The organism is Flavobacterium sp. F52, assembly GCF_000278705.1.
Lineage (GTDB): Bacteria > Bacteroidota > Bacteroidia > Flavobacteriales > Flavobacteriaceae > Flavobacterium > Flavobacterium anhuiense.
Genome location: NZ_AKZQ01000003.1, coordinates 1 through 115,343 on the forward strand (window position 1 = coordinate 1; position 115,343 = coordinate 115,343).

At 32.8% G+C, this 115,343-nt stretch carries 104 protein-coding genes; 40 read left to right on the forward strand and 64 right to left on the reverse strand.

Annotated elements, in window-relative coordinates; translation table 11 throughout:
• Positions 1–124: 124 nt before the first annotated feature.
• From FF52_RS00985 to FF52_RS01065, 17 genes are all read right to left on the reverse strand, one after another.
• Complete coding sequence (locus FF52_RS00985) at positions 125–1,267, reverse strand: FAD-dependent oxidoreductase (RefSeq protein WP_008462209.1); 1,143 nt, start codon at positions 1,265–1,267, stop codon at positions 125–127.
• A gap of 91 nt (positions 1,268–1,358) precedes the next feature.
• Positions 1,359–1,949: a TetR/AcrR family transcriptional regulator gene (locus tag FF52_RS00990; RefSeq protein ID WP_008462210.1), complete on the reverse strand. Its 591-nt coding sequence runs from the start codon at positions 1,947–1,949 to the stop codon at positions 1,359–1,361.
• Between the two features lie 286 nt (positions 1,950–2,235).
• A complete protein-coding gene (locus FF52_RS00995; protein WP_008462211.1) occupies positions 2,236–3,120 on the reverse strand; it encodes a L,D-transpeptidase in 885 nt (294 codons plus the stop codon).
• A 248-nt stretch (positions 3,121–3,368) separates the two neighbouring features.
• Positions 3,369–4,859 carry a S41 family peptidase gene (locus FF52_RS01000; RefSeq protein ID WP_008462212.1) on the reverse strand — a complete coding sequence of 497 codons (1,491 nt, stop codon included), beginning with the start codon at positions 4,857–4,859 and terminating at the stop codon, positions 3,369–3,371.
• Positions 4,860–4,898: 39 nt separating this feature from the next.
• On the reverse strand, positions 4,899–5,483 hold the full coding sequence (locus FF52_RS01005; protein ID WP_008462213.1) for an NUDIX domain-containing protein: 585 nt from the start codon (positions 5,481–5,483) through the stop codon (positions 4,899–4,901).
• A 50-nt stretch (positions 5,484–5,533) separates the two neighbouring features.
• Positions 5,534–6,805 carry an adenylosuccinate synthase gene (locus FF52_RS01010; protein WP_008462214.1) on the reverse strand — a complete coding sequence of 424 codons (1,272 nt, stop codon included), beginning with the start codon at positions 6,803–6,805 and terminating at the stop codon, positions 5,534–5,536.
• Between the two features lie 96 nt (positions 6,806–6,901).
• A complete protein-coding gene (locus tag FF52_RS01015) occupies positions 6,902–7,366 on the reverse strand; it encodes a Fur family transcriptional regulator (RefSeq protein ID WP_008462215.1) in 465 nt (154 codons plus the stop codon).
• Positions 7,367–7,454: 88 nt separating this feature from the next.
• On the reverse strand, positions 7,455–9,674 hold the full coding sequence (locus FF52_RS01020) for a RelA/SpoT family protein (RefSeq protein ID WP_008462217.1): 2,220 nt from the start codon (positions 9,672–9,674) through the stop codon (positions 7,455–7,457).
• Positions 9,675–9,914: 240 nt separating this feature from the next.
• Positions 9,915–10,703: a TrmH family RNA methyltransferase gene (locus tag FF52_RS01025; RefSeq protein ID WP_008462218.1), complete on the reverse strand. Its 789-nt coding sequence runs from the start codon at positions 10,701–10,703 to the stop codon at positions 9,915–9,917.
• 138 nt (positions 10,704–10,841) lie between these two features.
• Positions 10,842–11,927 (reverse strand): phosphoglyceromutase, encoded by a 1,086-nt coding sequence (locus tag FF52_RS01030; RefSeq protein ID WP_008462220.1) that lies wholly within the window; start codon positions 11,925–11,927, stop codon positions 10,842–10,844.
• A gap of 119 nt (positions 11,928–12,046) precedes the next feature.
• Positions 12,047–13,378, reverse strand: a complete 1,332-nt coding sequence (locus tag FF52_RS01035; RefSeq protein ID WP_035690549.1) for a DUF58 domain-containing protein — start codon at positions 13,376–13,378, stop codon at positions 12,047–12,049.
• 21 nt (positions 13,379–13,399) lie between these two features.
• Positions 13,400–14,011, reverse strand: a complete 612-nt coding sequence (locus tag FF52_RS01040; RefSeq protein WP_008462223.1) for a hypothetical protein — start codon at positions 14,009–14,011, stop codon at positions 13,400–13,402.
• A 187-nt stretch (positions 14,012–14,198) separates the two neighbouring features.
• Positions 14,199–15,212: an AAA family ATPase gene (locus tag FF52_RS01045; protein WP_008462225.1), complete on the reverse strand. Its 1,014-nt coding sequence runs from the start codon at positions 15,210–15,212 to the stop codon at positions 14,199–14,201.
• A 37-nt stretch (positions 15,213–15,249) separates the two neighbouring features.
• Complete coding sequence (locus FF52_RS01050; RefSeq protein WP_008462227.1) at positions 15,250–16,452, reverse strand: DUF4350 domain-containing protein; 1,203 nt, start codon at positions 16,450–16,452, stop codon at positions 15,250–15,252.
• Entirely contained in the window at positions 16,445–17,218 is a 774-nt protein-coding gene (locus FF52_RS01055; RefSeq protein ID WP_008462228.1) for a DUF4129 domain-containing protein, read from the reverse strand. Before FF52_RS01055 ends, FF52_RS01050 begins: the two co-directional genes overlap by 8 nt.
• Complete coding sequence (locus FF52_RS01060; RefSeq protein ID WP_008462229.1) at positions 17,211–18,167, reverse strand: hypothetical protein; 957 nt, start codon at positions 18,165–18,167, stop codon at positions 17,211–17,213. Before FF52_RS01060 ends, FF52_RS01055 begins: the two co-directional genes overlap by 8 nt.
• Positions 18,167–19,144 (reverse strand): stage II sporulation protein M, encoded by a 978-nt coding sequence (locus tag FF52_RS01065; protein WP_008462230.1) that lies wholly within the window; start codon positions 19,142–19,144, stop codon positions 18,167–18,169. Before FF52_RS01065 ends, FF52_RS01060 begins: the two co-directional genes overlap by 1 nt.
• Before the next feature lie 20 nt (positions 19,145–19,164).
• Between FF52_RS01065 and FF52_RS01070 the strand changes: the two genes are divergently transcribed.
• The 6 genes from FF52_RS01070 (at position 19,165) to FF52_RS01095 (ending at position 24,873) form a co-directional block, all read left to right on the forward strand.
• Positions 19,165–19,908, forward strand: coding sequence for an RDD family protein (locus FF52_RS01070; protein ID WP_008462231.1), 744 nt, complete (start codon positions 19,165–19,167; stop codon positions 19,906–19,908).
• A 108-nt stretch (positions 19,909–20,016) separates the two neighbouring features.
• Complete coding sequence (locus FF52_RS01075; RefSeq protein WP_008462232.1) at positions 20,017–20,862, forward strand: hypothetical protein; 846 nt, start codon at positions 20,017–20,019, stop codon at positions 20,860–20,862.
• An 85-nt stretch (positions 20,863–20,947) separates the two neighbouring features.
• Positions 20,948–21,550 (forward strand): trimeric intracellular cation channel family protein, encoded by a 603-nt coding sequence (locus FF52_RS01080; protein WP_008462233.1) that lies wholly within the window; start codon positions 20,948–20,950, stop codon positions 21,548–21,550.
• Between the two features lie 2 nt (positions 21,551–21,552).
• Entirely contained in the window at positions 21,553–22,500 is a 948-nt protein-coding gene (locus FF52_RS01085; protein ID WP_008462235.1) for a hypothetical protein, read from the forward strand.
• Positions 22,497–23,597 carry a DegT/DnrJ/EryC1/StrS family aminotransferase gene (locus FF52_RS01090; protein WP_008462238.1) on the forward strand — a complete coding sequence of 367 codons (1,101 nt, stop codon included), beginning with the start codon at positions 22,497–22,499 and terminating at the stop codon, positions 23,595–23,597. Before FF52_RS01085 ends, FF52_RS01090 begins: the two co-directional genes overlap by 4 nt.
• Before the next feature lies 1 nt (position 23,598).
• Positions 23,599–24,873, forward strand: a complete 1,275-nt coding sequence (locus FF52_RS01095; protein WP_035690550.1) for an O-antigen translocase — start codon at positions 23,599–23,601, stop codon at positions 24,871–24,873.
• On the opposite strand, the gene FF52_RS01100 is transcribed toward FF52_RS01095, so the two are convergent.
• Positions 24,870–26,006: a glycosyltransferase gene (locus FF52_RS01100; RefSeq protein ID WP_008462242.1), complete on the reverse strand. Its 1,137-nt coding sequence runs from the start codon at positions 26,004–26,006 to the stop codon at positions 24,870–24,872. The two genes, FF52_RS01095 and FF52_RS01100, sit on opposite strands and share 4 nt — an antisense overlap.
• A gap of 45 nt (positions 26,007–26,051) precedes the next feature.
• On the opposite strand from FF52_RS01100, the gene FF52_RS01105 reads away from it, so the two are divergent.
• Both FF52_RS01105 and FF52_RS01110 read left to right on the forward strand, forming a co-directional pair.
• Positions 26,052–27,134 (forward strand): glycosyltransferase, encoded by a 1,083-nt coding sequence (locus FF52_RS01105; RefSeq protein ID WP_008462244.1) that lies wholly within the window; start codon positions 26,052–26,054, stop codon positions 27,132–27,134.
• Positions 27,134–27,541 (forward strand): sugar 3,4-ketoisomerase, encoded by a 408-nt coding sequence (locus tag FF52_RS01110; protein ID WP_035690566.1) that lies wholly within the window; start codon positions 27,134–27,136, stop codon positions 27,539–27,541. The genes FF52_RS01105 and FF52_RS01110 overlap by 1 nt, the downstream gene beginning before the upstream one ends.
• On the opposite strand, the gene FF52_RS01115 is transcribed toward FF52_RS01110, so the two are convergent.
• Genes FF52_RS01115 through FF52_RS01125 form a run of 3 tightly spaced genes read right to left on the reverse strand, consistent with a single transcriptional unit; the run spans position 27,524 to position 30,018 of the window.
• Entirely contained in the window at positions 27,524–28,453 is a 930-nt protein-coding gene (locus FF52_RS01115; RefSeq protein ID WP_008462247.1) for a glycosyltransferase family 2 protein, read from the reverse strand. The genes FF52_RS01110 and FF52_RS01115 overlap by 18 nt on opposite strands.
• On the reverse strand, positions 28,454–29,335 hold the full coding sequence (locus tag FF52_RS01120) for a glycosyltransferase family 2 protein (RefSeq protein ID WP_008462248.1): 882 nt from the start codon (positions 29,333–29,335) through the stop codon (positions 28,454–28,456).
• Positions 29,335–30,018, reverse strand: coding sequence for a cell division ATP-binding protein FtsE (locus FF52_RS01125; protein WP_008462249.1), 684 nt, complete (start codon positions 30,016–30,018; stop codon positions 29,335–29,337). The genes FF52_RS01120 and FF52_RS01125 overlap by 1 nt, the downstream gene beginning before the upstream one ends.
• 309 nt (positions 30,019–30,327) lie before the next feature.
• Here FF52_RS01125 and FF52_RS01130 point away from each other — a divergent pair, with 309 nt between their 5' ends.
• From FF52_RS01130 to FF52_RS01225, 20 genes are all read left to right on the forward strand, one after another.
• Positions 30,328–33,342: a tetratricopeptide repeat protein gene (locus FF52_RS01130; protein ID WP_008462250.1), complete on the forward strand. Its 3,015-nt coding sequence runs from the start codon at positions 30,328–30,330 to the stop codon at positions 33,340–33,342.
• Between the two features lie 89 nt (positions 33,343–33,431).
• Complete coding sequence (locus FF52_RS01135) at positions 33,432–34,295, forward strand: PhzF family phenazine biosynthesis protein (RefSeq protein WP_035690551.1); 864 nt, start codon at positions 33,432–33,434, stop codon at positions 34,293–34,295.
• A 131-nt stretch (positions 34,296–34,426) separates the two neighbouring features.
• Complete coding sequence (locus FF52_RS01140) at positions 34,427–36,178, forward strand: TonB-dependent receptor (RefSeq protein ID WP_008462252.1); 1,752 nt, start codon at positions 34,427–34,429, stop codon at positions 36,176–36,178.
• A 130-nt stretch (positions 36,179–36,308) separates the two neighbouring features.
• Positions 36,309–36,839: a GNAT family N-acetyltransferase gene (locus tag FF52_RS01145; RefSeq protein WP_008462253.1), complete on the forward strand. Its 531-nt coding sequence runs from the start codon at positions 36,309–36,311 to the stop codon at positions 36,837–36,839.
• Positions 36,840–36,903: 64 nt separating this feature from the next.
• Positions 36,904–37,353, forward strand: coding sequence for a hypothetical protein (locus FF52_RS01150; RefSeq protein WP_008462254.1), 450 nt, complete (start codon positions 36,904–36,906; stop codon positions 37,351–37,353).
• Between the two features lie 475 nt (positions 37,354–37,828).
• Positions 37,829–39,505 (forward strand): asparagine synthase B, encoded by a 1,677-nt coding sequence (gene asnB, locus FF52_RS01155; protein WP_008462256.1) that lies wholly within the window; start codon positions 37,829–37,831, stop codon positions 39,503–39,505.
• 309 nt (positions 39,506–39,814) lie between these two features.
• Entirely contained in the window at positions 39,815–41,428 is a 1,614-nt protein-coding gene (gene asnB / locus FF52_RS01160) for an asparagine synthase B (RefSeq protein ID WP_008462257.1), read from the forward strand.
• Positions 41,429–41,810: 382 nt separating this feature from the next.
• Positions 41,811–43,751: a DNA topoisomerase (ATP-hydrolyzing) subunit B gene (gene gyrB / locus FF52_RS01165; protein WP_008462259.1), complete on the forward strand. Its 1,941-nt coding sequence runs from the start codon at positions 41,811–41,813 to the stop codon at positions 43,749–43,751.
• A 110-nt stretch (positions 43,752–43,861) separates the two neighbouring features.
• On the forward strand, positions 43,862–44,797 hold the full coding sequence (gene mdh, locus FF52_RS01170; protein WP_008462261.1) for a malate dehydrogenase: 936 nt from the start codon (positions 43,862–43,864) through the stop codon (positions 44,795–44,797).
• Between the two features lie 225 nt (positions 44,798–45,022).
• Positions 45,023–48,013 carry a protein translocase subunit SecDF gene (gene secDF / locus FF52_RS01175; protein ID WP_008462262.1) on the forward strand — a complete coding sequence of 997 codons (2,991 nt, stop codon included), beginning with the start codon at positions 45,023–45,025 and terminating at the stop codon, positions 48,011–48,013.
• An 87-nt stretch (positions 48,014–48,100) separates the two neighbouring features.
• The gene (locus tag FF52_RS01180; RefSeq protein ID WP_035690568.1) at positions 48,101–48,715 is read left to right on the forward strand and encodes an acyloxyacyl hydrolase; all 615 of its coding nucleotides are present in this window, start codon (positions 48,101–48,103) and stop codon (positions 48,713–48,715) included.
• Positions 48,716–48,896: 181 nt separating this feature from the next.
• On the forward strand, positions 48,897–49,895 hold the full coding sequence (locus FF52_RS01185; protein ID WP_008462265.1) for a TssN family type VI secretion system protein: 999 nt from the start codon (positions 48,897–48,899) through the stop codon (positions 49,893–49,895).
• Between the two features lie 11 nt (positions 49,896–49,906).
• Positions 49,907–50,773: a hypothetical protein gene (locus tag FF52_RS01190; protein WP_008462266.1), complete on the forward strand. Its 867-nt coding sequence runs from the start codon at positions 49,907–49,909 to the stop codon at positions 50,771–50,773.
• Positions 50,774–50,788: 15 nt separating this feature from the next.
• The gene (locus tag FF52_RS01195; RefSeq protein ID WP_008462267.1) at positions 50,789–51,268 is read left to right on the forward strand and encodes a DUF4280 domain-containing protein; all 480 of its coding nucleotides are present in this window, start codon (positions 50,789–50,791) and stop codon (positions 51,266–51,268) included.
• A 34-nt stretch (positions 51,269–51,302) separates the two neighbouring features.
• On the forward strand, positions 51,303–53,693 hold the full coding sequence (locus FF52_RS01200) for a glycoside hydrolase family 19 protein (RefSeq protein WP_008462269.1): 2,391 nt from the start codon (positions 51,303–51,305) through the stop codon (positions 53,691–53,693).
• A 41-nt stretch (positions 53,694–53,734) separates the two neighbouring features.
• Positions 53,735–54,601, forward strand: a complete 867-nt coding sequence (locus FF52_RS01205) for a hypothetical protein (protein ID WP_035690552.1) — start codon at positions 53,735–53,737, stop codon at positions 54,599–54,601.
• Positions 54,602–54,776: 175 nt separating this feature from the next.
• Positions 54,777–55,280: a hypothetical protein gene (locus FF52_RS01210; RefSeq protein ID WP_008462272.1), complete on the forward strand. Its 504-nt coding sequence runs from the start codon at positions 54,777–54,779 to the stop codon at positions 55,278–55,280.
• A gap of 76 nt (positions 55,281–55,356) precedes the next feature.
• Positions 55,357–55,704: a hypothetical protein gene (locus tag FF52_RS01215; RefSeq protein ID WP_008462273.1), complete on the forward strand. Its 348-nt coding sequence runs from the start codon at positions 55,357–55,359 to the stop codon at positions 55,702–55,704.
• A gap of 10 nt (positions 55,705–55,714) precedes the next feature.
• Positions 55,715–56,689 (forward strand): hypothetical protein, encoded by a 975-nt coding sequence (locus tag FF52_RS01220; protein WP_008462276.1) that lies wholly within the window; start codon positions 55,715–55,717, stop codon positions 56,687–56,689.
• A gap of 312 nt (positions 56,690–57,001) precedes the next feature.
• Positions 57,002–57,235, forward strand: a complete 234-nt coding sequence (locus FF52_RS01225; protein ID WP_035690555.1) for a hypothetical protein — start codon at positions 57,002–57,004, stop codon at positions 57,233–57,235.
• A gap of 197 nt (positions 57,236–57,432) precedes the next feature.
• Here FF52_RS01225 and lgt read toward each other — a convergent pair whose 3' ends face one another.
• The 6 genes from lgt to FF52_RS01255 form a co-directional block, all read right to left on the reverse strand.
• Complete coding sequence (gene lgt, locus FF52_RS01230; protein ID WP_008462281.1) at positions 57,433–58,365, reverse strand: prolipoprotein diacylglyceryl transferase; 933 nt, start codon at positions 58,363–58,365, stop codon at positions 57,433–57,435.
• A gap of 64 nt (positions 58,366–58,429) precedes the next feature.
• The gene (yidD, locus tag FF52_RS01235; protein WP_008462282.1) at positions 58,430–58,678 is read right to left on the reverse strand and encodes a membrane protein insertion efficiency factor YidD; all 249 of its coding nucleotides are present in this window, start codon (positions 58,676–58,678) and stop codon (positions 58,430–58,432) included.
• Positions 58,679–58,768: 90 nt separating this feature from the next.
• A complete protein-coding gene (gene cysS, locus FF52_RS01240) occupies positions 58,769–60,250 on the reverse strand; it encodes a cysteine--tRNA ligase (protein WP_008462284.1) in 1,482 nt (493 codons plus the stop codon).
• A gap of 70 nt (positions 60,251–60,320) precedes the next feature.
• A complete protein-coding gene (locus FF52_RS01245) occupies positions 60,321–60,710 on the reverse strand; it encodes a four helix bundle protein (protein ID WP_008462285.1) in 390 nt (129 codons plus the stop codon).
• 37 nt (positions 60,711–60,747) lie between these two features.
• Positions 60,748–61,419, reverse strand: coding sequence for a GTP cyclohydrolase I FolE (folE, locus tag FF52_RS01250; RefSeq protein ID WP_008462286.1), 672 nt, complete (start codon positions 61,417–61,419; stop codon positions 60,748–60,750).
• A gap of 204 nt (positions 61,420–61,623) precedes the next feature.
• Positions 61,624–62,820 carry a pyridoxal phosphate-dependent aminotransferase gene (locus FF52_RS01255; protein ID WP_008462287.1) on the reverse strand — a complete coding sequence of 399 codons (1,197 nt, stop codon included), beginning with the start codon at positions 62,818–62,820 and terminating at the stop codon, positions 61,624–61,626.
• 123 nt (positions 62,821–62,943) lie between these two features.
• Between FF52_RS01255 and FF52_RS01260 the strand changes: the two genes are divergently transcribed.
• From FF52_RS01260 to FF52_RS01280, 5 genes are all read left to right on the forward strand, one after another.
• Positions 62,944–64,269 (forward strand): PDZ domain-containing protein, encoded by a 1,326-nt coding sequence (locus tag FF52_RS01260; RefSeq protein ID WP_008462288.1) that lies wholly within the window; start codon positions 62,944–62,946, stop codon positions 64,267–64,269.
• Between the two features lie 150 nt (positions 64,270–64,419).
• Positions 64,420–67,053, forward strand: a complete 2,634-nt coding sequence (locus tag FF52_RS01265) for a gliding motility-associated C-terminal domain-containing protein (RefSeq protein WP_008462289.1) — start codon at positions 64,420–64,422, stop codon at positions 67,051–67,053.
• A gap of 32 nt (positions 67,054–67,085) precedes the next feature.
• Positions 67,086–68,012, forward strand: coding sequence for a type IX secretion system membrane protein PorP/SprF (locus tag FF52_RS01270; protein ID WP_035690557.1), 927 nt, complete (start codon positions 67,086–67,088; stop codon positions 68,010–68,012).
• Positions 68,013–68,022: 10 nt separating this feature from the next.
• The gene (locus FF52_RS01275; RefSeq protein WP_008462291.1) at positions 68,023–70,152 is read left to right on the forward strand and encodes an OmpA family protein; all 2,130 of its coding nucleotides are present in this window, start codon (positions 68,023–68,025) and stop codon (positions 70,150–70,152) included.
• Positions 70,153–70,393: 241 nt separating this feature from the next.
• Positions 70,394–70,891, forward strand: a complete 498-nt coding sequence (locus FF52_RS01280) for a hypothetical protein (protein WP_008462292.1) — start codon at positions 70,394–70,396, stop codon at positions 70,889–70,891.
• Positions 70,892–70,987: 96 nt separating this feature from the next.
• On the opposite strand, the gene FF52_RS01285 is transcribed toward FF52_RS01280, so the two are convergent.
• Positions 70,988–71,368, reverse strand: coding sequence for a DUF1573 domain-containing protein (locus FF52_RS01285; protein ID WP_008462293.1), 381 nt, complete (start codon positions 71,366–71,368; stop codon positions 70,988–70,990).
• A gap of 264 nt (positions 71,369–71,632) precedes the next feature.
• Here FF52_RS01285 and FF52_RS01290 point away from each other — a divergent pair, with 264 nt between their 5' ends.
• Positions 71,633–74,266 (forward strand): valine--tRNA ligase, encoded by a 2,634-nt coding sequence (locus FF52_RS01290; RefSeq protein ID WP_008462294.1) that lies wholly within the window; start codon positions 71,633–71,635, stop codon positions 74,264–74,266.
• Positions 74,267–74,465: 199 nt separating this feature from the next.
• Here the strand turns inward: FF52_RS01290 and FF52_RS01295 are convergent, their stop codons facing one another.
• The 6 genes from FF52_RS01295 to FF52_RS01320 form a co-directional block, all read right to left on the reverse strand.
• Positions 74,466–75,089, reverse strand: a complete 624-nt coding sequence (locus FF52_RS01295; protein ID WP_008462295.1) for a GyrI-like domain-containing protein — start codon at positions 75,087–75,089, stop codon at positions 74,466–74,468.
• Between the two features lie 88 nt (positions 75,090–75,177).
• Positions 75,178–75,804: a hypothetical protein gene (locus FF52_RS01300; RefSeq protein ID WP_008462296.1), complete on the reverse strand. Its 627-nt coding sequence runs from the start codon at positions 75,802–75,804 to the stop codon at positions 75,178–75,180.
• 59 nt (positions 75,805–75,863) lie between these two features.
• Positions 75,864–77,180 (reverse strand): APC family permease, encoded by a 1,317-nt coding sequence (locus tag FF52_RS01305; protein ID WP_008462298.1) that lies wholly within the window; start codon positions 77,178–77,180, stop codon positions 75,864–75,866.
• A 148-nt stretch (positions 77,181–77,328) separates the two neighbouring features.
• Positions 77,329–79,557 (reverse strand): TonB-dependent siderophore receptor, encoded by a 2,229-nt coding sequence (locus FF52_RS01310; protein WP_008462300.1) that lies wholly within the window; start codon positions 79,555–79,557, stop codon positions 77,329–77,331.
• A gap of 227 nt (positions 79,558–79,784) precedes the next feature.
• Positions 79,785–80,510 carry a DUF4198 domain-containing protein gene (locus FF52_RS01315; RefSeq protein WP_008462302.1) on the reverse strand — a complete coding sequence of 242 codons (726 nt, stop codon included), beginning with the start codon at positions 80,508–80,510 and terminating at the stop codon, positions 79,785–79,787.
• Positions 80,511–80,646: 136 nt separating this feature from the next.
• Entirely contained in the window at positions 80,647–82,968 is a 2,322-nt protein-coding gene (locus FF52_RS01320) for a TonB-dependent receptor (protein WP_008462303.1), read from the reverse strand.
• A gap of 216 nt (positions 82,969–83,184) precedes the next feature.
• Between FF52_RS01320 and FF52_RS01325 the strand changes: the two genes are divergently transcribed.
• Positions 83,185–84,345 carry an MFS transporter gene (locus FF52_RS01325; protein ID WP_008462304.1) on the forward strand — a complete coding sequence of 387 codons (1,161 nt, stop codon included), beginning with the start codon at positions 83,185–83,187 and terminating at the stop codon, positions 84,343–84,345.
• Positions 84,346–84,379: 34 nt separating this feature from the next.
• On the opposite strand, the gene FF52_RS01330 is transcribed toward FF52_RS01325, so the two are convergent.
• The 4 genes from FF52_RS01330 to FF52_RS01345 all read right to left on the reverse strand — a co-directional run bounded on the left by FF52_RS01330 (position 84,380) and on the right by FF52_RS01345 (position 89,015).
• The gene (locus FF52_RS01330; protein WP_008462305.1) at positions 84,380–84,982 is read right to left on the reverse strand and encodes a hypothetical protein; all 603 of its coding nucleotides are present in this window, start codon (positions 84,980–84,982) and stop codon (positions 84,380–84,382) included.
• 49 nt (positions 84,983–85,031) lie between these two features.
• Positions 85,032–85,538 carry a hypothetical protein gene (locus FF52_RS01335; protein WP_008462307.1) on the reverse strand — a complete coding sequence of 169 codons (507 nt, stop codon included), beginning with the start codon at positions 85,536–85,538 and terminating at the stop codon, positions 85,032–85,034.
• A 30-nt stretch (positions 85,539–85,568) separates the two neighbouring features.
• Positions 85,569–86,045: a DUF6265 family protein gene (locus tag FF52_RS01340; RefSeq protein WP_008462310.1), complete on the reverse strand. Its 477-nt coding sequence runs from the start codon at positions 86,043–86,045 to the stop codon at positions 85,569–85,571.
• Between the two features lie 660 nt (positions 86,046–86,705).
• Entirely contained in the window at positions 86,706–89,015 is a 2,310-nt protein-coding gene (locus FF52_RS01345; RefSeq protein ID WP_008462312.1) for a type IA DNA topoisomerase, read from the reverse strand.
• 327 nt (positions 89,016–89,342) lie between these two features.
• Between FF52_RS01345 and FF52_RS01350 the strand changes: the two genes are divergently transcribed.
• Positions 89,343–90,134 carry a DUF5995 family protein gene (locus FF52_RS01350; protein WP_035690560.1) on the forward strand — a complete coding sequence of 264 codons (792 nt, stop codon included), beginning with the start codon at positions 89,343–89,345 and terminating at the stop codon, positions 90,132–90,134.
• A 4-nt stretch (positions 90,135–90,138) separates the two neighbouring features.
• On the opposite strand, the gene FF52_RS01355 is transcribed toward FF52_RS01350, so the two are convergent.
• The 6 genes from FF52_RS01355 to FF52_RS01380 form a co-directional block, all read right to left on the reverse strand.
• Positions 90,139–90,378 carry a hypothetical protein gene (locus tag FF52_RS01355; protein ID WP_008462317.1) on the reverse strand — a complete coding sequence of 80 codons (240 nt, stop codon included), beginning with the start codon at positions 90,376–90,378 and terminating at the stop codon, positions 90,139–90,141.
• A 3-nt stretch (positions 90,379–90,381) separates the two neighbouring features.
• Positions 90,382–90,876, reverse strand: a complete 495-nt coding sequence (locus FF52_RS01360; protein ID WP_008462319.1) for an SRPBCC family protein — start codon at positions 90,874–90,876, stop codon at positions 90,382–90,384.
• Between the two features lie 232 nt (positions 90,877–91,108).
• A complete protein-coding gene (locus FF52_RS01365; protein WP_008462322.1) occupies positions 91,109–91,498 on the reverse strand; it encodes a hypothetical protein in 390 nt (129 codons plus the stop codon).
• 20 nt (positions 91,499–91,518) lie between these two features.
• Positions 91,519–92,277 carry a hypothetical protein gene (locus FF52_RS01370; protein ID WP_008462324.1) on the reverse strand — a complete coding sequence of 253 codons (759 nt, stop codon included), beginning with the start codon at positions 92,275–92,277 and terminating at the stop codon, positions 91,519–91,521.
• A gap of 357 nt (positions 92,278–92,634) precedes the next feature.
• Entirely contained in the window at positions 92,635–93,753 is a 1,119-nt protein-coding gene (locus tag FF52_RS01375; protein WP_008462326.1) for a hypothetical protein, read from the reverse strand.
• Positions 93,754–94,014: 261 nt separating this feature from the next.
• Positions 94,015–94,368: a hypothetical protein gene (locus tag FF52_RS01380; RefSeq protein WP_008462329.1), complete on the reverse strand. Its 354-nt coding sequence runs from the start codon at positions 94,366–94,368 to the stop codon at positions 94,015–94,017.
• 138 nt (positions 94,369–94,506) lie between these two features.
• On the opposite strand from FF52_RS01380, the gene FF52_RS01385 reads away from it, so the two are divergent.
• Positions 94,507–94,836: a hypothetical protein gene (locus tag FF52_RS01385; protein ID WP_008462332.1), complete on the forward strand. Its 330-nt coding sequence runs from the start codon at positions 94,507–94,509 to the stop codon at positions 94,834–94,836.
• Between the two features lie 438 nt (positions 94,837–95,274).
• Here FF52_RS01385 and FF52_RS01390 read toward each other — a convergent pair whose 3' ends face one another.
• A complete protein-coding gene (locus FF52_RS01390) occupies positions 95,275–95,877 on the reverse strand; it encodes a DUF6705 family protein (protein WP_083847492.1) in 603 nt (200 codons plus the stop codon).
• A 15-nt stretch (positions 95,878–95,892) separates the two neighbouring features.
• Positions 95,893–97,350 (reverse strand): hypothetical protein, encoded by a 1,458-nt coding sequence (locus tag FF52_RS01395; RefSeq protein WP_008462335.1) that lies wholly within the window; start codon positions 97,348–97,350, stop codon positions 95,893–95,895.
• Between the two features lie 421 nt (positions 97,351–97,771).
• Between FF52_RS01395 and prfA the strand changes: the two genes are divergently transcribed.
• Complete coding sequence (gene prfA, locus FF52_RS01400; RefSeq protein WP_008462336.1) at positions 97,772–98,848, forward strand: peptide chain release factor 1; 1,077 nt, start codon at positions 97,772–97,774, stop codon at positions 98,846–98,848.
• Positions 98,849–99,154: 306 nt separating this feature from the next.
• Here prfA and FF52_RS01405 read toward each other — a convergent pair whose 3' ends face one another.
• From FF52_RS01405 to FF52_RS01450, 11 genes are all read right to left on the reverse strand, one after another.
• Positions 99,155–99,532 (reverse strand): hypothetical protein, encoded by a 378-nt coding sequence (locus tag FF52_RS01405; RefSeq protein WP_008462337.1) that lies wholly within the window; start codon positions 99,530–99,532, stop codon positions 99,155–99,157.
• 28 nt (positions 99,533–99,560) lie between these two features.
• On the reverse strand, positions 99,561–99,920 hold the full coding sequence (locus FF52_RS01410; RefSeq protein ID WP_008462338.1) for a hypothetical protein: 360 nt from the start codon (positions 99,918–99,920) through the stop codon (positions 99,561–99,563).
• Positions 99,921–99,968: 48 nt separating this feature from the next.
• Positions 99,969–100,253: a YtxH domain-containing protein gene (locus FF52_RS01415; RefSeq protein WP_008462340.1), complete on the reverse strand. Its 285-nt coding sequence runs from the start codon at positions 100,251–100,253 to the stop codon at positions 99,969–99,971.
• Positions 100,254–100,309: 56 nt separating this feature from the next.
• Complete coding sequence (locus FF52_RS23570; RefSeq protein WP_111365189.1) at positions 100,310–100,462, reverse strand: lmo0937 family membrane protein; 153 nt, start codon at positions 100,460–100,462, stop codon at positions 100,310–100,312.
• A gap of 33 nt (positions 100,463–100,495) precedes the next feature.
• A complete protein-coding gene (locus FF52_RS01420; protein WP_035690562.1) occupies positions 100,496–101,143 on the reverse strand; it encodes a porin family protein in 648 nt (215 codons plus the stop codon).
• A gap of 37 nt (positions 101,144–101,180) precedes the next feature.
• On the reverse strand, positions 101,181–101,750 hold the full coding sequence (locus FF52_RS01425; RefSeq protein ID WP_008462344.1) for a DUF4142 domain-containing protein: 570 nt from the start codon (positions 101,748–101,750) through the stop codon (positions 101,181–101,183).
• A gap of 134 nt (positions 101,751–101,884) precedes the next feature.
• Entirely contained in the window at positions 101,885–103,672 is a 1,788-nt protein-coding gene (locus tag FF52_RS01430) for a CHASE3 domain-containing protein (RefSeq protein WP_008462346.1), read from the reverse strand.
• Positions 103,673–103,685: 13 nt separating this feature from the next.
• Entirely contained in the window at positions 103,686–104,135 is a 450-nt protein-coding gene (locus FF52_RS01435) for a response regulator (RefSeq protein WP_008462348.1), read from the reverse strand.
• Positions 104,136–104,156: 21 nt separating this feature from the next.
• Entirely contained in the window at positions 104,157–104,708 is a 552-nt protein-coding gene (locus FF52_RS01440) for a helix-turn-helix domain-containing protein (protein WP_008462349.1), read from the reverse strand.
• A 158-nt stretch (positions 104,709–104,866) separates the two neighbouring features.
• On the reverse strand, positions 104,867–105,052 hold the full coding sequence (locus tag FF52_RS01445; RefSeq protein WP_008462351.1) for a CsbD family protein: 186 nt from the start codon (positions 105,050–105,052) through the stop codon (positions 104,867–104,869).
• Positions 105,053–105,198: 146 nt separating this feature from the next.
• Positions 105,199–105,672, reverse strand: a complete 474-nt coding sequence (locus FF52_RS01450) for a Dps family protein (RefSeq protein ID WP_008462353.1) — start codon at positions 105,670–105,672, stop codon at positions 105,199–105,201.
• A 281-nt stretch (positions 105,673–105,953) separates the two neighbouring features.
• On the opposite strand from FF52_RS01450, the gene pyrF reads away from it, so the two are divergent.
• Positions 105,954–106,781, forward strand: coding sequence for an orotidine-5'-phosphate decarboxylase (gene pyrF / locus FF52_RS01455; protein WP_008462356.1), 828 nt, complete (start codon positions 105,954–105,956; stop codon positions 106,779–106,781).
• A gap of 150 nt (positions 106,782–106,931) precedes the next feature.
• On the forward strand, positions 106,932–107,732 hold the full coding sequence (locus FF52_RS01460; protein ID WP_008462358.1) for an ABC transporter substrate-binding protein: 801 nt from the start codon (positions 106,932–106,934) through the stop codon (positions 107,730–107,732).
• Between the two features lie 1,288 nt (positions 107,733–109,020).
• On the opposite strand, the gene purU is transcribed toward FF52_RS01460, so the two are convergent.
• From purU to FF52_RS01495, 7 genes are all read right to left on the reverse strand, one after another.
• Positions 109,021–109,875, reverse strand: coding sequence for a formyltetrahydrofolate deformylase (purU, locus tag FF52_RS01465; protein WP_008462360.1), 855 nt, complete (start codon positions 109,873–109,875; stop codon positions 109,021–109,023).
• Positions 109,876–109,962: 87 nt separating this feature from the next.
• On the reverse strand, positions 109,963–110,682 hold the full coding sequence (locus tag FF52_RS01470) for a DUF4197 domain-containing protein (protein WP_008462362.1): 720 nt from the start codon (positions 110,680–110,682) through the stop codon (positions 109,963–109,965).
• A gap of 143 nt (positions 110,683–110,825) precedes the next feature.
• Positions 110,826–111,389 carry a hypothetical protein gene (locus FF52_RS01475; RefSeq protein WP_008462364.1) on the reverse strand — a complete coding sequence of 188 codons (564 nt, stop codon included), beginning with the start codon at positions 111,387–111,389 and terminating at the stop codon, positions 110,826–110,828.
• Positions 111,390–111,417: 28 nt separating this feature from the next.
• Positions 111,418–111,840, reverse strand: a complete 423-nt coding sequence (locus FF52_RS01480; protein ID WP_008462366.1) for a cytochrome c oxidase assembly factor Coa1 family protein — start codon at positions 111,838–111,840, stop codon at positions 111,418–111,420.
• Between the two features lie 135 nt (positions 111,841–111,975).
• Positions 111,976–112,845, reverse strand: a complete 870-nt coding sequence (locus FF52_RS01485) for a hypothetical protein (RefSeq protein WP_008462368.1) — start codon at positions 112,843–112,845, stop codon at positions 111,976–111,978.
• 162 nt (positions 112,846–113,007) lie between these two features.
• Complete coding sequence (locus FF52_RS01490; protein WP_008462370.1) at positions 113,008–113,340, reverse strand: hypothetical protein; 333 nt, start codon at positions 113,338–113,340, stop codon at positions 113,008–113,010.
• Positions 113,341–113,543: 203 nt separating this feature from the next.
• Entirely contained in the window at positions 113,544–115,121 is a 1,578-nt protein-coding gene (locus tag FF52_RS01495; RefSeq protein WP_008462372.1) for a L,D-transpeptidase family protein, read from the reverse strand.
• Positions 115,122–115,343: the final 222 nt, after the last annotated feature.

Sequence of the window (115,343 nt, forward strand, 5' to 3'; positions counted from 1 at the left end):
CTCTCTTCGTTCGAAATGACAAGATTGTGTTATGTCTTTGTCGAATCCTTCGTGTGATTCTTCGTTCTTCAGAATGATAAACGTTATATAGAAGAACTTATATCACTTACATGGTGAAAAAAAATCACATACCACGACTACTCAAAATATCTTCAGCAACGATATCAGAATGCAGTAAATCTTCCATTTTCTTTGTCATGCGCTGTGCTTCTAATGCATAACCGAACATTTTTTTCTCGTAATCGGCGATTGCTTCATCAATAGTTTCAAATTTTCCGTTGGTTAAATTTTCCGTTAGATGAAAAGCATCAAACAATCCCATATTTACGCCTTCGCCAGCAAATGGAGGCATTAAGTGAGCTGCGTCGCCAACAAGCGTAATGTTTGAATGTTCTTTCCAAGGTTCTTCCAAAGAAAATAAACGCAATGGCAAACCAGAAAATTCAGTCGAAGCAGCAAAGAATTTTTTGTAATCATCGTTCCAATTTTTAAAAGTTTCATTTAAAAAAGCAATCACAGATTTATCATCTTCAAAGTTGATTCCGTGATTTGAAATCCAATCTTCATCTGCTTTAAATGAAACTCCGAAATGCACAGAACCATCGCGCATGGTATGCGTATAAAACATTTTGTGTTCGCCCATTGCCATCACATTTCCGTTTCCGTATTTCGGCTTAAACTCAGGATAATCTTGATCAGGATTTACAATTTCTCCCTGAATTATGTAGGTTCCAGAAAGCTGAGGTTCTTGATCGCTTACAAATTTTCTAGCGTTAGATCGTCCGCCATTGGCAACAATCACAAAATCAGCAGTTGTTTTTGTGCCGTTTTTAAATTCTAAAACATATTGATTTTCTGTTTTTTCGATATTAACTAGTTGACTATCCCAAATAACTGTACCTTCTTTGAGGTTATCCAGCATAATTTTTCTAAGATCATTTCGGTCAATTTCTGGACGCGAAAAAGCATTGGTTTCATCTGGCATTTCATCAGAAGTAATGTTTCCGTCCATATCAGCTATTTTTTCTCCAGTTGGTCGAGCATATTTGTAGAATTCATCCATTAAACTTGCCTTCTGAATGGCAAACTGGCCAGAATCTGAGTGAATATCAAGAGTTCCGCCCGAAGTTCTAGCTTGAGCATTTATATCTCTTTCGTAAACTGTGACATCAGCATCATTAATTTGAAGAATTCTAGCTGTAGTCAATCCAACTGGACCGCCGCCAATAATGGCAATTTTTTTATTTTCTATAATTGAAGTTTTCATTTTTTTTTTGAAATTAATATTGTAATTGTTCTGCAACTTAGCACAGAGTGATAAAGTATTTAGAATTTGGAGTTTGGAATTTAGAATTTATTTAAGGAGTCAGCGCCTTTAAAACCAGATTAAAAGCTTCATTTTTAATTTCTTCTTTAAGAACAAAAGATTTTCCAGACATTGATTTTCCGTCTCTGTGAAATTCTAAAAGAGAATAAAGCGAACCGTAAGCAATGCTCCAAAAGACTTCATAAGGAACAGAGATAAGTTCTTTTCTCTCAATTGCCGACAGCATAAATTCAGTCATCATTTGTTTGTATTCTCCCGTCACTTCTTGTATGATTGCATCACCATATGTAGAATGCCTTAACAGTTCAAAACAGTTAGCCTGTAGCGTAAAATTTTGGTTGAAATAAATACGATTTTCCCATTGATTTCGTAATCCGTCTCTGAAAGACATATTTGTAGAGAAGCCATCAAACATCTTTTCAAAGAAATTTTGGCCAATTTCGATTCCAATTTTGCGAATCAAATCTTCCTTGTCTGAATAATAAATATAAAGTGTAGCAACAGATATTCCGCATTCTTTTGCCAAACGATTCATTCCAAAGCCTTCTATGCCTTGGTTTACGATCATTTCTATTGCTTTTTGCTTTACAATTTCTTCTTTATTAATATCTCTTGTTCTCATAATTCTAATTAATTATGGTACAAAGATATAAATAATAAATGAACGATCGCTTATTTATGAATTGTTTTTTTGATTTGCTAAGATTCTAAGCTTCTAAGTTTTTGTTTATAGTTTGGTTTTAGAGTAATTGATTTGTAGAAGCCAAATTTGTCTTGAATTGCCTCCAGCTTTAGCTGGAGGTTCATAATGGTTAAGTGTTGGGCTTTAGCCAAATATTTACATTTGGTATTGACAAGAATAAAAAAAATCAGCTGAAATAAAGCTGATTTTTATATTGAGAGTATATTTATATTGTTTTTGTAGGCTCGGCTTCTCTTAGATTTTGATTTTCTAAAATCTCTTTTAAAAACGGTTTTACCTGATTTTCAATTTCAGATTCTGGAATATTTAGAGCTTCCGGATCTGATGCTAATTTTAGCCAAGGTTTTGGCCCGTCAAAATCATAACTTCCAAAAACTACAACTGGAGTTCCTTTTACTTTTACATTTTCCTTGTCTTTTAGAATCCATTCGTCAGCAAAAGTGTAAAGATATTTGGCATCTTTTTCTAATAATCTCAAACAAGAATGAGAAGCAGGATATCCTGGCAAATCGTATTGATGAAAGCCAACTCCTAGTTTATTTTCAATATTAAAGTTCCATTTTAGTTCCCACTCATCGTTAAATGTACTGGTTGTTTTTTCTGCTTTCCAATTAGTGAAAAATAATCCGGTAGGAGTAGGATCTTTTTTTCTTCCCATATTGGTTGGACCCGTACGCATCAATTCACCGTTTTCGTAAGCGGCAAAGCTCTGCGTAGGATAAGAAAAAAGGATAATTTTTGAAACTTCTTCTAATGCAGAAACGTGTAATGGAAATGGAAGATAATAAACCAAATCTCCGCTAAAATCTGCTGGAATTACAACAGAATCCAGTTTTTTAAAATTGGCTTTATCTGTTCTGTTTAAAGCGTAAACAATATCCATTTTAGAACTGTCAGCTTCATTTAGTTTCAGCCATTCTTTTGTATTTGTAATTTGATAAGAAACTGTTTCTGGCTTTTTATATTCAATTACTTTCTTTTTCTCTTTTTTATTTTCAGTCAATGTTATAGTATCGGTTTTTTTACAAGAACCTAATAAGACTAACATTAAAATCAGTAGGGCGTTTGCTGTGTAATATAACTTTTTCATAGGTTGGTATTTTTATGAATATAAAGTTATACATCTGATAGCTGAAAAGGGTTACATAATTTTTTGAATTGGTTTCGGGATTTTCATTTAGAAATTTCAAATAGCTCATTTTTCTTCTGAAGTGTTGGTAATATAGCTATTGTTTTTAGAAAAATTAAAAGTTAAGTGATTTATAATCAGAATTTTGTTTGAGTATTCAGGAATTTTAAATTGTGTTCCGATGAAAAAAATTTCCGAAAATATTCAATTTATTCCTCAATCAATTTCAAGGTATATTCCAATTGCGTATCTCTGTTTTTCATAAAATCTTCAAAAGTCTGCTTCACTTCACAATCTGGAATTATGCCTCTTCCAAAAATCTGATTGGGCTTTTTAGGAACATCTTGTTCTAAATTTACAATCGAAAATTGTGTTTTAATTTTGGTATTGGGCAATTCATATTCAATAGGGGTGTGGCCGTTGTGTCCAAAATAGCCGCCCATGGTTTCTTCTCCAATAACAATTGCTTTAGTGTTTCCTGCAACTAATGCAGCAAATAGTGATCCAGCGGAAGCAATTCTTGGACTTATTAATAAATAAATCTGACCTTTAAAACTGTTTTTCTCAGGCTGTAATAATGGGTTGAAATTTTCGTCTTGAATGTATTTTCCATTTTCCAACTTTGGAAATTCTTCTTTCAATTCATCTTCAAAATCCTTTTTTTCTTCCTGTTTTTTCTGCGGTTCAGTTTCTTCATAAACTAAATATTCAGAAAAAGGAACTTCTTGAAAATTGACATAAGCAGATGCATTTTCGCGAAACGGTTTTTCTGCTAAATAAGAAAAAGTAACAATGTCGTTAGGATCTGTTCCACCACCATTATTTCTTACATCGACAATTAAATTCTTTATCTGATTGTTTTTTGAAAGATAATTAAAACAGCTATCTAAATATTTTTTGTAAGCCAAATGTTCTTTGTGTTTTGCATTTCGGCCAATTACAAAAGTATGGACAGAAAGTAAAGCTGTATTATTGGAAATAATTTTAAAAGAATATTTATCCTTTGCACGGTTGTATGGTAAACTATCAATGGGAAGTGAATGGCGATTTTTGAAATTCTCTTTTCGAATTTCGTTTGAAACAGCTGAAACTGTTTTTTTTAATCTTTTGGTTTGATTTGGAAGCGAATATTCTACTGTAAATCTCTTTTGCGGACCATATTCCATTTCAAAATATTTGGCAAAAGAACTCCCAATTCCAATTGATTTCCCTGTGATGTTATAACCGTCTGTTGTGTAATATTTGTAGACAGTTGACAGTAGTTTTGAAGTCTCGATTCCGTTAATGCTATAAATTTGAGAGCCCAACGGAATTTTAGAATTTTGAAAATTAACAACCAGCTGATCATTAATAAGTTTTACAGGAAAAGGAAAGAAAACATTTCCTGACGAATATTTCTTTTCAAAATCTTCAGGAAGTGTAGTGTCGTTATGCAGACTTCCTTCAAAATCGGTAATCTGCAAAACTATTTTATAAAATTCTATAAGGCTTTTGGGCGTATTGATCTGCGAAAAAGCCCAAGAATAAATACTGTCAATCTGCTGTTTTGTTCTGTATTTATAAAGTCCAGAATTGGCTTTTTCTCTTATTTCTTTAAAAATGGTTAAATCTTGCTTGAGTTTTTCTGCTGGCCATTTTTCGTTTTGAGAAAAAGCGAAAAGCGGTAAAAAGAAAACCAGAGCTATTTTGAATTTGAGCATTTTAGATTTTTTGATTCATCTAAAATACTCAAAAAACTTTTAAATCAAGCCTTTAATTTTTGCATGCTGCAAAAGCATAATAGTTTTAGCATCAGTGATTTCTCCAGATTCAATCATAGCGTAAGCCTCATCAAAAGTATATTCTAAAACTTCGATGTTTTCTTGTTCTGCGTCAAGTCCACCACCAGAACTTACTTTCATGCTTTCGTCATATTCGCCAACAAATAAATACAAAATCTCTGTTACGGAACCTGGTGACATATACGTTTCAATAACTTTTTGAACTTTTTTTAATCGATAGCCTGTTTCTTCTTCTGTCTCACGAATTATAGCTTGTTCTGCATTGTCTTTGTCCAAAAGACCGGCGCAAACTTCAATCATCATTCCCGTTTTATTTCCGTTAAGATAAGTTGGCAAACGAAACTGACGCGTTAGAATAACTGTCTTTTTTGCTGAATTATATAGTAAAATTCCAGCACCATTTCCGCGGTCATAAACTTCACGAATATGTGATTCTACTTTTTCATTTTCTTTTTTATAGTTAAAAGTAACTTTGTTTAATATATACCAATTGTCGGATAACAATTTGGTTTCTGTGATCTCAATTTCTGGATTTTTTCTCATGTCGGTAATAGTCAAAAAAAACGCTCTGATTATCAGAGCGTTTAAATGTATTATTTTGTTATTGTTTGTTTTCTATCTGGTCCAACCGATACGATTTTGATTGGCACTTCGATTTCTTTTTCAATAAACTCAATATATTCTTTTAGCTCAATTGGCAATTGATCGTAAGTTGTCAATCCTGTTAAATCTTGCTTCCATCCTTTAAACTCTTTGTAAATTGGAGTAACATTTTCTGGTTCAATGTTATAAGGGAAGTGTGAAATGTTTTGTCCTTTGTAGTTGTACTCTGTGCAAACTTTCAAAGTTTCGAAACCAGAAAGAACGTCACCTTTCATCATCATTAACTGAGTAACTCCGTTAACTTGAACTGCATATTTTAAAGCAACAAGATCTAACCATCCGCAACGTCTTTGTCTTCCTGTTACAGAACCAAATTCGTTACCTACTTTTGCCATTGTAGCGCCAACTTCGTCAAAAAGTTCAGTTGGGAAAGGTCCGCTACCAACACGTGTAACGTAAGCCTTGAAAATTCCGTAAACCTCTTTGATTTTGTTAGGAGCAATTCCTAGACCTGTACAAGCTCCAGCAGCAGTAGTGTTTGATGAAGTTACGAAAGGATAAGTTCCGAAATCAACATCTAATAAAGATCCTTGAGCTCCTTCGCAAAGAATAGATTTTCCAGCTTTTTGAGCTTGATGCATGTATTCTTCACTGTCGATGAAATCTAATTTTTTCAATTCTTCAATAGCTTCAAAGAATTCTTTTTCTAATTCAGCTAAATTGTATTGGATGTTAACATCATAAAAAGCAATCATAGCTTCGTGTTTGTCAGCCAAAGCTCTGTAACGCTCTTTAAAATCTTCTAATTCAATATCTCCAACACGTAAACCATTTCTACCCGTTTTGTCCATGTAAGTCGGTCCAATTCCTTTAAGAGTAGAACCAATTTTCGCTTTCCCTTTAGAAGCTTCAGAAGCAGCATCTAATAAACGGTGAGTTGGTAAAATTAAGTGTGCTTTTCTCGAAATGATTAATTTGCTTTTGATATCAAGGTTGAATTTTTCTAAACCTTCAATTTCTTTTTGAAAAACTACAGGATCAATTACAACACCATTTCCGATAACATTTACTGAGTTTTTATGAAAAATTCCAGAAGGGATTGTTCTAAGTACGTGTTTAATTCCGTCAAATTCTAATGTATGTCCTGCATTTGGTCCTCCTTGAAAACGTGCAATAATATCATAATTTGAGGTAAGTACGTCTACAATTTTTCCTTTACCTTCATCTCCCCATTGTAATCCTAGTAATAAATCTACGGTCATTCTGTTTTAATTTGCGTTGGGACAATCAAAGTTGTCCTACTGATTATGTAGTTAATTTTCTTTTTTTATTTTTTTGAAAAAGTCTAATTGAATAGACTATGAATTTGAATTTTGCTTTTTGTTTCCGTAGAAATAAAGCGAATGATTTGTAATTTCGATATCAAAAATTTCTTCGATAGTCTTTTTGATGGTTTGAATTCTTGGATCACAAAATTCAATTACTTCTCCCGAATCTGTCATAATGATGTGATCATGCTGTTTATCAAAATATGATTTTTCGTAGTAAGCCTGATTTTGTCCAAATTGATGTTTTCTAACCAAAGCGCAGTCCAACAATAACTCAATCGTGTTGTATAAAGTAGCTCTACTCACACGATAGTTTTTGTTTTTCATTTTGATATAAAGGTTTTCGATATCAAAATGCTCCTCGCTATCGTAAATTTCCTGAAGTATAGCATAACGCTCAGGAGTTTTGCGATGCCCTTTTTGTTCAAGATATAGTGTAAAAACATTTTTTACAATTTCTTGATTCTTAGTGTTGTCAGTTGAAATAAGTGTCATATCCGGCAAAGATAATTTTTTATTTTTAATGAATAAAAGTTTCGGGTTTAAAGTTTCGTTACAAAATTCTTATAGTTTCCCTAAAAAGTTAGGTTCTGTACTCTCTAGTAACCTTATCGACCCCGTCAATTTTCTTAATGGCATTGATCATTTTCTTCAAAATGGTATTGTTTTTTACAATTACCGCAATCTGACCGTGGAAAATTCCGGCGTCTGTACTCAAAGAAATACTTTGAATATTAACGCTCATATTATTCGAAATTACTCGTGTAAGTTGGTTGGTAAGTCCTAAAACATCCATTCCTGTAATATTGATAATGGCTTTGAATTCCTCTTGTGAAGAATCGATCCATTTGGCACTCATGATTCTGTAAGCATAGTTAGACTGCATTCCAATTGCATTCGGACAGTCTTTTTTATGCACTTTGATTCCTTCGTTAATAGTTACAAAACCAAAAACGTCATCACCTGGAATAGGGTTACAGCATTGCGAAAGTTTGTAGTCTAACTTGTCATGTTCAGTCCCAAAAACCAGCATGTCATAATTACTGCTGATGACTGGCTTATGAATATCTTCGGCTGCAGTATCTTTATTTCGTTTAATTTTATTTTTGAAGAAATTGATAAACGAATTGCTTTTTTGTGCCGCATAATCTTTTAACTGCTGATTTTCGATCGCACCAATTCCAACTCTATAAAATAAATCTAAACTTGTTTTTAGTTTGAAAAAGTTTACAAGTTCATTAGTTACCTGTTCGTTAAAAGTAACTTTTAAATGTTTTAATTTTCTAACCAGTAATTCTTTTCCTTCTTCTGCAATTTTTTTGGTGTTCTCGTTCAGAACGTTTTTGATTTTATTTTTAGCTCTCGAAGTTGTTACGTATTCCAACCAGTTTACCGTTGGTTTCTGGTTTGGAGAAGTAATTACTTCGACCTGATCACCGCTTTTTAGTTCATAATTCAAGGGGACTAAACGCCCGTTTACACGAGTTCCGCGAGTTTTAATTCCAATTTCAGAGTGAATACTGAAAGCAAAATCAAGAGAAGTGGCGCCTTTTGGCAACGATTTAATTTCTCCTTTTGGAGTAAAGACGAAGATTTCTTTAGAATACAAATTCATTTTAAAATCTTCCACAAAATCAACTGCATTGGTTTCTGGGTTTTCTAAAGCTTCACGTAGTAAGTTTAGCCATGTGTCCAAACCGCTTTCTTCTGTTGCTCCATTTTTATATTTGTAATGAGCTGCGTAACCTTTTTCGGCGATTTCGTCCATACGCTCGCTTCGCACCTGAACTTCAACCCAACGTCCTTTTGGCCCCATAACGGTAATGTGAAGGGCTTCATAACCAGTTGATTTTGGAGATGAAATCCAGTCACGCAAACGGCTCGGACTCGGTCTATAATGGTCTGTTACGATAGAGTAGATTTTCCAAGCTATGAATTTTTCTTCATGCGGATCGGCTTTGTACACAATTCTAAGTGCGAACTTATCATAAACTTCATCAAATGTTACGTTTTGCGCACGCATTTTTCGACGAATAGAATAAATCGATTTTGGTCGGCCTTTGATGATATAATCTATGCCTTCGTTGTCTAAAGATTTCTTCAAAACCTCCGAAATGTCTTTGATATATGCGTCCTGCTGTTCTTTAGTTTCGCGAATTTTGCTTACAATGTCATCATAGACTGCAGGCTCAGTATATTTTAATCCTAAATCCTCCAATTTGGTTTTAATGTTATAAAGTCCCAAACGGTGGGCTAGAGGAGCATAAATGTATAAAGTTTCAGATGCGATTTTGGTCTGTTTGTATTCCGCCATCGAATCCATTGTCTGCATATTATGCAAACGGTCAGCTAGTTTTATTAAAATTACACGAACATCATCATTCAGGGTCAGAATCATTTTTCTGAAATTCTCAGCCTGCATCGAAGCATTCAAATCTTTTTGAACTAATGAGATTTTCGTAAGTCCTTCAACCAGCTGTGCCACTTTAGGATTAAACAAACGCTCAATGTCTTCAACGGTCATTGGCGTATCTTCTACAACATCGTGAAGTAAAGCCGCGGCGATAGAGGTCGCTCCCAGACCAATTTCTGAGGCAACAATTTTTGCAACTGCAATAGGATGAAAGATATAAGCTTCGCCCGATTTACGTCTCTGCTCTTTGTGTGCATCGACGGCAACATCAAATGCTTTTCTAATTAATTTTTTGTCTGCTGGGGTTAAAGTTTGGTAACTTATTCGAAGTAATTCCTTGTATTCCTGCGCAATAGCTTTATTTTCTTTTTCGATATCTATTTCTGTCATAACGGCATAGTTCAAGTACTAAAAATAAGAATTAGTTTGAACATACACAAGATTTTAGATTGTTGATTTTAGAGTGCAGATTTTAGATTTTCCATGTAGGAATAAGGCTTCGACTCGTCTCAGCCTGACATTGAAGCAGTCATTTTTTTGATTAAAAATTAAAGATTAAAAATTAGAAGTTTAAGACTTTTAATTTGAACCTCAGAACCTTTGCATCTCTGTTCCTTTACACCTTTTAAATTAGAATCCTCTTTGTCTTTTTGCTTCAAAAATTAAGATAGCGGCAGCGACAGAAACATTCATGCTGTCAATTTCTCCCTGCATTGGAATAATGATATTTTGTGTTGCTTCGTCACGCCATTCTTGCGTTAAACCAGTTGCTTCTGTGCCCACAACTAAAGCGGTTGGAGTGGTAAAATTCTGGGTATGATATGAAGTTGAATTTTGTAAAGTGGCACTGTAGAAATTGATCTTTTTTTCTTTCAAAAAAGCAATAATTTCTGCTGTTGTTCCAGTTGCAATCTGATTCGTAAAAAGGCAACCAACACTCGAACGGACAATATTTGGATTGTATAAATCGCTTTTTGGATTGGCGATCAAAACTGCGTCTAAATTGGCAGCATCGGCAGTTCGTAAAACAGCACCAATATTTCCAGGTTTTTCTAAAGATTCTACAACCAAAATTAATGGATTATCAGATAGTTTTAAATCAGATAATTTTAAGGATTTGGTTTTAGCAACGGCTAAAATACCTTCTGTAGTGTCGCGATAGGCCAGTTTTTGGTAAACTTCCTTGTTGATTTCGATAATCTGAAAAGGAGCTTGGATTAATTTATTGATTTCTGATTCTGAAACTAATTCTGGTAAAAATAAAACCGTTTCAATTTCGTAACCGCCTTTTATGGCTAATGAAATTTCGCGCTGTCCTTCAATCAAGAATGTTCCGGTTTGTTTTCTGGCCTTGGCTTTTTCTTGAAGTAAAACCAAAGATTTGATAAACGGATTTTGAACTGAAGTTATTTGTTTCATTTTTTTTGAGATGCTAAGTTTCTAAGGCGCTAAGGTACTGAGTTTTTTTCTTCTCGCAATAATTTAAAATAGCCACGAATTCACGAATTATTTGGTTTCATAATCAAAATAAAATTCGTGAATTCGTGGCTATAAAAACTATTTCTCAAAAACTTCTTTAATCTCAGTTTCTACAGGATGATCGGTTTTGAAATCATATCCCATCAATTTTGCTAAAGTTTGAGCAAATTGTTTTTGATAGAATTGAGATTGTGTTGTTATTTCGCCTTTTGGAGCGATTTCAGGTCCCATTGCGACAAACCAAATTTCTGAAGCTCCAGGAACATCAGAACCGTGATCTGTCCATTGCGATTTTACTTTGTCGCCGCGTCCGTGATCTACGGTTATGAATAAAGTAGTTTTGTTCTTGTATTGTGGATCATTTTGAACAAAATTCCAGATTTCCTGAATCCATTTGTCAACTTGATTGGCTGCGTCCAAATACGAACGGTATTGCCCATGATGTGCCCACTCGTCGGTTTCTCCGTATGCAATATAAAGCACTTTTGGCTTTTTATTTTTTAGTTCATCTAAAGCTTGATAATGCGTAAAAACATCTAGGCATTCATCCATATGAAATGGTTTATATGAATTGTCACGCATTTCATTTAATAAGTGCTGAGCTGCTGTTGGTTTATTTCCGCCTACCTTGTCAAAGGCTGAAATTACAGGAAATCCGCTTCTTTCTTCATTTAAAATTCGATCAAAAGCGTCCCATGCGCCAAAAGCGGCAACTTTGCCTTTTAATTTAGATTGCTGATTTAAAAATTCTAAAACATTTACATTTGGATTGGCTTTGTAACCGTTTGAGTTGACTTTTAAATCTACATTTCCAGTCATGATTTCGCTATAACCAGGATAACTAAACCAGTACGGATTGGCAACATCAACTTTATTTCCTAAATCTCGATTTCCATAAATCTGACCTTTAGAAGCAATTTCAGACCAGAAAAAAGGCATTAGTTTTTTACGCGCTTCTTTTATGTCGGAATTGCTATATTTTTTATAAATGTAAGCACTGTCTCCCTGATTGAATTTTTTGTCATTGGCAATTGCAGGATCAATTCCTTTAAAAACTTCCTGCCATCTAAAACCATCTGTTGTAATGATGATGATATTTTCTGTTTTTTGCGCTTGAGATTGAATGCCTAATAATACGAACAGAATTAGAATTGTTTTTTTCATTTTTATCTGTTTTAAGTTGGTGTACTTAGATTGTTATTTTCTTTCAAAACTAATTTAATAATGGAGATAATAGTAAAGCCAATCTGTAAAATAACCATAAGTTAACAGATTAAGCAAGACTATAAAATTCCTCTCGATTTAATCTCCAAATATTTATTAATGGCGTCAAGCGTAAGATTTTCTGGCTGCGTTAAGACAGAATGGATTCCATATTTCTTCAATTCGTTTACGATTAGGCGTTTTTCGAACATGAATTTTTCGGCAATTACTTTGTCATAAACTTCCTGAATTGTAGTGGTTTTTTTATTGATGATGCTGTTCAATTCTGTATTGCTAAAGAAAACTACAACCAATAAATGGCTTTTGGCAATTCCTTTTAAATAAGGTAATTGACGATTTAAACCGTCCATGGTTTCAAAATTGGTGTACAGAATTATTAAACTTCTCTGATTGATGTTTTTCTTAATGTCAACATACAATCTGCTGTAATCACTTTCGAAGAAATCGGTTTTTACATTGTACAAAGTTTCTAGGATTTTTTGCATTTGCGAACCTCTTCTTTCGGCGAAAACTCTGTTTTCTACTTTTTTAGAAAAAGAAAAAAGTCCTGCTTTATCTTGTTTTTTCAGAATGACATTGGATAAAACCAAAGCCGAATTAATTGCATAATCCAATAAACTTAATCCGTCAAAAGGCATTTGCATAACGCGTCCTTTATCGATTGCCATATAAACAGATTGCGATTTTTCGTCTTGAAACTGATTGACCATAAGCGAATTTCTTTTGGCTGTAGCTTTCCAGTTTAAAGTTCGCAAATCGTCGCCTTGAACATATTCTTTAATTTGCTCAAATTCCATTGTATGACCGATTCGTCGTATTTTTTTGATTCCGTATTGAAATAAATTATTCGAAAAAGCAATCAAATCGTATTTTCTTAACTGAATATAAGAAGGGTAGGTCGGAACCATTTGATCTTTATCAAAAATAAATCTTCTGGAAATGAGTCTTAATGGAGATGAAACATAAATGTTTAGAGAACCAAAATGGTATTCTCCGCGTTCTGTCGGGCGAAGATCATAACCAATTTCTTTTTGCGTCGCAGCTTTTATTGTTTTTACAATTTTGAAATCTCGAACCTGAAATTGAAACGGAATTTCATCAATAATTTTAACCGAAACGGGAAAAGTATAATGGTTTTTTAAATTAATTTTTATCGGATTTAAATCACCATTTGATAATTTTTCTGGCGTAATTCTTTCAGCTTCGAGTCCTGTTCTTGCCAAGTATAAAAGCAAAATGTCAAGCCCTAAAAAAGTAACTAAACCCAAAACAAGCAGCCACACAGCATTATACATATTCGGAAAAATAAAAGCGCAGACAAACAATCCTATAATGCCAATAAGTACATAGAAAAAGAAATTATTCAGATATAGACTTTTTATGAATTTCAAGTTTTCTTAGTTTTATATTTTCTAATAAATTTTAGTGAAATCATTAAAATCAAAGCCTTCGAGAGATGCTATTTTCCAAATCCCGTTTTCTTTAATTGTTTTCACTTTATATTTAAAATCACCTTTCCACGACCAAGTCCAATCAAAAGAAGCTTTATCGTTTTCAATCTTCAAGTGATTAATCGTCATTGTTTTCCAAAAATTTTCTGGATTATCTTGGCAATTGCACCACGGATTGGAATCATTCCCGAAAGGAGGTAATTCCCCTTCAAACCATTCTATTTTTTTAGTTTTAAGATTAGAATCTATTCTTAAAGCAATTTTATTATAATTGTCTAAAAATTGCTGCGAAAAGAAATTGGTCTTTTTCAGTTCTTCCAATCTTTTTTTATGTGCATTTAGATCTAAACCAATGTATTTGTCTCCTTTTTTGTTTGCAATCGGATTGAAATCATTGTTGCTATTTTTAGTTTCTACCCATTCGTACAATTTCTTAACTAAAATTTCAATTTCCTGTTTGTCATTTTTGAAATAAAAAGAATCTTTTTTATTTCTTAAAAAAGCCGCATTTGATGGCTGAAAAACAGTCAACAATAGCAGAGAGAATAATATAAGAAGTTTAGACGGTTTCAATGTTTTTTGTTTTTATTGTTTCAAGTTTCAGGTTTCAGGTTTCAAGTTTTGTTCTTCTTTGTCGCTCAGGGTGACAATTGCGATGTGAAAAGTTTCAGGTTTCAAGTTGTTCTTTTTTGTCAGGCTGAGCGAAGTCGAAGCCTTTTACGTTTTCCACCATTAACCATTTACAATTCACCATTAATAATTATCTTGGAATTTCGACTGTTTCAATAATCTGTTTGATAATTTCTGGACTTGAAATACCTTCCATTTCGCGTTCTGGAGCAACAATTACACGGTGCTGTAAAACTGGAATTGCGGCTTCTTTAATATCTTCTGGCGTTACGAAATCACGTCCGCGGATTGCGGCAAAACCTTTTGCAGCATTCAAAATCGCGATAGAAGCACGAGGAGAAGCTCCTAAATATAAAAAGGCATTTTCGCGTGTATTTACTACAATTCGAGCAATGTATTCTAATAAGTTTTGTTCGACTCTAATTTGTTTTACTAAACCTTGATATTCTTTAATTTCCTCAGCAGAAAGTATAGTTTGAATCGCATCTAATTTTCCGTGATCTTGCAACGAATGTTCTCTTTGGATAATTAAAATCTCTTCGTTCAATTTCGGATAATCAATTGTAATTTTAAAAAGGAAACGGTCCAATTGCGCTTCTGGCAAACGATAAGTTCCTTCTTGTTCTATAGGATTCTGAGTTGCAATTACTAAAAACGGCGCTTCCAATTGATAAGCAGAACCATCAATAGTAATCTGGCGTTCTTCCATTACTTCAAAAAGTGCAGCTTGTGTTTTTGCTGGAGCACGGTTGATTTCATCAATTAAAATCAAATTAGAAAAAATGGGCCCTTTTTTAAACTCAAATTCTGAATTTTTCAGATTGAAAATAGAAGTTCCTAAAATATCAGAAGGCATTAAATCGGGTGTAAATTGGATTCTGCTGAAACCAATATTTAAAGTTTTAGCCAATAATTTTGCCGTAATGGTTTTGGCAACTCCAGGAACACCTTCTAAAAGTACGTGACCGTTTGACAAAATAGCAACCAAAAGCTGATCTACCATTTTTTGCTGTCCTACGATTACGGTTTCGATTTCTTTTTTAATCGTATTTACGTGATCTAAAAGCGGTCCTAAATTAATTCTTGTTTCAAAATTCACATTTTCATTTGTGATTTCGTTTGATGTTGCATTGATATCGTCCATAATTTGGTCTGTTTCTTTTTAAATTTCGTTTAGAATTTTAATGTAAAATCTTTTCTATTGCTGTATTTATTTTAATCAAATCTTCTTCAAGACTTCCGTGATAACTATTTCGATGGTCATTGATTAACTGAACCACATCACGGATATCTTTTTCATCTTTTCCTGTTTTATAATGTAACTTGGTTATAAAATCGTCATCAAGTTTGCTGGTATCAAGCAGATAATCGGTTCTGATTTTTTCTAAAAAGTAAATAATCTTTTTATCAATAATATTGGTGTGATCGCCTTCTTGATAATATAAATTTCCAATTGTTTTGGTAAAATCAACAGTTAGATTCTGCAATGGTTTTATGATCGGAACAATTCGCTGTTTGCGTTTTGCATTAAAAATCATAAAAATAAGAATTCCGATTAAGCCTAAATACCAAGCCGATTTTAAAGCGGGCTGACTCCAAATGTAACGCATTGGAGAGCTTGAAATTCTTTTATCGTTTAAAGTTTTATTATACCAAAAAACATTTCCTTTCGGAATATAAGACAGAACGTTTTCTGCATATTGATAATAATCTTTTTTCAGCAGATTGTAATTGGTAAAAGCCACTGGCTGCGTATGCAGATAGAGATAACCATTTTTATAAGGAACTTCAATAAAGTTGACTTGTTTTTTGTTTTTACTGCTAATTTGATACCCTAAAACCTTTGTATTTAAAGTGTCTATTTTAGAAAAATAATCACTCAATCCAGTATTAAAAGTATATTTTTTTGCGCCAGCTTTTTTGTTTGCCATCCAAACCGAAATGCTGTCATTGGGCATGAAATCGGTTTTTAATTCAATTTTCAAAGAATCTAACAATACTTTCGGAAACACTTTCATGCTCAAAAAAGCATTATTTCCGTGAGAAACAAAATATAGAATTTCTTTCATGGATTGCTGGTCAATATTATCGACTTCAGAAATATTCATAAAAGTACCTTTAACTTTATAGGTTTGTACATTTTCTCTAGCATCATATTGAGAATCCAAATATTCATAAGGAGTCTGCGTCGAAATTCTTTCTACTTTCTGTTTAAAAAGACCATCCGCTTCTTGGTCGAAAACGTACAATCCAAATGGAATTTTATCTTCAACAGAATACGTTGGGGTCCAATCAATAGGTTTTGGCTGCCCTTTGTCTACGAGTAATGTTATTCCGAAAATTAGAACCAGAATAGCAATGTATATTTTAACTTTATTATCCATTGCCAAAGGTTTTTAATGCTTTTTTAAATCTGTTTTCAGTCTTTCTAAATGTTGCATCATCAATTTCAAATTCACCATACCAAATATAATTGTACAAATAAGAAAGATAAGTAAACTCTTCTTTGTGAGCAGGATTATGCAACTCGTACAAATAATCCGAATTGGTTTTTTCGATATCCCATTCAATATAATGATACTGTGCCATTACTTTCAAAAGCCATAAATAATAATATCGCACGGCAATTCTTTTTTCGCCAGCTTCGATGCTTTCTTTAATAAGTTTTTCAAAATCTAAAAGATGAATATTTTTTTCGGCATCAGAATAAAACAAAGCTCTTTTGTCGGCATTCTTTCCAAAAATCCACATTCCTTCTCGTTTGATTAATGCCTTGACAATAAAGTATATTAAAAGTATAACAACCAGAACGGCAATTATTCTAAACAAAATTGAAATAAAGTTTAGAGATGATTTTACACTTCCGAAATTAAACAAATTGGCAATTTGTCTAGCGAGCCAATGCTTAAAATGATCCCACCAGCTTTTTTCGGGTTCTTTGTATTCGTAAACAAAGTCCTTATTTGTATATTTTTTCTTGAAATCCTTTTCAAAATGTCGGGCTTCTACAGATCCAGAGTCTACCTTGATATCTTTTTCGGTATACTTAATTCCAATAATTTTTGGAGGATCTTCTTCAACCAGAGTATCTTGAGCATAGAAAGGGCTCAGACAGAAAAGAAAATATAAAATAATAACAAACCTATTCATTTGTAGTATCTCCGATTAAATCAATTGATTTCGATTCTTGTTTGTCTCCTGACTCTAAACTATAATAAATCATGCCCTGATTCACTATAATAATGTTGTTAAAAATGTTACCAAGAACAATTAGTACAATTACAACAATTGTTATAAAGCCGATCAATAATGGTGAAGGTTCTACAGTATTTGTGTTGTCTGAAGCAGAATTTCCAATTAAGTACGCTAAAGCGATAAACATACCTACAAAATATAAACACATTGTGATGGCAAACTGAACAAACTGCATTATCATCATAATAATGAAAGTTGTTCCAATTGTATTCCAAAAATCTACTTTCATTAAATAGTAGGCGTGTTTTAGAGATTCAAAAAAACGTTTTTCTTCTGTCAAATAACTGTAAAAATGAAGATTTAAAAAGGTGAACAACGCTGGTAGCGCAATCATTAGCAGTGGAATTCCGATAATAATGAAGCACAGAAAAAACAAGATGATTAAGGCAATTATTAAAACCGGAAAAACTAAAAACAAATAGCCTATGCTGAATTTTATTAATTTAAAAAGAACTTTAAAGAAACTTGCCGAGAGATCATTCACTTCAAGATCTTCTTGGCCAGCAGCAATCAATTTTAAATATAAAACCGGATAAGCATAATTAAACAAGGACATGATAAAGAATAAAAAAACGCAGATAAATATCAATGCAACGACTAATCCTTCATTATGATTGAAGTATTCAAGAAGATCGCTTTTTAATTGATTATTTTCAAGACCAGATTCTTGGATGTGTTCAAAATTGACTTTAAGGAGCGTATAAATTACTATGGCAAAAAGAAGTAAAAATGCTCCATTTGTAATAAAAAATATCTTGAAAAAGTTCTTTCCGTAATTTTTGAAAAAAGTAAAAGTATCGCCAAGATTATCACCTAATTGTCTTTTTCTGTAAAGCTCGAACATTATAAATGAATTGGTTTTGAAGTTATTTTTTTGTGTACAATAAAAGGGTATATCAAGTAGTAAAATGAAATTATTGCCAGTGTCAATAAAATAATAAAACTGCTTAGCCAGTTGGGCATATCGATAGAATATCGTGTAATAAAACCTTCTAAAAATCCTGCACTTATGGTGAAAGGAAAAGTGCTTAAGAATATTTTAAAACTGTTTTTGAAACCGATTTTAAAAGAATTTAGCCTAGAAAAAGTTTTAGGAAATAGGATAGAAGCACCTAAAATAAATCCAGCTGTAGTCTCGATTACGATGGCAAAAATCTCCATAGAACCATGAATCCAGATACCTCGAACGCTTTTCCAAAAAACGCCTTGTTCGTAGAAAAAATATTGAAAAGAACCGAGCATAATACAGTTTTGAAGAAAAACATTAAAAGTTCCGATTCCTGCAAAAATTCCGTAGAAATAACATCTTGCGCCTACAAAAAGGTTATTGACTGTAATGCCAATAAAACTTCCCCAATTGCTGCCTGAACCATAGACGGCCATCGGATTGCCTTTTTTGATGTTTTCTAAAGTCATATTTACATATTCGTCACCTAAAATGAGACGCACAAAATCACGATCATAACGAGCAGAAAGAACTCCGATAGAAACGGTGACAAAAAATAAAGCAAATGCATAAACCAGATACCTTCTGTATTCGTAAACCAACAAAGGAACTTCGATTTTAAAGAAATCTACAAGTCGATTCTGATCGGTGCGTTTGGTTTTGTAAATTTTTTGATAAATCTGAGAAGCGAGATGATTGAGATACACAACCGTTTTACTTTTAGGATAATACGTTTGAGCATACGACAAATCATTCATCATTTGAATGTACAAATTAGCTAATTCATCAGGATTTTTTTTAGCTTTACCAAAAATTGCCAGCTCAAACTCGAGCCATTTTTCTCTGTTTTGTTTTATAAAGGCGATTTCTCTCATTGTAGGCTAAAATATGAAATATGTCAGAATTATCTATTAATACGACACAAAATGTTAAAATAAATTTTATCGCTGCTTCTGTAGGCGAAAGACTAGGTGCGTTTTTTATCGATTTATTTATTATAATCTGTTATATAACAGCACTTTCGATAGTTCTTTTTGACTGGCTGCAGCTCGATAGATTAATGGTTAATTTGGACGGCTGGTCGCGCGGAGCGATTTTTTTATTATTGTATTCTCCCGTTATAGTTTATTCGTTGGTTTTAGAAAGTGTTTTTGAAGGACAGTCGCTTGGGAAAAAATTATTGAAAATTAAAGTGGTTAAAATTGATGGTTATCAAGCAGGTTTTGGAGACTATTTAATTCGCTGGTTTTTTAGAGTAATAGACTTTTTTACTTTTTTCGGACTTCCGGGTCTTATCACGGTTATTACGAGCCAGAAATCACAACGATTGGGAGATATGGCGGCAGGTACGGCGGTAATTACTTTGAAGAATAAAATTAATATTAGTCATACTATTCTCGAAGATATTGGCGAATCTTATGTGCCAACGTATCCTTTGGTAATAAAGCTTTCAGATAACGATATGCGTATCATTAAAGAAACCTTTCAAAAGGCGGCGGCTAAAAACGATCATGAAGTTATTTACAAACTGGCTGCTAAAATTGAAAGCGTAACAGGAATTAAAAATCAATCTGGAAATAACAGCGATTTTATTAGAGTAATTTTAAAAGATTACAATTTCTATACACAAAACATGTAATTTTTTTTCTTTGAAGGATTGTTGGATTTTTCTGATTTTTGCTGATAATTTTTTAAAATTTCTTCGTAAATTTATATATAGATAATTAATTCATAAATTTCCAAACAAATGAAAATTACAAAGCCTTTTCTTGTATTACTAGTACTATTGTCTGCTTTTGTGAGTTTTGCCCAAAGCGGAAAAAAATTAGATAAAATTATAAAAAGAGATTATCAGATAATTGAATGTACGGTTTTAAAAATGTCTGATAAAACAGTAGAATATTCACTTCCAGGCGAGACCGTTCAGATTTCGCTAGACGTTTCTCAGATTGCCAAAATCGATTTTGCAAGCGGAAGATCGCAAACCTTTGATGTTTCTCCAAACACTAGCAGTGCTGATCAAAGTACAAATATTGCAAGCGCTGAGATGAAACGTAATACAATTGCCGTATTGCCAATTCCGTATGTAAATGCAGATAATCAGCAAGGTTCTGAAGATATGGCAAAATTTGCTCAAAACGATTTGTACAACAAATTGTTAGATAAATCTTCAAACATTTTTCCGCTAACAGTTCAGGATTTAAGAACAACAAATAGTTTGTTGCACAAAGCTGGAATCGACCATAATAACATTGACGAAACGCCAATAGAAGATCTTGAAAAAATATTAGGAGTTGATAACATTGTGGCCGCAAAAGTTTCATACACAATTGGAACCGGTACTACAGCTACCACATATAACAGCGGAAATGCAAAAGTGAGCGACAACAACAAAAAAGTAACCACAAATGATATTTCTACAACAACCGCAAACAATCAGACGTATTACTATTATACGGTCTATTTTGACATGTATAGAAATACAGATAAAATCTATTCACAAACCCGTAAGCCTTTGCTGGCAGTAAAAGACGGTTGGATGGATTCTATTTCTTATTTATTAAAAAGAAGTCCGATTTACGTGAAAAAATAAGAAACGTTTATGAGTAAGAGTTGTTAAGATTATTCGGTACAACTTTGTAACTTTGACCCTTTGCATCTTTGTAACTCAAAAAAAAATGTTTCACTTACTTGATATTATTGGGACAATGGCGTTTGCAATGTCAGGTGCCTTGACCGCAATGCACAAAAAACTAGATCCGTTTGGGGTTTTTATCATTGCATTTGTAACTGCCGTTGGAGGCGGAACACTTCGCGATGTCTTAATCGGAAGAACTCCTGTGGGCTGGATGCGTGACATGCAATATGTGTATGTGATCATTTTAGGATTTTTTCTAGCGATTCTTTTTAGAAAAAGTTTCGATAAGCTTCGAACTTCATTGTTTCTTTTTGATACAATCGGGCTCGGAGTTTTTACTTTAATTGGTTTGGAAAGAGGAATTTTAACTGGACTTCATCCCGCAATTTGTATAGCATTAGGAACCATGACAGCTTGTTTTGGAGGCGTAATTCGAGATATTTTGTGCAACGAAATTCCAAACGTTTTTAGAGAAGAAATCTATGCCACAATCTGTATTTTTGGCGGAATGGTATTTTTTGGATTGCGAAAACTAAATTTAAACGACGACATTTTATATTTAGTTACCTCGCTTGTGATTATTGTGATTAGATTAATGGCAGTAAAATATAAATGGCATTTAAAAGCATTTGATCATAAATAGACATGAAATACACCATAAAAAAGTATTCTCAAGATGATTATTCGATTTGGAACGATTTTGTCGCCCAGTCCAAAAATGCCACGTTTTTGTTTCACCGCGATTTTATGGAATATCATAAAGATCGTTTTGATGATTTTTCGCTTTTGATTTTTGAAGATGAAAAATTACGTGCTATTCTTCCTGGCAATAAAAAAGGAAATACCATTTATTCGCATCAAGGACTTACTTACGGCGGATTGGTTTATTTGCCGAAATTGAAAGCAGAAAAGGTTGAATCCATTTTAGATGAAATTTTACTTTTTTTGAAAGAAAATAAATTCAAAACCTTTTATTACAAACCAATCCCGAATTTTTATTTTTCTGAAGGAAACGCAGCAATGGATTTTTTTTTGTTGAAAAGAGGAGCGATTCTAGAACGAAAAGAAATGAATTTAGCAGTTAATCTGCAAGCTCCTTTAAAGATTTCTAAAAGCAAAATGAAGCATTTTAGAAGAATCGAAAATTTAGATTTGGATATTTTTGAAGAAGAAAATTTTGATCCATTTTGGGAAAAAATTCTTGAGCCAAGATTAGCAGAAAAATTTAATGTAAAGCCAGTGCATTCCAAAGAAGAAATTGCATTTTTGAAATCTAAATTTCCTAAAAATATCAGACAATATTCTGCGTACAGAAATGATGAAATTATAGCTGGAATAACGATTTTTGAAACTAAAAATGTTGTAAAATCGCAATACGGCGCCACTTCAAAAATAGGAGAAGAATTTCGCGCACTCGATTTTTTATTCATTAATCTGATTCACAAATACAAACGAAAAGGAAAACATTTCTTTGATATGGGTATAGTGGACGAGGGAAATGAATCAGGTTACAATTTAGGGCTTTTGAACCAGAAGGAAGAATTAGGCTGTTCTGTTTACAATCAGGATTTTTATAAAATAGAAATAAAGTGATACCATTCTTAGACCTAAAAAAAATAAATGAACCGTATGAAACGGCATTTCAAGAAAAATTGAAATCGGTTTTAGACAACGGCTGGTATATTTTAGGAAAAGAAGTGGAAACATTTGAAAAAGCTTTTGCTGAATATTGTCAATCTAAATTTTGTATTGGAGTTGGAAATGGTTTTGATGCTTTGGTTCTCATTTTTAAAGGTTATATCGAACTCGGAAAACTCAAAAAAGGTGATGAGGTTATTGTTCCTGCCAATACTTATATTGCCAGTATTCTGGCTATTTTACAAGCCGATTTAGTTCCTGTTTTGGTTGAACCAAGATTAGAAACTTACAATATAAATCCAGAATTAATTCCCGAAAAAATCACTCCAAAGACAAAAGCCATTTTAGCGGTTCATTTATACGGACAATTGGCTGAAATGGATAAGATAAATGAGCTTGCAGAAAAACATGATTTGATTGTTGTAGAAGATGCAGCGCAATCTCATGGCGTAGAGAAAAATCTAAAAGCTAAAATCTATAATCTAAAATCTGCAATCGCTTACAGTTTTTACCCAGGAAAAAATCTGGGCTGTCTCGGCGACGGAGGAGCAATTACAACAAATGACGAAGCATTAGCAAAAGTCCTTTTTTCGCTTCGTAATTATGGTTCGGAAAAAAAATATCACAATGAATTTGTTGGAGTAAATTCAAGACTTGACGAATTGCAGGCTGGATTTTTGAATCTAATATTACCAAACTTAGATTCGGATAATGAAAAACGAAGAGCCATTGCAGAACGCTATTTAAAAGAAATTAAAAACCATAAAATAGTGTTGCCATTTTGGGATTTCTCCAATAATCATGTTTTTCATTTGTTTGTTATTCGAACAGAAAACAGAGAAAAGCTTCAAGAATATTTAACTCAAAATAATATTCAAACTGTAATTCATTATCCGATTCCTCCGCATAAGCAAAAAGCTTTTTCGCAATGGAATAATCTGTCATTTCCGATAACTGAAAAGATTCATAAAGAAGTCTTGAGTTTGCCTATGAGTCCAGTTTTGACAGAATCTGCAGTGGATTATATTATTGAAATTTTAAATCAATACTAATTTGAGTTTTTATAGAAAAATAATTCAAACGAATTTGTTTAAGATTACTTCTTTAAACAGTTTAAGTGTTGCTTTAAAAATCGGAATTGGATTAATTACTTCAAAAATATTAGCAGTTTTTGTTGGGCCAAGCGGAATGGCTCTAGTTGGAAATCTTCGCAATTTTTTGACTTCATTAGAAAATATCGCCACTTTAGGTTTTCAAAATGGAATTGTAAAATACACTGCCGAAAGCGAAAAAAGTAGAATTGAACTTCAAAAAATAATTTCGACCGTTTTTATTGCTTTAATAGGAGTTGCGATTCTCTTAAGCATCATTCTTTTTTGTTCAGCTTCTTATTGGAATGAAAAAATCTTTGGAGATAATACAGAATATTTAATTGTTTTTAAAACCTTATCGTTTGTCTTGCCAACTTACGGACTTTCTATATTTTTTATTGCTGTAATTAATGGTTTAGGCAAGTTTAAAAAAGTAATTAGTATTAATATTATTGGAAACATTGTAGGGCTGTTGACTTCTGTTTTTCTGATATTGCAATTCAAAACCATTGGAGCTTTAATAGCTACTATAATTGCTCCAGCATTGCTGTTTTTTATCACGTTTTATTTAGTTCAAAAAGAGATTCAGATTTTTCAATTTATAAAATTAGATGTCTTCGATTTCAAAGTTTTGAGAAATCTTTCGGCTTATTCTTTAATGACACTGGTTTCGTCTGTTTTCGGTCCTTTTGTATTTCTTGCAATTCGAAATAATATTATTCAGGATTTAGGAATAGAACAAGCTGGATATTGGGAAACCATGACGCGAATTTCAAGCTATTATTTAATGTTTGTCAGTGCAATTTTGAGTGTTTATTTCCTGCCAAAATTATCCAAAGCCCAAAATAATCAGGAAACTAAAACTATTTTTTTTCAGTACTATAAATATATTTTACCAGTTTTTGTACTTGCGTTGGCAGTACTTTATTTTAGTCGCTTTTTTGTTATTCAATTGCTTTTTACAAAAGAATTTTTACCTGTAACCGATTTGTTTTTTTGGCAGCTGTTGGGTGATGTTTTTAAAGTTTGCGCTTTAATCTTGGGGTATCAGTTTTTTGCAAAAAGAAAAACTTCAGCCTTTATCATTACAGAATTATTTTCACTGTCGGTCTTTTATACTGCAAGTTTGTATTTTATAGAAGTATTTCAAATTGAAGGTGTTGTAATTGCTTGTGTTTTTCAGAATGCATGTTATTTTATTGTTTTAGGAATTTATTTTAGAAAAAGTTTGTTTTAATTTTCATTCCATTTATGGATATACTTTTCTGCAATTTTTACAAAGTGATGTTCTTTTTCAATAAAATCTCTAGCTCTTCTTCCGATTGCAGTAATTTCTTCTGGATTTTCAATTAAAAAAGACAATTCGCTAACCAGATAATTAACGTCTGGAATGGCGTTTATGCATACTTTTTCTTGAAGATTATATCTTGCTGTAAATTCTTTTTCGGCACCTGTAAAAACTACTTTTCCTTTTGCCATTGCTTCGAGTGCATTATACCCTTGATCGTAAGCATAAATTTGATCCAATAAAATATGACAGCTATTGTAAAGATTGATATATTCAGCGTAAGGAATACTGCGAACCGTTATAATTTCAACTTTTGAAGCATATTTTTGCTCAATTATTTCTAGAGCTTTTTCAAAATAGTCATTTCCTTTTTTTAGATAATTTTCATTGTTGATTCCGTGAAAAATAACAATTTTGTCATGAATATTAAGCGGTTCGAAATGAAGTTTTCCAATATTAATAGGATTCGGAATCATCCCTAAATATTTCTTATTTCCTTGTAATGGAAGATGATAATCTAAATCTGTAGCAATAATTCCGTTTATGTTTTTGTAAATAAACTGATGGAGTTTTAAAAAAGCTTTTTCACGGAATTTCAAAACATTTCCAAAAGACTTTTTATCAATCTTATGATTAAGATATAGCGGAATTACAGATTTAAAATTAGGATTTTCGAAGCAATATTTCACATTTAGATAATCATAACCGGTACTTAAAAGAAAAAGTTTTTGGTTGTTTTTTAAGAGATACGAAATGATTTTTTTCTCAAAATGATAAGTACAATAGAAGCTGTTTTCGTTAATGAGTTGGACAACATCAAAACCAGAAAATTGTTTTTCAAATTTTAAAAATTGTCTAAAAGACAGATAAGAAGTGATATCAAATCCCGAGATTTTATAAACGGCAACTTTTACTTTTTTTGGTAAACCAGAATCCCATTTTTTTTGGATAGGAAAATCAACAGGAAAATTTTTAAAACCGTCCTTGTGACCAATAATAAAAACTTCATGTCCTAAAGCCTTCAAACCATCTTTTAAAGAATTGTGCAAATGGCTGTATTCGCCTACCAGTAAAACTTTCATTTATATGTATATTTGACAAATATATTTACTTTTTCGGTTAAAAACATGAATAAAACGAAAGTTGCTATTGTTTCGATTTCTCTTGGAAAAGGAGGTGCAGAACGTTTTGCAGGTTTGCTTACTTTCATGTTAGAAAGTTCTGGTTTTGAAGTTCATTCCATAATTGTCAATGACGATATAGATTATGAATATACTGGAGCTTTGTTCAATTTAGAAAAAGAAAGTGCGGGTTCATTTTCTGTTTTTAGAAAATTAAAAAAAGGAAAACTGTTGAGGAATTATTTAAACCAAAATAATATTGATATTGTTATTGACAGCAGAACGAGAAATATTTTGTTGCGAGAACTAATTACTAAATTTATTTACCGCAATTCAAAAATCTATTATATCGTTCACAGTTATAATTTTAAAGAATATTTTCCTTCTTCAAAGTTTTGGTCGAAAATACTTTATGAGAATGTTCAAGCTTTAGTCTGTGTTTCAAAGGCAATAGAGGAAAAAATAAATAAGTTATACGAACTTAAAAACACCATTACAATTCACAATCCGTTTTCTATTGAAGAAGAAGAATTGAAAAAAGAAGTCTTAGAAACCAAAAAAGTAATTTTATATTTTGGAAGATTTGAAGAAAAAGTGAAAAATTTTACACTGATGTTAGAAGCTTTTTCTCAATCAAAATTATATGAAAAAGGATATCAATTACATTTGATGGGATCTGGAGATGATGCAGATTTTATTCAGCAGAAAATTAAAACTTTGAATTTGAATGGTTATGTTAAGATTCTTCCATTCAAAGAAAATCCTTTTGAAGAAGTTCGAGAAGCAAAATTTACAATTTTGACAAGTTATTACGAAGGATTTCCGCTATCGGTTATAGAATCATTAGCATTAGGAACGCCAGTTGTTGCCGTTGATTGCAATTCTGGACCGCGAGAAATTATTCAGAATGAGTTTAATGGTTTATTGATCGAAGACCATAACACGAAAGATTTAGCCGAAGCAATGAATAGATTTGTAGAAGACGCTGAATTATATCGTTTTTGCAAACAGAATGCGGTTGAAAGTGTAAAACATTTGTCTTTAAAACATATTTCAGATCAATGGAAAAAACTTCTAAACAATCACTAATGACGAATATTTCAGACATTCAATTGATCGAGATTCCAAAAATTCAAGATCGGAGAGGAAATCTTTCAGTTGTTGAAGGCAATACGATTCCGTTTGTTTCCAAAAGAGTATATTATTTGTATGATGTGCCGAGTGGAAGCAAAAGGGGAGGACATGCGCATATTGAACAGCAGGAACTTTTAATAGCTCTAAGCGGCAGTTTTGATGTGGTTTTGAAAGATGGGAAAAATACCAAAACAATTACATTAAATAAACCAAATATAGGTTTGCTTATTGTTTCGGGAATTTGGCGTGAACTTAAAAATTTCTCGTCGGGAAGTGTTTGTCTAGTTTTGTCTTCGGGTGAATTTAGCGAGGAAGATTATATTCGAGAATACAAAAAGTTCCGATTATTTAAAAACAGATGAACCGATTCCTAAATTTGCTAAAAAGGTTTTAAAAGAAATTAAAATGCGTAAAATAAATGCAGGAAGACGCAGTAAAAATCTTTTCTTCCAACCAATTTTTTTTAAATCTATTGAATTATAATATTTATAAAAAAGAGCAGTTTCTCCAGCTAATTTGCCTTTAATGGCAAGTGAAAACCGATTTAAATCTAAAAAGTATTTTAAGTCTGGATTTGTTTGTTCGGACTCTTCAAATTTTGAAAAATCCATTTTTTCTTTCATCAGATTTTTGTTTTTCGAAAGGCTTTTAGGGTCGTAGACATATCTTGCCAATATTTTCCAAGAAAAAACAACTGGAAAAACAAGTCCGATTCTAATCCATAAATCGGTATCTTGACCGCTTTTAATTTTGGTGTCAAAATTTCCAATTTCAGCAAAAACAGATTGATGAAAAACAGCACACGAAGTACAGAGAACGGTTTCTTTTAAACTGGCCTTAAAATAGTTTACAATTTCAAATTCGTCATTTGTTTTTGAAATCGAATATTGTGCAGAGATTACTTTTTTTGAAGTTTCAAATTCTATTGCAGCAGAAAATACTTTTTGGTCTGGAAGTTTTGAAATATTGGTAAACATAGTTTCTAAAAATGTCGGATACCAATAATCGTCGGCATCAAGAAAAGTTATAAAATGGGCTGATGCTTTTTCGATTCCGTAATTTCTAGCCGCAGAAGCGCCTTCATTTTTTTTGCTAAAATAATGGATTCTAGAATCTTTAAATTGAAGTAGCTTTTCTTCGCTTTTATCTGTTGATCCGTCATTTACTACAATAATTTCAAAGTTCTGAAAAGTTTGATCGAAAACGCTTTGTATCGTGTTTGCGATAAAGTTTTCTTTGTTGTAAAGCGGAATTATGATAGAAAAAAAAGCCATTTATTTTGTTTTAAGAAAACAGTAATAACCTAATTTGTAAATGTCAAACAGAAAAAGTGAAGGTTTGTCTGAAAGTAAATTTCGCTCAATTTTTTGTTCCGATTTTTTAAAAACAAAATTAAAAAGAGAAGTCAGTTTTAGTTTTTTTAAGCGGTCGAAAGAGCGGATAATTTTGCTTTCTTTTTTCGATATTTTATTCAAATAATCTAAAAGAACTAGATTTTCTAATGCAGTTTTTGTTTTGTTTAGAAATAAAGAGGAAGATTCTAAATTTAAATGAAAAACAGGATTTTCAATATGTTTAATCTCAATTTGATTGGATTTTAATATGGCAAAAAAAAGCAGATCTTCATAACCGTATTTTGTTAGATTTTCATCAAAAGGAAAGTGATTAAGAATTTCTTTCTTGATCAATAAATTAGAAACCAATGCAGTGTTTGATGGATTTTTATTTCTTTCTGATAAACTTAAAGCTTCTCTTTTTTTGCCATAAATCCAACGTAAAATTTGTTCTGGTAGTGGCTTTTTGTTTTCATACAAAAGTCCGCCAAAAACAGCTTTATTTTCTATTTCTGAAATATAATTCGAAATAAAATTATCGTGAACTGGAATTGTATCAGCATCCAAAAATAGCAAGTTTTCGTAAACTGCTTTTTCGGCCAATAAATTTCGAATCGCGCTTCGTCCAATATTTTTTTCTAAAACAGAATATGAAGCGTTCTCAAATAGATTGATTTTTTGATTTTCAAGTATAAACCTTTGAGAAGCATCATCTAGACAAATGATTTCAAAAATAATTCCGCAAGAATTGCATTGCTTTACTAATTCGCTTACAAGCGGTAAAACATCATAATTATAAACCGGAATTAAAATGGAAAGCATTACACGCTTCTTTGAACCACTTCGAAGATTCTTTCATCTTCACATTTCAAAGTTTTAGATGGGAATTTCATTAGTAAAGCATAATCATGAGTCGCCATAATTACAGTTTTACCAGCGGCGTTGATTGCTTTTAGTACTTCTAATACTTCAGAACTCGTTTGCGGATCAAGGTTTCCTGTAGGTTCGTCGGCTAAAATAAACTCTGGGTCGTTAAGCAATGCTCTTGCAATTGCAACACGCTGCTGTTCTCCGCCAGAAAGCTGGTGAGGCATTTTGTTTACAAAATCTTTCATGCCTACTTTGTCCAAAACTTCATCAATTTTGTGCTGCATGGCTTCTTTTTCGACCCATCCTGTAGCTCTCAAAACAAAAAGCATATTGTCTTTTATAGAACGGTCTGGAAGCAGTTTGAAATCCTGAAATACAATTCCGATTTTACGTCTCAAGTACGGAATATCGTTTTCTTTTAAAGTAGCCAAATCAAATTCAACAATATGTCCTTCGCCTTCAATTAACGGCAAATCAGCATACAAAGTTTTTAGGAAACTACTTTTCCCAGAACCAGTTTTTCCAATAATGTAGATAAACTCACCATGCTTAACATCTAAGTTAATGTGAGATATAATTTTTCTTCCTTCTTGATATATAGTGACTTCTTTAAGAGACAGTACGGTTTGTGACATAATAAAATTGGTTTGAATGGTAAAAGTAATAAGATAACGCTTGTATTCAAAATAAATTTCAATCATTTCTTAAGAAAAATTCTCGAAAAACGGTTGAAAATTTAAACCCTGAAAGTAATCTAAGTTCATTTTGGTTAATCTGCCAAAAGCTCCTAACTTATAATAACTTATCTATCTTACAATGGCTCAGAATCAATTTTTATAATACGCTTAAATGGGAATTATCGAATATTTGTTCATAATAAAACCTCAAAACGTTTCGTTATAACCCGTATAAAATGATACATTTGAATACTAAATATTATTACAATGCGTAAACTTTCCAAGTTCTTTTTATACCAAATTATCCTTGCTTCGACTATAGCTACGGCACAAAAATCGGCTATTTATACTTACGAATTAAAGGATTTTGACAAAGCACTGGCTTTATATAATGATAAACAATATGCTTCGGCACAATTGATTTTTGAAAAAGTAAAATACAATGCGACTAACGAAGAAGTTCAGTCAGATTGTGCGTACTACATTGCCAATTGTGCGATAAGAACCAATAAAGCAAATGCCGATGCTTTGGTAGAAAATTTTGTTAATGATTATCCAACAAGTACTAAACAAAATCAGGCTTATATTGAAGCTGCGCAATATTTTTTCGAACAAGGGAACTATCCAAAAGCTTTACAGTGGTTTGACAAGGTAGATGAAAGTTACATGAGCAAAACTGAGTCTGATAAGTTTAATTTCATGAAAGGCTACAGCTATTTTAATGCTAAAAAGAAAAAAGAAGCCACCAATTATTTTAATAAGGTTGTCAATTCAAAAGAATATGGTTCTCAGGCCAAATATTACTTAGGTTTTATGGCGTATGAAGGTGACGATTACAAAGAAGCTACAAAGTACTTTGATGAGGTTTCTGGAGAAGAAAAATACAAAGAAAAGCTATCGTATTATCAGGCTGATATGAATTTCAAATTAGGAAATTTCCAAAAAGCGATTGATTTAGGATTGGTAGCCATGAACAAATCAAACGATATTGAAAAATCGGAACTGAATAAAATTATTGGAGAAAGTTATTTTAACTTAAAACAATATGGAAAAGCAATTCCGTATTTAGAGCAATATGCTGGTAAAAAAGGGAAATGGAACAACACCGATTTTTATCAATTAGGTTACGCATATTATGAACAGAAAGAGTACGAAAAAGCGATTTCTCAATTCAATAAAATTATTGAAGGAAAGGATTTCGTTGCACAGAATGCTTATTATCATTTAGGTTTAAGTTATTTAAATACTGGTAAAAAGCAGGAAGCTTTAAATGCTTTCAAGAATGCTTCTGAAATGGATTTCAACGCGCAGATTCAAGAAGATGCGGCTTTAAATTATGCTAAATTAAGTTACGATATCGGAAATGCATATCAGGCTGTTCCCGGCATTTTATTAGATTTCCTTAAAAAATATCCAAACAATTCTAGCCGTGCAGAAGTAGAAAAGCTTTTGGTTGATTCTTATATTTCTTCTAAAAATTACAAAGAAGCTTTAGTTTTATTAGAAAAAAATAGATCCGCTGAAAACAAAGCTGCGTATCAAAAAGTGCTTTTCTATCGTGGATTGGAATTGTACAACGAAAATAATTACCAAGAAGCGGGTAAAATGTTCAAAAGTGCGATCAGCGAACAAAAAACACCTGAGTTTACAGCACGTGCCACTTTCTGGAAAGCAGAAACAGAATATCTGAATGATGATATGCAAAATGCTTTACTAACGTATAAGCAATTTGCTGGAATGGCTGCTGCAAAATCTACAGACGAATATAAAAATATCAATTACAATATTGGTTACACGTATTTTAAGCTGAAAGAATACGATCAGGCGGCGAATTCTTTTCAGGCTCAAATCGATAATTCGCCTTCAGACAAAGTTCGTTTAAACGATTCTTATCTGCGTTTAGGAGATTGTCGTTTCGTGACTTCAAAATACAGCGCTGCTAACGAGGCATACGCAAAAGCGATTGCTGCAAAAGGCGTAGATGCTGATTATGCGCAATTTCAAAAAGCACTTTCTTACGGATTCATGTCGAATAATGCGAAGAAAGTGGATGAATTGAATAACTTCCTTCAGATGTACAAAAAATCGTCTTACAGAGATGATGCTTTGTTCGAATTAGGAAATACTTACGTTGCAGAAAAGAAAAACGATCAAGCTTTGAAAACGTATGATCAATTGATTTCAGAATTCCAAAACGGATCTTTTACTTCAAAAGCAATTTTAAAACAAGGATTGATTTATTATAATTCAGATCGCGATCAGCAGGCTTTAACAAAATTCAAAAAAGTAGCGGCTGAATTTCCAAAAACACCAGAAGCTTTAGAAGCGGTTTCAACAGCAAGATTAATCTATGTTGATTCAGGAAAAGTAGACGAATATGCAACTTGGGTTCGTACTTTAGATTTTGTTGAGGTCTCAGATGCTGAATTAGATAACGATACTTACGATGCAGCCTTTAAACAATACAGCCAAAATAATAGCAAAGCTGCAATTACAGGATTTGGAGGTTATGTAAGCAAATTTCCAGCTGGTTTGCACGCTTTGGAAGCTAATTTTTATCTAGCACAATTGTATTATGCTGAAGGATCTGAAACAAAATCGACATCAAATTATCAATATGTAATCGATCAGCCTAGAAATGAATTTACAGAACAGGCTTTAAATAGATTGTCTCAAATTTACTTAAAAGCAAAAGATTGTGATAAAGCAATTCCGGTTTTAAAACGTTTAGAAAGCGAAGCAGATTATCCGCAGAACAAGACTTTTGCTCAGGCAAACCTAATGAAATGTTATTATGACAAAAAAGATTATGACAATTCGGTTACTGCTGCTGAAAAAGTTTTAGAAAACCCAAAATCTGATGCAGGAGTAAAAGCAGATGCCCAGATCATTGTGGCAAGAGCGGCGATTCAAACAGGGAATGAAGATAAAGCGAAAACAGCTTACGCTAAATTAATGACAACTTCAAAAGGAGAATTAGCAGCAGAAGCGTTGTATTACGATGCCTATTTTAAAACCAAAGAAGGGAAATTTGATGCTTCGAATACTGCGGTTCAAAAATTGGCAAAAAGCTATTCGGCGTATAAATATTACGGAGCAAAAGGTTTGGTGTTAATGGCGAAGAACTTCTACGGATTAAAAGACAGTTATCAGGCAACTTATATTTTAGATAACGTAATCAACAATTTTACAGATTATCCAGATGTTGTCGAAGAAGCGAAAAAAGAATTAGGAGCTATTAAAGCGGAAGAGTCAAAAACAAATTCGTCGATTAATAGATAGAAAAATAGAAGAAAGAGCTAAGAAGCAAGATTTCAATGAAAAGTCTTTTCTCTTGCTTCTTGGCTCTATTCTCAAAAAAAAAGAAAGAAATGAGTTTACCTTTTTACATAGTTGATGTTTTTGCTGATAAGAAATATGCCGGAAATCAGTTGGCGGTTTTTTTAGATGCTGAGAATTTAAGTTCGGAAGAAATGCAGCAGATTGCGCGCGAGATTAATTTTGCGGAAAGCACATTTGTAACGAAACTGGACAAAGAAAACAATAAAGCCGAAATAAGAATTTTTACTCCTGCTCACGAAATGCAGTTTGCAGGACATCCGATCATTGGGACTTCTTGGGTTTTGATGAATAAGATCTTTGAAAATTCGCCTAACGAAATAAAATTAGAAGTTCCTATTGGACCAATTTCGATCAATAAAACCGAAGATTTGATTTGGCTAAAAGCGGCGCAACCAAAGTTTTGGGATGTTTTTGCAAAAGAAGATTTCCCATCTTTCAGCAACTTGACAATTGATGATTTTGACAATCAATATTTGATACAAGAAGTGACTACGGGAAGTGCATTTGTAATTGTTCCGTTAAACAGCAAAAGAGCTTTAGAGAATTTGGTTTTAGATAAAGATAAAACCGATAAATGGTTGAAACAGCATTGTAAAACAGATCACAGAGGGCTGTATTTTTATAGTTTTGAAGATTCGAAGTTGGCAACCAGAATGTTATGTGTAGAAAATAATCAATTGGTGGAAGATGCAGCAACAGGAAGTGCAAGTACTTGTCTGCAGGCCTATCTTTTAAAATATCATTCTCCTGTAATTGAAGTAACAAACCATCAGGGAGATTACATTGGCCGACCGTCTGAAATTTATTTTAAAGGGAAACTGGAAAATAATCAGTTTGATATTAAAATAGGAGGAAAAGCTCAATTTGTAGCCAAAGGAGAGTGGGAAGCTTAAGCAAGATAATAGAAAATAGAACAAAGAAAAAAGATTTTAGAATATAGAAAGAGAACAAAGAGTTTTTAGGATAAGAATTAGATAAGTCTATTTTCTATACTCTTTTCTCTATACTCTTAAAAAGAAGAAATATGAAATTAAATTGCCAGTATAAAATTATCGTTTTGCTAGTATTATTTGTTGGTCAGTTTTCGATTGCACAGAAGAAAAATGAAAGTATCGGAACTGAAACTGTAAACGTGGTAAAACCATATTCGCCGACTGTTTCAGATGCTTTTAAAGTAAAAGAAACACCTTCGCTTGACGATAACGGGAATCAGCCGAAAGAAGTTATTAAATATAGTATTCTGTCTGTTCCTGTGGCTTCTACTTTTACGCCTTCAAAGGGAAAAGCTGAAGGTGTGGAAAAAGCTAAAAAAGAAAGATTGTTTAATAATTACGCAACTTTAGGACTTGGAAATTATAGCACTTTGAACGGTGAATTATTCGTAAATCAGGATTTGGGCAATAATGATTATGTAGCCGGAATGTTTCGCCATCACTCTTCTCAAGGCGGAATTAAAGATGTTGAATTGAATGATGAATTTTACGATACGTCAATTAATGTGGGTTACGGACAAAACAATAGAGATAATACTTGGGGAGTCGATTTAGGATATCAAAACCAAATTTATAACTGGTACGGACTTCCATCAGATTTTGGATCAACAATTCCAGATCAGCGTTATGATTTGGTAAACAGCATTAATCCAAACCATTCTTATAATACCATTTGGGTTGGCGGAAATGCCGAATTTAACGAAAGCATTTTCAGTAAGCTTTCTGCAAAATTCACTCATTTTTCAGATAGTTATTCTTCATCAGAAAACAGATTTTATGTAAAGCCGACTTTTACTGTTGATGTAATGGATCAGGCAATTAAAACCAATGTAATTGTAGATCATGTAAGCGGATCTTTTAAAAACAATTATTTTCAAGATAATACAGAAGCTTTAAAATACAGTTTTACAAATGTTGGAATCGAACCAAGTTTTGTAATCAATGAAAACGAATGGACATTAGAACTAGGAGCTGGAATCTATTACAGTGCAGATTCTGAAAACAGTGGCAATAAATTTTATTTCTATCCAAAAGTAAATGCTTCATATAGATTGGTTGGCGATTTGATGATTTTTTATACAGGAGTTAATGGAGCTTTAAACCAAAATTCGTATGCCGATTTTGTGACCGAGAATCCGTTTTTGTCTCCGACTTTAAACATGCGTCCGTCAAGTACACAATATAATGTATTTGCAGGTTTGAAAGGGAAATTGGCAAATAACGTAAATTATAACTTGACCGCTTCTTACTTGAATGAAAAAGATAAAGCACTGTTTAAAGCAAATGATTATACAGAAGTAATTACCAATGAAGATTATGCTTTCGGAAACTCATTTGGAGTAGTGTATGAAGATATTAGAACATTCCGTTTCTACGGAGAATTAAAAGCCGATTTCTCTCAAAATGTAACTTTCGGAATCAACGGAACTTTTAATAGTTATAATACCGACAATGCAGTCGAAGCATGGAATTTGCCATCAATGAAATTAAGTTCGACTTTGGACGTTAATATTACAAAGCAGTGGTACGCAGGATTTAATGTGTTTTATGTTGGAGAAAGAAAAGATATGCAGACCAATACTTCTTTAGGAATTGATGCAACACCAATTACCTTAAAAAGTTATTTTGATGCTAATGCTCATGTTGGATATAAATTCAGCGAACGTTTGACGTTTTTCTTAAAACTGAATAATATTGGAAATCAAGCTTACGAAAAATGGTTGAATTATCCTGTACAAGGATTCCAAGTTTTAGGAGGCGCAAATTATAAATTTGATTTTTAAGGCTTAATGCCACAAAGACACTAAGGCACAAAGATTTTATAAAAGATAAAGTGCCTTTTTTTTCAGCCATGGGCTCATGAATTTTTTGGAGTAGATTCGTGAATTCGTGGCTGTTTTTTAATTTTATAAAATGGAAATTATATTACGTCAAGAAAATAAAAATGATTTTGAAAGTGTTTTTCATTTGATAGAAAAAGCTTTTGAAAAGGAAGAATACAGCGATCATAAAGAACAATTTTTGGTAGAAAGACTTAGAAACTCTGAAGCCTTTATTCCTGAATTGTCTATTGTTGCAGAAATTGATAATGAAATTGTCGGTCATATTTTATTTACCAAGCTGAAAATTAAAAATAATTTAAATTCATTTGAATCTTTGGCATTAGCTCCCGTTTCAGTTTTGCCAGAATTTCAAGGAAAAGGAATTGGTTCTAAACTTATTTTACATGGACATGAAATCGCGAAAAGGTTAGGTTACAAATCGGTTATTTTGTTAGGACATCAAGATTATTATCCAAGATTTGGATATAAACTTTGTGAAAAGTACAATATCAAAATGCCTTTTGATGTTCCATCAGAAAACTGTATGGTTATTGCATTAGCGGAAGATGGTTTAAAAGGAGTAAGCGGAGAAGTGGTCTATCCAAAAGCTTTTTTCGAATAAAAATTTAGACAAAAGGAAAAACCTTTGCACTTTTGCACCTCAGAATCTCAGTACCTTTAAAAAAATGACTTTCAAAGAAAAAATATATTCTCACTATACACAAATGGTTCAAGACAGAATTGATGTTTTTAGAGACATGATTTCTGGTTTGACAGAAGATTCAAAAAACGATGCCAAAGGTTCAGCTGGCGATAAACACGAAACAGCTTTGTCGATGATGCATATCGAACAGGAAAAATTGACTAATAAGTTGAAGGAAGCCCTTGAGCAAAAAGCAATTTTAGATAAAATAGACCCGCTTAAGACAACAGAAAACATCGTTTTAGGCAGTTTAGTAAAAGCCAACGGAATTTATTTATATGTGAGTGTTGCGCTTCCTAAAATTGCAATTGAAGGAATTAATGTTATTGCGCTTTCTCCACAATCTCCCTTAGGAAATCATTTAATGGGGAATAAAGCTGGATTTCAATTTGAAATAAATAAGACGCATTATACTATTGAAAGTGTAGAATAAGTCTTTTTTCGCTATCAACTTTGACAAAGTTCAATACGTAGCCATCCTATCCAATCTTGTCATTCTGAGGAACGAAGAATCTCACTAGTTTGTCGACAAAGATCGGCATTATTCTTTGCGGAGTTTCTAGTGTGATTCTTCGTTCCTCAGAATGACAAACACTGTGTTCTTGCTTAAAATACAATTCCAGAACAACTTTTCTTCTCATCTTTACGAATCTTTCATTTGTAACAGAATAACTCAAAATTTAATTCAAAAAACCGATTTAAAGTTTCAATTTTAAAGCAGTTTTATACTCAAAATTAAAAATTTCAAGTTTAAGACTTTTTTTTATATCAAAATTTTACATTTTTTATGTAAAATTGTTGTTTTGATTTGTAATTGTAATTGATATTGAGGTTTGTGTTTTTCAATTGTAACTAATATCACATCTTTGCCCTATCAAATTAAAATTTACAAAATAAAATATAAAATTATGTGTGGAATTGTATGTGCCTTTGATCTTAAACAAAAAGCTGAAGCTTTAAGACCTCAAGTATTAGAAATGTCAAAAATCATTCGTCACCGTGGACCAGACTGGAGCGGAATTTTCAGTAATGATAAAGCAATTCTTTCTCACGAGCGTTTGGCAATTGTAGATCCAGCGTCAGGAAAACAACCTTTATTTACAGAAGATAAAAAATTGGTTTTGGCTGCGAATGGTGAAATCTACAACCACAGAGATTTGCGTAAACAATTTGCTGGTAAATATAACTTTCAAACTGAAAGTGACTGTGAAGTTATTTTAGCTTTATATAAAGAAAAAGGAGTACACTTCGTTGATGAATTAAACGGAATCTTCGGATTTGCAATCTACGATGTAGATAAAGACGAGTATTTTGTTGCTCGTGACCATATGGGAATTATTCCGTTGTACATTGGATGGGATCAGCACGGGACTTTCTATGTGGCTTCTGAGTTAAAAGCTCTTGAAGGATATTGTACAAAAATTGAATTATTCCCTCCAGGACATTATTTATCAAGCAAAGACGGTGAATTTGTACAATGGTACAAAAGAGACTGGACAGAATATGATGCTGTAAAAGATAACGAAACAAGTATTCCTGAAATCAGAAAAGCATTGGAAGCTGCAGTTCACAGACAATTAATGAGTGACGTTCCTTACGGAGTTTTACTTTCAGGAGGTTTAGATTCTTCTATTACTTCGGCTGTGGCTAAGAAATTTGCTCAAAAAAGAATTGAGTCAGATGACACTACAGATGCTTGGTATCCGCAATTGCACTCTTTCTCTGTTGGTTTAGAAGGTTCTCCAGATTTAGCAGCAGCAAGAAAAGTTGCAGATCATATTGGAACTATTCACCACGAAATCAAATTTACGATCCAAGAAGGATTAGATGCAGTTCGTGATGTAATTTACAACCTTGAGACTTATGACGTAACTACAGTTAGAGCTTCAACTCCAATGTGGTTAATGGCAAGAGTGATCAAATCTATGGGAATCAAAATGGTTCTTTCGGGAGAAGGTGCAGATGAGTTGTTTGGAGGATATTTGTATTTCCACAAAGCGCCAAACGCTAAAGAATTCCACGAAGAAAACGTTCGTAAATTAGGAAAACTTCATATGTATGACTGTTTACGTGCCAACAAAAGTTTAGCAGCTTGGGGAATTGAAGGTCGTGTGCCATTCTTGGATAAAGAATTTATGGATGTTGCCATGCGTATCAACCCGCAAGATAAAATGATTAACAAAGAGCACCCAATGGAAAAATGGGTAGTTCGTAAAGCTTTTGAAGACATGCTTCCAGAAAGTGTAGCTTGGAGACAAAAAGAACAATTCTCTGATGGAGTAGGATACAGCTGGATTGATACTTTAAAAGAAGTGGTAGCTAGAGAAGTTTCAGACGAACAATTGGCAAACGCGAGATTTAAATTCCCATTGCAAACACCAACTTCAAAAGAAGAGTACTATTATCGTTCAATTTTTACTGAACATTTCCCAAGCGATGCAGCAGCATTGTGTGTGCCTCAGGAAGCAAGTGTGGCATGTAGTACAAAAATTGCTTTGGAGTGGGATGAAGCTTTCAAAAACTTAAACGATCCATCAGGAAGAGCAGTAGCAAATGTTCACGACGATGCTTACGTTAAAGCATAAAATAGAGTTTAATTTTTAGAATTAGTATATATATTGCGGAAAAACGTTCTCTTTAAGAGAGCGTTTTTTTGTCTTAACTGTTAAATTAAATAATTAAGGCCTCTCTAAGATTTGTTATTTGTAATTATTTAACTTTCTTTTAATATATTTGAAACCCCATAAAAAACGTTAAATGCTATTGTATTTTAAGAATTTAATAGCAAAAAGCAAAATTTAATATTTAGTTTTGCTTTGTATGAAAAATTTTAATGATTTTTTAATGTTCAGTTAGCCTAAAAACTGAATGTAAATAAATAAAATAGAAGTATTATGTCTGGATTATTGGCCGTAATTGGAAAAGGAAAAGACCCGAAACTTGTAAAAGAACTTTCTGAAAGAATGTCACATCGCGGACCTGACGAAAGCGATATTCATATCATGGAAAATGGTAGTATACTTTGTCATGAAAGCCTATCGATTATTGATCTTAATTCGGGGAAACAGCCAATTCAAGGAACTAATAAAGCTTGGATGGTGCATGATGGGGAAATTTATAATTATAAAGAACTTAAAAATACGGTATTAAAGCACCATACTTTTAGAACAGAATCAGATTCAGAAGTGATTGTACATCTGTATGAAGAATTTGGATATGATTTCTGCAATAAATTAGATGGAGATTTTGCTTTTGTGGTTATCGATGGAGATAAATATATTGCTGGCCGTGACCCGATTGGGGTAAAACCTTTGTATTATGGTTTGGATGAAAGAGGACGAATTTATTTTTCGTCAGAAATGAAATCTATTGCAGACCAATGCAAATCGTTTTCTACTTTTCCTCCAGGACATTATTATACGGCAAAAACTGGTTTTGTAAAATACTATCGTCCAGAATACGAAGACCATAAAAATGCAACTCAGCCACTAGATTTAGAGTTAATTCGCGAAAGCTTAATTCAGGCAACACGCAAACGTTTATTGGCCGAAGTGCCATTAGGAGTTGTGTTGTCGGGAGGTTTGGATACTTCTCTGATTTCAGCAATTACGTCAAGATTATTAAAAGAAAAAGGCGAAAAACTGCATTCTTTTTCTATCGGATTGGATGCTGATGCTCCAGATAATGTTGTGGCAAGAAAAGCAGCTGCATTTTTGGGGACAGAACATCACGAAATTCATTTTTCTGTAGAAGAAGGAGTGAAAGCCTTAGAAAAAGTAATTTATCATATCGAAACTTACGATATTATTTCGGTAAGATCTGGTGTGCCAATGTATTTGCTTTCTAAAGCTATCGCTGATCAAGGAATAAAAGTAATCTTGTCTGGCGAGGGAGCTGATGAGGTTTTTGGTGGACATTTGTATTTTAGAAATGCGCCTTCGGAAGAAGAATTTCAGGATGAAACGATAGAACGAGTGCAGAAGCTGTTTACAGCCGATTTGCTACGTGCAGATAAAACGACAATGGCAAATGGTTTAGAAGTGCGAATTCCGTTTTTGGATACCGAATTTTTAGATGTTGCGATTCGAATTAAAACAGAAGAAAAACAGCCAAAAACGTATGATGGCGTTGAAAAATATATTTTAAGAAAAGCTTTTGATACAGAAGATACTTATTTGCCTTCAGAAGTTTTATGGCGTCAGAAAGAGCAATTTTCTGATGGTGTAGGATATAGTTGGGTTGACGAATTAATCGAATATTGCGCTTCGCAGGTTACAGATGAGCAATTGGCGGGAGCAAGTCTTGAGTTTCCGTACAATTCGCCAACGACTAAAGAAGCGTATTTATACAGATCGATTTTCCATAAATTCTATCCGCAGGTCAGTGCAGCGCAAACTGTTCGAAAATGGATACCAAAATGGCAGGAAAATCTCGATCCAAGCGGAAGGGCAAATGCTGCACACTTAAATGGTAATTTTGAAACTGTAAAAACTACTGTTATTGCTTAAAAGTAGAAAATTCCAATTTCTTAAATTCCAAATTCCAAAAAAAAGGAAAAATCAATAAAATAAATTCCAAATTCCAAGTTGGGGCTGATATAGAAAAACCGAAAAACATTTTAATGTGATTTCGGTTTTTTTATTGTAATGTTTTAAGCGGATTTTAAAATTTTGATTCGATATTTCAGATTTCAAAATTAGAATTTGACATTTAAAATTTTGGGATTTTCAAAAATTTCGAATTTAAATTCATTTTTGGACTTATTTTTAGGTTTTTCAGACGATTGTGTTAATAACTTAGGTGCTTTAAGTTGTAATTTACTGGGTATATAGCTCGCGTTTTTATATATTTGCGTGTTAGACAGTAAATACATTTTTTAGAATAAATTATATGAGCGAAGAAATCAAGAAGAACAATTATTCAGCAGATAGTATTCAGGCATTAGAGGGAATGGAGCATGTAAGAATGCGTCCATCGATGTATATTGGAGATGTAGGGGTTCGAGGACTGCATCATTTAGTTTATGAGGTTGTTGATAACTCTATTGATGAGGCAATGGGAGGGCATTGCGACACCATTAGTGTCTCAATAAACGAAGATGGTTCTGTTACAGTTGAAGATAACGGACGTGGTATTCCAGTTGATTTGCATAAAAAAGAAGGTGTTTCTGCACTTGAGGTTGTAATGACAAAAATTGGTGCCGGAGGTAAATTCGATAAAGATTCATATAAAGTTTCAGGAGGTTTGCACGGGGTTGGGGTTTCTGTAGTAAACGCCCTTTCTGTTCACATGAAATCTACTGTATTTAGAGAAGGTAAAATTTATGAGCAGGAATACGAAAGAGGAAAAGCCTTATATCCTGTAAAACAAATCGGTGAAACAGAGAAAAGAGGTACGCGCCAGACTTTCTTCCCAGACGATACTATTTTTCAGCAGACTACTGAATTTTCATATGATACGCTTTCAGCTCGTATGCGTGAGCTTTCTTTCTTAAATAAAGGAATCACAATTACCTTTACAGATAAGAGAGAAGTTGATGAAAAAGGAGAATTTAGAAGCGAAGTTTTTCATTCAGATGAAGGATTAAAAGAATATATCCGTTATTTGGATGGAAACCGTGAGCCAATTATTTCTCACGTAATCAGTATGGATCACGAAAAAGGTGAAATTCCAGTTGAGGTTGCTTTGATCTATAATACAAGTTATACGGAGAATATTTTTTCTTATGTAAACAATATCAATACGCACGAAGGAGGAACGCATTTGCAAGGTTTTAGAAGTGGTTTGACAAGAACGCTTAAAAAATATGCCGATGCTTCTGGAATGTTAGATAAATTGAAATTCGAAATATCAGGAGATGATTTCCGTGAAGGATTAACAGCTATTATTTCGGTAAAAGTTGCAGAACCTCAGTTCGAAGGACAAACTAAAACTAAGCTAGGAAACAGAGAGGTTGTTTCTCCAGTTTCTCAAGCAGTTGGAGAAATGCTGGAGAATTATTTGGAGGAAAATCCAAATGATGCAAAAGTAATTATCCAAAAAGTAATCTTAGCGGCTCAGGCACGTCACGCAGCCAAAAAAGCGCGTGAAATGGTACAGCGTAAAACTGTTATGGGAGGCGGCGGATTGCCAGGAAAATTATCAGACTGTTCTGAGCAAGATCCAGCAAGATGTGAAGTTTACCTTGTCGAGGGAGATTCGGCTGGTGGAACAGCAAAACAAGGACGTGATCGTAACTTTCAGGCGATTCTGCCATTGCGTGGTAAGATCTTGAACGTTGAAAAAGCGATGCACCATAAAGTGTTCGAAAACGAAGAGATTAGAAATATCTTTACTGCATTAGGAGTAACGGTTGGAACTGCTGAAGATAGTAAAGCATTAAATCTTGAAAAACTTAGATATCATAAGGTAATCATCATGTGTGATGCCGATGTCGATGGTAGCCACATTTCTACCTTAATATTAACGTTCTTCTTCCGTTTTATGAAAGAGCTTATTGAAGAAGGTCACGTATATATCGCAGCGCCACCTTTATATTTAGTTAAAAAAGGAAACAAAAAAGAATACGCTTGGAATGATGTTCAGCGTGATCAAGCTAACGAAAGAATGGGAGGAAGTGCTTCTATCCAGCGTTATAAAGGTCTTGGAGAGATGAACGCGGAGCAATTATGGGAAACTACAATGGATCCGAATTTCAGAACATTACGTCAGGTTAATATTGAAAGTCTTGCAGAAGCTGATCAAGTTTTCTCTATGCTGATGGGGGATGAAGTGCCTCCTCGAAGAGAGTTTATCGAGAAAAATGCAGTTTACGCAAATATCGACGCATAAAATGAAAAATTAATAATTTCAATTCGTTTAATTGTTTAAATTTACTAGACAATTAAACGAATTGTCTTTTTAGAGAATAGACATAATTAATAACCGATAAAGTAAAAAATATGAAAGTTACCATTGTAGGAGCAGGAAATGTTGGAGCTACCTGTGCAGATGTCATTTCTTATAGAGGAATTGCAAGCGAAGTAGTATTGTTGGATATTAAAGAAGGTTTTGCAGAGGGGAAGGCGCTGGATATTACACAGTGTGCCACAAACACAGGTTTTAATACCAGAGTTTCGGGAGTTACCAACGATTATTCTAAAACCGCGGGAAGCGATGTAGTAGTAATTACATCAGGAATTCCGAGAAAACCAGGAATGACTAGAGAAGAATTAATAGGTATTAATGCAGGAATTGTAAAAACAGTTGCCGAAAATGTACTAAAATATTCTCCTAATACTATAATTGTTGTAGTTTCCAATCCGATGGATACGATGACGTATTTGGCTTTGAAAGCTACAGGTCTTCCGAAAAATAGAATAATAGGAATGGGCGGTGCTTTAGATAGTTCTCGTTTTAGAACTTACCTTTCATTAGCTTTGGATAAACCGGCAAATGATATTTCAGCAATGGTAATTGGAGGTCATGGAGATACCACTATGATTCCGTTAACACGTTTAGCTTCTTATAATGGAATTCCAGTATCACAGTTCCTTTCAGAAGAAGTATTGCAGAAAGTTGCAGCAGATACTATGGTTGGAGGAGCTACTCTTACTGGACTTTTAGGCACTTCAGCTTGGTACGCTCCAGGGGCTTCTGTAGCTTATTTGGTAGATAGCATTTTAAACGATCAGAAAAAAATGATTGCATGTTCTGTTTTTGTAGAAGGAGAATATGGGCAGAATGATATTTGTATCGGTGTGCCATGCATAATTGGTAAAAACGGAGTAGAAGAGATAGTTGATATTAAATTAAACGATCAGGAAAAAGCATTATTTGCTAAAAGTGCAGATGCAGTTCGTAGTATGAATGATGCCCTAAAAACGATTTTAGTATAATAAAAACGGCAAAAAAGAAAAGAAGCTGCACTTTTGCAGCTTTTTTTTTGAGATTAATTAATAAATAAATTGGTTAATATTTTCGTTAATTATATATTTGCTCGGTTTAAAAAAAAATTGGTAATTCGTGATCTCGTTTTTTTGTTTTAAAAAATAATGTCAGGGCTTATTTTATGGGACTTTAAAACAAAATCAAAAATAAAACATAATTAATTTTTAGTAATAATGCAGAATAAAGGACTTATTAAATTTTTCGCAATTCTATTTGCATTGGTAAGTATTTACCAACTATCCTTCACTTTTGTGGCAAATAGTGTCAAAAGTGAAGCTAAAGCTTTTGCAGGAGATAACCCTGATAAAGAGCTGAAATATTTAGATTCTATTGGTAAAGAAAAAGTATTAAATCTTGGTTTTACTGATTTCACTTATAACGAAGTGAAAAACAAACAGCTTAATAAAGGTCTTGACTTAGAAGGAGGAATCAACGTAATTCTTCAAATTTCTATTAAAGATGTATTAAAAGGTTTGGCTAATAATTCTAAAAATCCAGTTTTTAATAAATCATTAGCTGATGCATCTGCAAATTTAGAAGGAAACAAAACATATTTAAATAAGTTTTTTGAAGCTTTTGAAGCAAATTCAAAAGGAACTGTAAAATTAGCATCTCCAGATATTTTCGCTAACAGAAGCCTTCAAGGAGAAGGTGGAGTAGACTTTCAAATGTCTGACGCGCAAGTTCAAAAAGTTATCAAAAGAAAAGTTGATGAGTCTGTAGAAAGCGCTTTTAAAGTTTTAAGAGAGCGTATCGACAAATTTGGTGTTACTCAGCCAAACATCCAAAAATTGGGAGAAACAGGAAGAATCTTAGTTGAGCTTCCAGGTGCTAAGGATGTTGATAGAATTAAAAAATTATTAGGAGGAAAAGCTCAATTAGAGTTTTGGGAAACTTTCAAAATTGAAGAAATCGGTAATTTCTTAGTATCAGCAAACGAAGCTTTAAAGAAAACTGAAGTTAAAAAGACTGAAACTAAAACTGTTGCTAAAGATTCATTAAATGCATTATTAACAGATGCTAAAGATTCTTCAGATGTTAAAAAAGGAAACAATCCTTTGTTTGATAAAATGATTGGTAATGGTGGCGGACCAGTTTTAGGTTATTTTGCACCTAAAGATACTGCTTCTATCAATGAATATTTTAAAAGACCAGAAATTAGAGTTTTATTGGCTGCTGATCAGCACTATGCTAAATTTGTATGGAGTAAGCCAACAACTATAAAAGATCCTAAAGCAAAAGATCCAAAAACTGCAGCAGATGTTGAAGTTGTAGAATTGTATGCTTTAAAAGGAAACAGAGACAATGCGCCAGCTATGAGCGGTGGTGTTGTAACTGATGCAAAAGATACTTTTGACCAAATGGGTAAACCAGCTGTTTCTATGCAAATGAACAGCCAAGGAGCTAAAGTTTGGGAAGAATTGACAGGAAGAGCATTTGCTCAAAAAAGCTACATTGCTATTGTATTAGATGATATCGTATATTCTGCTCCAGGTGTAACAAGCGGTCCTATTGCTGGAGGAAGATCTGAGATTACAGGTTCATTTGATGTCGCTGAAACAAAAGATTTAGCTAACGTATTAAATGCAGGTAAATTACCAGCTTCTGCAGATATTATTCAATCAACTGTTGTAGGTCCATCTTTAGGACAAGCGGCTATTGATGCAGGTACAATCTCTTCTGTATTAGGATTCTTATTAGTTTGCGTTTGGATGGTATTCTATTATGGTAAAGCTGGTTGGTATGCAAACCTTGCTTTATTGTTAAACTTACTATTCTTATTCGGAATTATGGCAAGTTTTGGTTTTGTATTGACATTACCAGGTATTGCAGGTATCGTACTTACATTAGGTACTGCGGTAGATGCGAACATTATTATCTACGAAAGAGCGAAAGAGGAATTGCGTGAAGGAAAATCTCTTTCTGAAGCAGTTACAGCTTCTTACGGATGGCATGGTGCAATGCGTTCTATTATTGATGCTAACGTTACTCACGTTTTAACTGGAGCTATCTTGTTTATTTTCGGAACAGGTCCTATTAAAGGTTTCGCATTAACATTATTAATTGGTATCGTAACTTCATTGTTTACTTCTATCTTTATTGCTAGAATTTTCATTGACAGAAATATTGCAGGAAAAGCAGATTTGACTTTCTCTACAAGTATTACTAAAAACTGGTTTACAAACTTCCACTTTGATTTCATCAAAATCAAAAAGTTCACTTATATCTTTTCTTCTATTGTAACAGTAGTAAGTTTAGTATCTATCTTCTTCGTTAACGGATTAGATGAAGGTGTTGATTTTGTTGGAGGAAGAACTTTCCAAGTTAAATTTGAAAAACCAGTTGATGCTACTGCAGTTTCAGACGAATTGTCTGCAGCTTTCGGTACTCCGGTTGAGGCTAAAATTTTAGGTGATGATGATCAATTGAAAATCACTACTAAATATAAAATTAAAGAAGACGGTGTTGCTATTGATGAGGAAGTAAACCAAAAATTATATGCTGCTTTACAGAAGTATTTCCCAAATACAACTTACGATAAATTCATCAACTCATTTGATGGTAAGAGAGTTGGAGTATTACAAGCTTCTAAAGTAGGTGCTTCTATCTCTGAAGATATTAAAACTAACTCTTACTGGGCAGTTCTTGGTGCGATGGCAGTTATTTTCTTATACTTAATGGTATCTTTCCGTAAATGGCAGTATTCATTAGGTGCGATTGCAGCTGTTGCTCACGACGTAATCTTCGTATTAGGAATTTATTCATTATGCTACAAATTCATGCCATTCCACATGGAAATGGATCAGCACTTTATCGCTGCGATCTTAACTGTAATTGGTTATTCTATGAACGATACAGTAATTGTATTTGACAGGGTAAGAGAGTTTATCATAGGAAACCGTAAAGGTAGCTTTGAAGATATTGTAAACGCTTCTATTAATACTACATTATCTAGAACATTGAATACTTCATTAATGATGATTATCGTATTATTAACGATGTTTATTTTCGGTGGAGAATCTATCAGAGGATTTATCTTTGCAATGTTGATCGGTATTATCGTTGGTACTTACTCTTCATTATTTATCGCTACACCAGTATTGGTTGACACGATTTCAAGTGATGAGAAACACACAATCGAAGACAAACACAATAAGGCATAATTAAAAACCTTATTTTAATTAAATAGAAAGATCCAGTGAAAACTGGATCTTTTTTTTATGTTTGCATCTGCCAATCCAAAACAAATTATGATTCAAAAACTAAGATTTTTTATAATTGCTTTATTTGTTGCTTTTCAGCTTCAAGCACAAGAGAAAAGCAGTAATTATAGATTAGGTTTGAGTTATGGATTCGGAAGTGAATTTAGTAATACTGATTATACTTTTGAAAATCATTTTTATAAGGCGCAACTCTATTACAAGATAAAAGAGACTAAAAATTTTGAATACGAAGTTTTAATTCAACCTGAAATCAATTTTGGAAAACACCAATTATTGAATTTCTATTTTGTTAAGCCTGAAACGCCAAATTATCAGCAAAAAAGAGATGAATATACGCGTCTAAAGGATGTTCGCGAATATGTGCTTAATTGTGGTTTTCTAGTTCGTAAACCTATCGGTAAAGTGTGTTCGTTTTATGTTTTAGGAAGTGTTGGACCTCTTATTACAGATACAGAAACAGAAAGAATGTCTAAAGGATTTGCTTTTGCCGATGTTTTAGCGCTTGGTTTTACGGTTGGTTATAATAAAATGCAGTTTGATATTCGTCCAAGCTTAAGGCACGTTTCAAATGCAGGTTTAGGAAGCAGTAATGCTGGATATAATACGAAGAATATCGAATTTGGTATCTCGTATCAATTGTAAAGGATTTGGTTTAAAATTATATATTTTGTAATGATTTTATGAAATAATAATTAATTGTAAAAAACACTCAAGGACATAGTCCTTTTTTTTATAAATAAAAATTCTTAAATGAAAGAAAAATAATATATTTTTGGTTTAAAATGAAATAAAAAGATTACATTAGTGCTTAAATATTACTGAAATGATTAAAAAGTACTTAGTAAATCTTATTGATGTCAATATCATAATATATTTAATTGTGATAATTGCGCTTAGTAGTATCCTTACCTTACTTATTAGCGATAAAATAAAAGACTTTGCAAAAGAGTATAAAAAGAAATTCTATGCCTATGCTTTGATATTGGCATTGATTTATGCGCTTATTGCATTTTTAGGTCATAATAAGCGATTTACAAACCTTAGTCAAGAACTTCTTTTTTATCAGATAGTATCTTTAGTGTTTGGGGTTTTTCATGTTTGGATTTATCGTAATTATTTTCAGGAATTCAAGCAAAAGAGTTTTGTTGTAGAACTCCTTTTCGCATCTGTTGCCCCATTATACTCAAGCCTGCTGTTTGCTATTATTTATACAGCCTTAAACGGCATAAATTTTACTTTTATAATGTGTGGCCATTTTATACTATTCGTAGTTCCCACTGCGATTGATAAAGCGTTTTGTTTTATGATGCTTATACCCCCAAAAAAAATAACTACATGGACACCTGATAAGTTTTATAAAACAATTAAGAGCAATGAAATGAATGGCATTTTATTGATTACACTCTTAATAAAAAAAGAATACAGTGATGAAAAATATATTTCTATACGAGCAAAAGCACCTGTAGGCGTCAAATTTGGGCGTTTGTTTTTTCTTGCAGTAAATGGATATAACCAAAGTAATCCAGAAAATCAGATTAAAGTAATGATGCCAAATAAACAAAATTACAATTGGGTTTTCTATCCTCAATCCAAATGGTATGAAAAAACAAAATACATAGATGCTTTATACGATATGGAATCCAATTTAATCAAGGAAAACTCAGTAATAGTATGTGAGCGTAAAACGGAGAAAAATGCTCCTCCAGAAATAAAGAAAATACCCGATGCTAAAATATACAACACTGATTCGCACAATGAAGATTCAGAACAGAAAAAGATTAATGAATTAAAAGAGCCTGATGAAGAAGGACCTATAAAATAAATGGATAGCATATGAAAAAAGAAGATGATAAAGAAAAGGAGAAAGAACCCGTTTTATTTGTAAGTCAAGATAATGTCCTTCCTTTTAACCCTTTTGAACTCAATCGTAACTATTCGGTTTTGTACACAATTGAAAAGGAAGGAAAAAAACAGACTCTTGAACAAAATTTCAGCCTATTAAGATTGAAACCTGATACCCAACAAGACAATTATCATTTTATTGAAATAAGTAAAACTTCAGAACTATTAATAGACGGAGAACCAATTGATACAAGAGTATATACGGTCGCAGAAAAGACTTCAGAACTTCTGTTTCCTTTACGAATAGTTGTAAATAAATACGGCAAATGGATAGATTTAAATAGTTATGACAAACTAAAAGAACGCTGGGAAAAACAAAAATACAGCATTAGGGAATTGTTTGATGGGAAAACTTTTGCCCAGCTCACTAAAAATATTGAAAGTGCAATTGAAGATAACAGCTTATTGGTAAAACTTCTATCTGGAAACTGGTTCTTGAGGGCTTATTTTAACGGAATACACAGAGCCTACACTCAAAGTTTTGAAACGGAACGAAAATTATATTTTCCTGTAATTGCCCAAACCGAAGATTTGGAGTTTTTAATTTCTGAAAAAGTGAATCCGTATCTCAACGATCTAAACCAGATTGAAGTAACCCAAAGCGGAAAATCTGAAGACAAAAATGTCGAAGAATATTACCAAGCTCAATATTTTTTGAATCCTAATAATTATCTCATAGAAGAACTGCGTCTGGAATGTGATTTAACTGATATGAAACGAAAAATTACAGTTGAAGTTAAAAATTTAGACGAGAGCAAAATTACTGTAGATAGTAGGATGTCACTTTTAGTAGAATAATAAAAAATTAAGATTATGGAGAAATATGTTGTTGTAGATGGCGCAACCTGCAAATGCAAGTTTAGTGAAGACCCTAGTGCCACGGATATTTTAGTGGTAAAATCTCAAAAAAAACATTTTGCCAATGACAAAGGAGCTAATAAAAAACTCATAGCCACTACCAAAGATATTAATCAAACCTTAAAAAACGGCACTTTTGGCAAATGCACTTTACAGCCTACTTCAAGCGGTAATAAACCCTGCATGGCGACCATAACCCTGTGGGACGACCCTTACGAGAAAGTAACATTGAGCAATCAAGGCAAAATTTTGATAGAAGACAGTAAAGCGGGATGTCCTGTAGGCGGACCAAAATGTATAGAAATTTTTAAGCATGGACAGATAGCCGAAGTAGGAAGCCAGCAGATGCAAAAAGCAGATCGTGATGCCTTAAAGCAGATTAATCCTTTGTTAAATCCTGATGAGTTGGAAGATGAACTGGCGATTTGTTCTTAAAAAATAGTAGTCGTACGGTAAAATAGTAAAAAATATGAGCAAAGTAAAAATATATGGCAATCCCAATCCTTTGATAGGGATAAAAGAATACTACTCTATACATGATTTTTTTGGCAGTTCTGCCTCTTCAAAAGTCATTGAGCCAATAGAAAATATACCTGACGAAAATATCAAATGGAGTGTCTGGATATTATTAGGAAAGGAATGGGTAAAAATGACCAAAAACAATAAGACAGGTGCAACAGTAAACTATACCTTTTACCAGCAGAGCCTTAAACGAAAAGGAATCAGAATGCTGGTTGATGCCAATGGCGAAAAAGCGGTTTTGGATATAAAAACAAAAGAAAATGCAGAAAGCAAGATACTGCATGTAGAAATTTTGGACAACCTTGGAAAAAAGCCCACCAAACTATTTAGCTATGGCGAAACCATTACAGCTCGCGTACATTGCCTTAATATGGAAAAATTTCGTATAAACGTAACTTTATGGGAAAATGACGGAGGAAAAAAAGACCTTTCTGACATTAGTATTGAAACAAAAGAAGCCAATGTATTAAATGGAATAGCCGATGTCAAATTTACTTTTGACCCCAGCAAAGTATGGCTTGCCAATGCAAAAACGGCACCGAATGAATCTAACGAAGGCGCATTTCATGAATATTATGTGACTGCTGAGTTTTACAAAAAAGTTTCGAAACCTACGCAAGACATTAATGTCATTAACCCAGATTATAAAATAGATATACTTTCAAAAACTTCTGCTTCTAAACCATCTGAAACAGAAACCCAAAAAACATCTCCCGCAGAACAAAAAGGTCCTTCTAAAAAAGAAACTAGAGGAATAACAAAAGCTGATAGAAAAGCGCATGATTATCATGAGCAGAAAGTTGGCGTAGAATCTAAAATTTCAAGTAATCCTATTTTTGAAGTTATTAATAGCCCAATGATTGTTGATACTAATTATAAATGGTGGGAGAATGACAAAAAAAGTAGTATTTGTCCAAATTGTGATAAAGAAATTACATTACATGAATTTAATTTGATGTTTCCAAATTCTACAAATTTGTTTAATAAAGGAATTAATGGACTTTCTCATATAACATTGCAAGAGTTTGTCAATGCATTGAATCTAACCTTAAAAGAATTCAAAATAAATACCTGTACTAGAAAAGCATTTTTTCTTGCTCAAATAGCAAGAGAGACAGGAGATTTTACTAGGATTGATGAAAATCTAAATTACAGTAGTGAGAGTGCACTGCATGCTCACTGGTCAAATAAAAATAATCCTCTTCTTTATTCACATGCATCTACATTTTTTAATAACCCTGAAAAACTAGGTAATTATGTTTATAGGAACATTGGAGAAAATGGTAATGAAAATAGTGGAGATGGATACACATTTCGAGGGCGAGGATTAATACAAATAACTAGAAAAAAAGGTTATCGAAGATTTGGAGAATACTCTGGTACAAATTTAATTACTAATCCTGATTTATTATTAAATAATTTGAATTTATTAGTTCGTTCTGCTGGCTGGTATTGGCAGCACGGAGTTGTTTTAAAAGATGGTTCAGAAAAAGATATAAATACAATAGCAGACCTAGAAGATTTTAAAAGAACAACAGAATTAGTTCATGGAGGTACAACTGACGTCACAAAAAGAGAGGAGATATTAAACAGAATAAAACCAATTTTAAAAACTAATGAATGCAAAAGAAATGTTGTAGAAATATTATCCGATGCAGATATTGAATATCATGTCTTCTATAGTGGAATAATTCGTTACAAAATACAAAATGAGAAAAGAGAAAATGCCTCTTATTATTATCATGATAACTCAGGAAATATACATAGTATTGGTAAATATGAACTAAAAAAAATTACCAATAGATTTGGTAGAGACTATCGAGATAAACTTGATAGTTCAAACATTTATTTAATTGATGTCAGAAATTTAGAAAATTACCAAAAAGGAGATATAAAATTTAACTTAAAAATGAATCCAGGAACCAATAGATTTTTTATGAATGATGTAACGATTGCTTCTTTTATTGGTGCGATGTTAGATTGTAGTTATAGTGATTTCATCTTTAATGGATTTAGTGATGATTTAGGCAATTCGATTGGAGGAAGTGAATCCCACAAAAATGGTATGAATGGAGACTTACGATATTTAAGAAAAGATAAATCAGGAAAAAATGTGCACTTATCTTTAGTATCCGAAACTGGCGATCCGTGTGGATGGAAAGGAATGGATGAAAAGAGACAAAATGCCTTTAATGATGCTTTATACAAGTACGGTTGGAAAAGTATGCTTTCATGGAGATATAATGGTAAAATATTAAACCATTCAATACATTATATTGATCATCATCATCATCTACATGTTCAATCTTTTAATCCCACTTTAAAAAATATAAAATGAGATACCTAAAATTTATTAGTATTAGTTGTATTATTTTTTTTATGTCTTTTTGTAAAAAAGAAACTAAAATAAAGAGCGTTTATTCAATTGAAAGCTCACTAAAATTAAATGTTATAGATACATTAATAGAATCAATAGATTCTTCTAAAATATCTAATATTCAAGACAACAAACAGAAAATAATAGAATTATTCTTTAAAAGTTTTCAAAAAGATTACAATAAACCTGTTATAAATTTTAATCAGGTTAAAAATAATCATGAAAAAATTGAAGTAAAAAAATACGTCGATTTTATTTTTAATGGAAAAACTTTCAAAACATTTTTAATCTCTTTTTCGTACGAAAACGATGAGCTTTATAGATCGATATTGTTAGCTAACACTGTTTTAGATGACGGCTTAATAATTTATGAAAAAGTTTTAGATGAAGGAGAGTATTTGAGAACTTCAAAATTCAAAAAAAATATTATCATAAACAATCTATTTAAAATAGAACATTTTAAATACGATAAAAAAGGAAATATTTCAGAACAATTATTAAGTAACGATTCTATTTTATTTCTAACTAGAAATTATCTGATTCAAGAGAATTACATAGTCGAATATTATAAAGAACCATATATAAAAATCAAAAAAGAATGGGGTGGTAAAGAAATTATATATACCAAAGATGGTCTTGATTCTTCTTATATCTATTTGTATAAACAAAAGGGAGAAATTAAGAAAAATGTTAAAAACGGAAAATGGCTCGAAAGAAGATATCTTGAAGAGTATAATAAATCAGTTTGGATGGATGGACAATATATAAATGGTTTAAAAGATGGAGAATGGAATTATTCTCCAGATGGACCAGTGGATAAAGTTGAAGTTTATAGTATGGGAAAATTGATAAAAACATATTTTCCATAGTCCACCACTCATGATAAGTTGGTATTGGTTTATTTATGTAAAAGCTAAGCTTATTACTTTACAATTTTTAAACTACTTATGCGAGCGACTCGCATCAGCAAGATGAACATTTAAAATTTAAAATCCTAATATAACAAACTTGAAAAGCTAATAAAAATATAAAAAAACATATCAAATGAATGATAATAAACATTTAAAAAAAATAGGAATAGTAATTATAGGAATTTCAATTATTTACTTATTCTATTTTACTAAAGAATTTAGCCCGAAAAAAAGGGAGCTCTCTCGAGAGACAAAAATTAATACATCAGATACTCTAAAAGAGATAAAAACTGAATATGAAAATATCTCTGGTGAAATCATGTATACTCTGCCCAACAAAGCATTTTTGAGAATGGCTCCAAATTCAAACAGTAAAGTGATAGATACATTGAAATTTGGAACTAAAGTATATATAAAACAGTTCATGTATAACGAAGAGAAAACTGACAATAATGCAATACTAAGTGCAGAAAAACAAAATGGTTACATAGCTGTTTATTTTACCTCTCCTAAAAACATATCTGAAAAGGCTGCAGGTTTTCTAAATGAAAAAAATATAGTTGATGAATATGAGTTTGAAAAATTTAAGAAGAATTTTTCTTTAAAAGAATTTACTTTATTAGAAAGTAAAAAATAAGCGGGTCATATTAGAAAACAGCTATATCGAAGGAAATTCATATAGTTTAACTCAAGATGCAAAAAGAGCACCTTACGTGCTTGTAAATGGTGATTTTGATGGTGATGGCTTGTCTGATTTTTGCGTGGCTTTAGATAATACAAAGAACCGTAATTCTGCTGTTTTGGTGTTTCTGAACAATTCAGAAACTAAAGAACCTTATCTTGCATTTTCGTACGTTTTTGATGATTATGCAAAACTTGCTAAATTAAATAAAGGTCATTTGTTGAACATTTCAGGCACAACTAAGGGACTTGATTACGATGCAATTTGTGCATATAAAGATAAAAATAACATTGGCATTATTTTTTATGATGATACTAAAAATAAAATGATAACAGGTTCAGTAAAAACTACTGAAGAGCAAGAAGAAGAAGAATCTTAAAATGATAAAAATGACAGAAAGGAAAAATATTTATTGGATGATCATTCTTTTAATGTTCTTAGTTCCAAATGCTAACAGCCAATCAAAATTAACGTCTTTCAAATGTGATAAACATTTAATTTACAATAGTTATGGAAGTAAATCACTAAATTCAATTTTCTTAAATACGAAAAATGATAGTATAACATTTATTAGAACATATTCAGCTGATGAAAATTTGAACAATGTGAGCACTATAGATTTAAATTGTATTTACAATGGACAAATTGAAAAATTGAATGCAGAATTGTATGGTAAAAACCATATTCTAATTATTGGAAATCCAAATTTCAAGTCAATTCAAATAGCTGAAGATCTAAAAGAAGTTAAAGAAAAATACATTGTAAAAGGCTTGACTTCCAAACTTTATAAAGGTAAAATTAAAGACAATATTTATTATGCTGTTTTAACTGCAAATTTTAAAGATGGTATAGATTATAATAATGCTATGAATGTATTTGGATCGGGTATAAAGATACCAACATTGAGCAAAGGTGAAATTATATTGTTGGTCGGTATAATGAAAGAAGATAAGCTACAGGACACTTATTATGAATTTAATAAAAGTGAAATTATTGATGAAGAAATGATCTTCGACAAAACTAAATATATTGAAAGCTGTAAAAAAACAGACAATTTTGAACCAAATGATAAAGAGCAAGACTTTCCTGTTCCTTCATATTGTATTGTTTACGGTTCTTCACAGAATGTTACTCCAAAAGTTGATGAGGAAATAAGTCGTTTTCTTACCAGAATGTGTTTTTTATTTACTGAATTTGGGCAAGATCTCAAAAATGAAGAGTTTCAAAATATATTTCAAATAGAAATTGATAAAACTATTGCCAAATTAAAATACAATAAATCGTTAGATGAAAAAGAGATAATTCAATTTAAAAAAGAAGTAAATAAATATAAAGAGGAGAACTTACAAAAGAATCTTATGTAACTTTTACAGCTATGATGTATGCAAAACTAAATTAATTTTGCAAAATAATTTAATTCTAAACCTCGATTTAAAGTTAATCGAGGTTTTTAGTTTATATATTATTCTTAGAAATAAACAAATAATCCTATCCCTTCTTATACGAAAATACTCCCAATTTTTAATATATTTGCGCTTCCTAAATTACAGAATTATGATACTTAAAAAACTTCTTGCCCATGTGGTATGGTGGCGGCATTGGAAACAACCGTAACGCTTCTGTAAGCGTAGGACACCTTAGCTACATGGGTTTTATATTTCCTAAATTACAGAGTTATGAGTACCAAAATCCTTTCAAAAGAAGCCGAAATCAGGCTGATGAACTTCTTCAACAACAGAATTGACCCAATCGATATGGCAAAAGCCATAAGACAGGTAAATTTAACTCTAGCATTAGGCGTTATGAACGAAGAGCAAAATGTTTCTTCTAATGCCTCTAAACTTGGAGACAGCTTCTATTGGCTCAATGAATTAGCCGAAATTTTAAATCCTTATCTGGATTTGGAGTAAGGTTTATTCTTTTGAAAAAATTAAAACCCTCAATCTTTTTGGAGATTGAGGGTTTTGCTTTTGCCGATGTTTTTGCACTTGGTTTTATTGTTGGCTATAACACAAAGAATATTGAATTTGGTATTTCATATCAATTATAAAAAGAAAATGCCCAATACGCTAGATATTGGGCATTTTTTATTTTGATTGAAATAATTTTATGATTCCGCTAAAGGATTTCTCTGAGCTCTTATGATAAAGAAAAGTCCAATAATGATAAATGGTATGCTTAACCATTGTCCTGTCGAAAATAAACCTAATTCGCTTTCAAAACCTCCTTGGCTTTCTTTTACAAATTCTACAACGAAACGAACAGCAAATAATAACACTAAAAATAGTCCGAATAAAAGGCCAGATTTAAGTCTTGCATTTGTTCTCCAGTATAAAAAGAATAAAATAGCGAATACAAATACATAACAGAAAGCTTCATATAATTGAGTTGGATGTCTTGAAGGGACTTCTGCTAGCAAATTGGCAAATCTTGGATCTGAAGCTATCGTGTTATAAGCTTCCTTTGGATCTGCTATTCCAGTTTTTTGTACAGCTTCGGCTTTACTGAATTTATCATGAAGAAAACGGATTCCGAATGCAGAAGTAGTTTCGTGGCCAATAATTTCTGAATTAAAGAAATTCCCTAAACGTACAAAAATAGCACCGCTTGCAACAGGAATTACTACACGGTCTAATATCCATAATAAAGAACGTTTTAGAATTTTTTTGCTGTAGTAATACATCGCAACAATAATCGCAATTGCAGCTCCGTGACTTGCTAATCCTTGGAAACCTGTGAATTGAAACTCAGGTTCGAATTTAAATGGTAAGAAAATTTCAAGTAAATGATTTCTGAAGTATTCCCAATCGTAAAAGAAAACATGACCTAAACGTGCTCCAATTAAGGTTGCTAGAACAGTCCAAACAAATAGAGAATCTAGTTTTTCAATTGATTCGTTTTCTCTTTCGAAAATCTTTTTCATTAAGAACCATCCTAATCCAAAAGCAATTACAAACATTAAGCTGTAATAGCGAATCATAAAAAATCCTAAGTTGATTCCCTCAGAAGGATTCCAAACTAAATTTAAGGCGTGTGTCATGTATAAATGTTTTTATATAGCTGTAAAAATAAATATTTAATGTAAAGTACCGCTTTCTAAAAAGTTAATGTTTGTGGTTGCATTTCTTTTCTGGTACAGGATCGTAACCGCTTCTTCCCCAAGGATGACAGCTTAATATACGTTTGATGCCTAAAAATCCGCCATAAAACAATCCGTGAATTTGCAGTGCTTGAATCATATAAGTAGAACAAGTTGGTTCAAATCTGCATGCAGCCGGAGTAAACGGCGAAATAGCAGTCTGATAAAAACGGACTAACAATACAAACGGATATATCAGAATTTTTGAAAACATATTTTTCTTGTATCGTTTAGTTGGTGTTCAATACTCAGTTTTTAGTGTTCAGAATGAATGAAACACTAAAAACTAATATTGAATACTTTTTTATTGAATGCTAAAAGTAGTTCCTTCTTTTCCGTCTTTAAGCTGAATTCCCAAAGCAATTAATTGATCGCGAATTTGGTCAGAAAGCGCAAAGTTTTTATCTGCTCTCGCCTGATTTCTCATTTCGATAAGCATGTTTACTACACCTTCCAGTTTATCGCTATCGCCATCAGCAGCTTTGTCGTCATTAAGTCCTAAAACGTCAAAAACAAAAGCATTTACGGCTTTTTTGAAATCGGCTAAATCATCAGCAGAAATCGTTTCTTTACCATCTTTTAATAAGTTGATGTATCGAACGGCTTCAAACAATTGTGCAATTAAAATTGGCGTATTGAAATCATCGTTCATTGCATCATAGCAAAGCTGTTTCCAAGCGGCAAAATCTATAGAGCTAGAAGTTCCTGCCGTAATATTTGGTAAAGCATCTAGTGCTTCCATTAATCTTTTGTATCCTTTTTCGGCCGCAACAATAGCATCGTCAGAAAAATCTAAGATGCTTCTGTAATGTGCTTGAAGCATGAAAAAACGAGTTACAGAAGCAGAGAATGGTTTGCTTAAGATGTTGTTGTCTCCGCTAAGAATTTCGCCTGGAAGAATATTGTTTCCAGTCGATTTTGCCATTTTCTTTCCGTTTAAAGTAAGCATGTTCGCATGCATCCAGTAATTTACTGGCGCCTGACCCGTGCAAGCTTCATTTTGAGCGATTTCACACTCGTGGTGAGGGAATTTTAAATCCATTCCGCCTCCGTGAATGTCAAAATGATTCCCAAGATATTTGGTGCTCATGGCAGTACACTCTAAGTGCCATCCAGGGAAACCATCACTCCAAGGTGAAGGCCATCTCATGATATGTTCTGGCTCTGCTTTTTTCCAAAGCGCAAAATCTTGTGGATTTCTCTTGTCAGATTGCCCGTCAAGATCACGTGTGTTTGCCAGCATATCATCGATATTTCTACCGCTTAAAATACCGTAATTATTGGTTTCGTTATATTTTACTACATCAAAATATACCGATCCGTTTGCCACATAAGCGATACCTTTATCGATAATTTTTTTAATAATTTCAATTTGCTCAATAATATGCCCTGTTGCTGTAGGCTCGATGCTTGGAGGCAAAAAGTTGAAAGCTTTTAGAATGTTGTGGAAATCTACAGTATAACGCTGTACTACTTCCATTGGTTCCAATTGTTCCAAACGTGCTTTTTTAGCAATTTTATCTTCACCTTCATCCACATCGTCTACAATATGTCCAACATCGGTAATATTTCGAACATAACGAACTTTATAATCTAAATGCAGAAAATACCTGAAGATTACGTCAAAAGACATAAAAGTTCTCACGTTTCCTAAGTGAACATTACTATATACGGTAGGTCCACAAACATACATTCCAACGTTTCCTTCATGGATTGGTTTGAAATCTTCTTTTTCGCCAGAAAGCGAATTGTATATTTTTAAAGGCTGACTGCTATATAGTGGCATATTTTTTAATGTTTGTTGTTTATTGTTTTTGGTTTATTGTTTTTGGTTTATTGTTTTGGGATGAAATTGTTTATTTGAATTTTAGACCTTTGATTTCACATTTGTTTAAATAGTTCATCATTGCCCCAATTTTGTTTTTAACAAGTTCAACCTTTTCATTCAGTTTTAAATGTTGTTCCTGATTAATCAGTTTTTTATCAAAGGCTCTATAGGATTGAGATTTTACTTCGCCAGCAGAACCTTTTGCAATACTTAAAAAATTAATAAATTCTCGATTGCCATTTCTTTCAAAACCTTCTGCGATATTATCCATTATTGAACCAGAACTTCTATCAATTTGATCTTTTAACGAATAGTTTGTTTTCAAGTTTGTATTTTGAATTAAAAATTCAATTTGAAGACAGATTTCTCGAGCTAATCTCCAAATTTCTAAATCTTCAAACTTTTCTATTTTGGCCATAAAAACAACAAACTATAAACTAAAAACAATAAACATTTTAGAATTGAGTGTCTAGCTTAATATAATCTAAAAATTCTCTTTTTGTTTGTGGCTCTTTGAATTTTCCTCCGAATTCAGAAGTTACTGTGCTGCTTTCGATATCTTTAATTCCGCGAGAGTTTACGCAAAGGTGTTTTGCATCAATAACGCATGCTACATCTTCTGTTCCTAAAGCTTTTTGAAGCTCTTGAACAATCTGCATAGTTAGACGCTCTTGTACTTGAGGTCTTTTTGCATAATACTCTACGATACGGTTCATTTTTGATAAACCAATAACGCGTCCGCTTGAGATATAAGCAACGTGAGCGCGCCCGATAATTGGTAGTAAATGGTGTTCGCAGGTAGAATAAACCGTGATGTTTTTTTCTACAAGCATCTCGCCATATTTATAATTATTGTCAAAAGTAGAAGCTTTTGGCTGTTTTGCAGGGTTAAGGCCTCCAAAAATTTCTTTTACAAACATTTTTGCAACTCGATTTGGAGTTCCTTTAATGCTGTCATCCGTCAAATCCATTCCTAAAGTTTGCAGGATGTTTTCGACATCTTTTTTAATTTTTTCTATTTTTTCTTCATCAGTGATGTCAAAAGCATCCGCTCTTAGAGGGTTTTTTGCATTACTGCTGAAATGACTGTCACCTATTTCGTCTAAAAATTCTTCGTTATTTATCATTAAGAACTACTATTATAATGTGGTATATCTTTTTAAGGCGGTAAAGATAATTAATAAATGGGAAACCTTTTCTATGGTTTTTAGGATTTAATTACTCGTTTTTAGATATAATTTAAAATTTGAAGAGAAATACTGTTATTAGAAACAAAAAAGACAATAACGAAAAACGTTATTGCCTTTTCAAAGTGTATTATAATGAATTGATTATCTGTTATTATAAATTATTAAAGCTTCCTTTAAGATATTTACTGCGGTAATCAAATCTTTTTTGTTCAGCACATAAGCAATACGAACCTGATTTAATCCCATTCCAGGAGTCGAATAGAAACCTTTTGCAGGAGCAATCATTACCGTTTCGCCATTTAAGTGATAACTTTCCAAAAGCCATTGCGCAAAATCGTCTGAATCTTCTATCGGAAGTTCGGCAATGCAATAAAAAGCGCCTTTTGGTTTTGTTACCACAACACCTTCAATCTTGTTTAATTCGGCAATTAAGGTATTGCGACGTTCTTTGTATTCGCCAATTACTTCATCAAAATAACTCTGCGGAGTGTCTATAGCAGCTTCGCAAGCTATCTGCTCAATAGTTGGCGGACTTAAACGCGCTTGAGCAAACTTCATTACGGTTGCCAAGACGTCTTTGTTTTTTGTCACCAGACAGCCAATTCTTGCTCCGCACATACTGTAGCGTTTAGAAACAGAATCAACCATGATTACATTTTGCTGTACATCTTCTAGATTCATTACAGAAAAATGAACATCATCTCCATCATATAAAAATTCACGGTACACTTCATCAGCGATTAAGTATAAATCGTGTTTTTTAATTAAATGAGCCAATTGTTTAATTTCGGCTTCAGAGTATAAATATCCAGTCGGATTTCCAGGGTTGCAAATCAGAATGGCTTTTGTTCTTGGTGTTATTAGTTTTTCAACTTCGTCAATACTTGGCAAAGCAAAACCAGTTTCAATAGTAGAAACAAGAGGAACTACAGTTGCACTTGTAGAAGAAGCAAACGCATGATAATTAGCATAAAAAGGTTCCGGGATAATGATTTCATCTCCAGGATCTGTAATTGTGGCCAGTGCAAAAAGTAAGGCTTCAGAACCACCAGTAGTTACAATGATGTCTTCTGTGTTAACGTTTACATTTTGGCGCTGGTAAAAATGAGCTAATTTTTTTCTATAGCTTTCATATCCGGCAGACGGACTGTATTCTATAATACTCAAATCAATATTTTTTACCGCCTCGATGGCCACTTCCGGTGTCTTGATATCCGGTTGACCAATGTTTAAATGATACACCTTGTGTCCTTTTTTCTTTGCTAAATCAGCAAAAGGAGCCAGCTTGCGTATCGGAGATTCGGGCATGTTTCTTCCCTTGTGTGAAATTGTCGGCATGAGTATAAATTATTGAAGTGCAAATTTGCATTTTTTTTTCCAATTTAACGTAAACAATACGGGTACTTGCAAAAATGTAACAATAATAAATATATTTACTAATTTTATAATAAAATATTGTCAATGAAAAAATATATAGTATTGTTTTTTGGGTTATTCTTACCTTTTTTGCTTTTTGGACAAGGCGATTTTTTATTGGAAAACAATGCAACAAAGGCCACAATTCCTTTTAAATTGATAAATAATCTTGTTTTTATTCCGATAAAAGTAAATGGAGTTGAGCTTAACTTTCTTTTAGATTCTGGTGTCGAAGAAACGATTCTGTTTAGTATGGAAGAAAAGCAGGAAGTCAGTTTTAATAATGTGGAAAAAATTAAACTCCGCGGTTTAGGAAGCGAGGAAGAAATAGAAGGCCTGAAATCGACAAAGAATATTTTGGAAACGCATGGTCTGAAATCCAATGATCATATGGTCTTTATTATTTTAGACCAAAGCTTCAATTTGTCTTCTCATATCGGAATTCCTGTCAATGGAATTATCGGCCATAAATTCTTTCGAAATAACTATGTAGAAGTTAATTACCAGAAAAGGAAAATAATAGTTCATGCGAAGAATAATAAGTTTGAGGAAAGACTAAATAAAAAGTTTAGAATGGTTCCGATAACAGTAGAAAAATCAAAACCCTACATCATGACAACAGCAACGGTCAATAATGAAGAAATTCCGGCAAAGCTTCTAATTGATATTGGAAATAGTGATGCTTTCTGGGTTTTTGAAAATGATAAAATCAAACTCCCAAATAAAAATTTTCCAGATTTTTTAGGAAAAGGATTTAGCGGGGATATTGAAGGGCATCGTGCTAAAATTGATAAATTTTCGATTGACGAATTTGATTTTAAAAAACCGATCGTTTCTTTTCCTGATTCTGCCTCCATTCGGAACGTTAAGATGGTCCCAGGACGTATTGGATCTGTTGGTGGCGAAGTTTTAAAACGATTTACTTTGGTTTTGGATTATAAAGGGAAAAAACTCTACCTGAAAAAGAATAGCAAATTTGGAGAACCTTTTACCTACAATAAAAGTGGAATCACGGTTCAGCACAATGGACTTCAGTGGGTACAGGAAACAGTGCATTTAGAAACAGTGCGAGTTGCTTCCTCGATGGATGAATTGCAGGAAAAAGAGAAGAACAGCAATAATTTTAAATATAAATTTGCTCTAAAGCCTGTTTATGAAATTGTAAACGTGCGTAAGAATTCTGCAGCCGAAAAATGCGGACTTCTTAAAGGTGACATTATTATCAGTATTAATAAGACACAGCCGTATAAATATACTCTTCAACAGATTAATAATCTTTTAAAATCGGAAGATGATATTTGGATTAATATCGAGGTTGAACGAAATAGTGTGGTGCTTAAATTTAGATTTAGGCTAGAAGATGAATTGTAAAAAAGAACTAGGTCATAATTTTTGATTTATTATGAAAACAGCGTTTTAAGATGTTGTATTGTAGAAATGTTTGCTTAATGTGAAAATAAGTTTACTAAAAAGCATGTTTTTTGTTAAATATTTTCTTATGTTTAGTAAAAAATTTAATCTATGGCAAAAAACTACATTAGCTACCACTGTTTTGTATTGTTTTTTATTTTTTTTACCCTCATTTCTTCAAAACTAACTGCACAATGTGCTGGTGATGATAATACAAATGAATTAATTTGTGACGTCTCTAATCCAATTTATCAATCGGTAAATTTATTTTCTTTATTAGGAGGTTCTCCAGTTCCTGGCGGAACATGGACAGGAAGCAGCAAGCAAGGTTTAGATGCTGTAAATGGTATTTTGAACGCGCAACTTATTCTTGGCGGTGGAACGTATTATTATACTTATACTGCCCCAGCGACTTCAGGATGTACAGATAATAAAGCTGTAGTTACAATTACGATAGGTGCATATGTGGGAGTTGGCTCGGAAGCTACTGTTTGTAATAAAAATCGAACTTTTAATCTTTTTACGGCTTTTGACAGTAAAGTAATGGGACCACATGTAAACGGGACATTTAAGACTGACAAAGGAGAGCCCGTAGAATCTTCAATAATGATTGATCAATATAAAACCAAAACTACACTTAACTTTATCTATACCGTGCCAGCTGTGCTTGCATGTTCTCCCGGCGAAAAGTCTACCAATGTGCAAGTAACTATTTATATAGCTCCAGAAGCAGGAGAACCACAGCATTTGGAGTTGTGCGGCACAACCGATTTGGCAGCATATACCGATTTGAATTTAAATGATAGGCTTACTGGTGAAGACCCAGATGGAACTTGGACAGGTATCGGAATAACATCGCCCACTGATCATACTATTAACCTTCAAGAATTATTTGACGCAAATGGGCCAGGAGAATATTCTTATACGTATACTGTTTTAGCTGTTCCTAACAGCTTTATATGTCCTGATGATAATGCTACTGTAAAAATATTGCTCGAAAAAAGACTCGATTTTACAGAATCAAAAATCGCAGTTAGCAAAGATATCTGCGAATCGGAAATTGCCACAGCAACGTATTCGGCAAAAATTACGCAAGGGCCAGACTCTATACCTAATGGAGTATACGACGTTAGTTTTAGTGTTGTCGGACCGGGAGCGTCTGGATCTGAAACTATAAGAGGAAATTTTGCAAATGGAGAATTTAACTTTCCAATTCGATCTTCTTATTTTAAACAAGTGGGGCAATATACCATAACGGTTACGCGTATAGTGTCAACATCAAGTAAAGGAAAATGTGTAAATATCTTTAGTCCGTTTTCAACTATTTTGACTATTTATCCATTACCGCGTTTGACTAATGCTACATTATCGGCGCTTCCTATTTGTCAAAATGATGATGCTACAATTCAAGTCACAGCGCCTCAATTGCTCGATGGAAATTACCGTATTTATTATAACGTAAATGGAGATAATTTGGCTCTTGGCGAAACAGCAGAAATGCAATCTATTGGAGGAAAGGCTTCTTTTATAGTTCCAAGAAGTTTAAATACTAGAAGCGGATTATCGGTAATTAGTATTTATAGCATCACTGATATTACAAATCCTTCGCCTCAATGCAGCAATACGGCAAATGTAGCAGGGAATTTAAATATAAATCCGCTTCCAAATGCAGTAACTGTGGTGGCAAAAGTTAATGATTTCTGTTTGAATGCTCCTGTTGCTGTTGCAGTTTCTGGTTTAGGAAGCTTAACGAATGCCAGTATTTCTTACGCATTGTCTGAAAGCAATTCTTCATCCGTGCAAACTATTGCAAAAGCAGTCACAAATGGAAAATTAGATTTTATTATTCCTGCCGAATTGCTTTTAAATACAGGAACAACAAAAATTACATTATTGAATTTAACCAATACCGTTACAAATTGCGATGTAGATTTAATCAATGTTACAGATGATTTTGTAATAAATCCAATTCCGCCAGCACCAACTGTAACAGATCAGCAGTTTTGTAAAGTTGATGAAGCAGTAATAGCCAATTTAGAGCCCAAAGGGGCGCAATATAAATGGTATAATTCGGCAACAGCAACAACACCGTTAGCAGTTGATTATGTTTTAAAAACAGAAGATTATTTCGTTAGGGAAACTTCAGCAGCGGGCTGTACTTCAGAACCAGCCCAAATTTCGGTAATTATAAACGATACGCCAGCTCCTGAAATGACAGAAACGCCAGACTTCTGCGGATTGGCGAATCCGAAAATAAGTGATCTTTCCAGTAAAACAAATGTTCCCATAACTGTTGCTTGGTATGATGCGGTAGATGGAAATTTACTGCCGTCAAACACATTATTAGTCCATAATGCAACTTATTACGGATATGATTTAAATGAAGTAACAAGATGCTTGTCTGAAAGTTACAGAGAAGTAAAAGTCTCTTTGCAAGACTGCGAGGTGGCTCAATACGAGTTTTTTATTCCAGACGGATTTTCACCAAACGGAGATGGTGTAAACGATTCGTTTGTGATAAAAGATATTGAGTTTTTATACCCGAATTATACACTTGAAATTTATAATAGATACGGAAACGGAATGTATAAAGGAGATAATAGTAAACCAGCTTGGGACGGTAAAAATTATGAAAAAAGCGGTATTGCGGGAGGTATCGCACCCAACGGAGTTTATTTTTATGTACTGCATTTCAATAAAGACAATAAACCGCCAAAACAAGGCCGTCTTTATTTAAATCGATAAAATCTCTTTTTACATTTTAATACAGTTTTCAAATGAAAAAAATAATACTCCTTATAAATTTCTTCTTCTATTTATCGGTCTCTGCACAGCAAGATCCAGAATACACGCATTATATGTACAATATGAGCGTAGTCAATCCTGCTTATGCGACAGGCGTTCCTGCCATGATGAATTTTGGTGGATTGTACAGAACGCAATGGGTGGGCGCTTATGGCGCTCCAAAAACATTTACGTTTTTTGGACATACGGCGATTAATGACAAAATAGAAGCCGGAATTTCTTTTATATCAGATGATATTGGAGATGGCGCCAAAAAAGAAAATAATGTTTACGCCGATTTTGCGTATGTTTTAAAATTAGGCGGAAAAAATAAATTGTCTCTAGGTTTAAAAGCAGGTTTTTCATCCATGCAAACCAATTTTAACGGATTTCGTTTTACGGATCCTCAGACTGATTTAGCTTTTGCAGAAAATATAAATGCAACAAAACCAAATATTGGAGTCGGAGCCTACTATTTTAGAGACAATCTCTATGTTGGACTATCTGTGCCCAATTTGCTGAAATCAAAATACATTGAAGAAAAATCAGGAATTAATGCTTTTGGTTCTGAAGAAATACACAATTTTTTAACGGCAGGTTATGTTTTTCAGGTTAGCCATAAGGTGAAGTTGAAACCAGCATTTATGTCAAAATTTGTAAAAGGTGCGCCAATTACTTTAGACGTTACAGCTAATGTTTTGTATAATGAAAAATTTGAATTTGGTGCCGCCTACAGAATTGATGATTCGGTAAGTGCATTATTCAATATTAATGTTACGCCAACATTGAGAGTGGGTTACGCCTATGATTATACGCTCACAAATTTCGGTCAGTTTAATTCTGGAACACACGAAATTATGCTGTTGTTCGATTTGGATTTGTTAGGGAAAGGATTCGATAAATCACCAAGATTCTTCTAAAATGAAAAATATGAAAAAACTACTCGTTATTATATTCGTATTTTCAATACAGTTTATAAGTGCACAGGATCAGGAATTGATTAGAGCAAAACGTTTTTTTTATAAAACGTATTACAGCGAAGCCATTATTTTATACCAAAAATTAGCCGACGAAAGACCTTCTCAAGAAGTCATTAAAAACTTGGCCGATTCTTATTTCTATACCAATGATTTGGTTAAGGCACAACGTTATTATCGTCTTCTGATTGGCAATTACAGCAATAATTTAGACCGAGAATATTATTTTAGATACGCACAAACGTTAAAAGCAACAAATAGCAACGATGATGCAAATGCCAATTTAAAAGAATATTATGCTAAATCTAGTAATCCAGAAGATCTTGTCAAATTTGAAAAAGAACTTAAAACTTTAGAAAATGTTACTGCAATCGGTAAGCGTTTTGAAATTAAAAGCCTTGCTATAAATACGCCAAATTCTGAATTTGGAGCAGTTAAATACAAAGAAAATCTAGTTTTTGCGGGAGTGAAACTAAAGCCGGGTTTATTCGATAAAAAATACAAATGGGATAACGAAACCTATTTGAATTTAGTTTCAATTCCTTTAAAAAACATCAATTCAGCAGATTCTATCGCTCATTATTTTGCTAAAGAATTAAAAACTGGAATGCACGAATCGAATGCAGTTTTTACAAAAGATGGCAAAACGATGTATTTTACGAGAAACAATTCTAAAAATGGTAAGAAGAAAAAAGACGATAAAAAAATCTCAAATCTTCAGATTTTTAAAGCAGAATTAGTAGAAGGAAAATGGACCAATATTACATCGCTTCCATTCAACAGTCCGAATTATTCTGTTGAGCATCCCGCTTTGAGTGCCGATGAAAAAGTATTGTATTTTGCTTCAGATATGCCAGGTTCTTTGGGTTCATTTGATATTTATTCGGTAAACATAAATAAAGGAGCATTTGATACTCCAAAGAATTTAGGGCCGCAAGTCAATACCGGTAAGAGAGAGCAGTTTCCTTTTGCTTCGGGAGACAATAAATTATATTTTTCATCAGACGGACATTTAGGTTACGGATCATTAGATGTTTTTGTTTCTGAAATAAATGGAAATGACTATTCAAAACCAGTAAATGTTGGACTTCCGTTAAATTCCAATTTAGATGATTTTGCGTTTAATATCGATTCGAATACCAAAGAAGGATTTTTTGCTTCAAATAGAGAAGGAGGAAAGGGAAGCGACGACATTTATCAATTCAAAGAAATAAAAGATCTAATCGTTGAAGATTGCAAACAGTTTATTGCAGGAATAATTACAGATGTAGATACGCAATTGGCTCTAGAAAGTGCAACAGTATTATTGCAGGATTCAGAAAATAAAACCTTAAATACAATCACAACTTCTGCTGACGGAAAATTCAGCTTTACGGTTGCCTGTGAGAGTTCATATAAAATAAGCGCTTTCAAAGAAAACTATACCAATGCTTCTAAAATATTGACCTTAGATAAAACTAGAGATAAAGTTAACGATGCTTCTTTGGCCTTGAGATCTTTAGAAGCCATCAAAAAAGAAGAAAAACAAATTGCTGAAAATAAGAGAAAACAGGAAATTATTATTGAAGAAGAGAACAAGAAAAAAGAAGCTTTGGTTGCCCTTGAGTTAAAAGAAAAAGAGAAAAAAGCCAAAGAAGCCGCAATTGTTGCAGCTGAAGTTAAAAAACAGGAAAAAGTAAAAGAGATTTTAGCGAAAGAAAAAGATGTTATAAAAGACAAAGACCGTTTAATAATTAAAACAGATCCAATTTACTTTGACTATAATATGTGGTACATTCGTAAAGAATCAAAAGTGGTTCTAGAAAGAGTTGTCGAACTAATGAAGAAATATCCTGAAATGAAAATCGAAATTGGATCGCATACCGATTCTAGAGGAAATGCTAAATTTAATGAAGACTTATCGCAAAAGAGAGCTAATTCTACTAGAGAGTTTATTATTCAATCGGGAATAGATGCCCAAAGGATCACAGCAAAAGGTTATGGTGAATCGGTGCCAATTATAAAATGCAAAACTGATGACTCGTGCTCAGAAGAAGAACATGAATTAAACAGAAGATCTGAATTTGTAATTAAAAATTTATAAAAATCATCCTTTTGAGTTAAATTGAATTTAAACACATAGAAACATAGATTTTTATTGTTTTTGTTTAAGATTATAGGAAAAGCTAGCTTTAACACATAGCTATGTGTATTGAAATTAGTGAAACGCCTTTTTAAGTTTATTGAAACTATGTTTCTATGTGTTAAAATTAATTTTTACCAACAGATGAAAATTATTGAAGAAATAAATTCTTTTTCTTTAATTTTATAGTAATATCAAAAAAATGAAAAATATTATGAGAAATCTAACCTTATCTTGTTTGCTTTTATCCTTCATCGGATTGCAAAGCTGTAAAAATGAAGAAAAACAAAAAGCCGCTGAAGCTGCAAAAGCAGAAGGTGAAACAGTAGTAAGCACGGCATGCTACAAAGCAATTTATGAAAAGGATACGATAGATTTAAAATTAAATACTTTAAAAAACGGAAAATTATCTGGAGATATGGTTATGAGAGTGGCGCCTTCAACTGTTAGAACGGGTGAAGTTGCAGGAGAGTTTCATGGAGATACGCTGTTTGTAGATTATACTTTTAAAGACAACGTAAACGGAGACAAAACATTCAAAAATCCGATGGCACTTTTAAAACGCAATAATCAGCTTATTTTAGGAAACGGAACTATGCAGACAACAATGGGGGTTACTTATTTAGTAAAAGACAAACCAATTGACTTTGAAAGCGTAAAGTATAAATTTGATACCGCTGAATGCGCTGAGAAGAAATAAAAGAGGAAAGAGTTTAGAAGCAAGATGCTTCTTTGCAAAATAAAAAGCCGTTTCTAGATTTAGAAACGGCTTTTGTTATTTTAGATTATTTGATTCTTATTGAACTTCACCCTTAATTTTAAGAGCTACTCTTCCGTCAGGATAGTTTACTGCGTTTGTTTCAACAGTAATAGTTTTACGGATAGGTCCTGCGACCATATTATATTTTACATCGATTTTTCCTTTTTTGCCCGGCATAATGGCTGCCGCAGGTTTAGTCACAATAATTGAACTTACTGTAGATTCTGCACCTGTAATTAATAAAGGAGCATCTCCAGTGTTGGTAAATTCAAATGAACGAAGCCCATTGTCACTTTTAGAAATTTTTCCATAATCAATTGTATTATCAGGGGCTGCAAATTCAATTTTTGGGCCATTTTGCGCATAACTTATTGCACTAAACAATAAGACTGCAATAAAAGAGGCTGCATTTTTCATATGAAATCTTTTTTTAATTGTAAGTAAATATACATTCTTTTAATTAACACACAAATTATTATTTCTCTTTTTATAGTCTACTTAATTATTTACTTTTGCTGTCAGCTAATAAAATACAAAAACTGAACCAAAGTTTCGCTTATGTGCTTAACTGTTTAATCGTTTAACCGATTTACCTTAAATTGATTTCACGAAAAAACAAGCGATTAAACAATTTAACGATTAAACGAATCAACAAAAAAGTAAACGATTAAACATATATAAATGATAATTCCAGCACAATTTGACGCTAAGACGATTGAGAGTAAATGGTATGATTACTGGATGAAAAATAACTATTTTCATTCAGAACCAGATCACAGAACACCGTACACCATTGTAATCCCACCGCCAAACGTCACTGGAGTCCTTCACATGGGACATATGTTGAATAATACGATTCAAGATGTTTTAATTCGTAGAGCACGTCTTAAAGGTTTCAACGCTTGTTGGGTACCTGGAACAGACCACGCTTCTATTGCTACTGAAGCAAAAGTGGTAGCGAAATTAAAAGCTGAAGGAATCAATAAAAACGATTTGACCCGCGAAGAATTCCTAAAACATGCTTGGGAATGGACAGATAAATATGGCGGAACAATCTTGGAACAGCTTAAAAAATTAGGAGCTTCATGCGATTGGGAACGCACTAAATTCACGATGGATCCAGACATGTCTGCTTCTGTAATTAAATCGTTTGTAGATTTATACAACAAAGGATTAATCTACAGAGGATACCGTATGGTAAACTGGGATCCAGAAGCAAAAACTACTCTTTCTGACGAAGAAGTAATTTACGAAGAACAGCAAGGAAAATTATTTTTCTTAAAATATAAAATTGAAGGTTCAGAAGATTTCTTGACCATTGCCACAACGCGACCAGAAACTATTTTTGGAGATACTGCCATCTGCATTAATCCGAATGATGAGCGTTTTACACATTTAAAAGGTAAAAAAGCCATCGTTCCAATCTGCGGAAGAGTGATTCCAATTATCGAAGACGAATATGTTGATATTGAATTCGGAACAGGATGTTTGAAAGTAACGCCTGCACACGATATGAACGACAAAACGTTGGGTGAGAAACACAACTTAGAAATCGTTGATATTTTTAACGAAGACGCAACTTTAAACAGCTTTGGATTGCACTATCAAGGAAAAGATCGTTTTGTGGTTCGTAAGGAAATTGAAAAAGAACTTCAAGAAATCGGTGCTTTAGCAAAAACAGAAACACACTTAAATAAAGTGGGAACTTCTGAAAGAACAAAAGCCGTAATCGAACCAAGATTATCTGACCAATGGTTCTTGAAAATGGAAGAATTGGTAAAACCAGCAATTAAATCGGTTTTGGAAACGGGAGACATTAAATTGCATCCAAAACGTTTCGAAAACACTTATGCACACTGGTTAAACAATATTCGTGATTGGAATATTTCTCGCCAGTTATGGTGGGGACAACAAATTCCGGCTTACTATTACGGAGACGGAAAAGAAGATTTCGTAGTTGCAGAAAACATCGAAGATGCGTTAGCATTAGCAAAAGAAAAAACCAACAACCCGCAACTAACAACCGACAGCTTAAAACAAGATGTTGACGCATTAGACACTTGGTTTTCTTCGTGGTTATGGCCAATGTCTGTTTTCGGTGGTATTATGGATCCAGAAAGTCCAGATTTTAAATACTATTATCCAACAAATGACTTGGTAACGGGTCCGGATATTTTATTTTTCTGGGTGGCAAGAATGATCATTGCAGGTTACGAATATGCAGGTGAAAAACCATTTACTAATGTATATTTAACTGGTTTAGTTCGTGATAAACAGCGCCGTAAAATGTCTAAATCATTAGGGAATTCTCCAGATCCTTTAGACTTGATCGAGAAATTTGGTGCCGACGGTGTTCGTGTAGGATTGCTTTTAAGTGCTTCTGCAGGAAACGATATTATGTTTGACGAAGAATTATGCCTTCAAGGAAAAGCGTTCTCAAACAAAATTTGGAATGCCTTCAAATTGATTAAAGGTTGGGAAGTTTCTGAAACTATCGCACAGCCAGAATCATCAAAAGTAGCAATAGAATGGTACGAAGCGAAATTACAGCAGACTTTGGTTGATATTGAAGATAATTTTGAGAAATACAGAATTTCAGATTCATTGATGGCAATCTATAAATTGGTTTGGGATGATTTCTGTTCTTGGTTCTTAGAAATGATTAAACCGGCTTACCAACAGCCAATTGATAGCGTAACTTTCGCGAAAGCGATCGAAATGTTAGAAAACAACTTGAAGTTATTGCATCCGTTTATGCCTTTCTTGACAGAAGAGATTTGGCAGTTAATTACGGAAAGAACTCCAGAAGAAGCTTTAATTGTTTCGACTTGGCCAGAAGTAAAACCGTTTGATGCAAAATTAATTGCTGATTTCGAAAATTCTATTGAAGTAATTTCAGGAATTAGAACCATCAGAAAAGATAAAAATATTCCATTTAAAGATGCAATTGAATTAAAAGGAATCAATAGCGAAAATGTTTCTACTTATTTTGATTCAATCATCACGAAATTAGGAAACGTTTCTGCTTTCGAATATGTTTCTGAAAAAGTTGATGGCGCTTTGTCTTTCCGTGTAAAATCTAATGAATATTTCATTCCGATTACTGGAAATATTGACGTTGAAGCAGAAATTGCAAAACTGACAGAAGAATTGAATTATACAAAAGGATTCTTGAAATCGGTTGAAGCGAAACTTTCAAATGAGAAATTCGTTAACGGAGCTCCGGAGAAAGTACTTAATTTAGAAAAACAAAAACAAGCTGATGCTTTAGCAAAAATTGCTACAATCGAGCAGAGTTTGGCTGGTTTGAAATAAGAAATATTTCTTTTTATAAGCAGACCTAACAGGTTTTTAGAACCTGTTAGGTCTTTTTTTTTCGCCACGAATTCACGAATTATTTTAAAATCTATTCGTGAATAATTCGCAAATTATTGCTTTACTCAACGATTAGAAAAATAATTCGTGAATTGCTTCGCCTGTTCGCTTTCGCTCGAGTCGTGGCTAATAAAAAGAGCTATTTTACAGGTTCTCTCAGTATTGTTTTTAATTTCTCAGGAGCTGTTTTACGAAAGTCTGAAAGATAAATTTCATGATGCAATCCATTTTGTTGCAGATTGTTTTCAGTGCTAAATTTTAGAATTTTTTTTAGCGTTTGCGGTTCTGTATCAAAAGGACCAATATGAAGAACCTGAATTACTTTACCTTCTTCCATTTGAAAGAATTCGATTGTTTCGGCCAATGCATTTTGCGTTTTGTTGACCGCAATGGCAATAGCTTCTTCGGTTTGTTCTTTCGTAACGAAATTGGGCATTCTAATAATGATTCTGTAATTCCATTCAGCGCGAGGTATTTTCAGCGGAGCTTCATCCATTGAGATTGATGCGTATTTTTCGTTATCAAAACTCCACAATGCTTCTAGTTTTGGAACAACAAAATCATTATCCATCGCTTTATGCATAAATTTAATGACATACGCCGTGGTATATAATGCTTGAATTTTTTCTGAAAAATCTTTTCCAGAAGGATCACCTTGACCTGTAAGCGATATATAATTTGCTTTTTCTATAAAGACAATTTCGGGGTTGATTTTGGCATTATAGTACGTTTTGTCTGTTTTGGTTAAATCTAATTTGCTCATCTTTTTTGTGTTTTGTTATGCAAATTAAATGGCATGAAGTGACAACGTTATGTCAGTAGAAGTTCTGTTTTTTTACGAAATTATTTTTTTAATTCTCGTAAAAATTATCTTTTATATAGAAAACGGTATCTATAAATTGGAGAATACCATTTTCTGTCAATACATTTTCGTCGTGAAGATCTTCAAGAATAATTCCTAGGTCGGGATTATAATAATCATTGTTTTTGGTATTTAGAAAACCGTTTACAAGCATAAACTTCTTTACAACTTCTAAATCTGTTGGTTCAGTTGCTTTTACAAAAGGTTGTTCAACAACTGCATATATAATATCTTCGTTTTTGAAAAAGCCTAGTAAATTGTATGCAGTATCTGGAAAAAAGAAGTTATTTAACAATAAATTATTGAAGTAATCTATCCAGGAATTGTAATAAATAGAATCATTAAGTTTGATTACATGCTTTCCATCTTTTAGATAGACTTTTTGCTCTGCTCCTTCAGAAAGGTAATCTTCAAGATTAATATCTAGAATCCAAAGATTATTTAATTCTATAAATCTTTCTAAGGTCTCTTTTTCTTGTTTTTTGAAATGCTTGAATTCTTTAGCCATTGTACTTGAGCTTTGGCTTCTTCTAAGGTAACTGGCTGCTGCTTGGATAATTGTTCCATGCTTAACTTTGCTCTTTCCTGAAATGATAAGTTGTAATTCATGTTTCATATTGTTAAATGCAAAAATAGTGCATTTTATTAAAAAACAAAATAAAAGTAAGTTTTGTATTACTTTTGGTTTTTCTTCAAAAGCAAAAACAGAGGATAAGAAGCGATCGCAATACCTACAATTATAATAAAGCTTTTTGGATCGCTGTAAATAAATCCAGCAAGTAATGCAATAGAAAATATTAAGGCAATTATTGTGGTCCACGGATACCAGAAAGAGCGGTAAGGTCTTGGTAAATGCGGTTCAGAGGTTCTTAGTTTTAAAAGGGAATAATACGCCAATCCCCAAACGATTATGGAGATAAAAGCGGCGAATGAAAACAAAACTTCAAAAGAACCAATGCAGATTAAAAACAAGCTAAAAAATGACGAAACCAAAAGAGCTACTATTGGTGTTCCGCCTTCGTTTACTTGAGTTCCTTTTTCGATAAAAAATCCGTCACGGCTTAATCCGTACAATATTCTTGGAGGAATCATCATAAAGGCATTCAAAATACTGATTAAAGAGAAAATCGAAATTACCGTTACGATTTTAGCTCCGCTTTCGCCAAAAAGAATTTTAGCAACATCAGCAGCAGCAAGATTAGATTTTGCTAGTGTTTCGATTGGCAGTACATGAAAAAATGCGGCATTTACCAAAATATAAATGGCTACAACAAGTAAAACTCCGCTGTATAAAGATTTCGGAATATTTTTGTTTGGATTTTCATTTTCTTCAGCAAAAAAACAAACAGCATTCCAGCCATTGTAAGTCCCGATAATTAGTTGCAATGATTTGAAAAATCCAAAAATTAGTCCGATTTGAAAAACCGAATTATCAGTTTTTATTGGGGGAATTTCAGCTCCAGAGTACATAAAACAAGCCACAACCAAAGCCACAAAACAAATCACTTTTAACAAACTAGTAATCTGCTGAATCAAGCTTCCGTTTTTTACACCACTTAAATGCAGCAATACAAATGCTATTAATAAAGAAATGGACATTACTGTTGCATAATTGGTCAATTGTGGAAATAGAATGATAGTGTATTCGCTAATTACAATGCAATAAAAAGCAGGAGGAATGGCATTTACAATATAATCGTACCAGCCAGAAAGAAATCCAGCATACTCGCCCAAAGCTCTTTTTATATAATTGTAAGACCCACCAGCTTTTGGCAGCATTGTCGCCAGTTCTGAATACGAATTAGCTCCCAATAAAACATACAAGCCTCCAAATAGCCAAGAAGCAAGAATCAGCCAATAGTTATTTAGCATTTCTGCAATAGTTCCAGGCGTTCTTAAGATCCCAACACCGATTGTTCCTCCAATTAAAACGGCTATATTAAAACTAAGGCCTAAACTTTTTTGCAATTGGTTTTTCTTGGAATCTGACATTTTTGATTTTTTTAGGGAATATTATTGCTAGCAAAAATAGTGTTAATTGAATTAGTATCGGATGTAAAATAAAAATCCCAAGATTTTTCTGTTTTTGAGAAGACAGGAAAATCTCGGGATAAATCAAAAAAACATCTAATTCAATATTTTAGAACTTGTATCGCAAGCTTGTCATAACCTGACGAGGAGAAATTGGGTTCACACTATAGTTTTCGTGAACTGTATAATTTAATTCATTTGTAATGTTTGATAATTTGCAAAGAATTGAGAATTTTCTCCAAGTATATCCAACAGATGCATCAATTGTAACGTAGCCTTCAATAGGAATTTCTCTGTGGTAAATACCATCAGGATATTTAACAAGATCTGTACTGTGTTGATCATTCCAGCCACCTAAACGATCACCAATGTAATTTCCGATTGCACCTAAAGATACTCCTTTAAAGAAACCATCTTGTACTGTGTAAAAGAAGCTTAAGTTTGCTGTATTTGCTGGAGTTCTAACTAAACGGTCACCTTCAATAAAACTTCCATTCAAGCCAGATGTTTTAGTGTAACGCATGTCATTGTAGCTATAACCCGCAATAATGCTAAGTCCATCAATTGGCCTTGCTGTAACATCTATTTCAACACCTTTACTTTTAGTTTCACCGCTTAGAACTTTTATGTTTGTATCTGAATTTAAACTTCCGTCAGCCTTAAATTCAGCTGTTTGAGCCAGATTGCTATTCACGATTTGATAAACAGTAACATTTGTACTCAATAAACCTTGTAAGAAATCGGTTTTAATACCAGCTTCGTATTGATCAATAATAGAAGGTTCAATTGGTTTTAAATCGGCTGTAGTTCCTGTGTTTGGAGTAAACGAAGTAGAATAGCTACCAAATATCGAAACATCTTTTCTTGGCTGATATATTAATCCAAATTTAGGAGAAAATGCATTGTCTAATTTTTTAGCACCAACTGTAGGAACGGCATTTTCTGGTTTTACAGTTTGTATTTTATTGGCGTAAGTCTCTTTGTAAGTCGTAACTTCAGCTTCCTGCCATGACCAGCGTATACCTGCCAATACTTTGAATTTTTCTGTAATTGTAACTAAATCCTGGAAATAAACACCAAAACGATTTGTTTCTGTTTTTGCAATTTGAGTTGTTCTTGCATTTGGTATATCATTTCTTTGTGTTGTAGGGTCAAAATTGAAAAGATTAATAGTATCATAATTCGCAGGATCAAATGCAAAAGTATAAGCTGTTGCAAATGAGTTTTCCCAGTCTGCACCTGTAAAAATTTGATGTTTTACAGATCCTGTATTGAAGTTTCCTTGAAGGCTTAATTGGTCTCCTAGTATTTGTTCTAAGTTTTTGTTTTGAACTAAAGGTCTTGTCCAGTCTCCATTTTCTTTTACAGATGATAGCTGTGCTGTAGACTTTGAAGCTCTGTTATAATTTTGAAGAGAAGAATTAAAATTTAACTTCCAATTTTTATTGAAATCATGATTTAATAATACAGAAGCACTAGAAGATTTAGTAGTACCATTTGACCAAAGCGATCCGTAGAAAGCATTACGTGGCAAATCAAGTATTTGTGTTCCAATAATTCCGGTTCCAAAATCTGGCGTCCAATCTGCGCTTAAATAGTCACCTTGAACCGTAATTTGTGTTTTAGGGCTGATTACGAAAAGTAACGATGGGTTGATGTATAAACGTTCATTTTTTACAACATCTCTAAAACTCTCTGAGTTCTCATAAGAACCGTTAATTCTAAATGCAATAGATTTGTTTAGGCCTCCATAAAAATCAAATGCTGGTTTATAGTAAGCGTAGCTTCCCATTTGCATTGAGATTTCACCTCCACTTTTGAATTGAGGCGTTTTGGTTACTAAGTTTAAAATTCCTCCTGGAGCAACATTTCCAAATAATAGGGCAGAACCACCTTTTAAGAATTCTACTTTATCTAAGCCAGAAACATCAGGAATTGAACCAGAATTATAACGAAAACCATTTTTGAACATATTGTTTGCCGACATGTCATATCCTCTTGAGAAAAAAGATTCTGTAGCACCTCCACGAGCAGAACTTACATATACACCATTAGCATTTTTAAGAACTTCGCTTAATCTGATAGCTTGCTGCTGTTCGATGATTTCAGAACCAATTACTTGAATGCTTTGAGGGTTATCCATTGGTTTTAAGCCAGAGCGAACTGCAGTTACTGGTTTCGGCTCTTTTGTTTTGGTAACCAGAACCTCGTTTAGAATTTCTCCTTTTTTATTTTTTACAGTATCAGTGATAGATGAAGTCGTTTCATTGCTTGAATAATCTTGACCGTAAGAGGCAAAACTTAATAATCCTAATGCAAATAGTAAATTATATTTCATGGTATTTATTTAGATTCAATAAAAATTATTGAGTGCAAATATAAAGACACAGATTCTTTAACAGAAAATTATGAACCATTTTTATTTCTTAAATGTTTATTATTTTTTTCTTAAGATTTGCTTAAGAGTTTTTAGTTGTTATTTTAATTCAGTATAAATAACAACTAAAAAGCCTTGCTCCACAGCAAGGCTTTAAATTGAATTTAAATCTCAGAATGAACGAAAAATTATTTTACTACAATTTGGTAAGTAGCCATTTTCCAGATTTCATCGTATTTTTTTCCGTTGTGTTCACCAGATGATTTGTCTGTATGAGCATATTCTACCATATAATTTCCTGACCAGATAGGCGTAAAAGAAAATTCTCCTTTATCGTTTGTCCACAACTCTTTTTCCCATCCGTTTGGCGCAATTACTTTAACTTTAGCTTCTTTTGCAATCGCTCCGTCATAAGAGGCTACGCCAGTAATTTTAGTATCTTTTTTTGCAACATCCGCATTTTCTGAGAAAACAGCAATTTTATTGGTGTTAGAAGTAATAGTATTTCCTGCAGCCTTATTGCCAACCACAACGTTTGCACTAGAATTGTAATCTAATTTCATCGTACCATAAACATCTTTTACAGTATGATGCATTACAATAGTGTAGACCCCATCTTCATCTGGTGTAAAAAACGCTTGGTATTTATTGTCTAGAGCTTTAGAAGTTAATTTAGTCTCTTTTTTTGAAGGAGAAATTACCACTAAAGAGAAATCCTTTAAATCAGAAAACCATTTATCGGCTTTTGTAATGTCGTTATCAGAGAACTCTCCAAAGTAAACAGAAATTTCTTGAGCTTTTCCTTTTGTTCCTGTTGCTTTAGTTTCGATCCAAAGAGCATGAGCAAAAAGTTGAGGTGCAGCAAAAAGCATTAGAAATAAAAAGCTTACTGTTTTTAAAGTATTTAATTTCATAAGATCGAGTTTTAAATTATTAATTGATATTTTTCACAAACATAAGTTTTATTTAGAATAATTAAAAATAAAATTATACAAAAAAAGCACCTCAAGTTTTATGCTGAGATGCTTTTGCTTAAATTAAAACTCTGACTTAAAATTTAATTGTTAAACTAGCCAGAATATTTGTCGGAGCTTGTGATGTACCCCAGAAATCCCAGTATTTTTCGTTAGTTATATTATTAAATTTAAGACCAACTCTCCATGATGTACGATCATAATAAACAGATCCGTTAAGAGTTGTATAAGAAGGCATATAAAAAGTATTATCTGCTGTAAAGAAATTTTTGTCTACATAATTGGCACCAAAACCTAAACCAAGCCCTTTTAGTTTATTTTGGAAGGTGTAAGAAGTCCAGAAGTTCACCACATTTTCAGGAGAACCTGTCGCTTTATTTCCTTCGATTGATGTGTCAGAAGCTTTTACAATTCTGTTATCATTATAGCCATAACCAGCAACAATGCTTAATCCGTTGATAGGAGTGGCCATTAACTCAAAATCAAAACCTTTACTGACTTGCTTGCCATCTTGTTCTGTAAAACCTGTAGCATTTACTCTTGTCGCATTATCGATTGTAATATTGTAATAACTCACAGAGCCAGTCAGTTTTTTATTGAAAGCTTCGGCTTTAATACCTCCTTCATATTGAACTGCATAAATAGGATCCAAAACAAATATCGAAGCATCTGGCTGTGTTACAGGCTGCATGTTTTGAAAGCCATTCATGTAATTTCCAAATACAGAAACTTGGTCTTTAACCAATTCATAAACCAATCCAAGCTTTGGAGCCAAAGCTGTCTGATTATAACCTTCAACGGTTCCCACTTTTTCACGGTCAAAATTATCCAGACGCAAACTCAACATAGCCGAAAGACGATCTGTAAAATTGATGACATCACACGCATACACACTAAATGTTTTTTGATCTGCAATAGTAGAGGTTGTAAGAACCAGACCAGCATCTACAGCTTTTCTTCTAATAGGAGTAAATGGTGCAGTAACATCAATATTGTCAAGAGTAAAAGTACTTCCTCCAGAAAAGGCACCGCTGTAAAGTCGATAGTTTATACCCGCAAGAAATTTGTGCTTAATGTTTCCAGTCGAGAATTTTCCGTTTAAGTTTTCCTGAATGTTAGTGTAGTTATTATAAATCGGTCCCCAAAGACCAACTCTTCTAGCCACTTGAGTTGGTGAACTCCAAACGGCATAACTCTGATAACTGCGTTCCACATCTTCTCCGACAAATGAAAATACAGTAGTAGATTTCCAGTTTTCTGATATTTCATATTCGGCCTGAGCAAAAACTTTTGTTGCTTTTGTTTTAGCATCATTATCATCATGAAACATAGATTTTCTGTAATCTATCTTTAAGTCATTCGGATTTGTAATTCCAGAATTTGCAGCGTAAGTATTATAAGTGCGTCTTGTATTGTTTACATTATAAAGTTCAGCATCAATATTGAAAGTAAGCTTTTCAGAAGCTTTGTAAGTAAGGCTAGGGGCAAAAAGCAAAGCATTATTGAAACCATAATCAAGAAAACTTTTTTCTCTGTTAACAGCCATATTTATTCTGAATAAGACACTTTTATCCTTGTTTAGCGGAGTATTAACGTCAGCCGTTAAACGATTTAAGCCATAGCTTCCGGTTGTGTATGAGATTTCGGCAGCAGTAGTTTCGTATGGTTTTTTAGTCACTAAATTAACAACGCCTCCAAATGAAGATACAGTTGAACCAAAGAGAGTTCCAGACGGGCCTTTTAGGATTTCAATGCGTTCTACATTTCCAAGATCAACAGAAGAGCGCCCCGAAACCGTTTCCATTCCGTTTCTAGCATTTATTCCTGTAGAAAATCCTCTAAAAATTACGCCAACTCCTCCGGATGGATAACTAATTGAAACTACTCCAGGAGAGTTTTGTACAGCACTTCTAATGTCTACCGCAACTTGTTCCTGTAAAAGTTCTTTATGGATTACGCTATAAACCTGTGGATTTTCAAGATTCTTAAGGGGCATTCTGGCAACATAATCTGTTTTTTTGGACACAATGCTTTTAGGACTGCTAATGATAACTTCTTTTAATTCTTTGTTTGAAACTTTCAGCTGTAAATTAACTGTAGTAGTTTCATTTTCTGTAACCGTAATTTCGGCTTCTAAAGTTTCATAACCGGTTAAAGATACTTGTAAGGTATAAGAATTGGCTTTTACTTTATTGAAGTCAAAAGAACCGTCATCATTAGAAACGGTGCCATATTTAGTGTTTTTGAGAATAATATTTACACCAGCAGCGGCATCGCCATCAGATGTTGCAATTGTTCCTTTAATTTTTCCATGGTTTTGTGCAAAGGCAGATAAAAACGAAAATAGAAAGCTGATTGAAAATAGAAAACGCGAAGTTTTCAAACTGAGATAATTCATTACTATTTTAAATTTGGTTGATAATAATTTTATTTAGAATAAATAAAAACAGTGCAAATGTAGAAATTAAAATAACTTTAACAATTTTATTTTTTTATCATTTATGAATGAAATTGTTAAATGTTGATTTTAGAGCGATTAATCAAAATTCTTATTAGAAGTTGTAGTGAGATAAACTTTAAAAAGGCTTAATTTTGCAGTCTGAAAAACGATTTCATGATTTTACCATTCTTTAAAAAGATTCAAAATACGCCTCGAGGATATCGTATTGCCAATACAGTTTTTTTCTTTCTTTCTGGTTTCGGGTATTCTTCTTGGGTTTCCAGAATTCCGCATATACAAGCCCAATTGAAACTTTCTGAAGCCGAATTCGGAGCTGTTTTATTTGCTTTTCCAATAGGATTAATGCTTACAATGCCATTTACTGGAAAATTGCTAAATAAATATAGCAGCCGTTACATCATGTTGCTTGGAGCGGTTATGTTTAATGTTGCTTTGTCTTTGCCAGGTTTAGCAGCATTTGTTTGGCAATTGGTCATCATACTTTTATTCTTTGGCGCTTCTCGTAATATTTTCAATTTATCGATTAATGCGCAATCTCTAGAAGTGCAGAAATTATATCCAAAATCGATTATTACACGTTTTCACGCCGTTTGGAGTATCGCCGTTTTTTCGGGAGCAGGATTAGGTTATGTAATGGTAACACAGAAAATTGCGCCATCGCATCATTTATTAGGAGTGAGTATTTTTATGTTGGCGCTGACGGCTTGTTTTTACCCAATGAGTATTCACAACAAACCTGTTCCGGTTAAAAAGAAGTTCTTTTCTATGCCAGAAAAGAATCTGGTAAAATTTGCCTTGATCTGCTTCGTGTCAATGGCTTGCGAAAATACGATGTACGATTGGAGCGGAATTTATTTCGAAAATATCCTAAAAGCTTCTCCCAAATTAACTAGTGCTGCATTCGTGTTTTTTGCTTCGGCAGTAACTTTGGGACGCATTTTTGGCGATTATGGCGTAATGAAATTTGGAACTAAAAAAATCCTTCTTTACAGCGGAATCTTAATAACAGCAGGTTTCGGAATTTGTTTTATCATGCCGTATGCTTACCCAACTATTTTCGGTTACGTTTTAATTGGATTTGGGGTTTCTTGCGTAGTTCCGCTGGTGTTTAGCATTGCCGGAAGATCATCTAAATTAAGCACAGGTTCTGCTCTAACTTCAATATCTACAATTGGTTATTTAGGATTCTTATTAGTTCCGCCAATGGTTGGTTTTATCTCTGAATATTTAAGCATGAAATGGGCGTTTCTTATTATGGCGCTTTTAGGTATTCTGATGATTTTTATGGTGAATAAGATCGGGGAGAATGAGTAGATTTTTGTAAGATGCTAAGTTTTTAGTTTGTATATTAATGGAAAGCTTTATTTCCCATCGTCCATAGTAATTTATCTACAAACCTATTTTTGCAAATAACATCTAATTTTTCTAATTCATTAAAATCTTTATGAATAAGTGTGGTTAGAGGTTTAGTGTAGTCTAAACATTTTTCAAAAGTTAAATCGTTAATTTCTCGAAACCTATTTAGATTATTTTTATAAATAACATATTTGTTTTCTTTTTGCTCCAAAGTTTTTCTGGCAAGGCTATCCATTGGTATAATTTCCCAAGGATTGTTTAAGAAAAGAATTTTTGAAGCCATGGATGACATTATTTTTCCTCTAGTCAAAGTAGTTTGCGCAAGTTTTTCGGCAAATGCATCAACATTATCTGGATCTTTTGAATTAATCCATAATAAGGTTTCGTCAAGAAGTTTGTCAGTAGCTCCATTTGTAAAATTTCTAACCACTCTAAATTCAATTAAAAAAGAATAAAAAGATCCAATCTCCTTTGTTATGTATTCGGAAGCAAGACTTGGATTAGACTTAAATTCTTGAAATTTTTTTATATAATTTAAATCTGTTTTATAGTATGCTAGAAAATTTCCAATTGATTGAATCTGAAATGATTCCATAAAATGTTAACAAAGTTGTTTTGAATATCAATAAATCTACTTTTCTTTTTTAAAAAAATCTCTTTATTAGTTTTTCATTTTCTTTAGATAAAGAAAAAAAGCCTAATTCTTCTCTGATTGTACTAATTAATTTTTGATAATTGTTGACGTATTTTTCATAATTTAAAGTTATACTTTCTTCTCTTTTCAAATTATCAATTATGTTGTTAACTCTATCTAATGTAATTGAGGTTTCAGATAATATTCTATTTGAACCAATATGAGAATGTGAAAATATTATACCAAATATGGTTTCGACTTGAAGCATAAGTTCTGATAATTCTATTTTCTGATTATGGTTTAATCTCGTTAAAATGGAATGTAATTTATAAAATTCATTTATAAGTGAATTTGAAAAGATAAGTTGTTCTTTATATAGACTTTCTCTCAATGTATTTCTTCTATTCTTTAAAGTAATTAAAATGGAAAGAAAACTCATTATACAAGTTGAAAAAATACCAAACATATAGAAAAAATCCTTAAGATCGTCTGATTGTAATTGATAGTTAGTTCCCATTTTGTCTTTATTAACTAATAATTCTTTATATTACTTCTTCGTCATCACAAACTTCTCCGAACTCGGTTTTCCATTCAAATTCCCGGAAATCTCTGTTGTCAAAGTATTATTGGCTCCTTTTGTATAAGTGATTTTTTGAGGGTAATCGTGTTTCGGATTTTCGAAAACCAATTTTTGTTCTGTTTCAGAAGTTGAAGGGAAGAAAACTGGTTTGTCGTCGTTTTGCCCTTTTACAGTTGCTTTGTAAGTAAGCGTCTCACCAAGTTGAGCCAGAATTATTGTTTCAAAATGCAAAGTGTCTTTTCCTTTAATGAAATAAGAAGAAGCACTGAAAGTACTGTCATTTAACTTTTGCCAGTTTTCAGATAAAACGCCTTCAGGAGATTTATTTTCCCAGTTCCCAATTAACCAGTCGGCTTTTTTGATTTTATCTTTTTCAACCGTTTCTTTTTTCTGGCAAGAAACTGCGGCTAATACAAGAGCTAAAAGAGTAATTTTCTGAAACATATTTTTTGATATTTTGGTTTGGTAATGTGGTACTAATGTATGAAATTTTTTTTAGCCACGAATTCACGAATTTTTCTTGATAAACGGAATGGAAGTTTTCTGCGAATTTTTCGAATTATTATTGATAGCAAAATTATTTTTAGCCACAGATTGAGCGGATTAAAATGATTTTGTCTCACGCGGATTTAAAAAGATTTAAGCAGATCGCGCAGATTCTATTTAATAATAATCAAATTAAATCTGCACAGATCTGCGAAATCTGCGTGAAATTAATTCGCGGAAATTTGTTCAATTAGTGGCTAATAAAATAATCTGCTGATTTTTTTGCGCAAAAAAATAGCCACGAATTCACGAATTTTTCTTGATAAACGGAATGGAAGTTTTCTGCGAATTTTTCGAATTATTATTGAAAGCAAAATTATTTTTAGCCACAGATTGAGCTGATTAAAATGATTTTGTCTCACGCAGATTTAGCAGATTTATTTTGTACTCTGTATTATAAAAATCTGTCAAATCTGCTAAATCTGCGAGAAAAAATTTATGTAATTATTGGTAAAATGCACAGAGTAAAGAATCATTTTAATCCGCTCAATCTGTGGCAAATAATATAGACACAGTAATTTTTAAAAATTAATTCGTGAATTCGTGGCTAAAAAAAACTTAAAAGCTTTCACTCAAAATAGAATACACCAATTCCTTAGTTGGTTTTTGGTCTTTTAATTTTGCACGAACTTCATCAAAAGTAACCTTAAAATCACAGCCCGATTTGTATTCGGCACAGCCATAAGCCGTTTTGCCTTTTAGAATAGTTCCCTTTTTGCATTTCGGACACATCAAAGCATCTGAACTTTCTTTTGCTTCGGCTTTTTTATCGGTTTTCTTTGGTTCTAATTTCAATTTGTAATTTTCCTCAAAACGAATTAAACCTTCAACAGTTCCAGAATCAGTTTTGAAACCTTTTATATTTACAGTTGAACCTTTTTGAACCAATCGCAAATATTGGCTTTCTGTAATTTTTTTATCGTGAAAAACAAAAGGCAATACAAAATCACAGCCCGATTTGTATTCGCTGCATCCAAAAGCCGATTTTCCTTTCAGTATATTTCCTTTTTGGCATTTCGGACAAGTTTCTGCAGAAATTCCAGAAGCTTTCTTTTTCTCTTTTTCTGCTTTTACAACGGGTTTTTGAATCGTTGCAGCATGAGAAATATTAGCATGTTTGGTTTCGCTTCGCACTTCATACACTAAAGCTTCCACCATGCGTTTCATGTTTCTAATGAATGCCGCAGCGGTGAAAGTTCCTTTCTCAATATCTTTTAGCTGTTTTTCCCATGTTCCGGTAAGTTCAGCCGATTTTACCAATTCGTTCTGAATCGTATCAATCAATTGAATTCCAGTTAAAGTGGGTAAAACCTGTTTTTTATTTCGAACAATATATTGGCGCTTGAAAAGCGTTTCGATAATATTTGCACGAGTTGACGGACGTCCGATTCCGTTTTCTTTCATCAATTCGCGTAAATCTTCATCGTCAACTTGTTTTCCCGCAGTTTCCATCGCACGTAATAAAGTCGCTTCGGTAAACTGATTAGGCGGTTTGGTTTCTTTTTGCAGAAAAGACGGTTCATGTGGCCCTTTTTCGCCCACAGTAAAACTCGGCAATAAATCGGGTTCTTTTTCTTTCGCGTTCGGATCTTCGAAAACAACACGGAAACCTTTTTTCAAGATTTCTTTTCCTGTTGCTTTAAAAGTCACATCGGCAGCTTTTCCGATCACGGTTGTATTGGCAACGAGACAATCATCATAAAAAACAGCAATGAAACGTCTTGTAATAATATCATAAACCTGCTGCTGATTGAACGGTAGATTGTTTTGAATTCCCGTTGGAATAATCGCATGGTGATCGGTTACTTTTTTATCGTTGAAAACCTTTGGCGATTTCTTGATTTTTTTCTCCAAAATTGGCTGGGTCAATTCTGCATAATTAGTCAATTTCTGCAAAATGCCAGGCACTTTCGGATAAATATCATTGGGCAAAAAAGTTGTATCTACTCTGGGATAAGTAATTACTTTCTGCTCGTACAAAGTCTGCGCAATTTTCAGCGTTTCTTCTGCCGAAAACCCAAATTTCTGATTGCAATATACCTGTAAACCTGTTAAATCAAAAAGTTTTGGAGCATATTCGTTTCCGTTCTTTTTATCCACAGAAACAATTTCAAAATCACTTTCTTTTACTTTTGCGGCTACAATTTCTCCGTCTTCTTTATTTAGAAACCGACCTTCCTCATAGCTAAAAAGTGTTTCTCTATACAATGTCTGCAATTCCCAATACGGCTGAGGCTTAAAGTTCTCGATTTCTCTAAAACGATCTACAACCATTGCCAGCGTTGGAGTTTGCACGCGCCCAATAGACAAAACCTGTTTGTAGCCGCCGTGTTTTACGGTATACAAACGTGTGGCATTCATGCCCAATAGCCAGTCGCCAATGGCTCTGGAAAATCCGGCGTAATATAAATTATCGTAATTGGCTGATGGTTTTAAGTTTTCAAAACCTTCTTTGATGGCTTCAGTTGTAAGTGACGAAATCCATAAACGCTGAATCTCGCCTTTGTAATTCGCCTCGTTCATTACCCAACGCTGAATCAGTTCTCCTTCTTGTCCAGCATCCCCGCAGTTTATGACCACTTCGGCTTTGTCGAAAAGACTTTTAATAATTTTAAACTGTTTCTGAATTCCCGAATTCTGAACCACTTTTGTTTCAAATTTTTCAGGAAGCATTGGAAGATTATTCAGATCCCAGCTTTTCCAGTGCGGCTTATAATCGTTGGGTTCTTTTAAGGTGCATAAATGCCCAAAAGTGTAAGTCACAGCGTAGCCATTACCTTCATAATAGCCATCATGTTTGGTATTAGCGCCCAAAACGGCTGCAATTTCACGTGCTACACTTGGTTTCTCAGCAATACAGACCTTCATTTTTTCCTTTTCTTATTGAAAGAGCGAAAATAGGGATTTTATGGGAAAGGGGCAAAGGCTCATAGTGACAAAGGGACAAAGTTCCTTGCAATGCCGTTACTTTCATTTTATGTTTCTTGAGCGATACCTAGGCTTTTGCAAAGTGAGAACGAACTATTAAAAGTGGTAAGTCTTTATTGCCATTGCCATTTGATAGTATTCGTTTTTTGTTTTGGTTTTTTTTTAATAATAGAGAGGAAAAAATAAGAGAATTACTTCAAAAAACGCTCATTGAAAGCTTAAAATAATTAAATTCGTTCTTCTCAATTTAATCAAAACCAATTATAAATGAGTATGAAACAAGCTGAAACTATAGACGAAGTAATTCTGTTATTGGATCAGATAATAGAAAAGTCAAAAATAGACCAGAGCAATTTAGGTTTGTTTGCTATTCTGTATCGTGAAGTTACGGTAAGAGTAAAAGAAGGTATTTTGGCTGGTTCTTTTCAGAACGGAGAGCGAATGGAAAAGCTCGATGTTATTTTTGCCAATCGATACTTGAAAGCGTATTATCAATATCAAGCCAAAGAAAAACCATCTGAATGCTGGGCATTTGCCTTTGAACAAGCTGAAAAGTTCTGGCCTATTGTGTTGCAACATTTATTGCTCGGAATCAACGCGCATATAAATCTCGATTTAGGAATTGCTTCGGCAGAAGTCAGTACAGTCGAAGACATCGAAGATTTAAAACATGATTTTGACCACATAAATTTTATTCTTAGCGATTTGGTTGGCGGTGTCGAAAAGTGCTTGATCAAAATTTGGCCAACACTTACGTGGATTCTAAAATTTACGGGCAAAGTAGACAATTTCTTTATAGATTTCAGCATGGAAACGGCGAGAAACGGTGCATGGAAATTTGCCAACGAATTTGTAGCAGTTCCAGAAAACGAAAGAGAAGCCTGTACGAAATTAAGAGACCAGAGAATAACCGAAGTCGCCCGATTGGTTTCGAACCCAGGATATTTTGTGAGCACCGTTTTCAAATTCATTCGTTTATTTGAAAGAGGAACTGTTGCCCAAAAAATAATCGACATGCAGATTATGGAAGAGAAAAAGATGGAATGTGTTGTGGCGTGATAAATTAGGCATTAAAAACAATCAACAACATTACAAAACTTCCTAAAACGATGCCTCCAATCATGTGATTTCGATCGCTGTTATCATCTCTTTTTTTGATACTTCCGCCTGATGACCAGAAACTTGAAAATGTTTTAAAATCATTTTGGTTGGAAAGCGTCCATAAATTGTAGCCAAGAAATCGAACCGAAGCTCCTAAAAACTCCAAAATAATACGACCCGATGTTATTTCTGTTAAATCCATTATTTAATTATTAATCATAGGATTCAGATTCTCATCTTTATTTCGCAAATCCAAACCGCCCTCGTAAACCGATTTCAGATTGGTCAAATAAAAATGCCATCCATTGGAACAGCCCAATCTGATATATTGTTTCGAATTATCATCTGTCGGAATGTTATGATGACGAAGTTCTACAATTGTATAACCGTTTTCCTCACTCAGTTTTATATCGACTAGACATGTTCCTTCAAACGTAAACTGCAAAGAGTCTTTTCCGTTGGCAGAAGTAATTTTTCCTTTCATAGCATCATCATACAAATACCAAAGCCATTCATAAGAACTGCCTCCCGAAACATTTTGATCTTTGCTGATTGGTTCTTCATTGGCATCAAAAAAAGATACTTTTTCTAGAAACCATTTTTCCAGTTCGTTCGCGATTGTCCAAGCGTTATAAATGTCGCTGAGCGGAGCTTTAATAGCTATTTTTTTGGTGAAAGAAGTCCAATCGAAGTTTTCCATGATTTGAGTTTTAGTTTAGTTTTTCTAATTATTTCAGCTTGCTAAAACTGTTTTTTAGAATCGTTCGTCAAGGCCATTACCAACGCAAATCGGCACTATTGGTTTTTGATATAATCAAATATATAAATTTCTTACTAACACTGATGTAATAAGTTGGCTTTTAAAGTCTGTGTTTGTAAAGTTTTATCCCCTGTGCTAGCGCGAGCGCCTTGCTCGCGCCAACGGGAGAAGATTATTTTATAATTGTTTTGAGTTGTAATTTAAAACCTTCAAGTTTGATTAAATAATATGTGGAAAATAGTAATATCCATCCCATGAAAGTTAAAAATAAATTGGTTAATGAATTTCCTGTAAATTGTAAATATTGACATAAAAAACCGAAGAATAAAAGCAGAATAAAATTATACAGAATCGCATTTTTTAGACTCATTTTGATACAGCCTGTTAAAAAATTCCAATTTTCAAGATGATCTCTAATAATAATTTTTGAAGGATTAGATAAATCAACTACCACATTTTGAGAAAAATCAAGAGTTACAGTAATAGTACTGTTTCTCAATTTGTATTTATAGTTGAATTTCTCTAACATTTCTACAGTTTTATTTAACTCTATATTTATCATTGTTGCTAGTTTTTTATTTCTTAAAGATTTATCGATTCTTCTTCGTAAGGCACTGCTTCATAAGGTATAGCTTCATTAACAAATAGTGAACAAATGCCTCCAGCGATTATCGACATTGGACCGCTGTAAACAAACATTAAAGCTCCCATTGTATCAGCAACAATTGCTTTTGATCCTGGTTGGCTATTTGTTTTTTTTGTTGGGTTGCTTTTAGAAGTCCAATATTGATTTGAACTTTTCAATACATTTTCAAGTACTACTAATTCATTTTGCTCATTTACTGTTAAGGTACTAGTTGTTTTCGATAAATAATTGACTTTTTTGAAATTTTCAATTGCAACCATACATTGGTTGTAATTCATATCATCTTCAATTATGTTGTCAACCAAGCTTCCTAAACGTTTTGATACTTTATTGGAAGCATATAATTCCTCTTTTTTTGAATTCCAAAAAGAATACATGTCAAATTTTTTTGGATCAATGTTTTGAAATGCAAGCTTTACCTCATTTGTATCCATATTTTTAAATTGTTCTGGATATTTTATTTTAAGCTCAGCCAACATTTCGTCTATTATCAAACCAGTTGTTTTTCCATCAATTCCTTTATATTTTTTATAGTATAAATCTAAAGCTTCATTATGATAAAAACCATAATCAGTCAAAGGAATCTCAATCTTTTCTTTTGCAGAATTCGAATCTTTGGAATCTTGTTCTTTTGAACAACTCACAAATAAAGCATTTGCAGAAACAGCTACGAGTAAAAAAATAATTCTTTTCATTTTTATTGATATTAAAGTTAATACAATTGAAATGCTTCTTGATTCAGTTTGGATATAGAATTTCTATGAAGCAAATGGAGAATTAAATTTTTATTTTGGAAGATTCATTTTTGCGCCTGAAGTAGTATTTGGCGTTAATCTTTTATAGAATTGAATTGTTTTTATTCTGAATAGAATTATAAAAGTAAGTAAAAGATTACTATTTTGCAAATTAAATATACTTAAAGTTTATTAACACTTTCCGATAGCGCGGATTTGCAATCCGTGCCCACAAAGATTGGCTTTAAATTATTTGTACTGTGTCTTGCTGTTGCGGGCACGGATTGCAAATCCGCGCTATCGGGTATTTTGTAAAAACTAGTTATAGTATTCAATTTTTCTTTCTGCAATCAATGTTGGTTCTCCTGTTGAAGTGCCTTCAAGGAATATATTGCATTTTATCCAATTGTTGTGACTGTCGTATTCGTAAGTGTAATATCGTGATTTTGGTTTAGTATTCTGTTCGAGATTGTCAGGAATAAATTCACTTTTAATAATATCGCCTCTTTTATTATATGTTCGTACAAAGTTTTTGGTAGGATTGGAAATTTCTCCGGGACCTGTAATGTAATATTTGACATTTTGAACATAATCTTCGATTGGATGATAAGTATATTCTTCTTTAGCAACAGTTTTTCCACATCCGAACATTCTGACTTCTGTAATGCGTCCTAATGAATCATAAGAATAATGAAATTGTAAATCCTCACAAAAAGGACTCTCAGTCCCCATATCAGTATAAGGAATTTTTTTTGAAAAAGGTCCATTTGTAATTTTTTGATTTACAACTTGCCCTTTATTATTATAAATAAAAAGTTTACGAACTGATAAATCATCATTATTAGGAGTAGTATTCTCTATTACAGGCGCAACTCTGTAAACACAGTACTTTTGTTCTTCAATAATTTGCCCTTTTTTGTCGTAAATATAACTGTAAACATCCGCGTCGTATTCTGACCAAATTTTATCTCCAATAATTACAGTGTCTTTAGGGACATTTATTTGATTTAATTTTTGAAGTAAATTATGATTAGAGACGGGATAATATTGCTTCAATTGTATCTCCTGTTTGCTTTTTTCTTTCCAATCGTTTTCATCGTATTCATAAAGTTTAGTTTTGTTTTTGTTGATTTTAGTCAAAAAGTTTTCCCCAGATCTTGCTCCAAACGTCTCTTTAATTCGACCATATTTATCAAACATAATATACTTATAGCAGTGAATGCCATTATTCATAATAAATTCACTTTTTTCAATTTCTGTCAAGTTTTTATTTACTGCATATATTCTTGAGTAAACCGTTTTTACAGAATCTCTCAAATTTTGACCTGTATATTCATTCGATTTTTCTAACAGCAAACTTTTATATTTTTCTTTAGTTTGAGCAGAAATGGAGAAGAATGTTATAGTAAACATTACGACCAAAAAAAAGTTTTTCATAGCAATTATATTATGTTTTTGAGCAATATGTCTCTTGACTATTTTTTTACTTATTTTTTAAATTTATTAAAGTTAAATTTTGTTACTGAATTATCTAACTTTTACAATTTCGACGTAAGGAAACACGAGCTATAGCGAACAGGCGAAGCAAATCTCCGTAAGTAGCTCCGTAAAAAATTAATATGCAATTCGAGTTTCCTTCTTTGGAGTTACAAATCCTTAATTAATTCACTTGGATGAATTTTTAAAGCTTGTGCAATTTTACTCACACAACAAAGTATCAAAATCAACATGAAGTTGACTTGTATCTTGGTCAATATTAACCCAATTAAAATTTCTTAAAACATAGGCATTTCCTCCATCAATTTTAACCCATTCATCTATTCCTTTGGCAGCATTTGTCAAATCGTTTTTTGGCGTCATTCCAATGGGAGCAACGTAGCTTCTGTTTTTCGTTAAGGATTTGCAAGTACTGATTTCTATTTCTGATTGTGTAATATATTTTGATTTGGTTAAAGTCGGAAGTGTGTTATGTACTTGAAGTGGAGACATTGAAGTACAAGAAGTAAGAAATAAAATCACTCCAACAAGATTTAGTTTGATTAGCTTATTCATTTTGGATAGGTTTAGTTTTTTCAAATATAAGATATTTCGCGTAAGTTTTAAATTCGGTTGTATACACTCGATTGTTTACAATCACTTAAAAATAATCTGTTATTTATAATTTCGTTCTGAAATAAAAAATAGAAAATCATGGAAGCACAAAATAAAGAAAGAGCCGAAGAATTGTTAGAATTAATAAATAAAGGAAGCTACTTCAGTAAACTAAAACCAGTGCCAAAAGAAACCAACTCGTATACAATACCGCTAAAAGTATCTTCTTATAACGAAGTAAATCTAATGGTTTCAGATTTGCTAAAAGCAAGTATTATTTTGCTTAATCCAGATGCAAACGGTTTATCGAGTTTTACAAAAGACAATAATGTCAATGTAATGACTTTGCTTGAAATTGCCTTGCAGTTATTGCCAGAAGATGAAATGGAGTTGTTGGATGATTTGTGTAAATTTCATCTAGAATATTGATGGAAAAAGCGCAAGAAGTTTTTTAACTTCTGCGCTTTTTTAGTTCTATTTTAAAATAAAATCAAGTAAGTTTTCTATAAAAATTTTGAGCCAATTTTTCTTTTTGGGTTTAGTCTCGTTCATTTTTACAATGAATTAATTATGTTTTTTTATAATTTCTCGTTGCTGCGCAATCCCGAAAGCTTTCGGGACTGACTTTGCGCCATTTTTGCTATCGTTAATTTGAAAACAGAAACGTCTCAAAGTCTCTGACTTTACGTCAATCGTGCTTATAAAAATAATCATTTTAGAATGATTCGTAAAAAGTCGGAGACTTTTGAGTGGTTTTCGGATTTATAAGAAATAAAAAAAACGCAAAGTCAGAGACATTTGCGTAGCTTTTCAGTTGAAGACTTCATGGAGCGGGGTATAAAATACTTGAGGTTTTTAGATATATAATTATTGTTTTATCATCAAATATTTACCACCTTTTATGATGGCAGGCTTTGGTTTTGGCTGACCTTCCCTAACAGCCATTGGTCCCGTGTACCAAATTTCTGCGATAATTGCAGGTTTTCCATTGACAGTAGTTTTTCTTATATCAATTTCTCCTACTTGGGGAGATAGTTCATCCGTAAACCCTAATCTTAGTCGCTTTTCATCTGAACTGCAGTCGTCACATCCTAATACAGTTCCTGTCAAAACTCTCTTGCCACTTATATTATTACTATTACTTGTGGGAGTTAATCTATTCAAGGTATTGACTTTCTCAACTCCATTTTCGATTAATTGGTATTCACCAACTATCAAGTCTTCATAATAAGCACCATTCATAGAAGTCTTTATGTTTTTTTGCAATTTGATCTTAAGTGATGTATTTCCATTAGTATATATATAAGTGCCATCATATCCATTTAGTATACCTTTAGTGTCTTTATAATATGCTCCTCTTATACCAACAAACCCTTCTTTTGGTGTTTTTATGTCTAGTACTGGACTTTGTGCTGAACAGCTATTTAAAAAAATATAGAATACTGCTAAAAAATTAATATAGTTTTTCATAATCATTTATTATTGTTATGTACAAGGTACAAGATTTGCTTTTTTTGTTGTTGGATTAAGTTCTACTTTACTCCATTTAGTTAATAGTGGATCTGCTTTATAGATGGTTATGCCAAAAGAACCAAATTGTTTGAGAAAACTCTCTTCCAAGGCTCCTTCACTTCCATCATATAATTCTGCCTGTTCATCGTGAATTTTTTTTAATTTTTCTTTTTCTGATTTATTATTTAAATTAGGATTATTCCACACTGAATTTACCTTACTATCTAATAACACAAAATCGTTAACTTTTATAGAATAAGTATTTACATTTCCGGCTTTATCTTTGGCAACCATTATCAAAAAAACATCCTCTTTCCTGCTTGGAGATGCTTCGCTATAAGCATTTCTTAAAAATTTCACATCGCCAAAAGAAAACATTGCATAGCCATTTTTGGGGTGAGAATGTGCACCGCCAATATAGGAAGAGCCTGTGGATAGTGGGACTGAAAATTCGTCTACAGATGATATCTGATTGTACTCATACCTGTAAGTTTCATCTGGATTCATGAGTTTTTTTACTTCAACACCATGTTCCAATCTATTGATGGAAGCCATTACTTTTCCTTTTAACCAATCAATACTAGGTTTCATGTTTCCTGTTTGGGTAACGTCTGTTAAAGCTTTCAATTGTGCGCAAGGATCTGTTGCATTTGTACTTTGATCTTCTCCGCCTTCGCTTCCGCTGCCCGTACCCGTACCATGATTGGTATAAGAGCCAGTATCTGTGTATATGCTGTAGCCGCTTGTCATGCCGTTGTAGATAATATATCCTCCTGAACTGGTATTCTTATAATTATTGTTTACCACAACATCTTTTAATTGTATTCCTGTGTCTGTCGTTCCACTGCCATCTATATCGCATTCGATTCCAGCAGGACAAGAATTGTCGGAAGGAGCTTTGCCGGTCGTTCCTGCACTTTTTAAAATTAGCTTGACTTTGCCATTTTCTACAAGTTGTCCATTCTCGAAGCTGGCAGTTCTTACAAAACCTTTTTTTAAATCCCAAGCGGTTATGTATCCATTAAATGTCGGACTGTCTATTGATAAATCTTCTGGGGCTATACTCGCGCCGTTGGGGAAAATTTCAAAGATCATGGCTTCATACTTGTTATCGGCTAATTTATAAATATACAATTTTTGTTCCCAAAGTTCTGTTGCGTCTTTTTTTGCTTCATTAACAGGAACTATAATCGTTTTGGTTCCATCTTGTGAATTTCTAATTTCTGCTTCATTCCAATTATAATCTAAATTTTGAAGTAATGCGAAATTATCACCATTTGATTCATAGGCTTTAAACCATTCTTTGGCAGACGAAATAATTCTAACATCTGTCTGTCCTACATCATTGTCATCTTTCTGGCACTTGATAAAAGTGACAGAAACGAATAAAATGACCATAAATCTTGCTGCATTTTTAATTTTTCTTCTCATATTTTGGCTTTTAAGTTAATATTTCATAGAATGATTGTGGATTATACAAATGCAAGTATAATAATAATATATAAGAAAAAGATTATTTTATTAAATTATTTTGTTAAATATTGTAATATTTATTTGATAAAAATGCAGCTTATGAGTGGCGAGTCAAATAAATACTCTGAAAATATGTAAAATACTATACTTTTAGCCCTGATAGTAGCGGCATCCTTTTTAGGCAAACGAAAAAGAACTTAATAAACCATAGAGATTCTGCCTAAAAAGATATTAGTCCCGATAGCTATCGGGACAGGAAACAGCTCCTAAAAATCATTACAATTCCACTAAATATTCAACTTATATTCCCCTAAAAATGAACACTAGAATTTTCGATAAAAATTTTGTAATTTTGCCGTCCAATAAAAGGAATTAGAAAATGTTAGATAGACTTCAATATGTAAAGCAGCGTTTCGATGAGATTTCGGATTTGATTATTCAGCCGGATGTTATTTCTGATCAAAAACGTTATAAGCAGCTTAACCAAGAATATAAAGGGATTAAAGCGCTTGTTGAAAAGAGAGAAGAGTACATCATAGTTTTAGCAAACATCGACGAAGCAAACGAAATTATTGCTGACGGAAGTGATGCTGAAATGGTGGAAATGGCCAAAATGCAATTGGATGAAGCAAAAGAACGTCTGCCAGAATTGGAGGAGGAAATCAAATTTATGCTTATTCCTAAAGATCCTGAAGATGCGAAAAACGTAATGGTGGAGATCCGCGCCGGAACGGGTGGGGACGAAGCGAGTATTTTTGCAGGTGACTTGTTTAGAATGTACACGAAATATTGCGAATCTATGGGATGGAGATCATCTGTTGTAGATATGAACGAGGGTACTTCTGGAGGTTTCAAAGAGATTATCTTTGAAGTTACAGGAGAAGATGTATACGGAACTTTGAAGTTTGAAGCGGGTGTTCACCGTGTACAGCGTGTTCCGCAGACAGAAACTCAAGGACGTGTGCATACATCGGCTGCTACGGTTATGGTTTTGCCAGAAGCTGAGGAGTTTGATGTTCAAGTAGATATGAACGATGTTCGTGTAGATTTCTTCTGTTCGTCTGGACCTGGAGGTCAGTCGGTAAATACTACGAAATCGGCTGTACGTTTAACACACATTCCAACAGGTTTGGTGGCGCAATGTCAGGATGAGAAATCGCAACACAAGAATAAAGATAAAGCTTTGATGGTATTGCGTTCTCGTTTGTACGAAATGGAATTGGCCAAAAAGCAAGAAGAAGATGCTAAAAAACGTAGTTCTCAGGTAAGTTCTGGAGACCGTTCGGCAAAAATCCGTACATACAACTACGCGCAAGGACGTGTAACCGATCACCGTATTGGTTTAACGCTTTACGATTTAGGAAATATCATGAATGGTGATATTCAGAAAATCGTTTCTGAGCTTCAGTTGGTTAATAACATGGAGAAATTGAAGGAAGCTTCAGAAGTTTACTAATGAAACTTCTTAGATGCTGAGATCACTAAGATACAAAGTTTCTAAGCTTTACTTTAACACATAAAAAAACAGCATCACAAAGTGATGCTGTTTTTTTATGATTTTGAGTTTCAATAATAAAATAAGATTCGAAGAATCTAAAACTTAGAAACTTAGTGTCTTAGCATCTTAGAAGCTAAAAAAAACTATACTCCTAAAAATACTCTCGTATATTCAAAACATTTATATAGATTCGAGTAAACGTATACACCATTTTTTATTACTATTTCGCTAAGCTTTTCCATAATAATTAAATTAAGTTAACAATTACTCTCTTGATGGTTCATATTGAGAATCTTCTTCTTCATCTTCAGAAGATTCATGATGAGGTTTCGAAACCAGATTGGTGACAATGAGCTGAACGAGAGAGCCCAAAACGCCTTTGAACATCGAATCGCCTTTTCCGACAATAAATCTTTTGGCTAGATAACCAATTCCGATACTGATTGCCGATTGCGCGATATGGCTTTTAAAACCAACCGTTTCATTGATTTCTTCAACCGTATTTCTAATCAGATTTATCGGCTTTAAATTGTCTTTAATTTCGTCGATATGGTCTTTTATAGCGCACCATTCTTTATCCTGGCGAACTTCTAATTCCTCAATTTTTCGATTTAATTGATCAATATTGTAAATGGCTTCCATAGTCTTTTATGTTTATTAATAAATTAAATCAGTTTTTTGTTTCTTTTAGAATGCTGGAGATAATTGTATTTCCAATTGGGGTTTTTATCAATTTATGGTGTGATTTTACCACTACAATCACTAAAATAAGATAGAATAGTGCCATGATAAAAAAGCCGTAGTAATACTCTCCAAGTTCTTTTCCAATCCATAAACTAATCCCGATGTTTAAGAACAATGTAAAAAATGCAACAACAATACCAATCGCTATCTTTGAAGCCAATGATGAAGCACCATCAGCAACAGAACACACTGTTTTTAGTTTTAATAATTCTAAACTTGTTTTAGCATAGTTTTCTGCTTTTTCATAAAGATTTAAATTCTCGTTTGTTGTTGCATTTGGTTCCATGATATAAGGTTTTATGGTTTGAAAATTTCACTAATTAATAGATTGCTATTAATAGTTTGATTTTACTGTTTTAGCATCGTCTTTCAACGTGTTGTAATCTTCTTTAACTTGGTTAAGTTTAGATTTTCCTTCTTCGATAATTTCTTTACCGTTTGAAGTGATTGTGTTTACGATGCCATCAAATTTTGATTTCAAGTTATCACCATAATCTCTTGATTTATCTTTGATTTTTTTTCTTGTGTTTGATCCTTTGTCTGGTGCAAATAAAACACCTATGAATGCTCCCGCCGCTGCGGCTCCTAAAATTCCTAAAATTGTGCTACTAGTTTTCATAATATTTAATTTAATGGATTAATATTTAATAATTTGTTGATTTAATAGTTGTGATTTTAAACTTCTCGACCTTTAATTAGTCGAAGCAATACGGCAATAATGGCAATTACGAGCAAAATATGGATAATGCTTCCGAAACTGTAAACAAAGAACCCAAGAGCCCAAAGTATTACCAGAATCACTGCAATGGTATATAATAAGTTTGACATGGTTTTTTATTTTAGCGGTTAATAATTTCTTGTTTAGTTTAACTTATAAGAAAGATATAAGGTCAAGTTGCTGTTTTTTGCATCTGGCACTGTGTAAGTTGTGCCAGCAATAGTTCTTTCTTTACCAACAGTTGTTAAACCATAGTTGTAACGTAATCCGACACTAATTGGGCTAAAATCTACTCCAATACCTGCAGAAATACCGGCATCAAATCTTGCTAGATCATCTGCATCAATTTCTTCATCAAAATCGAAAGTTCCATCTCCAGTTACTTTAGAACTTACTAAATACGATGCGTAACCACCCGCGTGAACATTAAAATTTTTGGTTACATTTACTCTCACTAAAAGTGGAAGTTCGATATAGTTTAGTTTAAATTTTGTGTTTCCGCTTGCAAAAGCATTGCTATATTCTAATTCTGCTCCTTTTGTGGTAAACAAAAGCTCTGGCTGGATGGCAACAAAATCTGAGATAGGAAGTGTGGCGTAAACCCCAGCATTAAATCCGTATAAAATATTGTTGTCATCTACATCATCTCCGCTACCATATAGGTTGGACATGTTGAATCCTCCTTTTACACCGAACTCGGTATTTACATTATTGTCCTGAGCGTGCAGCATTCCGAATGATGCTGTTAAAAAAAGTGTTAAGGCGCATAAAAATTTGGCTTGTAATTTCATAGTTAAAAATTTAGTTAATAGATAATTAATTAGGCATTTATTCATTTTGTTTTTTTATTCGTTCAGTCTCTCGTAAGAGTCTGTATTGTTGTGGCAAAAAGCGAAGTACCAGTTCTAGAATTTCTTTATCGTTGGTTTCTCTAGAAATTGTCTCGAGTAACTCAATCTGGTCACAAATTGCTTCTGTCATTGCATCTAAATAGATATTGTTAAAGTCATTGCTGCTCGCATCAATAAGGTTGTACAGGTCTCGTTTGTGCGTGGCATTTATTTCAGTAATGACAATGAGCTTTGATGTAGCCATTTTGTTAATCTCTTCTAACAATTGATTTTCTTGAACTTCAATTCTTTTGCTTAATTCCTGAACAATAACATCTGAACTTTTTTTCTGTGCAATTTGACTTTTAGAAATAATTGATTTGCTAATATTCGCCGTCGAAATAAAAAAGAACACTTCTGTTTCTTCTCTGTCATTTTTTGCAAAAGCTTGATTTTTAAAATTGTTTTCAATCGGATTAATTTTTCTGCAAGACGTCGCGCATAGTACTAATACGAATAAGAAAAAGACTCTAAAATATGCAGCCTTTAAAGAGGGAATTGCTTTCATTATTACTTCCTAAAGTATTACATTACAAAGATGCTAACGAATGAAAGATTTTACTTTACAGCATAAAAAAGAAACGTTATATAATTCCCATAGTGGATTTATATAACGTTTTTTATGTGTTTTTTTAATGAGGTTTAATCGGGTAGAAACACTGTAAACACTGAGCCTTTTCCTAAAATACTATCGGCTGTGATATAGCCTTTATGGTTTTCGACAATCTTCTTGCAGATCGCCAATCCAATTCCGGTTCCTGGATAATCTGTTTTGGAATGAAGACGCTGAAAAAGAATAAAAATAGTTTCTTTAAACTGCGGATCGAATCCCATTCCGTTGTCTGTAAAAGTAATTTTGTGATACTTCTTTATAGACTGTTCTAATATTTCTGGATAATCGGCAGAATTTACTTTTTCGCTCGAAATAGAAATTTCAGGATTTACATCGGGCTGATTGTATTTTAATGAATTTCCAATTAAATTAATGAACAGCTGTTCGATCTGATACGGAATAACAGAAAGCTTCGGAAGTTTGCCAATACGCTGAATCGTCGCTTTTTTTTCTTCAATTACTTCACCCAACTCAGATTCGGCATTATCCAAAAGTTCATTCAGATTCATTTTGATGAATTCCTTTTTGGTCGTATTGGTTCTTGAAAATAAAAGAAGATCGTCTATTAAAACACGCATTCTTTTTGCCGAACTTTCTATTTTGGTAATGTAATTTTTACCGCTTTCAGACATAACTTCTTTGTCGGCACTCGAAACTCTCGAAATGAAAGTTTGTATTTTTCTAAGAGGTTCCTGTAAATCGTGGCTTGCCACATGATTGAAAGAAGCTAGTTCTTTGTTGCTTTTTTCCAGTTCCTTATTTCGTTCCTGAAGTTCGATATTTAGAAGGTGCTCATCTGTAATATCAAAATTGATTCCCAGCAAAATTTTACTGCCTTGCTGATCGGTCACCAATTTTCCCGTTGTTTTAAAATAACGAACTTCAAAATCTGGACGCACAATTTTATAATATACAAACGGAAGATGTTTCTTTTCTACAATTTCGTCTATTGCCTTGGCAACAGATTCTTTGTCGTCTGGGTGAACATATTTGATGAGTGTTGCTTTGTTAGGCGCAAAAGATTTTGGCTCAAGACCTAATAAACGGAATTGGTTGTCTGAAAAATCAATTTTATCAGAATCCAAATCCCATTGCCAAGTGCTGAATTTACCGATGTTTTCAGATTCAGAAATTAAACCGCTAGAAATAAGAAGTTTTTTGTTGAATACTTTCAAACGTTCAAAATCGCGGCTAATTTGGCGGTAAGCCAATAAAATAAAACTCAAAGCCACCAAGAATAATGAAATCGAAAACAGCGGACTCAAAGAGATTTCGGAGTCGTAAATTTTAAGTCGTTTCTTTAAGAAATCTTTCTCGATATCGTTCATTTCGTCAACCTTAAAACGGATATTTTCCATTAAGATTCTTCCGCCAAACATATGATTGTCCAGTTTTCTTTTATCGTATGTTTTAGGGTCGCTGTATTTTAAACAGTTTTCAAAAGAAATAAAACGTTGGGTAATGAGCTTGAAGAGTTTCTGAAGGTTTTCCTGCTGCTTAGGATTATCAGCAGTTAGTTTTTTTAAGGTAATAAATGAAGTATTTACCTTGTCGCGAGAATAAATATAGGGAGTTAAAAAACGGGCATTGCGGGTAATGATGTACCCACGCTGACCCGTTTCTGCATCTTTAATAGCCGACATTAATCGTTCGAGCTGTATGTTGATTTCGTAGGCATGCATAACCAGTTTGCTCGATTCGTTCAAGTCCTGATTATGTTTGTAAGCAATTGAAGAAAGAAATAACAGAATGAAAACTGCGATTACAAAAATAACTCTCAAAGAGTTTGAAGAATTAAAATTTGGTATCCACTTCATTGTTGGTATGCTTTTATTTTAGTCGCAACAAGAAATTATCACGGTTTAAACCAGAAGTATGATAATGCCAGTTTACAGTCACAACCTCATTAATTATTTTTTTGAGCGTATTGAAATCGCTTGGCTTTTTGATGTAAATATTGGCTCCTTGAATAAAGGTATCTTCGATATCTTCTTCAGAGGAAGACGTGGAGTAAATGGCAATAATTATATCTTTTAAATGATCCGTTTTTTTGATTTCAATTAAACACTCTTTACCTGTTTTCTTAGGCATGTTTAAATCTAGAAACAAAATATCTGGAAGTTTATTGTCTGGGTTCATTAAATGATCCATAAGTTGCATACCGTCATGAACAAAACTTACATTTGTTTGTATCTTTATTTCTTCAAATGCATCTTTAAAGAAAAGACGGTCATCTTCATCATCATCGGCCAATAAAATGTGTAATGCGTTTTTTTGCATTTTTAATGTGGTATTTGGGTTTTATTTTAAATTTTCTCTTCGTTTCTTAATAATTCTCTGAAAAGCAGACGGAGTAATTCCAGTTGTGTTTTTAAACTGCGTACTCAAATGCGCCACACTCGAGTAGTTGAGTAAAAAAGCAATTTCGGTTAAACTCATTTCGTTGATAATAATCAATTGTTTTGCTCTTTCGATTTTCTGTAAAATGATAAAGTTTTCTATAGAAGAATACGTTACTTCTGAGAAAACATTCGATAAATATCCGTAACTGTGATTTAGTTTTTCTGCCAAAAATACAGAACTTTTGTAATTATTGTTATCATCCATAAATACAAGTTCAATAATAGCATCTTTTATTTTTTGTACTAATACACTTTTTTGATTTTCAACTACTTCAAAACCGCATGGAGCCAATTTAGCTTTTAAATTCTCCAATGCTTCGGCATCCAGATTGTCTTCAATCTCAATTTCTCCAAAACCTAGAGTCGTAAAATTTACATTGTTTTGTTCCAGATTTTGTTTTAAATAAAGAGAGCAAATGGTATTAATGTCGAACTTTATAAATAGTTTCATTTTATAGAAATTTGGTTAAAGATACTTATTTTATTTGGTGTTTTTGCTTTTAAATGATATAGAATTACAAGTAAATGTGATTTTAAAATAAAATTTTCAAAAAAATACCGTCTAATATTTTGTACTAGACGGTATTTCCCTGATTGAGTTGCAAGGATTTACAATTCTGACAGGATTTGATGAAATTCTTCTTTTGTTTTTCCCAGTTTCTGCTGAAGTCTTCCATACATTTCGTCTTCTTTTCCTTCAGCAAACATCAAATCGTCATCTGTTAACTCAGCATATTTTTGCTTTAGTTTTCCTTTCAACTCGTTCCAGTTTCCTTTTATTTCAGTCGTATTCATGATGTCTTTTTTAGTTTTTTGTTGTATTGTAAAATTGCAAATTTTCAATTAGCTTCTTGTTACATTTATTTTTCTGACTGTTGCATAATTTTCACTTCAACCCGAAATTAAAGTATAAATTAACAGTTGAAATAAACCAGTAACGATTATACTTGGTATCTTCTAAGAATCCAAGCCATCTTTTCGTGTTCTTGCAGCAATCCTGTTACAAAATCGGCAGAACCGGCATCGTTAGTTTCGTTTTCAAAAATCGGAATGTAGCTTCTAAATTCTGTTACCAGCTGTTCGTGGTTTTCTAAAAGTTCAGAAAGCATATTTTTTTGAGAAGCATATTCTTTTGGAGATTCTTTAAGAGTAGAATTGTCTATAAACTCCTTCATTGTCCCGATTGTTTTTTCTCCCAATTGATTAATGCGTTCTGCAACTTCATCAATTTGGGCTTCAAGGATGCGATATTGCTCTTCAAATAATTTATGCAGTTCCATAAAACTATTTCCAGAAATGTTCCAGTGAAATTTTCTTGTCTTTACATATAAAGTCATTTCGTTTGATAAAATTGTGGCTAATATAGAAGCGCTTTTTTTTAAGTTTTTCGGTGTGATTCCGATATTTGGGCTCATAATTGTCTTTTAAATGGTTTATTTCAAAGTTACTTTTGGTTACAATTTTTTTATTACACAATTTTCTATTGATTTTATAGAATTTAATGTTGGCATAAATAAATATTCTCACATGAAGCCCGAAGGACGCAAGGGGCTTCGACTCCACTCAGCCTGACAACAACAACTAACCACCAACAATTAGCAATTACCACCAACCACCAACCACCAACAATTAACCACCAACCATTAACTCATTAACCATTATAATTTGTAATTTTGCCGCACAAGAAAAAAAGAATATGACAACACAACAACTACACGAACAAATTCTTCAAAAAAAATCATTTTTATGCGTTGGTTTAGATCCTGATCTGACTAAGATTCCGCAACATTTATTAGAAACCGAAGATCCTATTTTCGAATTTAATAAAGCCATTATTGATGCCACTCATGATCTGACTGTTGGATACAAACCAAACACCGCTTTTTTTGAGGCATACGGAATAAAAGGGTGGATGTCTCTGCAAAAAACAATTAATTATATCAACGAAAATTATCCTGATATTTTTACGATTGCAGATGCAAAACGAGGTGATATCGGGAATACATCAAGCATGTATGCCAAAGCTTTTTTTGAAGACCTTAATTTTGATAGTGTAACCGTTGCTCCTTATATGGGAAAGGACTCTGTGGAGCCTTTTCTAGCTTTCGAAAATAAACACACCATCATGCTAGCTTTGACTTCTAATGAAGGAGCTTTCGATTTTCAGACTTTAAATACAAACGGAAAGGAATTGTACAAACAAGTTCTAGAAACTTCTAAAACTTGGAAAAACAGCGAAAACCTAATGTATGTTGTTGGTGCAACCAAAGCAGAATACTTTACAGAAATCAGAAAAATTGTTCCTGATAGTTTCTTATTGGTTCCAGGAATCGGTGCTCAAGGCGGGAGCTTATCTGAAGTTTGCAAATATGGAATGAATGATAAGGTAGGTCTTTTGGTAAATTCTGCAAGAGCTATTATTTACGCTTCAAAAGGAACCGATTTTGCTGAAAAAGCAAGAGAAGAAGCTTTGAAAGTGCAACAGGAAATGGCTGAGATTATTGGTTTGAAGTTGCAGGTTTAAAGTTTGCTTTGAACATAATTTAACCGCAAAGTTCGCAAAGAGTTACGCTATGAGCGCAAAGCTTTGCGAACTTTGCGTAAAGAAACCTTGCGAACTTTGCGGTTAAAAACCACAAGCCCAAATAACTTGAAAACAAAAAAGACTTGAAACATGAAACAATTAGCAGACCAGCTTGGTACTATTCATACTTTCGAAACAGCTCCAAAACGAATTATTTCTCTTGTTCCTTCGCAAACTGAATTATTATATGATTTAGGTTTAGAAGAAAAAATTATCGGAATAACGAAGTTTTGTGTCCATCCGTTTCATCTTAAATCTACCAAAAAGATTGTTGGAGGAACGAAGAAAATTCACTTCGAAAAAATAAAGCTTTTAGAACCAGACATTATTATCTGCAATAAAGAAGAAAACACGCTTGAGATTGTAGAACAGTTAAGCGTAATTTGTCCTGTTTGGGTGACTAATATAGTTTCTATTGAAGATAATTTCCAAATGATTTCAGATTTTGGACAATTATTCAATTGCAGAACCGAAGCTCAGAAATGGAACAACAAATTAGCTTTCGCCTTGAGCGATTTCAAAAATTATATAAAGGATATAAAAGAAAAGAAAGCAGCCTATTTTATTTGGAAAAATCCATATATGGTAGCTGGAAATGACACTTATATCAATGAGTTGCTTAAACTGAATCATTTTAAAAACATCTACGAAGATAAAGGGCGCTATCCTGAAATCGAATTAAAGAAAATGCGTTTAGAAGGCGATCCTGATATTGTTTTTCTTTCTTCTGAACCTTATCCTTTTAAAGAAGAAGATGCTTTCGAAATAGGAAGATTTACACATCACGCCAAAACTATTTTTGTTGACGGCGAAATGTTCTCTTGGCACGGCAGTAGATTGCTAAAAGCTTTTTCGTATTTCAAATTACTGCACGAAAGATTGAAAAATTAGTTTTTTGTTTCAGGTTTCAGGCTTCAAGTTGTTGAGAGTTTAACCGCAAAGAGCGCAATCCCGATAGCTATCGGGGACGCAAAGTTCGCAAAGTTTTTTAGACAAAGCTTTGCGAACTTTGTGTTTTTATACAAACTTCTTGAGAAAAAACTTTGCGTTCTTTGCGTTAAAATTATTTTCAAAGTGAAGCAACTTGAGGCTTGAAAGTTTAACCACAAAGAGCGCTAAGATTAACGCAAAGTTCGTAAAGTTCGCAAAGTTTTTTAGACAAAGCTTTGCGAACTTTATGTTTTTATACAAACTTCTTGAGAAAAAACTTTGCGTTCTTTGCGTTAAAACTATGTTCAAGTAAAGAAACATGAAACGTGAAATATGAAACAAAATAAACCCAACTTTCACAAATAAAGAATGCCGACATCTCGAAGACGCCGGCATCATTTAACTAACCAAAACCAAAATAATAAATAACCAGTTTATTACAGTACAAATATCCGACATATATTAATCTTATGCTGTTAAGGTCTTGTTATTACTTTGTTGGATATAAGTTAATGTCTAAAGCTTGCAGCAAAAACAGTTGTTTCAAGTTTCAGGTTTCAAGTTGTTGTAGCATATGCATGCACGGAATAAATGCAAAAGTTTAGACATTTCAGACAGTCATAGGAATAAAATTTTTTTATAAAGCTTTCGAAATTTAAACTTCTTTTAATTAAAAAATCTTTGCGCTCTTTGCAATAAAACTAAGCGTATAGCTTTGTAACTTGAAACAAAAAAAATTGAAACCTGAAACAAAAGACTATAAAAAAAAGAATGCCGGCATCTCGAAGACGCCGGCATCATTTAACTAACCAAAACCAAAATAATAAATAACCAGTTTATTACATTACAAATGTCCGACATATATCAATTTTATGCTGTTAAGGTTTTGTTATTACTTTGTTGGTCATACGTTAAGATTTGAAAAATAGCTGTTTTGAGCTTTGTGCAACGAAAAATAATTTTTTATTATTATAATACAATAACAATCAATTTTGTTTATAAATGTGCTAAGGATAAGTCTCAGTATATGATAAAATTTTAAAAATCAATGAAATAGAATCAAGTGAAAAATTAACAACTGTAGCATAAACTCCCTTTTTTGACAATGAAAAAGAGTCAAATAAGAGGTTATGGATTTGTTTTTCTTGCAACTTTTGAGCTTATAAAAAGAAAACCCGACAGATTTTAAAACCTGTCGGGTTTATTATATAAAAGAACTCAGAAACTGAGTATCTCAGAAACTTAAAAACTAAGAAAAAACAACTGTCTTATTGCTATAAACCATTGTTTTTCTTTCAGCATGCAGTTTAATGGCTCTTGCTAAAACAATGCGTTCCAAGTCACGGCCTTTCATGATGAAATCTTCTACAGAGTGAATATGAGAAACACGTGCAATATCTTGTTCGATGATCGGACCTTCATCCAGTTCTTCTGTTACATAGTGGCTTGTTGCACCAATAATTTTTACACCACGTTTAAAAGCCGAATGATACGGTTTTGCACCTGGAAAAGCAGGTAAGAACGAATGGTGGATATTGATAATTTTATTTTCGTACAGCGAAATCACTTTTGGGGTTACAATCTGCATGTAACGCGCTAAAACGATAAAATTGATTTGATATCTTTTTAAAAGCTCAATTTGCCTTGCTTCACCCTCTTCTTTGTTGTCTTTTGTAAATGGAACATAGTGAAACGGAATATCAAAACGTTCTGCGATCGAACGTAAATCATTATGATTGCTTATAATCATCGGAATTTCAACACCCAATTCATCAGCACTGTAACGTCCTAAAATGTCAAACAAACAGTGATCATATTTAGAAACAAACAAAGCCATTTTAGGTTTCTGTTCCTGATTGTACAAATCCCAAGACATATTAAAATCGGCAGCAAGCGTCTGGCTGAATTCTTCTTTTATGGCTTCAATGCTATTGCCTTGATTGCTAAATTCACATTCTAAACGCATAAAAAACACATTTTGCTCTACATCCACGTGTTGGTCGATATAGGTAATATTTCCTCCTACCTTAGCAATAAAAGTAGTGACTGAAGCAATAATATTCTTTTGATCTTTACAGTGAATGAGTATGGTAATTTTTTGCATTTGAGTTTATTTTTGGTTAGTTGAAAAGATGCTGAGATACTAAGATATTAAGATATTAAGAGTCTTAGAAGCTTAGCAACTTTAGAATTATTTTCCATCCTGCATTGCAAAAACCTTTTGTAATAAAGGCGTTGTTCTTGCAGTAATATTATTTCTGATTTCTTTTTCTTCAACAGCAATCATTTTAAAAACACCAGACAAAGCTTGATTGGTTGTATAATCAGTCAAATCTGGATTTACTTTTTTTACTAATGGAATAGTGTTGTATTTTGTTATAATTTTTGTCCAGACAGCATCTGCGCCTACTTTTGCAAAAGAGTTTTTTATTACTGGATTAAATTTGGCATATAATGCAGTTGTGGTACTGGTTTGCAAATAATTTGTTGCTGCATTGTCACTTCCTAAAAGAATGTTTTTAGCATCTGTAAAAGTCATGTTTTTTACTGCGGTAACAAAAATCGGAGTAGCTTCTTTTACAGCATCCTCTGCGGCGCGGTTCAACATTTTGATTCCTTCATCTGCAAGAGAGCTCAATCCCACTTTACGTAGAGTTGCATCTACTTTTTGTAATTCTTCAGGCATTAAAATTTTTACAGCTTCGTTTTTATAAAAACCATCTACGGCGGTTAATTTACTTACTTGTTGTGTAATTCCTTTATTTAAAGCTTCTTTTAATCCGGAAGCAATATCAACAGTTCCTGTTGTTGGAATCTGGGATGCGATTTGTGGCAATTGATTTAAAGTCTGTTGTACCTGTGCGCACGAAGTAAGAGAAAATGTAACGGCTAATAGTAAAATCTTTTTCATTATGGGGGTTTTGTTTAAGTTTCAAAAATACTACTTATTCAAAAATAACGCCACAATTTTATTTTAAGCAAACTAACATTTTGTTGTAAACTTAACATAAAAGGACTTAGCGACTTAGAGCCTCCATTTTTTTCCATCTTAATTTATGGCCATCCCATTCGAATATTATCTTGCCAGTAGGTTTTACTAGAAATATAAATGGGTTTTGAAAGTATTATAGGTTTATTATGAGCATCAAAATATTGAACTCGAATGATTTTTTCATTAGAATCATCTTTCATATCAATGTTTCCTTCGCCATCATCAATCAGTTTCTTTTTTTGGAGGTACAAGTAAGGTTTTTCGACAATATATTCAGTAACTGCTTCTCCGTTTAGTTTTAAATTGCAACCAATCAAATTTCCATTGCTGTCAAGCGATTCAATTCTTCTTAAATAACTATTTTCATAATAATATATTTCAAAAGCAATCCTACAAGATCCTGGTTGAAGTTTATTGTTTTGCAATCTAAAGCGCAGTATTTGGTTTTTGGCATTTATAAATTCAATAGAGCCATTTCCCTCTGCATTAATATCATTGTGTAATATTCTAGCAGGTTTTGAGAACCGTTTGATTTGATTGGGGTAAACGTGATAATTTTCGGCAGATTGTGCGAAAGAAGAAACACACAGAAAAAGTCCTAAGAATAGACTAAAAAAAGATTTCATTTATAATTTTTATTAGGGCTATAGATTTTTATGGCTGCAATAAATCTATTTTTTCATTTGTTTTTTCAATATAGACAGACATTTCACTGTATTTCCATTTCCCTCTTTTTTCACCAACAACAAATAATGTTGCTTTGCCCTTAGGGCCTTTTATCGGAACTTGTACATCGCAAGTTCTAACATTATTGGAAGAAGTGACACTTCCAGAAACGATTCCGTCTGTTTCTATTGGAGATCCTAGCCTCTCAACTACTAATTTATTATTTTGTACTGCTGTCATAGATTCTTTATAAGCCTCAGAATCTTTTAATACAGAAGTTACTTCATAGAAAATTCCCCCAATAAATAAAGCGACTAATATTATAAGAGTTAAGCATCCGCTTGGAATAAGCCATTTCCAATTTCGGTTAAACCAGCTTTTTTGTTGTATTAACTCGTTTGAATCTTCCATAGATTGTTTTTTAGGTTAAAAAGAGAAAGCTAAAATAAGAAATAAATTTTGTTGATTTTCAGTGTTTTATATTAAATAAAAAATCACCTTATAAAATTCAATAAGGTGATTTTTAGTTTTGAAATTATTTGAGTTTTATCGATTACTAAAAGCAATTTCTTTTAATGCTAAGGGATTACTTATTGCTTTTGAAACCTCTTGTTTTCTCATGTTGTCATTATTACCAGTTCCGGTGCTTAAAATTAACTTTTTAGGAATAATTGGTTTTTCTTCAAAAATTGTAGTGTATAATAAAACAGCCTGAAGAAATCCGCCATCATTTAAAAAATGAGGCGTGTTTTGACCATAGCAAAGATTGTCTGTTTTGTTTTTTAGGTAGTTGTAGCCATTTTTACCGCTATAAGCATCTCTAACAGCATCACCAATTTTCAATATCCCTGCGTTTTTTATAAAAGCAGTTGCTAAAATTGTATTTTTACGCAATTCTTTATAATAATTAGTATAGTCTGAATCTGTATAAGGCAATGGAGTCATGTTTTGGTACACATAAATTGCAACATCAGGACTGTTTTTATGTATTTTTTCTGCAAACAGTTTTAAATTTGACCTATACTTTTCTAGATTTGTTAATGCAATTTGCGGAGCTTCCTGAAGGATTACAAAATCATAATAATTTCCATCTTTATCTATATTAGAAAAATTCTGATTGGCTTCTGTTTTATTTGTATAATAGACTTTGTCAAGTGGAACTCCCATTGTAATTAGTTGCTGAACATTTACATTCTTATTATTTGCATTGCACAATTCCTGAAATAATGTGGGAGCGCTAACAAAATATTCGGTTTGATTATTTCCTATAAATAGTATGCGCGGAGGTCCTACTGCTTTTGGAGCTTTTGGTTTGCTAATGCCGCCGTAAGTTATTGGACTCTTTGATGAAGAATTATTGCATGAAATAATGAGACTTGAAACAATAATACCAAGAACTAAAATGTATTTTTTCATTGTTGATTTTATATTAAAAAAGATTTGCAAATCTCTCTTTAATGCAAAATCAGATAAGCCTTAATAAGACTTAAAAATGTCAATTTAGGACAAAAAAAATCACCTTATAAAGTATAAGATGATTTTAGGAAAAGATTTTGAAACTATATAAAATGTGATGGTTTAATTGTGCGTGTAAACAGGTCTATTGGTGTCTAAATCTTTTAATATAGTATCAGTATAATCTTTTCCGCCTTTCATTAGGTAAAATAATGATTTGGCGATATAAATTGGGGCAAAAGGGAAAATACGCAAGCTTAGCGATAAATTTAGAAAAAAGTGTTTTAAGGCATATTTGAATGTGCCTTCATTTGGGCGTATAAAATAAATATTTGGTTCCTTAATCCTTTTAACCATTTCAGAAATAATGAAAGGAAACATTATAAACTTTCCTCCTTGTTGAATTAAAACGTTTATTTCAAACATTGTAAGACCTTCTATATTATTTGTTTTCATAATAGTTTAGTTTTAAACATTTATAAAAAGATGGGGCTTAATTCTATTGCAAAATAAAGGCGAATTTCAAATTGTAATTACCTTTAAAAGCTTTAAAAATAGTATTTTAAGGTTTTTTTATTATTGGTGATCAAAATAAATAATAAAGAGAGGATTTATCAAATCAAATTTGATAAATCCTCTCTTAGAATTATTAGCGTAAATTATTGATTTACAATTACAGCGTCGGGAAGTGTTTCGCCATTTGGATTGGCATCTTTTTCGTAAACATCTTGAAAGAATCCAATTTCGCCTTTTTCATTTACTAATGAAGTAAAATACGTAATGAAAATAGGCACTTTTTTAGATAGCTTAAAACTGTTTTCTACTTTACCCGCCATAGCTTTGTCAATTTTTGCTTGAGTCCATTCTGGATAATCTTTCAGCATGGCCACAGCAAGTTCTTTCGCCATTTTTACATTGATGCATCCGTGGCTGAAAGTTCTTTTTTCAAAGTCGAACAAAGTTTTAGATGGCGTATCGTGCATATAAATATCATCAGGATTTGGAAACATAAATTTTACCAATCCTAAAGAATTGTCTGGTCCTGGTTTTTGTCTTACTTGGCCGTTTACCATCTCCATATTTTTTTCTGCAAGATAATTTGGGTCTGCAGCAATTTTAGATCTTAACTCATTTTGCACAATGCTTTGAGGCACTGTCCAATATGGGCTAAAAACAATTCGGTCAATTTCTCCATTAAAAATCGTGGTTTTAGTCAAAGGCGCTCCAACAAATACAGGAGAAGTTAAAACTACTTTTCCGTTTTTAACATAAAACAATTCATAAGAAGGAACGTTAACCAAAACATATTCGTCGCTCGCAGCAATTTTAGCCGAAATTTCACGACATCTTTCCATGTTAAGTTTTAAAGTGGCTACCTTGTCTTCAAGCGGAATATTCATTTCATCAATATGTTCTTGAGCCAAGATATAATTAGGTTTAAATCCGTTGCGGACTTTGTATTTCATTACAGCATCCATCAATTCACGATCATATACTTTGCTTTTAGAATCGGTTTTTAAATCTCCTAATAAGTACAAGCGAGTTCTAACCTGTGAAATGGTGCTTGAAACTGCATCTGGACGCAACTCTTTATATGGAGATTCTTCTGGAACAATAGGTTTATATTTGCTTGATTTCTCTAATCTTTTATATTTTTTCAAAGCATCTTGCAATTTGTAATATTGATCAAATTCAACTTTTTCATTTGTTGCAACTGATGTTGTTTCTTCTTCTAATGTGCTATAGTTTAAGAAATCTTTCAGCATGGCATCATAAGCAATTCTTTTTTTATCAGCATTATTTTTCTTAGTGTACAATACATACAATGAACTTAAAAGCATATCTGCATCCGTTTGAGAAAGAGTGCTTTTATCTGATGAAGCGCTAAATAATTGATCAATTTCTTTTTGATAAGGAATGATTAAGTCATTTGTTTTTTTTGCTTTTTCATACAAAACAGAACCAAACTCGTTAATTTCATCTTCGTCAAACCAAATAGTTCCAAGCGTTCGGTTTTTGTACAACGACATAACTTCAGATTTATATTTTTTCAAATCAGAATATCTTTTAAAGAAGTCGTTCGAAATTTCGTTTACATCATCTGAATTGTGGTAAACGGTTGAATGATTTGAAGCTTTTGTATTCTTATATATGAAATCACTTTTTTCAAAACTGTTAAAAGAAAATACAAAAAAACTCAAACCTAAAATTACGGTGAATGAATAAAATGTTCTCATTTTTTTAATTTTTACGTTATTACTTTTCTATGTAAGTTTTTAGGTAAAAATTTGGGGCTTTTCTACACTGCTAAATTAATTTAGGAAGGCTTAAAATATGTTTTCTGATTTTATTTAAATGTTGCGAAATTGCCATGTCTTTAAGCTTTCTTTAACTATATCAATTAGTTACGTAAATTGTTACCCTTTCGGTTTACGAAATCGATTTATTTTTGTTAACAT

Excerpts from the sequence above, each read along its gene's own strand:
- FF52_RS00985 (WP_008462209.1), bottom strand. The coding sequence starts at position 1,267 with ATGAAAACTTCAATTATAGAAAATAAAAAAATTGCCATTATTGGCGGC.
- FF52_RS00990 (WP_008462210.1), bottom strand. The coding sequence starts at position 1,949 with ATGAGAACAAGAGATATTAATAAAGAAGAAATTGTAAAGCAAAAAGCA.
- FF52_RS00995 (WP_008462211.1), bottom strand. The coding sequence starts at position 3,120 with ATGAAAAAGTTATATTACACAGCAAACGCCCTACTGATTTTAATGTTA.
- FF52_RS01000 (WP_008462212.1), bottom strand. The coding sequence starts at position 4,859 with ATGCTCAAATTCAAAATAGCTCTGGTTTTCTTTTTACCGCTTTTCGCT.
- FF52_RS01005 (WP_008462213.1), bottom strand. The coding sequence starts at position 5,483 with ATGAGAAAAAATCCAGAAATTGAGATCACAGAAACCAAATTGTTATCC.
- FF52_RS01010 (WP_008462214.1), bottom strand. The coding sequence starts at position 6,805 with ATGACCGTAGATTTATTACTAGGATTACAATGGGGAGATGAAGGTAAA.
- FF52_RS01015 (WP_008462215.1), bottom strand. The coding sequence starts at position 7,366 with ATGACACTTATTTCAACTGACAACACTAAGAATCAAGAAATTGTAAAA.
- FF52_RS01020 (WP_008462217.1), bottom strand. The coding sequence starts at position 9,674 with ATGACAGAAATAGATATCGAAAAAGAAAATAAAGCTATTGCGCAGGAA.
- FF52_RS01025 (WP_008462218.1), bottom strand. The coding sequence starts at position 10,703 with ATGAAACAAATAACTTCAGTTCAAAATCCGTTTATCAAATCTTTGGTT.
- FF52_RS01030 (WP_008462220.1), bottom strand. The coding sequence starts at position 11,927 with ATGAAAAAAACAATTCTAATTCTGTTCGTATTATTAGGCATTCAATCT.
- FF52_RS01045 (WP_008462225.1), bottom strand. The coding sequence starts at position 15,212 with ATGGACGATATCAATGCAACATCAAACGAAATCACAAATGAAAATGTG.
- FF52_RS01050 (WP_008462227.1), bottom strand. The coding sequence starts at position 16,452 with ATGGATAATAAAGTTAAAATATACATTGCTATTCTGGTTCTAATTTTC.
- FF52_RS01055 (WP_008462228.1), bottom strand. The coding sequence starts at position 17,218 with ATGAATAGGTTTGTTATTATTTTATATTTTCTTTTCTGTCTGAGCCCT.
- FF52_RS01060 (WP_008462229.1), bottom strand. The coding sequence starts at position 18,167 with ATGTTCGAGCTTTACAGAAAAAGACAATTAGGTGATAATCTTGGCGAT.
- FF52_RS01065 (WP_008462230.1), bottom strand. The coding sequence starts at position 19,144 with ATGAGAGAAATCGCCTTTATAAAACAAAACAGAGAAAAATGGCTCGAG.
- FF52_RS01070 (WP_008462231.1), top strand. The coding sequence starts at position 19,165 with ATGTCAGAATTATCTATTAATACGACACAAAATGTTAAAATAAATTTT.
- FF52_RS01075 (WP_008462232.1), top strand. The coding sequence starts at position 20,017 with ATGAAAATTACAAAGCCTTTTCTTGTATTACTAGTACTATTGTCTGCT.
- FF52_RS01080 (WP_008462233.1), top strand. The coding sequence starts at position 20,948 with ATGTTTCACTTACTTGATATTATTGGGACAATGGCGTTTGCAATGTCA.
- FF52_RS01085 (WP_008462235.1), top strand. The coding sequence starts at position 21,553 with ATGAAATACACCATAAAAAAGTATTCTCAAGATGATTATTCGATTTGG.
- FF52_RS01100 (WP_008462242.1), bottom strand. The coding sequence starts at position 26,006 with ATGAAAGTTTTACTGGTAGGCGAATACAGCCATTTGCACAATTCTTTA.
- FF52_RS01105 (WP_008462244.1), top strand. The coding sequence starts at position 26,052 with ATGAATAAAACGAAAGTTGCTATTGTTTCGATTTCTCTTGGAAAAGGA.
- FF52_RS01110 (WP_035690566.1), top strand. The coding sequence starts at position 27,134 with ATGACGAATATTTCAGACATTCAATTGATCGAGATTCCAAAAATTCAA.
- FF52_RS01115 (WP_008462247.1), bottom strand. The coding sequence starts at position 28,453 with ATGGCTTTTTTTTCTATCATAATTCCGCTTTACAACAAAGAAAACTTT.
- FF52_RS01120 (WP_008462248.1), bottom strand. The coding sequence starts at position 29,335 with ATGCTTTCCATTTTAATTCCGGTTTATAATTATGATGTTTTACCGCTT.
- FF52_RS01125 (WP_008462249.1), bottom strand. The coding sequence starts at position 30,018 with ATGTCACAAACCGTACTGTCTCTTAAAGAAGTCACTATATATCAAGAA.
- FF52_RS01130 (WP_008462250.1), top strand. The coding sequence starts at position 30,328 with ATGCGTAAACTTTCCAAGTTCTTTTTATACCAAATTATCCTTGCTTCG.
- FF52_RS01135 (WP_035690551.1), top strand. The coding sequence starts at position 33,432 with ATGAGTTTACCTTTTTACATAGTTGATGTTTTTGCTGATAAGAAATAT.
- FF52_RS01140 (WP_008462252.1), top strand. The coding sequence starts at position 34,427 with ATGAAATTAAATTGCCAGTATAAAATTATCGTTTTGCTAGTATTATTT.
- FF52_RS01145 (WP_008462253.1), top strand. The coding sequence starts at position 36,309 with ATGGAAATTATATTACGTCAAGAAAATAAAAATGATTTTGAAAGTGTT.
- FF52_RS01150 (WP_008462254.1), top strand. The coding sequence starts at position 36,904 with ATGACTTTCAAAGAAAAAATATATTCTCACTATACACAAATGGTTCAA.
- asnB (WP_008462256.1), top strand. The coding sequence starts at position 37,829 with ATGTGTGGAATTGTATGTGCCTTTGATCTTAAACAAAAAGCTGAAGCT.
- asnB (WP_008462257.1), top strand. The coding sequence starts at position 39,815 with ATGTCTGGATTATTGGCCGTAATTGGAAAAGGAAAAGACCCGAAACTT.
- gyrB (WP_008462259.1), top strand. The coding sequence starts at position 41,811 with ATGAGCGAAGAAATCAAGAAGAACAATTATTCAGCAGATAGTATTCAG.
- mdh (WP_008462261.1), top strand. The coding sequence starts at position 43,862 with ATGAAAGTTACCATTGTAGGAGCAGGAAATGTTGGAGCTACCTGTGCA.
- secDF (WP_008462262.1), top strand. The coding sequence starts at position 45,023 with ATGCAGAATAAAGGACTTATTAAATTTTTCGCAATTCTATTTGCATTG.
- FF52_RS01180 (WP_035690568.1), top strand. The coding sequence starts at position 48,101 with ATGATTCAAAAACTAAGATTTTTTATAATTGCTTTATTTGTTGCTTTT.
- FF52_RS01185 (WP_008462265.1), top strand. The coding sequence starts at position 48,897 with ATGATTAAAAAGTACTTAGTAAATCTTATTGATGTCAATATCATAATA.
- FF52_RS01190 (WP_008462266.1), top strand. The coding sequence starts at position 49,907 with ATGAAAAAAGAAGATGATAAAGAAAAGGAGAAAGAACCCGTTTTATTT.
- FF52_RS01195 (WP_008462267.1), top strand. The coding sequence starts at position 50,789 with ATGGAGAAATATGTTGTTGTAGATGGCGCAACCTGCAAATGCAAGTTT.
- FF52_RS01200 (WP_008462269.1), top strand. The coding sequence starts at position 51,303 with ATGAGCAAAGTAAAAATATATGGCAATCCCAATCCTTTGATAGGGATA.
- FF52_RS01205 (WP_035690552.1), top strand. The coding sequence starts at position 53,735 with ATGTCTTTTTGTAAAAAAGAAACTAAAATAAAGAGCGTTTATTCAATT.
- FF52_RS01210 (WP_008462272.1), top strand. The coding sequence starts at position 54,777 with ATGAATGATAATAAACATTTAAAAAAAATAGGAATAGTAATTATAGGA.
- FF52_RS01220 (WP_008462276.1), top strand. The coding sequence starts at position 55,715 with ATGACAGAAAGGAAAAATATTTATTGGATGATCATTCTTTTAATGTTC.
- FF52_RS01225 (WP_035690555.1), top strand. The coding sequence starts at position 57,002 with ATGAGTACCAAAATCCTTTCAAAAGAAGCCGAAATCAGGCTGATGAAC.
- lgt (WP_008462281.1), bottom strand. The coding sequence starts at position 58,365 with ATGACACACGCCTTAAATTTAGTTTGGAATCCTTCTGAGGGAATCAAC.
- yidD (WP_008462282.1), bottom strand. The coding sequence starts at position 58,678 with ATGTTTTCAAAAATTCTGATATATCCGTTTGTATTGTTAGTCCGTTTT.
- cysS (WP_008462284.1), bottom strand. The coding sequence starts at position 60,250 with ATGCCACTATATAGCAGTCAGCCTTTAAAAATATACAATTCGCTTTCT.
- FF52_RS01245 (WP_008462285.1), bottom strand. The coding sequence starts at position 60,710 with ATGGCCAAAATAGAAAAGTTTGAAGATTTAGAAATTTGGAGATTAGCT.
- folE (WP_008462286.1), bottom strand. The coding sequence starts at position 61,419 with ATGATAAATAACGAAGAATTTTTAGACGAAATAGGTGACAGTCATTTC.
- FF52_RS01255 (WP_008462287.1), bottom strand. The coding sequence starts at position 62,820 with ATGCCGACAATTTCACACAAGGGAAGAAACATGCCCGAATCTCCGATA.
- FF52_RS01260 (WP_008462288.1), top strand. The coding sequence starts at position 62,944 with ATGAAAAAATATATAGTATTGTTTTTTGGGTTATTCTTACCTTTTTTG.
- FF52_RS01265 (WP_008462289.1), top strand. The coding sequence starts at position 64,420 with ATGGCAAAAAACTACATTAGCTACCACTGTTTTGTATTGTTTTTTATT.
- FF52_RS01270 (WP_035690557.1), top strand. The coding sequence starts at position 67,086 with ATGAAAAAAATAATACTCCTTATAAATTTCTTCTTCTATTTATCGGTC.
- FF52_RS01275 (WP_008462291.1), top strand. The coding sequence starts at position 68,023 with ATGAAAAAACTACTCGTTATTATATTCGTATTTTCAATACAGTTTATA.
- FF52_RS01280 (WP_008462292.1), top strand. The coding sequence starts at position 70,394 with ATGAAAAATATTATGAGAAATCTAACCTTATCTTGTTTGCTTTTATCC.
- FF52_RS01285 (WP_008462293.1), bottom strand. The coding sequence starts at position 71,368 with ATGAAAAATGCAGCCTCTTTTATTGCAGTCTTATTGTTTAGTGCAATA.
- FF52_RS01290 (WP_008462294.1), top strand. The coding sequence starts at position 71,633 with ATGATAATTCCAGCACAATTTGACGCTAAGACGATTGAGAGTAAATGG.
- FF52_RS01295 (WP_008462295.1), bottom strand. The coding sequence starts at position 75,089 with ATGAGCAAATTAGATTTAACCAAAACAGACAAAACGTACTATAATGCC.
- FF52_RS01300 (WP_008462296.1), bottom strand. The coding sequence starts at position 75,804 with ATGAAACATGAATTACAACTTATCATTTCAGGAAAGAGCAAAGTTAAG.
- FF52_RS01305 (WP_008462298.1), bottom strand. The coding sequence starts at position 77,180 with ATGTCAGATTCCAAGAAAAACCAATTGCAAAAAAGTTTAGGCCTTAGT.
- FF52_RS01310 (WP_008462300.1), bottom strand. The coding sequence starts at position 79,557 with ATGAAATATAATTTACTATTTGCATTAGGATTATTAAGTTTTGCCTCT.
- FF52_RS01315 (WP_008462302.1), bottom strand. The coding sequence starts at position 80,510 with ATGAAATTAAATACTTTAAAAACAGTAAGCTTTTTATTTCTAATGCTT.
- FF52_RS01320 (WP_008462303.1), bottom strand. The coding sequence starts at position 82,968 with ATGAATTATCTCAGTTTGAAAACTTCGCGTTTTCTATTTTCAATCAGC.
- FF52_RS01325 (WP_008462304.1), top strand. The coding sequence starts at position 83,185 with ATGATTTTACCATTCTTTAAAAAGATTCAAAATACGCCTCGAGGATAT.
- FF52_RS01330 (WP_008462305.1), bottom strand. The coding sequence starts at position 84,982 with ATGGAATCATTTCAGATTCAATCAATTGGAAATTTTCTAGCATACTAT.
- FF52_RS01335 (WP_008462307.1), bottom strand. The coding sequence starts at position 85,538 with ATGGGAACTAACTATCAATTACAATCAGACGATCTTAAGGATTTTTTC.
- FF52_RS01340 (WP_008462310.1), bottom strand. The coding sequence starts at position 86,045 with ATGTTTCAGAAAATTACTCTTTTAGCTCTTGTATTAGCCGCAGTTTCT.
- FF52_RS01345 (WP_008462312.1), bottom strand. The coding sequence starts at position 89,015 with ATGAAGGTCTGTATTGCTGAGAAACCAAGTGTAGCACGTGAAATTGCA.
- FF52_RS01350 (WP_035690560.1), top strand. The coding sequence starts at position 89,343 with ATGAGTATGAAACAAGCTGAAACTATAGACGAAGTAATTCTGTTATTG.
- FF52_RS01355 (WP_008462317.1), bottom strand. The coding sequence starts at position 90,378 with ATGGATTTAACAGAAATAACATCGGGTCGTATTATTTTGGAGTTTTTA.
- FF52_RS01360 (WP_008462319.1), bottom strand. The coding sequence starts at position 90,876 with ATGGAAAACTTCGATTGGACTTCTTTCACCAAAAAAATAGCTATTAAA.
- FF52_RS01365 (WP_008462322.1), bottom strand. The coding sequence starts at position 91,498 with ATGATAAATATAGAGTTAAATAAAACTGTAGAAATGTTAGAGAAATTC.
- FF52_RS01370 (WP_008462324.1), bottom strand. The coding sequence starts at position 92,277 with ATGAAAAGAATTATTTTTTTACTCGTAGCTGTTTCTGCAAATGCTTTA.
- FF52_RS01375 (WP_008462326.1), bottom strand. The coding sequence starts at position 93,753 with ATGAAAAACTTTTTTTTGGTCGTAATGTTTACTATAACATTCTTCTCC.
- FF52_RS01380 (WP_008462329.1), bottom strand. The coding sequence starts at position 94,368 with ATGAATAAGCTAATCAAACTAAATCTTGTTGGAGTGATTTTATTTCTT.
- FF52_RS01385 (WP_008462332.1), top strand. The coding sequence starts at position 94,507 with ATGGAAGCACAAAATAAAGAAAGAGCCGAAGAATTGTTAGAATTAATA.
- FF52_RS01390 (WP_083847492.1), bottom strand. The coding sequence starts at position 95,877 with ATGAAAAACTATATTAATTTTTTAGCAGTATTCTATATTTTTTTAAAT.
- FF52_RS01395 (WP_008462335.1), bottom strand. The coding sequence starts at position 97,350 with ATGAGAAGAAAAATTAAAAATGCAGCAAGATTTATGGTCATTTTATTC.
- prfA (WP_008462336.1), top strand. The coding sequence starts at position 97,772 with ATGTTAGATAGACTTCAATATGTAAAGCAGCGTTTCGATGAGATTTCG.
- FF52_RS01405 (WP_008462337.1), bottom strand. The coding sequence starts at position 99,532 with ATGGAAGCCATTTACAATATTGATCAATTAAATCGAAAAATTGAGGAA.
- FF52_RS01410 (WP_008462338.1), bottom strand. The coding sequence starts at position 99,920 with ATGGAACCAAATGCAACAACAAACGAGAATTTAAATCTTTATGAAAAA.
- FF52_RS01415 (WP_008462340.1), bottom strand. The coding sequence starts at position 100,253 with ATGAAAACTAGTAGCACAATTTTAGGAATTTTAGGAGCCGCAGCGGCG.
- FF52_RS23570 (WP_111365189.1), bottom strand. The coding sequence starts at position 100,462 with ATGTCAAACTTATTATATACCATTGCAGTGATTCTGGTAATACTTTGG.
- FF52_RS01420 (WP_035690562.1), bottom strand. The coding sequence starts at position 101,143 with ATGAAATTACAAGCCAAATTTTTATGCGCCTTAACACTTTTTTTAACA.
- FF52_RS01425 (WP_008462344.1), bottom strand. The coding sequence starts at position 101,750 with ATGAAAGCAATTCCCTCTTTAAAGGCTGCATATTTTAGAGTCTTTTTC.
- FF52_RS01430 (WP_008462346.1), bottom strand. The coding sequence starts at position 103,672 with ATGAAGTGGATACCAAATTTTAATTCTTCAAACTCTTTGAGAGTTATT.
- FF52_RS01435 (WP_008462348.1), bottom strand. The coding sequence starts at position 104,135 with ATGCAAAAAAACGCATTACACATTTTATTGGCCGATGATGATGAAGAT.
- FF52_RS01440 (WP_008462349.1), bottom strand. The coding sequence starts at position 104,708 with ATGAAACTATTTATAAAGTTCGACATTAATACCATTTGCTCTCTTTAT.
- FF52_RS01445 (WP_008462351.1), bottom strand. The coding sequence starts at position 105,052 with ATGAATACGACTGAAATAAAAGGAAACTGGAACGAGTTGAAAGGAAAA.
- FF52_RS01450 (WP_008462353.1), bottom strand. The coding sequence starts at position 105,672 with ATGAGCCCAAATATCGGAATCACACCGAAAAACTTAAAAAAAAGCGCT.
- pyrF (WP_008462356.1), top strand. The coding sequence starts at position 105,954 with ATGACAACACAACAACTACACGAACAAATTCTTCAAAAAAAATCATTT.
- FF52_RS01460 (WP_008462358.1), top strand. The coding sequence starts at position 106,932 with ATGAAACAATTAGCAGACCAGCTTGGTACTATTCATACTTTCGAAACA.
- purU (WP_008462360.1), bottom strand. The coding sequence starts at position 109,875 with ATGCAAAAAATTACCATACTCATTCACTGTAAAGATCAAAAGAATATT.
- FF52_RS01470 (WP_008462362.1), bottom strand. The coding sequence starts at position 110,682 with ATGAAAAAGATTTTACTATTAGCCGTTACATTTTCTCTTACTTCGTGC.
- FF52_RS01475 (WP_008462364.1), bottom strand. The coding sequence starts at position 111,389 with ATGAAATCTTTTTTTAGTCTATTCTTAGGACTTTTTCTGTGTGTTTCT.
- FF52_RS01480 (WP_008462366.1), bottom strand. The coding sequence starts at position 111,840 with ATGGAAGATTCAAACGAGTTAATACAACAAAAAAGCTGGTTTAACCGA.
- FF52_RS01485 (WP_008462368.1), bottom strand. The coding sequence starts at position 112,845 with ATGAAAAAATACATTTTAGTTCTTGGTATTATTGTTTCAAGTCTCATT.
- FF52_RS01490 (WP_008462370.1), bottom strand. The coding sequence starts at position 113,340 with ATGAAAACAAATAATATAGAAGGTCTTACAATGTTTGAAATAAACGTT.
- FF52_RS01495 (WP_008462372.1), bottom strand. The coding sequence starts at position 115,121 with ATGAGAACATTTTATTCATTCACCGTAATTTTAGGTTTGAGTTTTTTT.